At 41.2% G+C, this 111307-nt stretch carries 140 protein-coding genes, 1 tRNA gene and 1 riboswitch (1 of these 142 cut by a window edge); of the genes, 119 read left to right on the top strand and 22 right to left on the bottom strand.

Annotation, left to right across the window (positions count from 1 at the left end; translation table 11 throughout):
* Window positions 1-235, top strand: the 3' portion of a protein-coding gene (locus ACEQ1T_RS05920) for a hypothetical protein (RefSeq protein ID WP_370222092.1). 92 nt of this gene lie to the left of the window's left edge; the window shows 235 of its 327 coding nt (coding positions 93-327); its start codon lies off the left edge, out of view; the stop codon is at window positions 233-235.
* 98 nt (window positions 236-333) lie between these two features.
* Here ACEQ1T_RS05920 and ispG read toward each other — a convergent pair whose 3' ends face one another.
* The 3 genes from ispG to ACEQ1T_RS05905 all read right to left on the bottom strand — a co-directional run bounded on the left by ispG (window position 334) and on the right by ACEQ1T_RS05905 (window position 2833).
* Window positions 334-1446, bottom strand: a complete 1113-nt coding sequence (gene ispG / locus ACEQ1T_RS05915) for a flavodoxin-dependent (E)-4-hydroxy-3-methylbut-2-enyl-diphosphate synthase (RefSeq protein ID WP_370222091.1) — start codon at window positions 1444-1446, stop codon at window positions 334-336.
* A gap of 117 nt (window positions 1447-1563) precedes the next feature.
* A complete protein-coding gene (locus ACEQ1T_RS05910; protein ID WP_206838758.1) occupies window positions 1564-1890 on the bottom strand; it encodes a hypothetical protein in 327 nt (108 codons plus the stop codon).
* 172 nt (window positions 1891-2062) lie between these two features.
* A complete protein-coding gene (locus tag ACEQ1T_RS05905) occupies window positions 2063-2833 on the bottom strand; it encodes a DUF1189 domain-containing protein (RefSeq protein ID WP_206838757.1) in 771 nt (256 codons plus the stop codon).
* A gap of 257 nt (window positions 2834-3090) precedes the next feature.
* Between ACEQ1T_RS05905 and ACEQ1T_RS05900 the strand changes: the two genes are divergently transcribed.
* From ACEQ1T_RS05900 to phoU, 10 genes are all read left to right on the top strand, one after another.
* Window positions 3091-4698, top strand: coding sequence for a Na/Pi cotransporter family protein (locus ACEQ1T_RS05900; protein WP_211202507.1), 1608 nt, complete (start codon window positions 3091-3093; stop codon window positions 4696-4698).
* A gap of 156 nt (window positions 4699-4854) precedes the next feature.
* Window positions 4855-5337, top strand: coding sequence for a DUF456 domain-containing protein (locus tag ACEQ1T_RS05895; protein WP_206838752.1), 483 nt, complete (start codon window positions 4855-4857; stop codon window positions 5335-5337).
* Between the two features lie 208 nt (window positions 5338-5545).
* Window positions 5546-6154, top strand: coding sequence for a superoxide dismutase (locus ACEQ1T_RS05890; protein ID WP_206838750.1), 609 nt, complete (start codon window positions 5546-5548; stop codon window positions 6152-6154).
* Window positions 6155-6293: 139 nt separating this feature from the next.
* Window positions 6294-7511, top strand: coding sequence for an MFS transporter (locus ACEQ1T_RS05885; RefSeq protein WP_206838748.1), 1218 nt, complete (start codon window positions 6294-6296; stop codon window positions 7509-7511).
* Between the two features lie 130 nt (window positions 7512-7641).
* Entirely contained in the window at window positions 7642-9825 is a 2184-nt protein-coding gene (locus tag ACEQ1T_RS05880; RefSeq protein WP_370222072.1) for a peptidoglycan D,D-transpeptidase FtsI family protein, read from the top strand.
* A 240-nt stretch (window positions 9826-10065) separates the two neighbouring features.
* The gene (locus ACEQ1T_RS05875) at window positions 10066-11034 is read left to right on the top strand and encodes a PstS family phosphate ABC transporter substrate-binding protein (RefSeq protein ID WP_206838745.1); all 969 of its coding nucleotides are present in this window, start codon (window positions 10066-10068) and stop codon (window positions 11032-11034) included.
* Between the two features lie 116 nt (window positions 11035-11150).
* Window positions 11151-12125: a phosphate ABC transporter permease subunit PstC gene (pstC, locus tag ACEQ1T_RS05870; protein WP_206838743.1), complete on the top strand. Its 975-nt coding sequence runs from the start codon at window positions 11151-11153 to the stop codon at window positions 12123-12125.
* Between the two features lies 1 nt (window position 12126).
* Window positions 12127-13011 carry a phosphate ABC transporter permease PstA gene (pstA, locus tag ACEQ1T_RS05865; protein WP_206838741.1) on the top strand — a complete coding sequence of 295 codons (885 nt, stop codon included), beginning with the start codon at window positions 12127-12129 and terminating at the stop codon, window positions 13009-13011.
* Between the two features lie 18 nt (window positions 13012-13029).
* Window positions 13030-13857, top strand: coding sequence for a phosphate ABC transporter ATP-binding protein PstB (gene pstB / locus ACEQ1T_RS05860; RefSeq protein WP_206838739.1), 828 nt, complete (start codon window positions 13030-13032; stop codon window positions 13855-13857).
* 64 nt (window positions 13858-13921) lie between these two features.
* Entirely contained in the window at window positions 13922-14581 is a 660-nt protein-coding gene (gene phoU / locus ACEQ1T_RS05855) for a phosphate signaling complex protein PhoU (RefSeq protein ID WP_206839299.1), read from the top strand.
* Between the two features lie 67 nt (window positions 14582-14648).
* On the opposite strand, the gene ACEQ1T_RS05850 is transcribed toward phoU, so the two are convergent.
* Window positions 14649-15137, bottom strand: a complete 489-nt coding sequence (locus ACEQ1T_RS05850; RefSeq protein ID WP_206838737.1) for an endolytic transglycosylase MltG — start codon at window positions 15135-15137, stop codon at window positions 14649-14651.
* Window positions 15130-15531, bottom strand: coding sequence for a hypothetical protein (locus ACEQ1T_RS05845; protein ID WP_370222071.1), 402 nt, complete (start codon window positions 15529-15531; stop codon window positions 15130-15132). Before ACEQ1T_RS05845 ends, ACEQ1T_RS05850 begins: the two co-directional genes overlap by 8 nt.
* A 316-nt stretch (window positions 15532-15847) precedes the next feature.
* Here ACEQ1T_RS05845 and ACEQ1T_RS05840 point away from each other — a divergent pair, with 316 nt between their 5' ends.
* The 15 genes from ACEQ1T_RS05840 (at window position 15848) to ACEQ1T_RS05770 (ending at window position 29100) form a co-directional block, all read left to right on the top strand.
* A complete protein-coding gene (locus ACEQ1T_RS05840) occupies window positions 15848-16486 on the top strand; it encodes a DUF4912 domain-containing protein (protein ID WP_370222070.1) in 639 nt (212 codons plus the stop codon).
* Entirely contained in the window at window positions 16483-17718 is a 1236-nt protein-coding gene (locus ACEQ1T_RS05835) for a glycosyltransferase family 4 protein (protein ID WP_206838735.1), read from the top strand. The genes ACEQ1T_RS05840 and ACEQ1T_RS05835 overlap by 4 nt, the downstream gene beginning before the upstream one ends.
* A 27-nt stretch (window positions 17719-17745) precedes the next feature.
* Window positions 17746-18387, top strand: a complete 642-nt coding sequence (locus ACEQ1T_RS05830) for a hypothetical protein (RefSeq protein ID WP_206838733.1) — start codon at window positions 17746-17748, stop codon at window positions 18385-18387.
* 77 nt (window positions 18388-18464) lie between these two features.
* Window positions 18465-18614, top strand: a complete 150-nt coding sequence (rpmG, locus tag ACEQ1T_RS05825) for a 50S ribosomal protein L33 (RefSeq protein WP_009332954.1) — start codon at window positions 18465-18467, stop codon at window positions 18612-18614.
* Window positions 18615-18730: 116 nt separating this feature from the next.
* A complete protein-coding gene (locus tag ACEQ1T_RS05820; RefSeq protein WP_206839297.1) occupies window positions 18731-19306 on the top strand; it encodes a 5-formyltetrahydrofolate cyclo-ligase in 576 nt (191 codons plus the stop codon).
* Window positions 19299-20087 carry a DUF92 domain-containing protein gene (locus ACEQ1T_RS05815; RefSeq protein WP_206838731.1) on the top strand — a complete coding sequence of 263 codons (789 nt, stop codon included), beginning with the start codon at window positions 19299-19301 and terminating at the stop codon, window positions 20085-20087. The genes ACEQ1T_RS05820 and ACEQ1T_RS05815 overlap by 8 nt, the downstream gene beginning before the upstream one ends.
* A gap of 51 nt (window positions 20088-20138) precedes the next feature.
* Window positions 20139-21089, top strand: a complete 951-nt coding sequence (locus ACEQ1T_RS05810) for an L-lactate dehydrogenase (protein ID WP_370222067.1) — start codon at window positions 20139-20141, stop codon at window positions 21087-21089.
* Window positions 21090-21182: 93 nt separating this feature from the next.
* The gene (locus tag ACEQ1T_RS05805; protein ID WP_053434403.1) at window positions 21183-21383 is read left to right on the top strand and encodes a hypothetical protein; all 201 of its coding nucleotides are present in this window, start codon (window positions 21183-21185) and stop codon (window positions 21381-21383) included.
* A gap of 137 nt (window positions 21384-21520) precedes the next feature.
* The gene (locus tag ACEQ1T_RS05800; RefSeq protein WP_206838726.1) at window positions 21521-23041 is read left to right on the top strand and encodes a rhomboid family intramembrane serine protease; all 1521 of its coding nucleotides are present in this window, start codon (window positions 21521-21523) and stop codon (window positions 23039-23041) included.
* A gap of 148 nt (window positions 23042-23189) precedes the next feature.
* On the top strand, window positions 23190-24677 hold the full coding sequence (locus ACEQ1T_RS05795; RefSeq protein ID WP_244671127.1) for a spore germination protein: 1488 nt from the start codon (window positions 23190-23192) through the stop codon (window positions 24675-24677).
* A 159-nt stretch (window positions 24678-24836) separates the two neighbouring features.
* Entirely contained in the window at window positions 24837-25037 is a 201-nt protein-coding gene (locus ACEQ1T_RS05790) for a YqgQ family protein (RefSeq protein ID WP_206838724.1), read from the top strand.
* A gap of 19 nt (window positions 25038-25056) precedes the next feature.
* The gene (locus ACEQ1T_RS05785) at window positions 25057-26019 is read left to right on the top strand and encodes an ROK family glucokinase (RefSeq protein ID WP_370222065.1); all 963 of its coding nucleotides are present in this window, start codon (window positions 25057-25059) and stop codon (window positions 26017-26019) included.
* 173 nt (window positions 26020-26192) lie between these two features.
* Window positions 26193-27380: a M14 family metallopeptidase gene (locus tag ACEQ1T_RS05780; RefSeq protein WP_370222064.1), complete on the top strand. Its 1188-nt coding sequence runs from the start codon at window positions 26193-26195 to the stop codon at window positions 27378-27380.
* Between the two features lie 225 nt (window positions 27381-27605).
* On the top strand, window positions 27606-28769 hold the full coding sequence (locus ACEQ1T_RS05775) for a hypothetical protein (RefSeq protein ID WP_370222063.1): 1164 nt from the start codon (window positions 27606-27608) through the stop codon (window positions 28767-28769).
* A gap of 16 nt (window positions 28770-28785) precedes the next feature.
* Window positions 28786-29100 carry an MTH1187 family thiamine-binding protein gene (locus tag ACEQ1T_RS05770; RefSeq protein ID WP_370222062.1) on the top strand — a complete coding sequence of 105 codons (315 nt, stop codon included), beginning with the start codon at window positions 28786-28788 and terminating at the stop codon, window positions 29098-29100.
* A 54-nt stretch (window positions 29101-29154) separates the two neighbouring features.
* On the opposite strand, the gene ACEQ1T_RS05765 is transcribed toward ACEQ1T_RS05770, so the two are convergent.
* Together ACEQ1T_RS05765 and ACEQ1T_RS05760 are read right to left on the bottom strand one after the other, a co-directional pair.
* A complete protein-coding gene (locus tag ACEQ1T_RS05765; protein ID WP_009332942.1) occupies window positions 29155-29328 on the bottom strand; it encodes a DUF2759 domain-containing protein in 174 nt (57 codons plus the stop codon).
* A 125-nt stretch (window positions 29329-29453) separates the two neighbouring features.
* On the bottom strand, window positions 29454-29933 hold the full coding sequence (locus ACEQ1T_RS05760) for a hypothetical protein (RefSeq protein ID WP_370222060.1): 480 nt from the start codon (window positions 29931-29933) through the stop codon (window positions 29454-29456).
* An 88-nt stretch (window positions 29934-30021) separates the two neighbouring features.
* Here ACEQ1T_RS05760 and ACEQ1T_RS05755 point away from each other — a divergent pair, with 88 nt between their 5' ends.
* Complete coding sequence (locus ACEQ1T_RS05755) at window positions 30022-30657, top strand: MBL fold metallo-hydrolase (RefSeq protein ID WP_370222058.1); 636 nt, start codon at window positions 30022-30024, stop codon at window positions 30655-30657.
* A gap of 202 nt (window positions 30658-30859) precedes the next feature.
* Window positions 30860-31921 (top strand): class I SAM-dependent methyltransferase, encoded by a 1062-nt coding sequence (locus tag ACEQ1T_RS05750; protein ID WP_206838692.1) that lies wholly within the window; start codon window positions 30860-30862, stop codon window positions 31919-31921.
* Window positions 31922-31966: 45 nt separating this feature from the next.
* Here the strand turns inward: ACEQ1T_RS05750 and ACEQ1T_RS05745 are convergent, their stop codons facing one another.
* Both ACEQ1T_RS05745 and ACEQ1T_RS05740 read right to left on the bottom strand, forming a co-directional pair.
* A complete protein-coding gene (locus ACEQ1T_RS05745) occupies window positions 31967-32212 on the bottom strand; it encodes a DUF2626 domain-containing protein (protein WP_009332938.1) in 246 nt (81 codons plus the stop codon).
* Window positions 32213-32372: 160 nt separating this feature from the next.
* Window positions 32373-33071 (bottom strand): helix-turn-helix transcriptional regulator, encoded by a 699-nt coding sequence (locus ACEQ1T_RS05740; RefSeq protein WP_370222057.1) that lies wholly within the window; start codon window positions 33069-33071, stop codon window positions 32373-32375.
* A gap of 243 nt (window positions 33072-33314) precedes the next feature.
* On the opposite strand from ACEQ1T_RS05740, the gene ACEQ1T_RS05735 reads away from it, so the two are divergent.
* Window positions 33315-33668, top strand: a complete 354-nt coding sequence (locus ACEQ1T_RS05735; protein WP_370222056.1) for a Spx/MgsR family RNA polymerase-binding regulatory protein — start codon at window positions 33315-33317, stop codon at window positions 33666-33668.
* 84 nt (window positions 33669-33752) lie between these two features.
* On the opposite strand, the gene ACEQ1T_RS05730 is transcribed toward ACEQ1T_RS05735, so the two are convergent.
* Window positions 33753-33824: transfer RNA gene (locus ACEQ1T_RS05730), tRNA-Gln, on the bottom strand.
* A gap of 147 nt (window positions 33825-33971) precedes the next feature.
* On the opposite strand from ACEQ1T_RS05730, the gene comGA reads away from it, so the two are divergent.
* Window positions 33972-35042, top strand: coding sequence for a competence type IV pilus ATPase ComGA (gene comGA / locus ACEQ1T_RS05725; protein WP_370222055.1), 1071 nt, complete (start codon window positions 33972-33974; stop codon window positions 35040-35042).
* The gene (gene comGB / locus ACEQ1T_RS05720; RefSeq protein ID WP_206838554.1) at window positions 35029-36060 is read left to right on the top strand and encodes a competence type IV pilus assembly protein ComGB; all 1032 of its coding nucleotides are present in this window, start codon (window positions 35029-35031) and stop codon (window positions 36058-36060) included. Before comGA ends, comGB begins: the two co-directional genes overlap by 14 nt.
* Window positions 36061-36137: 77 nt before the next feature.
* Here the strand turns inward: comGB and ACEQ1T_RS05715 are convergent, their stop codons facing one another.
* The 4 genes from ACEQ1T_RS05715 to ACEQ1T_RS05700 all read right to left on the bottom strand — a co-directional run bounded on the left by ACEQ1T_RS05715 (window position 36138) and on the right by ACEQ1T_RS05700 (window position 39703).
* Window positions 36138-37664 (bottom strand): recombinase family protein, encoded by a 1527-nt coding sequence (locus ACEQ1T_RS05715; protein WP_370222054.1) that lies wholly within the window; start codon window positions 37662-37664, stop codon window positions 36138-36140.
* Window positions 37665-37755: 91 nt separating this feature from the next.
* On the bottom strand, window positions 37756-38739 hold the full coding sequence (locus tag ACEQ1T_RS05710) for an ImmA/IrrE family metallo-endopeptidase (RefSeq protein ID WP_370222090.1): 984 nt from the start codon (window positions 38737-38739) through the stop codon (window positions 37756-37758).
* A 108-nt stretch (window positions 38740-38847) separates the two neighbouring features.
* Entirely contained in the window at window positions 38848-39297 is a 450-nt protein-coding gene (locus ACEQ1T_RS05705) for a hypothetical protein (protein ID WP_370222053.1), read from the bottom strand.
* Between the two features lie 28 nt (window positions 39298-39325).
* On the bottom strand, window positions 39326-39703 hold the full coding sequence (locus ACEQ1T_RS05700; protein WP_370222051.1) for a helix-turn-helix domain-containing protein: 378 nt from the start codon (window positions 39701-39703) through the stop codon (window positions 39326-39328).
* Window positions 39704-39853: 150 nt separating this feature from the next.
* On the opposite strand from ACEQ1T_RS05700, the gene ACEQ1T_RS05695 reads away from it, so the two are divergent.
* From ACEQ1T_RS05695 to ACEQ1T_RS05375, 65 genes are all read left to right on the top strand, one after another.
* A complete protein-coding gene (locus ACEQ1T_RS05695) occupies window positions 39854-40078 on the top strand; it encodes a helix-turn-helix transcriptional regulator (RefSeq protein ID WP_370222050.1) in 225 nt (74 codons plus the stop codon).
* A 53-nt stretch (window positions 40079-40131) separates the two neighbouring features.
* Window positions 40132-40320, top strand: coding sequence for a hypothetical protein (locus ACEQ1T_RS05690; RefSeq protein WP_370222048.1), 189 nt, complete (start codon window positions 40132-40134; stop codon window positions 40318-40320).
* A 209-nt stretch (window positions 40321-40529) separates the two neighbouring features.
* A complete protein-coding gene (locus tag ACEQ1T_RS05685) occupies window positions 40530-40715 on the top strand; it encodes a hypothetical protein (protein ID WP_370222047.1) in 186 nt (61 codons plus the stop codon).
* Window positions 40716-40745: 30 nt separating this feature from the next.
* Entirely contained in the window at window positions 40746-40940 is a 195-nt protein-coding gene (locus ACEQ1T_RS05680) for a hypothetical protein (RefSeq protein ID WP_370222046.1), read from the top strand.
* Between the two features lie 37 nt (window positions 40941-40977).
* On the top strand, window positions 40978-41247 hold the full coding sequence (locus tag ACEQ1T_RS05675; RefSeq protein WP_370222044.1) for an AbrB/MazE/SpoVT family DNA-binding domain-containing protein: 270 nt from the start codon (window positions 40978-40980) through the stop codon (window positions 41245-41247).
* A 70-nt stretch (window positions 41248-41317) separates the two neighbouring features.
* Window positions 41318-41473 (top strand): hypothetical protein, encoded by a 156-nt coding sequence (locus ACEQ1T_RS05670; RefSeq protein ID WP_370222043.1) that lies wholly within the window; start codon window positions 41318-41320, stop codon window positions 41471-41473.
* 14 nt (window positions 41474-41487) lie between these two features.
* Complete coding sequence (locus ACEQ1T_RS05665; RefSeq protein WP_370222042.1) at window positions 41488-41955, top strand: hypothetical protein; 468 nt, start codon at window positions 41488-41490, stop codon at window positions 41953-41955.
* Entirely contained in the window at window positions 41952-43124 is a 1173-nt protein-coding gene (locus tag ACEQ1T_RS05660; RefSeq protein WP_370222041.1) for a DUF2800 domain-containing protein, read from the top strand. The genes ACEQ1T_RS05665 and ACEQ1T_RS05660 overlap by 4 nt, the downstream gene beginning before the upstream one ends.
* 22 nt (window positions 43125-43146) lie before the next feature.
* Window positions 43147-43347 carry a hypothetical protein gene (locus tag ACEQ1T_RS05655; RefSeq protein WP_370222040.1) on the top strand — a complete coding sequence of 67 codons (201 nt, stop codon included), beginning with the start codon at window positions 43147-43149 and terminating at the stop codon, window positions 43345-43347.
* Window positions 43340-44206 carry a DUF2815 family protein gene (locus tag ACEQ1T_RS05650; protein ID WP_370222039.1) on the top strand — a complete coding sequence of 289 codons (867 nt, stop codon included), beginning with the start codon at window positions 43340-43342 and terminating at the stop codon, window positions 44204-44206. The genes ACEQ1T_RS05655 and ACEQ1T_RS05650 overlap by 8 nt, the downstream gene beginning before the upstream one ends.
* Window positions 44206-46182: a DNA polymerase gene (locus ACEQ1T_RS05645; protein WP_370222089.1), complete on the top strand. Its 1977-nt coding sequence runs from the start codon at window positions 44206-44208 to the stop codon at window positions 46180-46182. Before ACEQ1T_RS05650 ends, ACEQ1T_RS05645 begins: the two co-directional genes overlap by 1 nt.
* A gap of 12 nt (window positions 46183-46194) precedes the next feature.
* Window positions 46195-46581 carry a hypothetical protein gene (locus tag ACEQ1T_RS05640; RefSeq protein ID WP_370222038.1) on the top strand — a complete coding sequence of 129 codons (387 nt, stop codon included), beginning with the start codon at window positions 46195-46197 and terminating at the stop codon, window positions 46579-46581.
* Window positions 46574-46981, top strand: coding sequence for a hypothetical protein (locus ACEQ1T_RS05635; RefSeq protein WP_370222037.1), 408 nt, complete (start codon window positions 46574-46576; stop codon window positions 46979-46981). The genes ACEQ1T_RS05640 and ACEQ1T_RS05635 overlap by 8 nt, the downstream gene beginning before the upstream one ends.
* A 120-nt stretch (window positions 46982-47101) precedes the next feature.
* Window positions 47102-47464 carry a hypothetical protein gene (locus ACEQ1T_RS05630; RefSeq protein ID WP_370222036.1) on the top strand — a complete coding sequence of 121 codons (363 nt, stop codon included), beginning with the start codon at window positions 47102-47104 and terminating at the stop codon, window positions 47462-47464.
* Complete coding sequence (locus ACEQ1T_RS05625) at window positions 47461-49008, top strand: PcfJ domain-containing protein (RefSeq protein ID WP_370222035.1); 1548 nt, start codon at window positions 47461-47463, stop codon at window positions 49006-49008. The genes ACEQ1T_RS05630 and ACEQ1T_RS05625 overlap by 4 nt, the downstream gene beginning before the upstream one ends.
* Window positions 49005-49838, top strand: a complete 834-nt coding sequence (locus ACEQ1T_RS05620) for a DUF3102 domain-containing protein (RefSeq protein ID WP_370222034.1) — start codon at window positions 49005-49007, stop codon at window positions 49836-49838. Before ACEQ1T_RS05625 ends, ACEQ1T_RS05620 begins: the two co-directional genes overlap by 4 nt.
* Entirely contained in the window at window positions 49838-50014 is a 177-nt protein-coding gene (locus ACEQ1T_RS05615) for an IDEAL domain-containing protein (protein ID WP_370222033.1), read from the top strand. The genes ACEQ1T_RS05620 and ACEQ1T_RS05615 overlap by 1 nt, the downstream gene beginning before the upstream one ends.
* Window positions 50011-50262: a DUF3310 domain-containing protein gene (locus ACEQ1T_RS05610; RefSeq protein WP_370222032.1), complete on the top strand. Its 252-nt coding sequence runs from the start codon at window positions 50011-50013 to the stop codon at window positions 50260-50262. Before ACEQ1T_RS05615 ends, ACEQ1T_RS05610 begins: the two co-directional genes overlap by 4 nt.
* Window positions 50243-51181 carry a hypothetical protein gene (locus ACEQ1T_RS05605; RefSeq protein WP_370222030.1) on the top strand — a complete coding sequence of 313 codons (939 nt, stop codon included), beginning with the start codon at window positions 50243-50245 and terminating at the stop codon, window positions 51179-51181. Before ACEQ1T_RS05610 ends, ACEQ1T_RS05605 begins: the two co-directional genes overlap by 20 nt.
* Window positions 51172-51453 (top strand): hypothetical protein, encoded by a 282-nt coding sequence (locus tag ACEQ1T_RS05600; protein WP_370222029.1) that lies wholly within the window; start codon window positions 51172-51174, stop codon window positions 51451-51453. The genes ACEQ1T_RS05605 and ACEQ1T_RS05600 overlap by 10 nt, the downstream gene beginning before the upstream one ends.
* On the top strand, window positions 51434-51595 hold the full coding sequence (locus ACEQ1T_RS05595; protein WP_370222028.1) for a hypothetical protein: 162 nt from the start codon (window positions 51434-51436) through the stop codon (window positions 51593-51595). The genes ACEQ1T_RS05600 and ACEQ1T_RS05595 overlap by 20 nt, the downstream gene beginning before the upstream one ends.
* Window positions 51595-51798 carry a hypothetical protein gene (locus ACEQ1T_RS05590; RefSeq protein ID WP_370222027.1) on the top strand — a complete coding sequence of 68 codons (204 nt, stop codon included), beginning with the start codon at window positions 51595-51597 and terminating at the stop codon, window positions 51796-51798. Before ACEQ1T_RS05595 ends, ACEQ1T_RS05590 begins: the two co-directional genes overlap by 1 nt.
* Before the next feature lie 133 nt (window positions 51799-51931).
* Window positions 51932-52177: an SANT/Myb-like DNA-binding domain-containing protein gene (locus ACEQ1T_RS05585; RefSeq protein WP_370222026.1), complete on the top strand. Its 246-nt coding sequence runs from the start codon at window positions 51932-51934 to the stop codon at window positions 52175-52177.
* A gap of 31 nt (window positions 52178-52208) precedes the next feature.
* Window positions 52209-52724 (top strand): DUF5651 domain-containing protein, encoded by a 516-nt coding sequence (locus tag ACEQ1T_RS05580; RefSeq protein WP_370222025.1) that lies wholly within the window; start codon window positions 52209-52211, stop codon window positions 52722-52724.
* 37 nt (window positions 52725-52761) lie between these two features.
* Entirely contained in the window at window positions 52762-52959 is a 198-nt protein-coding gene (locus tag ACEQ1T_RS05575; RefSeq protein ID WP_370222024.1) for a hypothetical protein, read from the top strand.
* Between the two features lie 315 nt (window positions 52960-53274).
* Window positions 53275-53535 (top strand): hypothetical protein, encoded by a 261-nt coding sequence (locus ACEQ1T_RS05570; RefSeq protein WP_370222023.1) that lies wholly within the window; start codon window positions 53275-53277, stop codon window positions 53533-53535.
* Window positions 53536-53557: 22 nt separating this feature from the next.
* The gene (locus tag ACEQ1T_RS05565; protein ID WP_370222022.1) at window positions 53558-53749 is read left to right on the top strand and encodes a hypothetical protein; all 192 of its coding nucleotides are present in this window, start codon (window positions 53558-53560) and stop codon (window positions 53747-53749) included.
* 366 nt (window positions 53750-54115) lie between these two features.
* Window positions 54116-55102 (top strand): site-specific tyrosine recombinase/integron integrase, encoded by a 987-nt coding sequence (gene xerA, locus ACEQ1T_RS05560; protein WP_370222021.1) that lies wholly within the window; start codon window positions 54116-54118, stop codon window positions 55100-55102.
* A 17-nt stretch (window positions 55103-55119) separates the two neighbouring features.
* Window positions 55120-55293 carry a hypothetical protein gene (locus ACEQ1T_RS05555; protein ID WP_370222020.1) on the top strand — a complete coding sequence of 58 codons (174 nt, stop codon included), beginning with the start codon at window positions 55120-55122 and terminating at the stop codon, window positions 55291-55293.
* 16 nt (window positions 55294-55309) lie between these two features.
* Window positions 55310-56239, top strand: coding sequence for an AAA family ATPase (locus tag ACEQ1T_RS05550; protein ID WP_370222019.1), 930 nt, complete (start codon window positions 55310-55312; stop codon window positions 56237-56239).
* Window positions 56240-56255: 16 nt separating this feature from the next.
* On the top strand, window positions 56256-58679 hold the full coding sequence (locus ACEQ1T_RS05545) for a VapE domain-containing protein (RefSeq protein ID WP_370222018.1): 2424 nt from the start codon (window positions 56256-56258) through the stop codon (window positions 58677-58679).
* Between the two features lie 322 nt (window positions 58680-59001).
* Entirely contained in the window at window positions 59002-59283 is a 282-nt protein-coding gene (locus ACEQ1T_RS05540; RefSeq protein WP_370222017.1) for a VRR-NUC domain-containing protein, read from the top strand.
* 2 nt (window positions 59284-59285) lie between these two features.
* Window positions 59286-60662, top strand: coding sequence for an SNF2-related protein (locus ACEQ1T_RS05535; RefSeq protein ID WP_370222016.1), 1377 nt, complete (start codon window positions 59286-59288; stop codon window positions 60660-60662).
* A 41-nt stretch (window positions 60663-60703) separates the two neighbouring features.
* Window positions 60704-61219 carry a hypothetical protein gene (locus ACEQ1T_RS05530; RefSeq protein WP_370222015.1) on the top strand — a complete coding sequence of 172 codons (516 nt, stop codon included), beginning with the start codon at window positions 60704-60706 and terminating at the stop codon, window positions 61217-61219.
* A 149-nt stretch (window positions 61220-61368) separates the two neighbouring features.
* Window positions 61369-61572, top strand: a complete 204-nt coding sequence (locus tag ACEQ1T_RS05525; RefSeq protein WP_370222013.1) for a hypothetical protein — start codon at window positions 61369-61371, stop codon at window positions 61570-61572.
* Entirely contained in the window at window positions 61569-61868 is a 300-nt protein-coding gene (locus tag ACEQ1T_RS05520) for an ImmA/IrrE family metallo-endopeptidase (RefSeq protein ID WP_370222012.1), read from the top strand. The genes ACEQ1T_RS05525 and ACEQ1T_RS05520 overlap by 4 nt, the downstream gene beginning before the upstream one ends.
* 48 nt (window positions 61869-61916) lie before the next feature.
* On the top strand, window positions 61917-62684 hold the full coding sequence (gene terS / locus ACEQ1T_RS05515) for a phage terminase small subunit (protein WP_370222011.1): 768 nt from the start codon (window positions 61917-61919) through the stop codon (window positions 62682-62684).
* Window positions 62677-64095 (top strand): phage terminase large subunit, encoded by a 1419-nt coding sequence (locus ACEQ1T_RS05510; RefSeq protein WP_370222009.1) that lies wholly within the window; start codon window positions 62677-62679, stop codon window positions 64093-64095. Before terS ends, ACEQ1T_RS05510 begins: the two co-directional genes overlap by 8 nt.
* Window positions 64096-64298: 203 nt before the next feature.
* The gene (locus ACEQ1T_RS05505; protein WP_370222007.1) at window positions 64299-65795 is read left to right on the top strand and encodes a phage portal protein; all 1497 of its coding nucleotides are present in this window, start codon (window positions 64299-64301) and stop codon (window positions 65793-65795) included.
* Window positions 65795-66853 carry a phage minor capsid protein gene (locus ACEQ1T_RS05500; protein WP_370222005.1) on the top strand — a complete coding sequence of 353 codons (1059 nt, stop codon included), beginning with the start codon at window positions 65795-65797 and terminating at the stop codon, window positions 66851-66853. Before ACEQ1T_RS05505 ends, ACEQ1T_RS05500 begins: the two co-directional genes overlap by 1 nt.
* The gene (locus ACEQ1T_RS05495; RefSeq protein ID WP_370222004.1) at window positions 66846-67019 is read left to right on the top strand and encodes a hypothetical protein; all 174 of its coding nucleotides are present in this window, start codon (window positions 66846-66848) and stop codon (window positions 67017-67019) included. Before ACEQ1T_RS05500 ends, ACEQ1T_RS05495 begins: the two co-directional genes overlap by 8 nt.
* A gap of 97 nt (window positions 67020-67116) precedes the next feature.
* Window positions 67117-67878 carry a scaffolding protein gene (locus ACEQ1T_RS05490; protein WP_370222003.1) on the top strand — a complete coding sequence of 254 codons (762 nt, stop codon included), beginning with the start codon at window positions 67117-67119 and terminating at the stop codon, window positions 67876-67878.
* A 20-nt stretch (window positions 67879-67898) separates the two neighbouring features.
* Window positions 67899-68273, top strand: coding sequence for a head decoration protein (locus ACEQ1T_RS05485; protein ID WP_197201035.1), 375 nt, complete (start codon window positions 67899-67901; stop codon window positions 68271-68273).
* A gap of 61 nt (window positions 68274-68334) precedes the next feature.
* Complete coding sequence (locus tag ACEQ1T_RS05480; RefSeq protein WP_370222001.1) at window positions 68335-69450, top strand: major capsid protein; 1116 nt, start codon at window positions 68335-68337, stop codon at window positions 69448-69450.
* Between the two features lie 63 nt (window positions 69451-69513).
* Window positions 69514-69705: a hypothetical protein gene (locus tag ACEQ1T_RS05475; RefSeq protein WP_370222000.1), complete on the top strand. Its 192-nt coding sequence runs from the start codon at window positions 69514-69516 to the stop codon at window positions 69703-69705.
* 9 nt (window positions 69706-69714) lie between these two features.
* Window positions 69715-70080 carry a hypothetical protein gene (locus ACEQ1T_RS05470; RefSeq protein ID WP_370221999.1) on the top strand — a complete coding sequence of 122 codons (366 nt, stop codon included), beginning with the start codon at window positions 69715-69717 and terminating at the stop codon, window positions 70078-70080.
* Window positions 70077-70394 (top strand): hypothetical protein, encoded by a 318-nt coding sequence (locus tag ACEQ1T_RS05465; protein WP_370221998.1) that lies wholly within the window; start codon window positions 70077-70079, stop codon window positions 70392-70394. The genes ACEQ1T_RS05470 and ACEQ1T_RS05465 overlap by 4 nt, the downstream gene beginning before the upstream one ends.
* Entirely contained in the window at window positions 70387-70839 is a 453-nt protein-coding gene (locus tag ACEQ1T_RS05460; RefSeq protein ID WP_370221996.1) for an HK97 gp10 family phage protein, read from the top strand. The genes ACEQ1T_RS05465 and ACEQ1T_RS05460 overlap by 8 nt, the downstream gene beginning before the upstream one ends.
* Window positions 70840-70848: 9 nt before the next feature.
* Window positions 70849-71253: a minor capsid protein gene (locus ACEQ1T_RS05455; protein ID WP_370221995.1), complete on the top strand. Its 405-nt coding sequence runs from the start codon at window positions 70849-70851 to the stop codon at window positions 71251-71253.
* A 15-nt stretch (window positions 71254-71268) separates the two neighbouring features.
* A complete protein-coding gene (locus ACEQ1T_RS05450; protein ID WP_370221993.1) occupies window positions 71269-71805 on the top strand; it encodes a hypothetical protein in 537 nt (178 codons plus the stop codon).
* A 52-nt stretch (window positions 71806-71857) separates the two neighbouring features.
* On the top strand, window positions 71858-72235 hold the full coding sequence (locus tag ACEQ1T_RS05445) for a hypothetical protein (RefSeq protein WP_370221992.1): 378 nt from the start codon (window positions 71858-71860) through the stop codon (window positions 72233-72235).
* Window positions 72236-72300: 65 nt separating this feature from the next.
* The gene (locus ACEQ1T_RS05440) at window positions 72301-72558 is read left to right on the top strand and encodes a hypothetical protein (RefSeq protein WP_370221990.1); all 258 of its coding nucleotides are present in this window, start codon (window positions 72301-72303) and stop codon (window positions 72556-72558) included.
* A gap of 15 nt (window positions 72559-72573) precedes the next feature.
* Entirely contained in the window at window positions 72574-75591 is a 3018-nt protein-coding gene (locus ACEQ1T_RS05435) for a phage tail tape measure protein (RefSeq protein ID WP_370221988.1), read from the top strand.
* On the top strand, window positions 75591-77048 hold the full coding sequence (locus ACEQ1T_RS05430) for a distal tail protein Dit (protein WP_370221987.1): 1458 nt from the start codon (window positions 75591-75593) through the stop codon (window positions 77046-77048). Before ACEQ1T_RS05435 ends, ACEQ1T_RS05430 begins: the two co-directional genes overlap by 1 nt.
* Window positions 77045-78964, top strand: coding sequence for a phage tail spike protein (locus ACEQ1T_RS05425; protein ID WP_370221986.1), 1920 nt, complete (start codon window positions 77045-77047; stop codon window positions 78962-78964). The genes ACEQ1T_RS05430 and ACEQ1T_RS05425 overlap by 4 nt, the downstream gene beginning before the upstream one ends.
* Window positions 78954-79265, top strand: a complete 312-nt coding sequence (locus tag ACEQ1T_RS05420; RefSeq protein ID WP_370221985.1) for a hypothetical protein — start codon at window positions 78954-78956, stop codon at window positions 79263-79265. The genes ACEQ1T_RS05425 and ACEQ1T_RS05420 overlap by 11 nt, the downstream gene beginning before the upstream one ends.
* Window positions 79255-80706: a pyocin knob domain-containing protein gene (locus ACEQ1T_RS05415; RefSeq protein ID WP_370221984.1), complete on the top strand. Its 1452-nt coding sequence runs from the start codon at window positions 79255-79257 to the stop codon at window positions 80704-80706. Before ACEQ1T_RS05420 ends, ACEQ1T_RS05415 begins: the two co-directional genes overlap by 11 nt.
* Window positions 80706-81110 carry a hypothetical protein gene (locus ACEQ1T_RS05410; protein WP_370221983.1) on the top strand — a complete coding sequence of 135 codons (405 nt, stop codon included), beginning with the start codon at window positions 80706-80708 and terminating at the stop codon, window positions 81108-81110. The genes ACEQ1T_RS05415 and ACEQ1T_RS05410 overlap by 1 nt, the downstream gene beginning before the upstream one ends.
* Window positions 81111-81121: 11 nt before the next feature.
* Window positions 81122-81313 carry a hypothetical protein gene (locus tag ACEQ1T_RS05405; RefSeq protein ID WP_370221982.1) on the top strand — a complete coding sequence of 64 codons (192 nt, stop codon included), beginning with the start codon at window positions 81122-81124 and terminating at the stop codon, window positions 81311-81313.
* 338 nt (window positions 81314-81651) lie between these two features.
* A complete protein-coding gene (locus ACEQ1T_RS05400; protein ID WP_370221981.1) occupies window positions 81652-81825 on the top strand; it encodes a hypothetical protein in 174 nt (57 codons plus the stop codon).
* Between the two features lie 32 nt (window positions 81826-81857).
* On the top strand, window positions 81858-82064 hold the full coding sequence (locus tag ACEQ1T_RS05395) for a hypothetical protein (RefSeq protein WP_370221980.1): 207 nt from the start codon (window positions 81858-81860) through the stop codon (window positions 82062-82064).
* Between the two features lie 182 nt (window positions 82065-82246).
* Entirely contained in the window at window positions 82247-82663 is a 417-nt protein-coding gene (locus ACEQ1T_RS05390; protein WP_370221979.1) for a holin family protein, read from the top strand.
* 20 nt (window positions 82664-82683) lie between these two features.
* Window positions 82684-83391 carry an N-acetylmuramoyl-L-alanine amidase gene (locus ACEQ1T_RS05385; RefSeq protein WP_370221978.1) on the top strand — a complete coding sequence of 236 codons (708 nt, stop codon included), beginning with the start codon at window positions 82684-82686 and terminating at the stop codon, window positions 83389-83391.
* A 95-nt stretch (window positions 83392-83486) separates the two neighbouring features.
* The gene (locus tag ACEQ1T_RS05380) at window positions 83487-83900 is read left to right on the top strand and encodes a hypothetical protein (protein WP_370221977.1); all 414 of its coding nucleotides are present in this window, start codon (window positions 83487-83489) and stop codon (window positions 83898-83900) included.
* A 9-nt stretch (window positions 83901-83909) separates the two neighbouring features.
* Complete coding sequence (locus ACEQ1T_RS05375) at window positions 83910-84092, top strand: hypothetical protein (protein ID WP_370221975.1); 183 nt, start codon at window positions 83910-83912, stop codon at window positions 84090-84092.
* Window positions 84093-84135: 43 nt separating this feature from the next.
* Here ACEQ1T_RS05375 and ACEQ1T_RS05370 read toward each other — a convergent pair whose 3' ends face one another.
* From ACEQ1T_RS05370 to ACEQ1T_RS05360, 3 genes are all read right to left on the bottom strand, one after another.
* Window positions 84136-85149, bottom strand: a complete 1014-nt coding sequence (locus ACEQ1T_RS05370; protein WP_370221974.1) for a type II TA system antitoxin MqsA family protein — start codon at window positions 85147-85149, stop codon at window positions 84136-84138.
* A 645-nt stretch (window positions 85150-85794) separates the two neighbouring features.
* Window positions 85795-86061, bottom strand: coding sequence for a hypothetical protein (locus ACEQ1T_RS05365; RefSeq protein WP_370221973.1), 267 nt, complete (start codon window positions 86059-86061; stop codon window positions 85795-85797).
* On the bottom strand, window positions 86033-86299 hold the full coding sequence (locus ACEQ1T_RS05360) for a helix-turn-helix transcriptional regulator (protein WP_370221972.1): 267 nt from the start codon (window positions 86297-86299) through the stop codon (window positions 86033-86035). Before ACEQ1T_RS05360 ends, ACEQ1T_RS05365 begins: the two co-directional genes overlap by 29 nt.
* A 162-nt stretch (window positions 86300-86461) precedes the next feature.
* Here ACEQ1T_RS05360 and ACEQ1T_RS05355 point away from each other — a divergent pair, with 162 nt between their 5' ends.
* The 12 genes from ACEQ1T_RS05355 (at window position 86462) to ACEQ1T_RS05300 (ending at window position 93648) form a co-directional block, all read left to right on the top strand.
* Entirely contained in the window at window positions 86462-86734 is a 273-nt protein-coding gene (locus ACEQ1T_RS05355; protein WP_370221971.1) for a hypothetical protein, read from the top strand.
* A gap of 142 nt (window positions 86735-86876) precedes the next feature.
* Entirely contained in the window at window positions 86877-87218 is a 342-nt protein-coding gene (locus ACEQ1T_RS05350) for a glycosyltransferase (RefSeq protein ID WP_197199454.1), read from the top strand.
* Between the two features lie 12 nt (window positions 87219-87230).
* Window positions 87231-87902: a M23 family metallopeptidase gene (locus ACEQ1T_RS05345; protein WP_370221970.1), complete on the top strand. Its 672-nt coding sequence runs from the start codon at window positions 87231-87233 to the stop codon at window positions 87900-87902.
* A complete protein-coding gene (locus tag ACEQ1T_RS05340; protein ID WP_370221969.1) occupies window positions 87884-90541 on the top strand; it encodes an ATP-binding protein in 2658 nt (885 codons plus the stop codon). Before ACEQ1T_RS05345 ends, ACEQ1T_RS05340 begins: the two co-directional genes overlap by 19 nt.
* Before the next feature lie 229 nt (window positions 90542-90770).
* The gene (locus ACEQ1T_RS05335; RefSeq protein ID WP_370221968.1) at window positions 90771-90959 is read left to right on the top strand and encodes an LIM domain-containing protein; all 189 of its coding nucleotides are present in this window, start codon (window positions 90771-90773) and stop codon (window positions 90957-90959) included.
* Window positions 90960-91047: 88 nt separating this feature from the next.
* Complete coding sequence (comGC, locus tag ACEQ1T_RS05330; protein WP_370221967.1) at window positions 91048-91323, top strand: competence type IV pilus major pilin ComGC; 276 nt, start codon at window positions 91048-91050, stop codon at window positions 91321-91323.
* On the top strand, window positions 91320-91760 hold the full coding sequence (comGD, locus tag ACEQ1T_RS05325) for a competence type IV pilus minor pilin ComGD (protein ID WP_370221966.1): 441 nt from the start codon (window positions 91320-91322) through the stop codon (window positions 91758-91760). The genes comGC and comGD overlap by 4 nt, the downstream gene beginning before the upstream one ends.
* A complete protein-coding gene (locus ACEQ1T_RS05320; protein WP_206838548.1) occupies window positions 91744-92073 on the top strand; it encodes a phosphatase in 330 nt (109 codons plus the stop codon). Before comGD ends, ACEQ1T_RS05320 begins: the two co-directional genes overlap by 17 nt.
* Window positions 92024-92503, top strand: a complete 480-nt coding sequence (gene comGF, locus ACEQ1T_RS05315) for a competence type IV pilus minor pilin ComGF (protein WP_244671124.1) — start codon at window positions 92024-92026, stop codon at window positions 92501-92503. The genes ACEQ1T_RS05320 and comGF overlap by 50 nt, the downstream gene beginning before the upstream one ends.
* A complete protein-coding gene (gene comGG / locus ACEQ1T_RS05310; RefSeq protein ID WP_370221964.1) occupies window positions 92493-92876 on the top strand; it encodes a competence type IV pilus minor pilin ComGG in 384 nt (127 codons plus the stop codon). The genes comGF and comGG overlap by 11 nt, the downstream gene beginning before the upstream one ends.
* Window positions 92877-92888: 12 nt before the next feature.
* Complete coding sequence (locus ACEQ1T_RS05305) at window positions 92889-93386, top strand: shikimate kinase (protein ID WP_206838544.1); 498 nt, start codon at window positions 92889-92891, stop codon at window positions 93384-93386.
* Window positions 93387-93462: 76 nt separating this feature from the next.
* On the top strand, window positions 93463-93648 hold the full coding sequence (locus tag ACEQ1T_RS05300) for a YqzE family protein (protein ID WP_370221962.1): 186 nt from the start codon (window positions 93463-93465) through the stop codon (window positions 93646-93648).
* A 46-nt stretch (window positions 93649-93694) separates the two neighbouring features.
* Here ACEQ1T_RS05300 and ACEQ1T_RS05295 read toward each other — a convergent pair whose 3' ends face one another.
* Together ACEQ1T_RS05295 and ACEQ1T_RS05290 are read right to left on the bottom strand one after the other, a co-directional pair.
* Window positions 93695-94489: a YqhG family protein gene (locus ACEQ1T_RS05295; protein ID WP_370221961.1), complete on the bottom strand. Its 795-nt coding sequence runs from the start codon at window positions 94487-94489 to the stop codon at window positions 93695-93697.
* On the bottom strand, window positions 94467-96155 hold the full coding sequence (locus ACEQ1T_RS05290) for a DEAD/DEAH box helicase (RefSeq protein WP_206838538.1): 1689 nt from the start codon (window positions 96153-96155) through the stop codon (window positions 94467-94469). Before ACEQ1T_RS05290 ends, ACEQ1T_RS05295 begins: the two co-directional genes overlap by 23 nt.
* Window positions 96156-96335: 180 nt before the next feature.
* A riboswitch (glycine riboswitch) is annotated at window positions 96336-96424 on the top strand.
* Between the two features lie 159 nt (window positions 96425-96583).
* Here ACEQ1T_RS05290 and gcvT point away from each other — a divergent pair.
* From gcvT to gcvPB, 3 genes are read left to right on the top strand one after another with little or no spacing between them, the layout of a single operon-like run.
* Window positions 96584-97687, top strand: a complete 1104-nt coding sequence (gene gcvT / locus ACEQ1T_RS05285; RefSeq protein WP_370221960.1) for a glycine cleavage system aminomethyltransferase GcvT — start codon at window positions 96584-96586, stop codon at window positions 97685-97687.
* 16 nt (window positions 97688-97703) lie between these two features.
* Window positions 97704-99050 (top strand): aminomethyl-transferring glycine dehydrogenase subunit GcvPA, encoded by a 1347-nt coding sequence (gene gcvPA / locus ACEQ1T_RS05280; RefSeq protein ID WP_206839293.1) that lies wholly within the window; start codon window positions 97704-97706, stop codon window positions 99048-99050.
* Window positions 99043-100503, top strand: a complete 1461-nt coding sequence (gene gcvPB / locus ACEQ1T_RS05275; RefSeq protein WP_370221959.1) for an aminomethyl-transferring glycine dehydrogenase subunit GcvPB — start codon at window positions 99043-99045, stop codon at window positions 100501-100503. The genes gcvPA and gcvPB overlap by 8 nt, the downstream gene beginning before the upstream one ends.
* A 252-nt stretch (window positions 100504-100755) precedes the next feature.
* Here gcvPB and ACEQ1T_RS05270 read toward each other — a convergent pair whose 3' ends face one another.
* Entirely contained in the window at window positions 100756-101139 is a 384-nt protein-coding gene (locus ACEQ1T_RS05270; protein WP_009332920.1) for a rhodanese-like domain-containing protein, read from the bottom strand.
* A gap of 182 nt (window positions 101140-101321) precedes the next feature.
* On the opposite strand from ACEQ1T_RS05270, the gene ACEQ1T_RS05265 reads away from it, so the two are divergent.
* The 4 genes from ACEQ1T_RS05265 to ACEQ1T_RS05250 all read left to right on the top strand — a co-directional run bounded on the left by ACEQ1T_RS05265 (window position 101322) and on the right by ACEQ1T_RS05250 (window position 107228).
* Complete coding sequence (locus ACEQ1T_RS05265; RefSeq protein WP_370221958.1) at window positions 101322-102158, top strand: biotin/lipoate A/B protein ligase family protein; 837 nt, start codon at window positions 101322-101324, stop codon at window positions 102156-102158.
* Window positions 102159-102505: 347 nt separating this feature from the next.
* The gene (locus ACEQ1T_RS05260; protein ID WP_206838525.1) at window positions 102506-105067 is read left to right on the top strand and encodes a vitamin B12-dependent ribonucleotide reductase; all 2562 of its coding nucleotides are present in this window, start codon (window positions 102506-102508) and stop codon (window positions 105065-105067) included.
* 145 nt (window positions 105068-105212) lie between these two features.
* The gene (gene splB / locus ACEQ1T_RS05255; protein ID WP_370221956.1) at window positions 105213-106238 is read left to right on the top strand and encodes a spore photoproduct lyase; all 1026 of its coding nucleotides are present in this window, start codon (window positions 105213-105215) and stop codon (window positions 106236-106238) included.
* Window positions 106239-106343: 105 nt separating this feature from the next.
* The gene (locus tag ACEQ1T_RS05250) at window positions 106344-107228 is read left to right on the top strand and encodes a patatin-like phospholipase family protein (RefSeq protein ID WP_206838519.1); all 885 of its coding nucleotides are present in this window, start codon (window positions 106344-106346) and stop codon (window positions 107226-107228) included.
* Window positions 107229-107306: 78 nt separating this feature from the next.
* Here ACEQ1T_RS05250 and ACEQ1T_RS05245 read toward each other — a convergent pair whose 3' ends face one another.
* Window positions 107307-107696, bottom strand: coding sequence for an SA1362 family protein (locus ACEQ1T_RS05245; RefSeq protein WP_312886149.1), 390 nt, complete (start codon window positions 107694-107696; stop codon window positions 107307-107309).
* A gap of 440 nt (window positions 107697-108136) precedes the next feature.
* Between ACEQ1T_RS05245 and ACEQ1T_RS05240 the strand changes: the two genes are divergently transcribed.
* The 4 genes from ACEQ1T_RS05240 to efp all read left to right on the top strand — a co-directional run bounded on the left by ACEQ1T_RS05240 (window position 108137) and on the right by efp (window position 110957).
* Window positions 108137-108667 (top strand): YqhR family membrane protein, encoded by a 531-nt coding sequence (locus ACEQ1T_RS05240; RefSeq protein ID WP_206838515.1) that lies wholly within the window; start codon window positions 108137-108139, stop codon window positions 108665-108667.
* Between the two features lie 197 nt (window positions 108668-108864).
* Window positions 108865-109311: a type II 3-dehydroquinate dehydratase gene (gene aroQ, locus ACEQ1T_RS05235; protein ID WP_206838513.1), complete on the top strand. Its 447-nt coding sequence runs from the start codon at window positions 108865-108867 to the stop codon at window positions 109309-109311.
* Between the two features lies 1 nt (window position 109312).
* Window positions 109313-110374 (top strand): Xaa-Pro peptidase family protein, encoded by a 1062-nt coding sequence (locus tag ACEQ1T_RS05230; protein ID WP_206838512.1) that lies wholly within the window; start codon window positions 109313-109315, stop codon window positions 110372-110374.
* A 25-nt stretch (window positions 110375-110399) separates the two neighbouring features.
* Window positions 110400-110957, top strand: a complete 558-nt coding sequence (gene efp / locus ACEQ1T_RS05225; RefSeq protein ID WP_370221955.1) for an elongation factor P — start codon at window positions 110400-110402, stop codon at window positions 110955-110957.
* A gap of 34 nt (window positions 110958-110991) precedes the next feature.
* Here efp and ACEQ1T_RS05220 read toward each other — a convergent pair whose 3' ends face one another.
* Window positions 110992-111159, bottom strand: a complete 168-nt coding sequence (locus ACEQ1T_RS05220) for a hypothetical protein (protein ID WP_206838509.1) — start codon at window positions 111157-111159, stop codon at window positions 110992-110994.
* Window positions 111160-111307: the final 148 nt, after the last annotated feature.

Here is a 111307-nt window from a genome sequence, read left to right as displayed (position 1 = left end):
ATCAGTGGACAGGGATGGAGAAAATGAAACAGCTGCAGCCGGCAGAGGTGTCGGATATGCAGCCCTGGCACTTTCCATTTTATCTTTGTTTGTGCTGCCGGTTCTTTTTGGAGCAACAGGAATTGTCCTTGGTTTTATCGCACGCCGGAGGGGCTCAGAAAGCCTTGGTGGCTGGGCGATTGCAATAGGGGCAATTTCCATTATTGTCGGTATGTTCATTCTGCCGTTTTTTTAGAAAAAGAAGAAAAAAAGCCTGGCTCCCAAATTTATTTGGTGCCAGGCTTTTTCTATAGATTTTTGAACTTCTCGAAAGCGGGCAGCAATCGCCTTACCTTATGGCTGCAGGTTTTCTGCCTTTGCTTTTTCTTCTTCCTGTTTGGCAAAATATTCTTCGGCGATTTTGTCGATTTCAAGCTTAAGCTCCTCAACCATTGTTTCTTCAGGAACTTTCCTTACAATCTGGCCTTTGCGGAACAGGAGGCCTTCACCGCGGGCACCTGCAATGCCGATATCAGCTTCTCTCGCTTCTCCAGGCCCGTTAACAGCACAGCCTAATACAGCAACTTTAATTGGCGCTTTAATTTTTTGAATATATTCTTCCACTTCATTCGCAATGCTGATTAAGTCAATCTCAATCCTTCCGCATGTCGGACAGGAGATCAGTGTTGCAGCATTGGAGGATAAACCAAACACTTTAAGAAGTTCGCGGGCAACTTTAACTTCTTCTACGGGATCTGCACTAAGTGAAATTCTTAACGTATTTCCAATTCCTTTGCTTAAGATTGCACCAAGTCCAGCAGCACTTTTTACAGTCCCGGCAAAAAGTGTGCCTGATTCTGTTATACCTAAATGAAGAGGGTAGTCAAAAGCTTTTGCTGCTTTCTCATAAGCCTCAATGGCCAAATTAACATCGGAGGCTTTCATAGAAACGATGATGTCATGGAAATCAAGGTCTTCTAAAATTTTGATATGGTGCAGGGCACTTTCAACCATGCCATCTGCTGTAGGATATCCATATTTCTCAAGGATTCTTTTTTCAAGAGAACCTGCATTTACACCTATGCGGATAGGGATTCCTTTTTCTTTTGCGGCCTTGACAACTGCTTCAACTTTTTCACGTTTACCAATATTCCCCGGATTAATGCGGATTTTATCTGCTCCGCCTTCGATGGCCTTTAATGCCAGCTTGTAGTCAAAGTGGATATCAACAACAAGCGGTATGTTAATTTGTTTTTTAATATCTGCTATGGCATTTGCAGCTCTTTCATCCGGGCAGGCAACACGCACGATTTGACATCCTGCTTCTTCGAGCCTTTTAATTTCAGCTACAGTCGCTTCAACGTCATGTGTTTTCGTAGTGGTCATACTCTGAATGAACAGCTCATTGCTTCCGCCAATTGTTAAAGGCCCAACTTTAACAGGCCTTGTTTTAGTGCGATTTATAATTTCACTCAATGGAGATTCGCTCCTTTTTATCTTTTCATATAACAGCTGAGATGTATGCTGTTAGAGAAGGTTCACTTTATTGTATCAATGAACCGCTGAAGTTGACAAGAATGATGATTAGTTGTCCTGAGTATATTTCGGAAATTTATAGGTCTTACCTGATTTAATGTCTTCAGGCTGCATTCCATTATTTAATTCCGAGAAGTCTGACACAACCTGGTCTATGCCAACAGGAATTGGTCCATCAAGGTTCAGTTCTATAATTGAAAGAACTGTCTCTCCAGGATTGACCTTTTTTTCAAAATAGGTTTCACCTGTTTCTGTGGGCAGCGTACTGGCCTCCAGTGCTTGCTTTTGTCCAGCGGGCAATGTGCCATGATCAAGGTCATAATAGATTACATATATAACTAGGATTGAAAGCAGTACTCCCGCAAGCTTTTTCATACTGGCCAAAACCCCCTGCAAATAGCATGTTTACCCAATATGTATGCTTGTCCGAATATGATTAGACCAAAAAAAGTCCTCAATTTGTATTATTCTGCATTAATAACTGCTTTATTTATAAAATAACTCCTCTTTTTAATTGCAAAAATAAAAACGCGCTATTGGCACGTTTTTATTTTGAGCTATGAGATGGTATTTCCTTAATGGACAAGAGGAGAATGATAAGAGAAACAAACCAGTTAATAATCGCCCCATTTTGTACCACAGTCTGAAGGGCTGACATTACAGTAAAGAAAACGGTCGGCAAAGTAATGCTGTACGCAGACATGCGCCATAAATGACGGTACTCCAGTTTTTTACTTAGTGCATTTTTGAGAAGAAGACCTGCAAGTGCTATCAGGGATATCTCAATAAATCGAATGCCGGCTGCGAAAATATAAATGACAACCGCTATTAAGGGAATAATAATCGGCATAAGGGATTCTGCAGAAGAAAGGAAGTCTGATAAGTCATCCTTTGTAATTGTGCGGCTTGTCAGCAATGTGTATGGATATGTCTGTTTCTGTCCTTCAGCATGAATGTAGACCTCATTTTTTAATAGCGCAATCGTATTGCCGCTATCTGATAAGACAGTAGTGTCAACTGCTCCTGTCGAATCAACTATGATTGTAAAATTATCTTTATTGAGGGTTACAGGTGCTTCCTCCTCTGTGTGAAGCTGTCCTTCTGTAATTTCAAAATCCGGCAGATCACTGTCAATTGTTTTATCAATAGCATTTAAGCCATTAATGATTGCCGAACCGGAATAAAACACGGTTGGCAGTACTGAAAGCAGGGTAAGGAAAAACACATACAAAATAGTCTTTCCTATCCCCTGATGGCGAAATAAAGCGATATCTTTAGGAGAAAACAGGCTTTTATAAAACTGAAGAATAATATTCATTTTGACACACCCTTTTTGAGATTCACTATTATATTTTAGCCAAATATCCAGACGTTACAAGCAAATGCGTTTGCAAGTCCTTTTTGTATTTGTAACAAATTTGTAATATAAGGATCAAATGTTAAGGTATTGTAAATTTAGTTCATAACAGGTTTACATTTCTGCGGGTTTCCTTTAATAATTGTATGGGGTTTGATGAAACATGTCGAATAAACAGTTATAGGGGTTGAAAAATTGTGGAACTGAATGTTCAGCAAATGCTTTTTGAGTTTTTGGGCGGGCTTGGTATTTTCCTTTATGGAATCAAGTTCATGGGTGATGGGCTCCAAAAATCAGCTGGTGACCGGCTGAGGGATTTATTAGATAGATTTACTACGAATCCTCTAATGGGAGTGCTGGCAGGTATTCTTGTCACCATCCTTATACAGAGCAGCTCTGCAACCACTGTTATTACAGTGGGATTAGTATCAGCCGGATTCATGACATTGCGCCAGGCAATAGGTGTTATTATGGGAGCCAATATTGGAACCACGGTTACTGCATTCATCATTGGAATCGATATCGGGGAATACGCTTTGCCAATCATTGCTTTAGGTTCAATCCTATTGTTTTTCTTTAAAAACAAAAAGGTCCATAATGTCGGTCAGATTGTATTTGGCTTTGGTGCATTATTCTATGGACTTGAATTAATGAGCGGGGGAATGAAGCCTCTTCGTTCATTGGAAACTTTTCATGACTTAACCGTAAGCATGAGTTCAAATCCAATTCTGGGTGTGGTTGTCGGAACAGTGTTTACTGTTATTGTTCAGAGCTCAAGTGCCACAATCGGTATTCTCCAAGGCTTGTTTTCAGAAGAGCTGATTAACCTGGATGCGGCTTTGCCGGTTCTGTTTGGAGACAATATTGGAACGACCATTACAGCTGTTTTAGCCGCTATTGGAGCGTCTGTTGCTGCAAGAAGAGCCGCGGCCGTGCATGTATTGTTTAACTTAATTGGTACTACTATCTTCTTGATTTTATTAAAGCCTTTTACATTATTGATTGAGACACTGCAAGTGAAAATTAACTTAAATCCTGAAATGACCATTGCCTTTGCACATGGAATTTTCAACAGTACTAATACACTTATTCAGCTGCCATTTGTAGCAGCGCTGGCATGGATTGTAACAAAACTTATTCCGGGAGAAGATGCTGTTGCTGAATATAAAGCAAAACATTTGGATCCTGTTTTTATAGAACAATCACCTTCGATTGCACTTGGACAAGCTAAAGAAGAAGTGCTTCGGATGGGAGCATTCTCAGTACGGGGACTGGAAGAAACGGTTCAATATTTGAAAACCGGCAATCAAAAACATTCAGAAAGTGCATACCAGTTAGAGGACGCTATCAATAACCTTGACCGCAAAATTACAGACTATTTGATTAAGTTATCTACAAGCTCACTTTCAGCACATGAGTCTGCCGAGCACACTGTGCTGATGGATACGGTAAGAGATATTGAGCGAATCGGTGACCATTTCGAAAATGTAATAGAACTGATTGATTATAAACAGGCAAATAAAGTGTCCATTACTGATTCAGCTATGGCTGATTTAGAACAAATGTTCAAATTAACTATTTCTACTGTAAAAGAAGCTCTTCAGGCACTGGACCACAATGATAAAATTGCTGCAGAGCATGTTGTAAAAAAAGAAGAAGAGATTGACAAAATGGAAAGAAAGCTTCGCAAACAGCATATTCTTCGGCTGAATGAAGGAGTCTGCTCCGGCCAGGCCGGCATAGTGTATGTAGACATTGTCAGCAACCTTGAACGTATCGGCGATCATGCTGTGAATATTGCTGAAGCTGTTTTAGGAGATGAATAAGTGGTAAAATAAGCAAGGGGAAATCCCTTGCTTATTTATTTTAATAATGAATGTATATATTCTGAAGTGAGATAACTGTCTAGCGCAAGCAGCCTACGCCCTCGAGGTTTCGGGGGTGGGCAAGTCGCTTGCGCTTTTCTGGAAAGGGTGCTGATCATGGAGATAATTTATTGGACGCTTATCATTCTGTTATTTATTATTGCTTTTGCGGGCCTTGTATTTCCGATTATTCCAAGTGTTCTGTTTTTGCTGGGAGGTTTTATCCTGTATGGAATTCTATTTTCTTTCGAACCTTTTAACTGGCTTTTCTGGACAATTCAGGTGCTATTTGTCCTGCTGCTATTTGGTGCTGACTACCTAGCAAATATGATTGGGGTAAAAAAGTTTGGCGGATCAAAAGCCGGTGTCTGGGGAAGCACAATCGGCCTGCTGGCAGGTCCATTTGTCATCCCTGTATTGGGAATATTAATCGGGCCTTTTTTGGGTGCTGTCATTGCGGAACTCGCAGTAAATAAGACCAGCTTCAATGATGCAGTGAAGATCGGTTTCGGATCGGTAATCGGCTTTGTCAGCAGTGCAGCAGCAAAAGCTGTAATTCAAGGGATAATGATTATTTATTTTCTATTTGTGGTCCTTTGAGGACCTGCTGAAAGGTTTGAATTTAATGGAATAATAAAAACTAGATAGGATATTGTATATATGTAGCAAAGCATTTTGTTTGAAACAAAAAACCAACTTTGGTAATCTTAAACTAAAGACCTTAGAAACATTCTAAAATCAGAATTTTATAAATGATTGGAGCGTTTCAGGGGCTTACTAAAACAGATACATAGGGAGGAATTTTATTATGGCATTCGAATTACCGCAATTACCTTACGCTTATGATGCATTGGAGCCAAACATCGACAAAGAAACGATGAATATTCATCATACAAAGCATCACAATACTTATGTAACAAACCTGAACAATGCTTTAGAAGGAAACGAAGAGCTTCTTTCTAAAACAGTTGAAGAAGTTGTTTCTAACCTGGATGCCGTACCTGAAGCTGTTCGCACTGCGGTACGCAACAACGGCGGCGGCCATGCAAACCATTCTCTTTTCTGGCAGATCATTTCTCCAAATGGCGGTGGCGAGCCTACAGGTGAATTAGCAGACGCTATCAGCAGCAAATTCGGAAGCTATGACAGCTTCAAAGAAGAATTTGCAAAAGCAGCTACAACTCGCTTCGGATCTGGCTGGGCTTGGCTGGCAGTAAGCAATGGCGAATTGGAAGTAACAAGCACACCTAACCAGGATTCTCCATTAATGGAAGGCAAGACTCCAATCCTTGGCCTTGATGTTTGGGAGCATGCTTACTACTTAAAATATCAAAACCGCCGTCCTGAATACATCAATTCTTTCTGGAATGTTGTTAATTGGGATGAAGTTTCTAAGCGTTACAGCGCAGCAAAATAATAAATCAAAAAGCACGGCGGTTTACATCTGCCGTGCTTTTTTTTTAGGAATAAAGAGCTATTCTGTTAATTTCTAAATCATTGCATAACCGCACTTGCTTTGTAGGAGACTACCCTTAGAACCAAAGGGGAGTTTTTTTATGAGCAGATTTAAAAAACTGATCGGTGATGTCGATTTAACGAAAGATTTAACATTGCTTTTATTTATAGGGGGGCTTTATTCTTTAAGTGCTGCCCTTTCCAACACATTTGTAAATATTTATCTCTGGAAGCAGTCTGGTGAGTTCAGCGATCTTGCTTTATATAACCTGGCCATTGTGGTTCTTCAGCCTTTAACGTTTATCCTGGCAGGAAGATGGGCGAAGAAAATTGACCGTGTCATTGTACTGAGAATCGGTGTAATCTTTTTGGCACTATTTTATCTGACAGTGCTTTTCATTGGAACAAATGCCTCAAAATTTCTATTGCTTCTAGGGGCTCTGCTGGGAGTCGGGTATGGGTTCTACTGGCTTGCTTTCAATGTACTCACTTTTGAAATAACTGAGCCGGAGAATCGCGATTTCTTTAATGGGTTCCTTGGAATACTAACATCCGTTGGGGGTATGATTGGACCGATAGCAGCGGGTTTCATTATTTCAAGGATGGAAAAGTTCACAGGCTATTCCGTTATCTTCGGCATCTCCCTGACACTTTTTTCAATAGCTGTCTTTTTAAGCTTTTTTCTTAAAAGGCGGCCGGCTGACGGAAGGTATTTATTTGGAAGAATCCTTGCAGAACGAAAAAACAGTCTGAACTGGCGAATGATTACGAATGCCCATTTTTTTCAGGGTCTTAGAGAGGGAACTTTTATTTTTGTCATATCAGTTTATGTTTTTATTTCAACTGGCAGTGAACTGGCTCTTGGTACATACGGATTGGTCAACTCAAGTATATCTTTTTTGGGGTATTTTCTTGTATCAAGGCTTTTAAAGAAGGAGTATCGGAAAAGGGCCATACTTATAGGCGGGCTATTACTGTATGGTGCTATATTCTTTATCGTTTTTGAGGTTACGTATCCAAAGCTGCTGATGTATGCAGCCACTATTGCTATTGCTTATCCGCTCCTGCTTGTGCCATATATCTCATTAACATATGATGTCATTGGCAGAGGCTGGAAGGCTGCAGAGATGAGAATTGAGTATATCGTAGTAAGGGAGATCTTTTTAAATGCAGGACGGATGGTATCCATTTTAGGTTTTTTAGCTGCGGTATCTTTTTTCAATGAAGAAAAAAGCATTCCTATTCTGCTCTTAATCATAGGTGCAGGGCATTCGGTCATCTATTTCTTCGTCAGGAAAATACAATTTCAGTCTGCGTGAGAGAGAGGAATTCCTCTCTCTTTTTTTACCAGAAAAATATCTCTGTCGAAAAAGGGTTCTTTATAGAATTTATTGCTATTTTCTTTTAGAATGGGAGTATGAGACTTTTTTAAAGGAAGTGTGCGTAATTTTGAATAGGAAGAAAAAGAAGAAGACCCATGTTCCTTTCCGCCTGAATATGCTCTTCTTTGCTGTGTTTTTATTGTTCTCCATGCTGATACTAAGGCTTGGGATGGTTCAGATTGTTTACGGTGACGATTATAAGCGGGAGATTGAAAGAACGGAAGATGTTACAGTCAACAGCCCGGTACCGAGAGGAAAGATGTTTGACAGAAATGGCCAGGTGATTGTCGATAATACACCGCAAAATGCCATCACATTTACTAATAATGGATACAAGCAGGACGAAATGCTTGAGGTGGCAGAAAGGCTGGCCAAGCTCATACACAAAGATACCGAAAAAGTTCAGGAACGAGATAAGAAAGATTACTGGATTATGAAAAATCCTGAAGAGGCTGAAAAAAAGATCTCTAAAAGAGACAAAGAAGAGCTTGAAAAGAAGTACGAAGGCGATCAGAAAGAATTGGACAAGGCCATGTATCAGCTCACATTGGATCGAATTACAGAAGATGAATTAAACGAATTGTCAAAAGATGATCTTGAAGTACTTGCCATCTACAGAGAGTTTACAAGCGGATATGCATTAACACCGCAAATTGTCAAAAATAAAGAAGTCACTCCTGAGGAATTCGCGGTTGTCAGCGAAAATCTTCAAATTCTTCAGGGTGTTGATACAACAACCGACTGGGAAAGGTATTATGCCTTCGGAGATACTTTGAAATCTGTGCTGGGTAATGTGACAAGCTCTGACGAAGGGCTGCCGGCCGAACAGCTTGAATACTATATGGCCCGTGATTACAGCCGTAATGACCGTGTAGGAAAAAGTTATATTGAGATGCAATACGAAGAAGTGCTACACGGCCAAAAGGCAAAAGTGAAAAATATTACAGATAAAGCCGGTAATGTCCTTGAAACTGTACCCATCACTGATGGACAAAGAGGAAAGGATCTTGTTCTGAGTATTGATATGGATCTTCAGAAGGAAGTAGAGAAAATCATTGAAGAGGAATTGCGTGAAGCAAAAGCATCTGCAGGTACTGCACTACTGGACAGAGCATATGTAGTGCTGATGGATCCTCATACCGGAGAGGTTCTTTCAATGGCCGGCAAAAAGATTGTAAAGGATAAAGAGACAGGCCAATCAGTCATGCAGGACGATGCATTAGGCAATATCACTACTACTTATAATGTCGGTTCTGCTGTGAAGGGTGCTACAATTCTTACCGGATATAAAACAGGTGCTATTACTCCGGGGACCGTTTTTTATGACCGGCCTCTAAAAATTAAAGGAACACCTGTAAAAAAATCCTGGAGAAATTTTGGCCCTTTAAATGATATCAATGCGCTTAAATTCTCATCGAATGTTTATATGTTTGAAACTGTTATCGATATCGGCGGCGGAAAATATGAGTATGAAAAGCCATTGTGGATAGATGAGCAAGCCTTTAGTACTGTAAGGGATTCCTTCGCTCAATTTGGGCTTGGAGTACGGACAGGAATTGATTTGCCAAATGAGCAAACAGGCTTTAAGGGAATGAGCAACCTTCCTGGTTTTATGCTTGACCTTTCGATTGGCCAGTACGATACCTATTCCAATATGCAGCTTGCCCAATATGTTTCGGTCATAGCCAATGGCGGAAACAGAATGGAGCCCCATATAGTAAAGGAAATCCGTGAGCCATTGATGGAAAATAATGAACTTGGACCTATTGTGCAGGAAATGGAGCCGAAAGTCCTTAATCGGGTAGAGCTTGAAGATGGCTGGATGGACCGGGTCCAGGAAGGCTTCCGCAGAGTCATGCAGGAAAAAGGCGGAACAGCATACGGTTTGTTTGGCAGTAAGGAATATAAGCCGGCGGGGAAAACTGGAACTGCCGAGGCATTTTACGATGGACCAGAGCGCAGCAAGTTTGGCAAAGAGCCGCCTGAGGTCATGAACCTAAGTCTTGTAAGCTATGCTCCGTCTGAAAATCCTGAGGTAGCCATGGCGGTATTAGTTCCATGGGCTTACCAGGGAAGCGTGGATCACGGAGCCAATAAAGAAATTGGCGAACGCGTTTTGGATGCTTATTTTGATCTTAAAAAGGAACGCCAAAAAAAGGGCAGTGATAGTGAAGAATCTGTTCAAAAAGTGGAAAATATAGATGAAGTACTTGAAGGACAGGAAGATGCCCGCAAGGAAGAGGATGAATAAGTGTTGCTAAACTGTCTCCCATTTAGGGAGGCAGTTTTTTTTATTTCACCTCATTATATGAATTGCAAACCGGCTATGATGGAAAGATAAATTCATGTTATACCTCTTATTCGACATAATTACACAAGAATCGTCCACATTTACAAAAGCTTTACAAACAGTTAAAACGGCGTTAACAGTCAACCCTTATTCTAATACTCGTAGGACAAAACAACCAATTTTCTTAGGGGGAATTCAGGAATGAAACGTCTTAAAAAAATGAGCCTTTTACTAATGCTGGCGGCTGTAATGGCATTCACTGCAGCTTGCGGAGGCGGAGATACAAATGAAGGTACAAGCGGAAATGGCGAAACTGGTGAAGAGCTGGAAGGCAGTGTAGTGATAGATGGTTCTGGAACTGTTTATCCATTTATGGCACGCATGGCTGAAAACTACATGGGAGAACAGGAAAATGTCTCTGTAGAAGTTAGCCGCTCCGGAACTTCAGCAGGCTTCAAGAAATTTCTTGCGGAAGACGGAACTGACTTTAATGATGCTTCCCGCTCAATTAAAGATGAAGAAAAAGCACAAGCAGAAGATCTTGGAATTGATGTCCAGGAAATGAAGGTTGCTTTAGATGGTATAACAATTGTAATTAATAAAGAAAATGACTGGGCTGCTGAGCTTACACAGCAAGAAGTTGTCGATATCTTCCTTGCCAGTGCAGGAAAGAAAAAATGGTCAGATGTTCGCCCTGACTTCCCGGATGAAGAAATTCAAACTTATGGCCCAAATGAAAACCATGGCACTTACGAATTTATGTTTGAAAATATTCTTGAAGAACAGGACCTTCCTGAAAATATCAACTTACAGCAGGACTACTCAACTTTAGTGGATCTTGTATCTAAAGATAAAAACGCTATCGGATTCTTTGGCTATGGATACTATGACAGCAACAAAGATAAATTGTCGGCAGTAAAAGTAGACTTTGGCAATGGACCAGTTGAACCATCATTAGACACAATCAAAGAAGACGGAGACTATGCTCCATTTACTCGCCCTGTATTCACATACCTGAATACAAATATGGCTAAAGAAAAGCCGCAAGTGCTTGATTATGCTATCTATACTATGGAAAATGCACAGGATGTTGCAGCAGAAACTGGATTTGCTCCATTATCTGATGAAGATATCCAGGCTTCTCTAGATGCTTTGAACGGATTGAAGTAAGTTTCAAGAAGTGTTGAAAACGGGAAGATGAGAGGGTAGACTTCTCATCTTCTTGCAGTGTTAAAAGTTTTTATGCGGGTATTATAAGCTAAATAGTTCTTCTATGGATGAGAGGGATGAAAGGGGTTTTACACTTGGCAAAAAGCGCTGTTCACGATAACGACAAAAAGTTGAATATACGTGAAATCATACAACAAAAGAAAAAATCTCGAAGTGTTAATAATTATACTGAAAAATTAATTCCAAAAATTTTATTTGGTATCGCAGCAATCTCTGTTTTGACTACTATTGGAATTGTACTTACTTTAATTACGGAAACAATCGCCTTTTTCAAAGACGTTCCTTTTATAGATTTTTTTACAGGCACTGAATTAAAGCCATTAGGTGCCAATGCTGTTTTTGGAGTTCTTCCTTTACTGACCGGAACAATCATTTCCACTTTAATAGCCATGCTTGTTGCCATTCCGGTGGGACTGATGACAGCGATATTTTTAAGTGAATACGCTTCAGAAAAAACAAGAAAAACCTTAAAGCCGCTTCTTGAAATTCTGGCTGGTATTCCTACTATTGTTTATGGGTTTTTTGCTTTTACATTTGTAACACCTTTACTAAGATCTTTTATTCCCGGCCTTGAACCAACGAATATTTTAAGCCCGGGGATTGTAATGGGAATTATGATCATCCCAATGGTAGCGTCCCTTTCTGAAGATGCAATGAGTTCTGTGCCAAATGCTATGAGGGAAGGTGCCCTTGCATTGGGGGCAACAAAGCTTGAGGTAACCTGGAAAGTGGTTATACCAGCAGCTATTTCAGGTATCATTGCTTCGTTTGTGTTAGGAATTTCTAGAGCAATCGGGGAAACGATGATCGTAACCATTGCGAGCGGAAGTTCGAAAAACTTTACATTTGATGTTACCCAATCCATGCAGACAATGACTGCTTATATTGTGGAAGTAACAGGCGGGGAAGCAGCCGCAGGTACAACATTATATTACAGTCTTTATGCTGTTGCTATGACATTGTTTGTGTTTACGTTAATTATGAACCTTCTTGCTCAGTATATCTCTCGCAGGTTCAGGGAGGAATATTAATATGAAATATGTAGATTCAGAACAAGTGCATAAAAAAATGGGCAGCCGTCTCCTTGCCAATAATATGGCGAAAACGATTTTCTTTTTGGCAACCTTGTTTGGTCTTGTAGTATTGATCGTCTTGATATATCGAGTCCTTTCAGATGGATTAGGCTGGATAAACATAGATTTTCTAATGAATCGCTTATCGACAGATCCTGAAAGAGCCGGAATCTGGGGAGCAATAACAGGAACACTATGGCTGATGCTTGTTGTTGCTCCCGTTACGATGATTCTTGGGGTAGGTACGGCTATTTATCTTGAAGAATACGCAGCCAAGGGACGTATTTCTTCTTTTATTAAAACGAATATCTCCAACTTGGCAGGTGTTCCTTCAGTAGTTTTTGGTATACTAGGACTAACTGTTTTTGCAAGAGCTTTGGATTTGGGTTCTGTAGTCCTTGCTGGCGGTCTTACTATGGCATTGCTGGTTCTTCCAGTGGTTGTTGTTGCCAGCCAGGAAGCAATCCGTGCTGTTCCCCAATTTTTAAGAGAAGCCTCTTACGGTATGGGAGCGACAAAGTGGCAAACCATTAAAAATGTAGTTCTTCCTGCAGCATTACCTGGAATCCTTACGGGGGTTATTCTTGCACTATCGCGGGCTATAGGCGAAACAGCGCCATTGGTTGTTATCGGTATACCGGCTTTGTTAATTCCTGTTCCTGATGGAATCTTTGATAAATTTACGATTTTGCCGGTACAGATTTATTATTGGACAATCGACTCTGCTCTAGTAGCAGAATATGCAAACCTGGCAGCTGCCACAATCGTTATTTTATTAATTGTTTTATTCGCGATGAACTCAATAGCCATCTTAATTCGGAATAAATTCCAAAAAAGATATTAGCCTGGGAGGTTTTATAAAATGCCTGTAGTGACAGAGAAAACAAATCCAAATGTAAAAAAAGAAAACATAAACCCAAATTCAACAGAAAACAAAAAAGTTGTTTATAATACAAAAGATCTTAACCTTTGGTATGGTGAAGGGCATGCGTTAAAAAATATCAATTTAGCCATTAATGAAAATGAAGTAACGGCCATTATCGGACCATCAGGATGCGGTAAATCCACATATATTAAAACTCTAAACCGCATGGTTGAACTTGTGCCTTCAGTAAAAATTTCCGGCGAAATCTTATACCGGGAGCGTAATATTCTTGATAAATCATTTACAGTGGAGGATTTAAGAACGAATGTGGGAATGGTTTTTCAAAAGCCAAATCCATTTCCAAAGTCCATTTATGAAAATGTAGCATATGGCCCGAAAATTCACGGTATTCGCGATAAAAAGATCCTTGATGAGATTGTTGAGAAGAGTTTGAGGGGAGCGGCAATCTGGGATGAGGTTAAGGATCGCCTGAACCAGAATGCGTATGGCTTATCAGGCGGGCAGCAGCAGCGCCTTTGCATTGCACGCTGTCTAGCAATTGAACCAGATGTCATCTTAATGGATGAGCCGACATCTGCACTTGACCCTATCTCTACCTTAAAGGTAGAAGAGCTTGTGCAGGAGCTTAAGGAAGAATTCAGTATTATCATCGTTACTCATAATATGCAGCAGGCCGCCCGTATTTCTGATAAAACAGCTTTCTTCTTAAACGGTGAAGTAATCGAGTTTGCCGATACAGATAAGATATTCTCTACCCCTTCAGATAAGCGGACTGAAGATTATATCACTGGACGATTCGGCTAATCTATTTTACTGGTTTGTATCAACGATTTAATTATTACTTTTAGGATGAAGGGGGATTACATTGATGGTGGTACGTGAGAGATTTGAATATGATTTGCAGGAGCTTCAAAAGAAACTGATTGAAATTGGCAATTTTGCAGGAGAGGCCTTGCATAGATCGGTTGAGGCGCTTGAAACCCAAAATATAGAATTGGCACTTGAAATCATTGATGACGATAACCAGGCAGATCTTTTATATGAAGAAATAAATGATTTAGCCATTCTGTTAATTGCCAAACAGCAGCCTGTAGCAATTGACCTTCGCCGCATCATTGTGGCAATTAAAATCGCGACAGACATTGAACGGATAGCAGACTTTGGAGTAAATATTGCGAAGTCTACAATACGGATTGGGTCAGAACCACTTATTAAGCCGATTGAGCATATAAAAGAAATGTACGAAATTTCCACCGAAATGCTTCGCTTATCATTGGAAGCTTTCACAGAAGAAGATATTACAAAGGCAAAAAAAGTAGCTGATATGGATGATCAGGTAGACGACCTTTATGGTGAAACAATTAAAGAGCTGCTGCAAATCAACCTGCAGAAACCGGAATACCTTCCTCAGATCACTCAGCTGTCTTTTGTTTGCCGATATTTAGAAAGAGCAGCTGATCATGTCACCAATATCTCTGAACATATTTTTTACTTGGTAAAAGGGCGTCAGTATGATTTGAATAATTAATAAGAAAAACGGAAGCGTCATGCCTCGCTAGCGCAGAAGGAAAAAAGCTAAAAGGATTCAGCTCCTTTTAGCTTTTTGTTATGACTTTAGCGATTTCTTTATAGCTCATGTCAGGGGTCAGCTCAAATGTGCCCAGCTGTATTTTTTTGCTGTACCCGTATTCTTCAAGGTAATTGCCGAAGTCTGCTGCCTGATCGACTACATTTCCCTTTTCAAGCTGTGCTGCGATTTCCCCAGGTGTCATGCCGCTCTCAATTGTAAGCTGATAGGCAGCCTGTGAGCCTTCTTCCAACTCCGTATCTTCCTCAGAAGGTTCTTCTTTTTCTTCCGTATTTTCATTTGCTGGATCTTCGGATTTAGTCCGCTGCTGAAGTAGAGTATATTCTTTGTCTGTTAAAACAGTATAGCCGTTCGCCTGAAGAAATTCTTTCGCGCTGTCTTCATCTATTTTTCTATTTTCAGACTGATTCGGTTTAATGAAAAAATAGGCTATGCCGAAGGCTATGACAGCCATAAGGATGCCAAATGCAAATGCCCGGGTATTTCTTTTATTCATATCCATGACCTCTAAATTTCATTTCTGTTTGAATAGTCCTTACTTCATCAGGAGAGAGTGATGATTGTCTGGCAATCTGCTCAACTGACAATCCTTGCCTGGTAAGCAGCATCACCTGATTTTTTATAATTTCATGAACTTCCCTTTTCACTGAGGAATGAGCAGAAGACTCTGCAGGAACGTGCTGAATAAAGGGGTCGTCAGCCACCAGCAGTTCTTCTTCCAATACTTTTAATTTCTTTTTAATCTGATACATTTCCTGAATCTGCTGCATGGACATTTGGTCCATTTCTTCGCGCAGCTCTTTATAAGGATCTTTCAAGAACACTGAAAGAACAAATAGCCCTATAGATATGATCAATAATGCCAGCATGATTGATTCCAAAAAAGTCACCTCATATTCATTGAACAGAAATATTTTACCATCAAAATTGACAAATTTCGATATGTAATCCACAAGCAGGTGAAAATTATAGCTTTTTGTCGCTGAAGCTCTGTCGAAAAAGCATCCCGGCAAACTTTGAAAAATTTTTTCTTATTTATTATTCAAGCAGGCATGTGCATTCGCAAGAAGCGACAATTTCCGTTCATTGTAGCCTATCCATATCAGTGATAACATTGAGCTATATAAATAGTCATAAAATTTTGCTTTTTGTCATATATATACCTTTTTTAGTGGCTTATGAAAATAAATACAAGAGGTGCCGGGTATGATCGATGAAATTATTAAGCTTCGCCGCAGGGGGCTTTCATTTCGCAAAATTGCCATTGAGCTTGATACAACAGTAGGAAAAGTGCAATACCAATGGACCAAACTTATCCAAAATAAAGAAAAACGCAACAGCGTGGACTCTGCCGGGAATAAAATAACCGCTGAAGAAAATGCACTTCCTAAACAAATGAAAGATCAATTGATATTAACACGCTTAAGAGCTGATAAGGTAAAAGTAATATGGAAATTATCTAGGCATAAAGAGAAGATGGCTTCACTTTACTTGGACGAGCCTGTCTCTTCCATGAGAAAATCTTTAAGAATCTATGATGTTACGGGGATCATTTTTGATGGCGCAAATGCGGTCTCTGATCATGAAGTAATCCTGTCCCATCAATCAGAGTGGATCTTCAAAGGGCTCAAACCTAGTAAAGTGTATTGTGTGGAGCTTGGCATAAAATTGACAGAATCTCATTTCTTTCCTTTGCTGCGCTCAGAAGCAATTCATACTTCTGAGGAAATGATTTATCAATCATCCGGAAAAGGCGATGCTGAGAAGCAGCCTGCTGAATGGACAGTGAATGTGAGTACATACACTTATTATGAATCAATGAGTGAAGGAGAAGGTAAAGAATGATAGAAACGGTAACTGCTGAGCCAAATAAAAAAAGCTGCCATAAAGGCTTACCTAAGATTCTTCTTCTTACGTGGGAATATCCTCCCCATGTTGTCGGTGGCTTATCAAGACATGTCCATGGACTCGCCGGAGGATTGAAACATGATTATGAGGTCCATATTCTGACAGCTAATCCAGGAAATCTTTCCAGCAATGAACGTAAAGACGGTATCTATATACATCGAGTTAAGCCGCTTAATGAAAAAGATCCTAACTTTTTGCATTGGATTTTAGGATTGAATTTGGCGATGGAGCAAAAAGCCAATGAACTGTCATCCTTCCACCACTTTGAGCTCATCCACGCACATGACTGGCTTGTGGGTGCATGCGGCCTGTCATTAAAGGAGAGTTTACAGTGTCCTTTAATTACGACTATACATGCAACCGAATATGGAAGGAATAATGGGATTTACACAGAATTGCAGAAGTTTATCCATAGAAAAGAAGAGCAGCTGATACTCGGATCAGATCAGGTTATTGTCTGCAGTGAATATATGAAGGAAGAAGTACTCCAGCAATTTGCTATTGAAAACGAAAAAATGTCTGTTATTGCAAACGGAATCAGCAAGGAACCCCTTCTTGAAGACGTTGACTCTTTATTGGAGGGGCTGCAGGTAAAAAAAGGCGGCAGACTGATATTTTCTATTGGGCGGATGGTCAGGGAAAAAGGGTTTGATACCTTGATCGAAGCAGCGCCTATTATAAAAGAAAAGTACCCGGATACTTATTTCATTATAGCCGGCAAAGGGCCTATGCTTGAAGCACATAGAAAAAAAGCGAAAGAACTGAATGTTGACGATGTAATTCATTTTCCGGGTTTTATTAATGATATGCAAAGAGTAGCTCTCTTTCTGAAGTGTGAGTTCGCTGTTTTTCCAAGTTATTATGAGCCATTTGGCATTGTTGCACTCGAAGCAATGATTGCCGGGAAACCGGCGATAGTATCTAACACTGGCGGGTTAAAGGGGATAATAAAACATGGATATTCGGGACTGTTCATGACACCGGGAGAACCTGGCAGTTTCACAGAGCAGGCTACCGCTCTCCTTGAAGATCCAAAAGCAGCCCTTACAATTGGCAGACAAGGTCAAAAGGTCGCAGAAAGCCTATTCAGCTGGGGACGCATTGCGGAGGAAACCAAAAGAGTATTCCAAGAAACCCTAATCAGCCAAAAGCTAGAAGACTTTGTTTAAAAAAATTATAGAAAAAGGTGCATGAAGATGAATACATTAAATTGGATTCAATCTGATGTTTATGAAGAAATGGAGAAAGCGCCGATCGGGAAATTGAAAATGATTCCGGGTTTATGGATAGACGGGAAGACTTACTGGATGGAGAATGGCAGTAAAGAGATATTTCCTGATGAAAATATTTCTGTTCAAATTAAGACAGAAAAAATCCACTCCAAAATTTCATATTTTAAAAGCTATATCACAAACCATGTGGACGAGCCCAGAATGATTAAGCTCTTATTGCAGCACAGACATGATTATTCTTCCCGTGAACATCTCTCGTTCATTTCTCCCGCAGAAAATGTCATCTTTCATTTGGCTGATTCCAAGCTGTTTTTGGTTAATGGCCAGCTAAACGGCAAAAAAATGGAAGAGTGTACGATTCAGCCATACTGGAATGTATACAGTGACCAAATTTGGAACTGCAGAAAGAAAGGAACTTTAAAATATCATCCGATGGTCCAGGGGAATGCCATAAGCGTCTTCTCCCTTAAAGCAGCATTCAATGGCAGAGGGACAATAGAAGGAGAATCATGGATTATTAACGGAGACAGCAAATCAGAAATCCTTCAGTATAACAACCTGCTAATAGGCAGGGTTAAAGAGGGTACTTTTAAAAAAACGTACTAGCATTTCGAATTAAAAAGTGATATTATAGAAAAGTCGTATGAACGAACTAGTTTGAACATAGTTTGGAGGGAAATTACATGCGTGTAAACATTACGTTAGCTTGCACAGAATGTGGAGATCGTAACTATATTTCTAAAAAAAATAAACGAAATAATCCAGATCGTCTTGAGCTTAAAAAATATTGCCCAAGAGATAAGCGTTCGACTACACATCGTGAAACAAAATAAGCGGTAGGATCATTCCTACTGCTTTTTTTGTTGACTTTTTTTATGGGTATACTTCCCTTTTTTGGATAAATTATTGAGGGGATTTGCATATGTCATCTTCTGTTGGAGGGTATGATATGGAAATGGATAAAAAGGCGCTTAGAAAGCAAATGCTGAATAGAATGAAGGAATTGAGCAAGCCTGAGTTTGAACAGCTATCCTATGAAATTGCCCGCAGCCTTTATAGCAGTCCTTTATGGCTTCAAGCTAAAACGATAGGAATAACGGTTTCAAAGCCGCCTGAAGCGGATACGTGGCAGATTATCAGAAAAGCATGGGAAGATGGAAAAAGGGTTGCTGTCCCGAAATGCATTCCCCACACAAAGCAAATGGTGTTCCGTGAACTGAAAAGCTTCAGGGAATTGGAGTCTGTGTACTATGGATTATGGGAACCAAGTCCAGAAAAGACAGATGAAGTTCGCAGTGAGGAAATCGAAACCTTAATTGTTCCCGGGCTCGCATACATGAAAAACGGCTTTCGCCTGGGGTTTGGGGGAGGCTATTATGATCGTTTTCTCGAGCACTATAAAGGAAGAACCGTCTCACTGGCTTTTGAACTGCAGATTTTAAACGGCTTTCCAGTGGAAAACCATGACAAGCCGGTGGAAATGATTATTACCGATCAGCAGGTTTGGGCATCCGGCAATGCTTGAATCTATTGTAATTATTATTTTTATATTGATCACAGCTCTAGCTGGATATTATTTCCGATTACTGACCTTTTCAGGCAGTATAGCCGCATTCATTGTAGGTGCGGCAACAGGATGGGGATTTGGTTTTTACGGTCTCCTTGTACTGGGGTTCTTCTTTGCGAGCTCAAGCTTTTGGTCAAAATTTAAAAGCCATAGAAAAGAGACATTCGAAAATAAGCATGCAAAAGGGTCAAGGAGGGATTGGCAGCAGGTGGCAGCAAATGGAGGAATAGCAGCTATTTCCAGCATACTCTATCTCCTGAATCCATCACCGGTTTGGCTAATAGCATTTCTAATTGGCCTGGCTGCAGCGAATTCGGACACCTGGGCATCAGAAATTGGTTCATTAAGTCAAAAATCCCCCATTTCGTTGAGGACCTGGAAGCCAGTAGAGACGGGAACTTCAGGTGCTGTCAGCATTCTGGGCACAATTGCAGCTTTGTCAGGTTCTTTTGCTATTGCACTTCTTTCATTTATGCTGTTCAGCGTTTCACTTTATGAGGTTATGCTGATTGGGATCTTTGGATTTGCGGGAAATCTGATTGATTCCATATTGGGGGCTTTTTTTCAGGCTGAATACAAGTGCCTGGTGTGCAATGAAAATGTTGAAAAAACCGAACATTGCGGACAGCCGGCCTTATTGGTAAAAGGAAGGCGTTTTGCAGATAATGACTTTGTTAATTTTTGTTCGGGTTTAGCTTCAGCCTCGTTGGGATTGCTTCTATTTATTCTATTGATATAGACGGACTGAGCTGCTGCTGTTCCTTACCTTAAAGTGAAAAGGAGAGTTGTTATGAAAATTCGGGTGAACAGAGTCGTGCTGATTGGAACTGGCTTTGTAGGCTCAAGCTATGCCTTTGCACTATTAAATCAGGGTGTTACAGAGGAATTGATTCTAATCGATTTAAATAAGGATAAATCTGAAGGAGATGCTATGGACTTAAATCATGGCATGCCATTTGCCCCTTCGCCAACATCGATCTGGTTTGGAGGTTATTCAGATTGCAAAGAGGCTGATTTGGTTGTCATAACTGCTGGAGCTAATCAAAAGCCTGGGGAGACACGTTTGGATCTTGTGGAAAAAAATGCGAAGATCTTTAAAGGCATTGTGAATCATGTCATGGACAGCGGTTTTGATGGCATTTTCCTGGTTGCGACAAATCCAGTAGATATTCTGACCTATGCAGTCTGGAAATTCTCCGGACTGCCAAAAGAAAGAGTAATTGGATCCGGAACGATACTGGATACGGCCAGATTCAGGTTTCTGCTCGGAGAGTATTTCAAAGTCGATACTCGTAATGTTCATGCATATATTATAGGTGAACACGGAGATACTGAATTGCCTGTATGGAGCCATGCTGATATTGCAGGGAAAAACATTGATGACTGGATAGGAAAAGAAGAGAATTTTAGGAAGGACGATCTTAAGTCGATATTCCTTAATGTCAGAGATGCGGCTTATCAGATTATTGAGCGAAAAGGGGCCACTTATTATGGAATAGCCATGGGTCTGGTCAGGCTGACGAAAGCAATCCTTCAGAACGAAAATTCGGTCCTTACGGTGTCAGTTTACTTAGATGGAGAGTATGGCCATGATGATGTTTACATTGGGGTACCTGCTATAGTCAATAGAAATGGCATTCGCGCCATTGTTGAACTTGACTTAAACAGCGAAGAAAAGGATCAGTTTACCCAATCAGTAAATGTTCTCAAGAAAACGCTGGAACCAATAAGGAAGGATTAGCCAGCTTGCATTGGGAGGCGAATTTTATTTTGTTATGAAGCATGGATAAAAATTATTTCCTCTTCTCACAATAAGGAAGAGGAGGGATTTTTAATGTCTCGATTACTATCCATATTTATGATAGGTCTTGGCACTTATTTTGCCTATCATAACCGTTATCGATTGATTAATGTTATTTTTGGGAATGTCTTTTTGCGGAAACTGCTAGTCACTTCAGTAATGAGTTTTCCGCTTGTCCGCGACAGGATGATGAGCTCTGTTTTCTCTTCTGGGCCCTCGGAAGGGCGGCAATAAAGAAGTAAAAAGACCGTAATGGTCTTTTTATTTTGGATAAATATTCAGGTGCTTTTTCTTTTACAAAAGGTTTCTTTTTTGCCTATAGTTAAATAAAGTATTGTAATCATTGAAACGTATAGAGAGTGGGGGAAGAATTGGCCGTTCAAGAGGATTATTTATTTTGGAAAATTGCGGATTATTTCATATCTGATCAGGGGTACAGAATGATTCAGCTATCTGGAGATCAGGATGAATTATGGCTAGAAAAGATGGAGCATAAAACGATAAAGGCAATCAGGCTCCTAAAATATAATCTTGACTGGAGCAATTGGATGCAGCGGGATATCGAAGTTACTTCCCAAAAAGCAGAATCTGTCAGGAAGCAGCTTGGTAAAAGGGAGCTGCCAGTATTAAATATCTATGTCACAAAGTACCTGCCTGTCGATGACTATGAATTCCGCATTACAGAACCCTTCATGCCTGAAAATGCGAAAGCCTCTGTCCAAACCCTAATCATTGAGTCCGGCAAACCGGATAGCCTAAGTGAGGTTGAGGCCATTTTCGAAAAGCCATTAACCCTACTGTCCGGAAATTATGCGGAAATGGATGTTGAAGCTCTGAAGCATGCTGCTCTTTCTAAAGCTGTGAAAACAGCAAAGAAAGAAAAGGAAATGTTTAATTTTGGGAAGCCATTTTTTACGTATATATTCATTTTTATTCAAGTTGCTGTTTTTTTAGTTTTGGAAGCAATGGGCGGGAGCACAGATACATCGACATTAATTAAGTATGGGGCTAAATTTAACCCATTAATTCTTGATGGGGAATGGTGGAGGTTTTTGACCCCGATTGTTCTTCATATCGGACTGCTCCATTTATTAATGAATACACTTGCCTTATTTTATCTTGGTTCGGCAGTGGAACGCGTGTATGGAAATCTAAGGTTCCTAGTTATTTATTTGGCTGCTGGTTTTGGCGGAACTTTAGCCAGTTTCATTTTTAGCCCTACCCTTTCAGCTGGAGCAAGCGGAGCTATTTTTGGCTGTTTCGGAGCACTTTTATATTTTGGGCTCATTTATCCTAGTCTTTTCTTCCGGACAATGGGATTTAATATACTTGTGGTATTGGGCATAAACCTTGCATTTGGATTTACCATTCCGGGGATTGATAACGCTGGCCATATCGGCGGGCTGATTGGCGGATTTCTTGCTACTGGAATTGTGCATTTTCCCAGGAAGAAGCGGCCATTGCTTCAGTTCCTGTTTTTAGCAGCATCACTCTGTCTGGCTGCTGGATTGTTGAAATATGGTTTCAATGAACCAGGAAGGCTTTTAAATGAACAGACTGCAATGGTGATGGCCCAGGAGCATATTAATGCTGAAGAGTTTGAAAAGGCTCGATCAATGCTTGCTGATTTTGTTAATGAAGGGAATGCCTCACCAGAGGCTTATTTCCTGTTATCATATGCGGAAATAAAGGTGGGACAACTGGAAGATGCGAAAGATCATCTTCTCCACGTAGTAAAGGAAGAAGCTGCTTTCCACGAAGCACATTACAATCTTGCACTGATCTATTTAGATGAAGAAGACCCGGAAAAAGCAAGATATCATGCTCAAAAAGCAGCTGGTCTTAAACCGGATCAGGAAGATTATCAAAAGCTTTTAAACCAAATAGAATAGAAAGACAGCTGGTATTATACTGAATTTTCAGCTTACTTCCTGGGAAATATAATCTTCATTTCCTGCGGATTTTCATTGAATCATGCCAATCATTGGTATGATTTTTTTTTTGCATGTCTATGATGTTGAATAGTATGCAAGGAAAAGAATGGAACAGAATGCTGAGGTGGGGATTTTGGAGAAAGTCAGAAAAGAGCCTGTAAAGGTTTCACTGAAAGAAAATATAGAATATCTTAAAGAAGCACTTGGAGTTGAAAAAAGCTTTGATGTGATTCAGCTGGATGTTGAATATGCAGAAAGGGAAATGGCTCTATATCTTGTAGATGGCTTTGTAAAAGACGATATTTTGCACTATCTGATGAAAATGCTTGCTGGATTGGATGCAGGCCAGCTGGAAGGGGATACACTTTCCCGGTTAATAAAAACGTATATACCCTACGTAGAGGTTGAAACCACTGATGATCTGGATAAAGTTGTGGATATGGTGCTGGCTGGTCCGACTGCTTTAGTTGTGGATGGTGTCGATGAAGTGATTCTCATTGATGCCCGTACATATCCGGTAAGAGGCCCGCAGGAGCCTGATATCGAACGTGTTGTCCGCGGTTCAAGGGATGGGTTTGTAGAAACACTTGTTTTTAATACTGCTTTAACGAGGAGAAGAATAAGAGACCGGACACTTCGCATGGAATATATGCAAGTGGGAAGACGGTCTAAAACAGATATTGTTGTCAGTTATATTGAAGACATTGCCGATCCTGAAATGGTTAAAAAAATAAAGGAATCAATTTCTAAGATTGACACTGATGGATTGCCAATGGCCGAAAAATCAATAGAGGAATTCATTTCCGGCCGGCATTGGAATCCCTACCCGATGGTAAGGTATACCGAAAGGCCTGATACAGCAGCAACCCATCTTTATGAAGGGCATGTATGCATTATCGTCGATGGTTCGCCCAGTGTGATCATAACACCGACAACCTTCTGGCATCACCTGCAGCATGCTGAGGAATACCGTAATAAGCCCCTTGTAGGTGCATATTTGCGATTTGTCCGATTTTTGGCTGTCTGGGCCTCCATTTTTCTTTTGCCTTTATGGTACTTATTTGCAATACAGCCACAGCTGCTGCCTGATGCATTATCATATATCGGGCCGAATGAAACAGGACAGCTGCCATTAGTCATTCAGTTCCTTATGATAGAGCTCGGTTTGGATATGCTGAGGATGGCCGCGATCCATACTCCATCCGCGCTGGCGACTGCACTCGGACTGGTAGCTGCACTGATGATTGGACAGGTAGCTGTTGAAGTTGGATTGTTCATTAATGAAGTAATTCTTTATTTAGCAATAGCAGCAATTGGAACATTTTCAACACCAAGCTATGAAATGAGCCTGGCCAACAGGCTGATAAGAATCGCCTTGCTGATTGCAACAAGTATTTTCCATACTTATGGATATGTAGCTGGCATCATGCTGCTGATAATCATGCTGGCAAGAATGAAGTCTTTTGGAGTGCCATACCTGTGGCCATTCATCCCTTTCAATTTGAGAGCATTCAGGGATGTATTGCTCAGATCGCCAATACCATTGAAGAACAGGCGGCCGCGTTTTCTGCATCCAAAAGATCCAGATCGCTAAATCTAAAAAATCCCTCACTGGCTGCTGTGCCGGGAAGGGGTTTTTTAGATTAGCCCAGGAATCTTATTTATTTGCGGGAGCTTGTCCATCTTGAGAAGGTTGGAAATTTAGATTATACTTTATTGAGGTATAAACTTATCGATAGGGCAGAGGTACAGAATGAAAACCATTTATGATATACAGCAATTTCTTAAGAAATATGGGACAATCATCTACATAGGGGATCGTGAAGCTGATTTGGAGCTTATGGCTGCAGAATTAAAAGAGCTATATGATTCTCAGCTTATTGATGTGAAAGATTACCAGAGCAGCATCTTGATTTTACGGACTGAAATTCAGAATCTTAAAGAGAAAAAATAGACAGAAAAGGTGATGGAGTTTGGCAGAAAAATGGCTGGTTGGGGTAGATTTAGGCGGAACAACTACAAAACTTGCTTTTATCAACTACTATGGGGAAATCATTCATAAATGGGAAATTCCCACTGACAATAGTGAAGAAGGAAAAAATATTACGATAAATATAGCTAAAGCCATCGATCTTAAATTGGAGGAACTGGATTTAAGCAAGGATAAAATCATCGCCATTGGCATGGGGGCTCCAGGTCCTGTAAATCTGGCAACAGGTGTTGTATATAACACTGTTAATTTAGGATGGAAAGATAATTACCCTCTGAAGGATTTGCTTGAAGTGGAAACATCCCTTCCAGTCATCATTGATAATGATGCTAACTGCGCGGCTCTGGGCGAAATGTGGAAGGGAGCCGGAAATGGCGCTAAAGATCTTGTATGTGTAACACTTGGCACAGGTGTCGGCGGCGGCGTAATAGCCAACGGAGATATTGTGCAGGGAGTCAGCGGAGCTGCAGGTGAAATTGGCCACATTACTTCCGTTCCTTTTGACGGAGCTCAATGCAATTGCGGAAAAACGGGCTGCCTTGAAACAATAGCATCAGCTACAGGCATTGTCCGGCAGGCTCTTGAAAACCTAAAATCGGGTGGAGAAGGGGTTCTTTCCAATTTGTATAAGGAAAATGGGTTAATCACCGCAAAAGATGTTTTTGATTCGGCAAGGAATGGGGATGAAGCATCTCTTCTGGTTGTCAATGAAACAGCTATGCACCTTGGATTGGCATTGGCAAATATTGCAAATACCTTAAATCCGGAAAAAATAGTATTAGGCGGAGGAGTATCTAAAGCAGGGGATGTCCTGCTGAAGCCTGTTATTGAAAACTTCGTTAGATTTGCGTTTCCAGGAGTGAGGGATTCTACAGTCATTGATATTGCGACTTTGGGCAATGATGCCGGCGTAATTGGAGCAGCCTGGCTTGCTAAAAATAAATAAATTGAGTAAAAGTACCTGATTGCTTGCAGGTGCTTTTTTCATTGCTCAAAACAGTGAGAGTCTTTAGACACTGCGGAATCCTTTTTCATATCTGCAATTCAAATTTACACAGGTAAACAGTCATTTTTTTTTCTTTTTTTCATAAAATTGAAATGATGGAAAGGGGGATAAAGATGAAAGTCAAAGTCCGGTCCGGAGACTCCTTATGGTATTACAGTCAGCTCTTTATGGTGCCAGTCAATCTCATTGCTGATTCCAATCCCGGTGTTAATCCTGCATCGCTGCAGATAGGCCAGGAAATTAATATTCCCGGCTTTACATTGCAAAATTATACGGTTAGACCAGGAGACACCTTTTGGAAGCTGAGTTCTTCCCGAAACCTTTCTGTAGATGCTGTTCTCCTGGTGAATCAATCCCTTAATCCCACCAGTCTGGCCACAGGTGGAGCCATAAAGCTGCCAAGGAGGGTAATATCTCCAATTGTATCAGGCAGGAGAAATTATGACTATAAAGCTTTAACAGCTGATATTTCCATGCTGTCAGATATTTATCCATTTATAAAGGTAAATACAATTGGCCGAAGTGTCCTTGGGAAGCCAATTCAGGAGATACGCCTGGGAAAAGGGAATAAGAAAGTGCAAATTAATGCATCATTTCATGCAAACGAATGGATTACCACCCCTATATTAATGGCTTTGCTGAACAGCTTTCTCTTATCCATAACAAATGTCCGGCCGATAAGAGGGATTTCTACAATGCCTTTATATAATTCCGTTGACCTTTCCATAGTTCCAATGGTGAACCCAGATGGAGTAGATCTCGTCTTAAATGGGCCACCACCAGAACTCTCGGAAGAAGTGATAGCTATAAATAGAGGAAGCACTGATTTTTCAGGCTGGAAGGCTAATATTAGGGGTGTTGATTTAAATAATCAGTATCCTGCCAAATGGGATTTTGAGAAAGAGAGAACTGAACAAAATGCCCCGGCACCAAGAGATTATCTTGGGGAAGCCCCGTTAACGGAACCAGAAGCCATCGCAATGGCGGAATTGGCAAGTGATAATCAATTCGATCGAATGCTTGCCTTCCATACACAAGGAGCAGAATTTTATTGGGGATACGAGGGATTGGAGCCGCCGGAATCACAGGTACTCGCGCTTGAGTTCGAACGTGTCAGCGGGTATAAGGCAGTTCAATTCATTGATAGTTTTGCGGGTTATAAGGATTGGTTCATACAGGAGTTCCGGAGACCGGGATTCACAATTGAACTTGGAAGAGGCATCAATCCGCTGCCCCTGTCACAATATGATGATATTTATGAAGAAGTGCTGGGCATTTTTCTTGCATCGCTTTATATGTGAAAAAATAACCTTGAAAATGTTTCTTTATTGTATTTTAATCAAACAGACATTAAAATAACTATCATACTAACTTCACAAAGCCAATAGTTCGATGATAACCAGCCGATTTTCCAAATCGAAGACGGAAAAACGGCTTTTTCCTATTAAACACATTTATTCTATTATTTTTGAAACATTTTCATGCTGTTTACGTACTTATATTTAAGGAGAAAAGGAGGTGCGGATGTGTTGAACACTCAATCTACATATCAAGGGAAGTTTCTTTTTTTATTTTTTATTCTGATGGTTTCACTATTTTTAATAACCGGCTGTGTAAAGCCGGAAAAAGCTGAGATGAAGCAGAAGATGAATCAAGAAATTGAAATCTCTGAATCGTCCGCACCACCTGATAATGCTGAAAATAAGAGTGTTAAGCCTATCCGGATTAAAGAAGGGGAATTTCAGGGAGCAAATGGCTGGCTCAGCGATAACAAAATTGTTTACACTGTAAATGAGGGAGCAGCTTCCAGGGTTTTTTCCTATAACCTCTTTTCAGGCGATCAAAATCTGCTCTATGAAAGTTCACATCCGATTGCTTCCGTAACGGTCAGCCCAGCTGGCAAATACATTCTGATTCGAACGTCACCAGGCACCTATGAAGGAACTTTAACCGTTATAAAAGCAAATGGGAAAGCTGTTTGGGAGAAAAATATTTCAGGCTTTGACTTCGCTGTTGAGTGGAACCCTTATCATGAAGAATCATTATTAATTGCTTCATTTACTGAAGACTGGGATTTTACTTCCTACCATATCGACATTGCAAAAGGTACATCAGAAGAATTAAACTTAAGGGAGCCTTTTGCCAAATGGGGGGATTCAAATCATCTTTTCTTCCTTGATTGGGACAATGAAAATCCGTCACTTTTTGCACCGCTGGTTAAACAATCTATTGAAGGAAATAATGAAACCCAGGTTGAGACAGACATTTTTCAATTCGATTCGGCCAAAGACAGGTTCATGACCATCACTGTGCCAGCAGATCAGTCAGACCAGGCTATGTATACTTTTATGGATAATGATTTCAGGAAGTTATCTTCAATCTCAGTACCTCATTTGACAAGGTTTTCGGATTGGCTGGTACCGTATTATGACTGGACTCCTCAGGGAATCATAACTTTTCAGCCGTTGTATAGCGCTGAAAGTGATATGTATGCAGGCGGATTTCAGCTTATATCAGTTGACAGTGAAACAGGAGATAAGGAAGTGCTTCTGGAAGATATGGAAAATGCGCCGCTCAGCTGCTCACCCAATGGTACAGCCTGTTTAGCGGGTTTTTATCTCGAAGAATTAATAATGACCGACAGAAGAGAAGTCTTTCGGTTAATAGAACATAATGATAAATCAAGTTAGATAAAGGAGTAAAAATATGGCTATTGCAGACGTTACAGTCATTCCAATTGGAACCGAAACGCCAAGTGTCAGCAGTTATGTGGCAGACATTCAGCGTGTATTAAAAAAATATGAAGAAAGCGGCAGAATCCGATTTCAGCTGACACCCATGAATACTATTATTGAAGGGGAGCTTCCTGATTTGTTTGAGGTCATCCAGGCAATGCATGAAGTCCCTTTTGAAAAAGGCCTAATGAGGGTGGCGACCAATATTCGCATTGATGACAGACGTGATGTTAAAAGGAAAATGGAAGAAAAGGTACAAAGGGTTGAAAGTCAGTTAAATGGCTAAAAATAAAAGGGCTGCCCATTGAGGGAAGCCCTTTTATTTCTTTAAGATTGAAGCCTAGTGAACAGCAGGATATCCACTGTTAATTATGGTCATTACAGAGAACCATCCGAAAACGGCAAGTGTTCCTACAGCAAAAACCAAGCCAAGGAAGTTCTTGTTTTTCAGTGCGCTAAACGCACCAAAAGCTGCAAGAACTGCGACTAATGCAAAAATGATTGGTAGTCCCATTAAAACAGCCCCCTTTATTTCGTGATCAGCAGGCAAAAGCCAGATCAAAATCATTCTTCAGGTTATATACCCATTATGTAAAACCCAAGTATATACATTCGTCCTTTATTTTATATTTTTTTCTTCTATTTGTCGAGGTCTAAAAATGACACTTGTATGTCATATGCTTCAGCAATGCCGTTTATTAAATCCTTTAAGTGAAGTTCTGAAAAATAAACCAATGGCATTTCTTCTTCTTTTGCCGTAAAGACTAAATGTTCCTGAAATTGATAGACAGCCATCCGTATATCTTCCGCACTGCCCCCGGTTATAGTAAAGGCGCTAAGGAGCTCAGTGTACAAGCAGAATCCGCTGTCTGTTTCTACGGCAAAGTCATCAAAAGTTTCTCCCTTTACACCAGATTTTATGTAACAGAGGGTAAAAAATTCTTCGAACAGCCCGGCTTCGGCAAGTATACTTCTTGTAAATTCTGTATGAGCCATCTGCTCAAACAGAAAAGTGCTCTGCTGAAAATCGAACAGTTCAGTCTCTTTTTTTATTAGATCCATGAATTCGGGCACATCTTGAATAATATAGCTGGCTTCAACGCCATAAAGGATTTTCATCTTATTCTCCTTTTGCAGATTTAAGGCATTCCATTCTGATATAGTGTAAAATAATAAACAATTAATCCAACACTGGGAGGTGTAAGCAATGGAATGGAATCAGATCCCTCTTGGCCCATTGCAAACAAACTGTTATGTTCTTTCAAATAAAAATAAAGATTGTTTAATCTTCGATCCGGGTGAAGAGAGCAGAAAACTAAGCGGTATTATTGAGCAAAAGGGACTAAATCCTTTAGCTGTAATTCTTACTCATGCCCACTTTGATCATATTGGCGCTGTAGACGAAATACGAGATGCATTTTCTATTCCTGTATACATACATGAAAAAGAAGCAGCGTGGCTTCCAGATCCAGCCTTAAACGGTTCTCACCTTTTCAAAATAGGCAAGCTTATAAAAGCAAGGACCGCCGACCATATTATAACAGGGGAACAAGAGTTGAGCATAGGTGAATTTAATTTGAAAATTCTAGAGACGCCAGGCCATTCTCCCGGCAGTATTTCGCTGTATTTTAAAGATGCTGATCTCGTGGTTGCCGGTGATGCGTTATTCAGCGGGAGCATCGGACGCACAGATCTGCCGGGCGGCAATCATCAGCAGCTTCTTGAAAGTATACATAATAAGCTCTTAACATTGCCTGAAGAAACAGAGGTACTGCCCGGACATGGACCGGTTACGACAATTGGACAGGAAATGGATTCCAATCCATTCCTGAATGGGTTCTGAATGAAAAATAGAAAAGCCCTTCTCCAATGAGAAGGGCTTTTCTGGGGGATGTTTTATTCATATAAAATGGGAGGGGATATAGTTAAGCTACTACCCTAACAATATAACAGAGAAAACACTATGTCAATAGTGAAAACAGTGATCAAAACAGAAGAGCTGGCTGTATCCAATAAGCTAGAATTTTTTATAAAAGGGAGTTCTTATGCGGGATTTTTTTATGAATTTTATAAAAAATACTCCTCAACAAATGATCAGCTATGCTGAATATATCCAGCAGGCTCTGTATCATTCCGAATATGGTTATTATATGAAAAATACACCAAAAATTGGGCCTGGAGGAGATTTTATAACAAGCAGCAACATTTCTGATATATATGGAAGGACCATTTCAAAGTGGTTTTTTCAGAAGGCGAAGGAGTATAAGCTGCCTTTTCAGGTCTGCGAAATAGGGGGCGGAAATGGGCGTTTCGCCAGAGCTTTCATTGATGAATGGAATCTTATTGCTGATGAAGAGCTTCATTACTGCATTCTTGAAACAAGCCCCTATCATAGGAAGCTGCAGCAGGAACAGATTGCATTTTCTGATCATATCAGGCAAATAGTTAGCTGGGATGAAATTACCCCTTTTTGCGGAATGATTTTTTCAAATGAGCTGTTTGATGCCTTGCCCGTACATGTGGTTGAAAAAAGGAATGATCAATTGCATGAAATTATGGTAACCATAAAAGAAGGGGAGCTTGCAGAGAAAGCTGTGCCATTAACAAATGGAGATATTTGCTTATTTCTTGAAGAAAGCGGTTTGTCACTTAGCAATGGCCAAAGAATTGAAATTCCTCTGCAGATGGAACAGATGATCCAGAGCTTGTCTGCTGCTCTGGATAAAGGCATTGTATTGACTGCCGATTATGGATATACAGATGGGGAATGGCAAGAGCCGATGAGAAGGGATGGAAGTCTCAGAGGTTATTACAAGCATTCTTTAATCAATAATGTACTGGAGCACCCAGGAGAGATGGATATAACCAGCCATATCCACTTCGATTCCCTGATCCGCATGGGAGAAAAGGAAGGGCTGAATTTCCAATTTAAAATGAGGCAGGACGAATTTTTGCTGTCTGCAGGCATTTTACAGGATCTTGAAGATCATTATGATCCTAACCCGTTTTCTCCTATCAGCAAAAGAAACCGGGCAATCAGAAGTCTGATTATGCCTTCAGGCATGAGTACAGCATTTCATCTGGTACTTCAGGCAAAGAAAATATGAGAAAAATAAAAAAGCGATGGATTCATCGCTTTTTTATATCGGCTGTTAGTGGCCGCCCGCGCCAGGAGTCATCATAAATGTTGACCAATAAGTGAAGCCTACGAAGAAAACGGTTAAGTATGCTCCAAAAACATAAATATACATACGTTCGGAAAGCTTTAAGTAGCTTAAAAGCAGGAAAAATCCTGTTTGGCCGAAGAAAATCAAGGACGTTGTATACATATCGCCAAGGTAAAACATAACGGCGAAAATTCCCGTCCAGAAGCCTAATACTCTGTACATACGATCCATATGTATCCCTCCTTTTACCCTTACAAGTCCATCACTACAATATTATAAAGTAAATGCTCAATAAAAGTAAATAATGGTTTCAAAATAGTCCAGAAAAGAACAGGAAAAAACGTTATGCTTTTTGAGCTTGTTTTTGCCCGGTTCTTTTTCAGGGTGTTCTTTAGTTCCCAACAATTGCATGGTAGGAGCATGCTTCACACCCAGTCAGCATATTTTGCTTTTCCACCAGCTGAATAGAATCAAACAAACTTTCAAACATACCCTTCAAATATTCATAATGCATATTGCACACAGGCTCTGCTTGCCGAGCTGCAACCTCTTTAAATGGGCAATTATAAATTTGGAAATAGATAATGGTCTTTTCGTCATTTGCATCAAATTCAGGGTGAAAGCCTGACATATCAGCAGCATGCTTTAGGATGTTTAATTTCTGGTCAAAGGTAAGTTTTTCTGTGCCTGCAAATCTTTTAAGCTCTTGCTGGATCAGTTCTCTGCCAAATTTCTTTCCTGTCGAATATAGTGCCGTTCTGCCTTCTTCACCTAACTCCAGCATTGTCTCCATGGCTATTTTGGCAAGCATCTGATAATCCCTGTAAGGAAAATACAGCTGAATTACATCATCAGATAACCGATATAACCGGCTTGGCCTTCCGCCTTTGCCTGTTTTTTTTGTTTCAGATACAAGCATATTGACATCTTCGAGCTTGGATAAATGCAATCTTGCAACATTGGGATGAATGCTGAAATTATCTGCAATCTCCTGTACGGTCACATCTTTATGTCTTTTCGTAATGTATTGATAAATATAATAGCGGGTTGGATCGGATAACACATTAGTTATTTTTAATGTTTGCTCCATTTATTGTCACCTCAAAAGGGTAAATTATTCCCGAGGTCATCAGCTGTCATTTATATGATTGAGCTGGCGCCTTCCTGGCCTGCTTCCATTATAATACAGTCAATTGAGGTTAACACTGTAATCACTATAAGTTTAGAAAATGTTCACAAATGAAGTTTAATTACTTATACAATAATGTATACATTACTTATACAAATAATGTACAATGAGTGTGGAAATACTAAATTTGTGAGGTGAAGAGGTATGAGCCAATTGACATTTTTCACATATCCCAGCTGTACTTCCTGCAGAAAGACAAAAAAATGGCTGACAGCACATTCAATTGATTTTGAAGAAAGGCATCTCTTCAGGGAGACTCCATCACCAGGAGAATTACTAAAAATCCTTTCCTTAACAACAAGCGGACTTGACGAGCTGCTAGCGACCCGCAGCCAAACCTTCAAAAAACTGGAACAGAACCTTGAGGAATTATCTTTATCGGAAGTGGTGCAAATGGTAATTAAGGAGCCAAAACTGCTGAGGAGGCCGATACTGACAAACGGATATAAAATTGTCATAGGCTATAATCCGGATGCATTTAAGAAGATTGCGAAATAGATTTTAAGAGGAATGCGAATATAATGCGCATTCTCTTTTTTTGAAGTGAAAAAGGAAGGAACATCTGGTGTCCTTCCATGATTACTGGGCTAGCAGGATTCGAACCTGCGCATGACGGAGTCAAAGTCCGGTGCCTTACCGCTTGGCTATAGCCCATCGATTCATTTGGTACACTTTTAGTATGAAAAGAATGAAATAATTTATTCACAAATTCGTCAAAAAGTATTGCCGGAATATGGAGGTAATGCTCGGGATTAGTCGAATAATAATCTATAACAATTGAAAAAGGTGGTGCAAAAGTAGTTGAGTTTAATTGAAAGAATGGCAGAAAGGATTATTAAAGACGCAGTCAGAAGCCATGCTTCCGACATCCACATTATTCCCCGAAAAAAAGACACACTGATTCAGCTGAGGTTCGGCAGCCAATTGACCCCCAGGCTGTATCTCCCCAAAGAAGAGTGCGACAGACTGATTTCTCATTTTAAATTTACTGCTTCGATGGACATTGGTGAAAAGAGGCGGCCGCAAAGCGGTGCCTATTCTCTGGAAGTAGATGGACAAAAGATTGGACTGCGATTTTCAACCCTCCCATCAAGCCACAGTGAAAGCCTCGTTATCAGAATTTTGCCCCAGCAGGAACAAATTCCTTTTTTTCAAATCAGCCTTTTTCCAGACATGACCAGAAAAATGCTTGCATTGCTGAAGCATGCTCATGGATTAATTATTTTCACAGGCCCAACCGGAAGCGGAAAAACCACAACATTGTATTCTCTGCTGAATGAAACCTCCCATATGTTCCATCGCAATGTGATCACCCTGGAAGATCCGATTGAAAATGAGAATGACTTGGTCCTTCAAGTTCAAGTCAATGAGAAAGCGGGCGTATCTTATTCCGCAGGCTTGAAGGCAATCCTTCGCCATGATCCCGATATCATTATGGTGGGTGAAATCAGGGATGCTGAAACTGCGAAAATTGCAGTTAGAGCAGCGCTCACAGGTCACCTTGTGTTAAGCACGATGCATACTCGGGATGCTCAGGGGGCTGTATATCGTTTAGCTGAGTTTGGGGTGAATATGATGGAAATTGAGCAGACCCTAGTGGCTGTCACGGCTCAGCGTCTTGTCGAATTGAATTGCCCATATTGTGAAGGGGAATGTTCTCCATTCTGCTATGGATACGGCAGATGGAAAAGGGCAAGTGTTTTTGAACTTCTTGCAGGAAAAGCGCTTAATGCCTCCATAAAGAAGGCAAGAGGTGAAATCAGCCTTGTTAAGTATCGCACTCTTAAAGAGGTAATAACTAAAGGGATTGTTCTTGGATACATAAAGGAAACTGAGTACAGCAGGTGGGTGCACGACAATGCAGAAACATAAATGGACCATTCAAGAACAGGGTTTGTTTCTGAAAAATACAGGTGAACTGCTGTCCAGAGGGTACCCTTTATCTGAGGCACTGGAATCACTGATGCATCAGCTGCCGCCAAAAAGAAAACATGAAATCAGCCAGTGCCTCTCTCAGTTGAAAGAAGGCTTTCCTTTTTATCAAATCCTTGCAGACATGAACTTTAATAAAAATCTGATTGGCTATGTTTATTTTGCTGAACAGCATGGCGGCCTTGCTTCCGCATTTCTTGAAGGAAGCGAAATGGTGCTGAGAAAAGGAAAGGACATTGAAAAATTGCAAAAACTGATGGCCTATCCTATTTTCCTGATGTTCATTACCGCATTCCTATTTGTTTTCGTTGATAAAGTCCTGCTGCCCCGTTTCTCTTCCTTATTCGTTTCCATGCACCTTCAGCCAAATTTCTTCACAAAAGCCGTATATTTGATTGGGGACCTTCTCCCATTGTTCATTCTGATTGTACTCGTCGTTTTAGTCACTTTGCTTATATACTATTTTTTTAGATTCAGAAAACTTTCCCCTATCCAGCAAAAGAAAGTCATGGTAAAAATTCCTGCAGGAGGCCATTTTCTTCGCCTTTACTACACTCATTTCTTTGCTGTACAGCTCAGTCACCTTTTAAATGGCGGCCTATCCATACATGAGGCGTTTAGTCTTTTTGAGAAAAATGATAAGCAGCCTTTTTACAGTGCCCTCGGTGAAGCCGTGAAAATCAAACTCCGTGAGGGGAATAGGCTTGAGGATATACTAATGAGATATCCTTTTTTTGAAAGGGAATTGGCCAATATTATAATACATGGTCAAAAAAATGGCAGGCTGGACCAGGAATTATCTTTTTTCAGCAGTCACTGCCTAAAAAAATTGGAGGAAAAGACAGAAAAACTCCTAAAAATGATTCAGCCTATTTTATATATATTTATTGGGTTTTTAATTGTCTCAATGTATTTGGCGGTTCTGCTGCCTATGTTTCATCTATTGGAGGGATTTTAATGAAATGGCGCATAGTAAAGAACAATGACAAAGGGTTCACACTCATTGAAATAAATAGGGGTAATAACCCCCTGAAGTTAATTAGTTGCTTTTTTAGTCCGGTGCCAGGCGTATGGATCTGGATCAATGGGGATAGCTACCTCAAGAGGAGCTCCTCTTAAATTTGATAGCAGCACTAGCCGATCCATGTAGAGAATGGCTTTAGGAAAAAGATCACCAAACATTTTCGCTTTCTGTAAGGGAGTAAATTCTGCTTCAAAGTTTTCCGCAGCTTCTAATGCTTCAAGTACTAAATCATAAGACCAGGACTCGTTTTTTAACAACTCTAGCTTTGCTTTTAAAGGCTGGATGATTTGTTTTATATTATCGATTTCATTTTCTATTTCAAATTGTTTTTTCGTTAATTGTTCTTTGGAAAAAGGGCTATCTAAGAATAAGTCGAGTAAATTGTCTAGTTTTGCTTGTTGCTTGGTCAGCTGGCTCTCGTTTGCCTTCAACTGCTTTTCTAATATCTTGATTTCAGATTCATCTTGGTTAAGGTCGATGTATTTTCTTGCTGTTTCTTCCGACAGGAGAATTTCCTTTATCGCCTGCATGATATTGTTTTCGAAGCGAATAGTGTTAATACTGATGTCACAAACAGACTGATCCTTCATTCTCACTCTTCTGCCGTGTTTTAAATAATACCTTGGTGTTTTACTGGTCCCGTGTTGGGATAGTAATACTTTTCTGCCACATTCACCGCAAGTAACTGCAGTTCTTCTGAGAATATGAAGGTCATCACGCTGCCGGCTCGTAGCCTTAAACTGCTTACTGCGTTTTTCCCTTTCCTTCTGTATTTTTTCCCATGTATCCTTTGATCTAAGCGGTGGATAAATATCGTCCAGCGTAATAGTTTCCCCGTTTGAAAAGGTTTTTTCCATGACACCGTGGAAAGCCTTTGAGATAAGACGCCGATGAACTAATGTTTCATTCCATGGCGTGCCTGATGGAGTCTTAGAAATTTTATTTAATTCATCACCAATGGACTTCATCCCCAGCTGCTGATTTAAATACAAATCATCAATCATAGGTATAACCCAGGACCATTTATCATCGATTTCATACTCCTGTGTTTTCTTATTAAAAAGATAACCGATAGGTGCTTTTCCCCATCCCTTTCCTTCTCTCATACGCTGGCGCTTTCCCCGCATCATTCGGCGGACAATCGCCTTTTTTTCGCGTTTGGCAATAAGGTTTTTGATATCGCTGATGAACTCCTCATCCTCATTGGAGAGATCTACGATATGTCCAGGTTCAGCTATCTTGACACCATTATCTCTCAAAGTAGATTTTAAGTATTCCCAGGCTATAGTGTCCAGCCTGGAAAGACGGTCCTGGTCGATACAGAGCACTACATCGATTCTGCCTTCCTCGACTAGATCCAGAAGAGCATTTAGCCCCTGCTTGTCCAGTTTGCCTCCTGAATCAACGTCTTTGAACTCCTTAACGATAGTCCAGCCCTGCGAGTTTGCATAGTTGGTCAACTCCGTTCTCTGGGCAGAAAGGGAGTAGCGGTCTTCTTGCAACTTTGTACTCACGCGATAGTACAGTGCTGTTCTCATTTTTTTTCACCTCTTCTATTCTTGCGCACCTACTCATTATAAAGTGAAGATGGGACAGACAATGAATCCAATTTTATGAAATAGAGTTCTTTTAGTTCCTGATATTTTCAATGATCATTTTCATTTGGAGCAAATGTTCAAGATCGTTTATGTTAATGACGAATCTTCTGACATCGTATGGGTCAACATCATATTGGTACAGCATCTCCTTGACGCTTTTCAGATTCACACAAAAGTCATTAGGCATTAATGGGTTCAAAAATAAATCTTGATAGAAGACAGGGGCGTCTGTGCTTAATTCCCGGTACTCGCTATAGGGAACTAAATCAAACTCTGCATCAATCGAGAATTCTTTAAATTTGCTACTCCATTTTACATCCCTTTTATTTAGGTGGATGGCATACCAGATAGGGACGACTTTGCCTTCGGATTCCGTGTAATAGACTATATTTCTCTTAACCTTCTTTTCTTTAAAACTAAATTCCTCAATCTCTTCAGAGGAAAAAAGATCTTCGACATGGGGATAACTACTTGAAGCGTTACCGGTTGGAACCTCTAGTTGCGGATAAAAATATTCCAAATCCGTTCGTTCAGTTTGTGATTGAAAAATTCTTTGCTTTATTTGCTCAAAACGCTTTCTTGCAAGTTTTGAACTCACTTTAAAGGTATTTTGAATCATTAAAACAATTTGATACTCATACTTTGGAAGTTCCAGATCCTTTAACATGAAAAACGGAATGGCTGCGTACATCTGAAATTGATTTGCCTGAAATTCCTGTAATTCCCGAAAAGGTTTATTGGGCATATTGAACTGATCCCCACAATGGAGAGCGGTATGTCCAAATTCATGAAAAAAAGTTTCTCTCTGATTCTCTTCCGAAGCATCGGATTTGAGAAATACTAATGAGTCATCTTCATCCCAGATTGCATTTTGAGGACCTTCAGGAAGTGAGTACTCGACATTTATGTTGAATGCTTTTGCCACTCTGTGAATGTCCAAATCTGCTGAGGTCAAAATACCCTTTTCTTTATACATTTCCTCAATTTTTCTCTCCAGCTCAGTTGGTTTGTACATTTGAAACACTAGATAACCTCCCAGGTAAGCAATTAGTCTTGGTTATTTCAAATTATAAGAGCATATGTTCTATTTGGCAATAAAAAGAAAATGCCCAGTTATTGGACATTATTTTAATTCTAAGGCTGCTTTAGCGGTTTTGGCTTCAATATAAAATTCATCAAGCTTTTCTTTTCGCTCGCCATCATCCCATATATCGTCTGTTGCATGGTCAAATGACATGAACATCATTTCTATAGAGTGGTGGATGGCTAACGTTTTTTCAAACTCTTCTCTGCCCAAATCATCCATGTTATCGATTTTCTCGTCCCAATAGGTATCCAGATCCTCAATCTTTGTATATTCAAATGAGGTGAGCTTCCTATCTTCTTCGTAAGCCTTCATCATGACTTCATAGGCATCCAAATGCTCACTATATAATTTTTGATCTACCCCCGCTGGATTAGTAAAAAACATTTTGTAGACAAGGAAAGCACAGAACAGAATAAAGACAATTCCAATTACAGCCATAATCGGCTTCTTATTTCTCAATGAAGCTAAATTTGTTTGTTCTTGCACCTGGCATCTCTCCCAAAAAGGACTTTTATTATTTATTGTTCCGTTTCTTAATTCTACGATATATTTCCAATTGGGTTTCAAGATATTCTATTTCTTCTTCAGTTAAATTCTCGAAATCGTGAAAAGCTACATTTACTTTTTGCTTTTCGTTATCTGATTTTTCTTCTTTATTATCATCAAGATATCCCGCAGCCTTTAATAAGTCATCATAGTCATGCTCGTATGCTTTGGCTAATGCTTTTAATGTGTCCGGAGTTGGGCTTATAGGAGTATCCGTCCCAGGACGCTTACCGATTTCTATGTACCTGATATAAGAATGGCTTAACCCACTTAATTCTGAAGCTTCTCGATAGCTCAGATTTTTATCTTTTCTTAATTGTCGAAGTAAAGTACCTATATTAGACATGGCTGAATCCCCTTGTAAAACGTGTTTAACTTTATTGTAAAACAAATATCAGAAAAATTTTGTAAAACATGTTGACTTACTGTAAAACATGTTTTATATTAATAATTGTAAAACGCGTTGCACATGATAATACGCAAGAGAGGTGATGTAATGAAAACAACCTTAGATTTTTTGCTTGAAAGTCATGGCTTATCTAAATCCCAATTAGCTAAAGAACTTGGCGTTACTCGTCAAACTATAATCAGGACTGCAAAAGGAAATACGCCATCATTAGAATTGGCGCTGAAAATAGCAAGGTACTTTAATAAGGATGTATCTGAAATTTTTTTTATCCCTAGTGTACAACATGTTGAACATAAAGGAGAGATGAACTAACTCACCTATTATTCCTATTGATACTGAAAGCTATTAGAGAAAGGTGGCTTTTTATGATTGATTTCCCAATTGACCCTGAGTTTTTAAAGAAGCGCAAAGCGATCCCTGAAAAGATAGCTGAGCTTTCTTATAAGAACGAGCAAGAGGCAATTAAGTATATGCGGATCTGGGGAGAGAAGGCCATGCCAATTACCGAGCTGTTTGATGAGCTAGTGGTTGCTTTGTCTGAAGAAGCAGGTTAGCTGATTTAAGGCTGAATGGCCTTCTCTTTTTAGGCACGTTGCAGTTTTTGGTGAACGAAATCAGTAATAAAATTTCATAAAGCTGAGTAGGGGGCCTTAACATGTTTGGGATTGGGTGTTTTGGAATCGTATTTCTTGCCCTGTTTTTCATAGGGTTTGCAATCGGTAAGGCAACGGGGCTAGCAGAGTAGCTGGAAGGAGGTGTTGTGTTGAAGATATATGCAAATTTTGAAAATGAAATGTGTGAAGTGTTACATTATCAAAATTCAAAAAGCTTTGTTGTTTTGAGATCTCCATCAGAAGGAGTCTTGCAGGCGCAGAAAAACCAAATTGAAATTGTCGGATTCAGAAACGGCAAAGGCGATTCAGGGGAATTAAAAATCCTGAATGATTAATCCGCGCAACTCTTTTAAGGAGGTGAGGAATTGGAAGTTGAAAATCCTATGGCAAGTCCAATTATAGAGAATGATCATTTCGGGACTGATGCTTGTGGGGAAGAAATTATCACGGGGGATACGGTTCTGGAATATGACGGGGAACTCGTGCTGGAAACAAATGCTGCTGATTTTCTAATCAAGATACTCGGGGCAAAAAGAAAAGTTGCTGGCTTAGATGAATAAAGTAGCCGGCGCAAAAACTCGAAGGGAGAAACGAGAAATGAAATTGAAAGCAACTGGAATTGTAAGAAAAATTGATGAGCTTGGCCGTTTGGTAATACCGAAGGAAATCCGCACTGCGCAGAATTGGAAAGAAGGTTCTCCGATGGAAATCTTCATGTCTGAAGAGGGCATGGTGATCCGCAAGTTCCAATCTCAAGAAAGTGATCAAGGTGTCATCCTGAAAGAACTTGATGCTCTATTGCAAGTTACATCTCCCAAGGCTGCAGAATCCATTCGGAAAGCAATGGTGTACATTCAACAAAATTAAAGACTCGTGCTGCAACACGAGTCCAGATAATACTTAGCTTACTGCCATTATAGCATGAGGGGGAGGAATTATGAAACACGGTAGGCGACCTACTTTAAAACAAAAACGAGTCATGTTAGCGGCTGAATTAAACCCGAATAAATGGCTGGTTGTTAAAAACCTTCCTCAGCATCTTAGAGTTGTTCATCGAGAAACCGGAGAGGAAAAATCCATTAACCAAATCTAGGAGGATATTAAATTATGAATATTACTGTTGAAATAAAAGCTCCAGAATTAGCAAATGCCATTCTTGCTTTAGCAAGTGCGTTAGGAAATGCAACTCCAGCTTCTCATGTTAAGTCTGAAGGCACTCAAGCCGTTCAGGTAGATCAAACACCACAGGCACCACCAAGTCAGTCAGAACCAGTGCACATGGCACCGCCACAGCAGGCTCCACCGCAGCCAGTTCCAACTGCTGTCCCTGTAGCACAAAATCAAGCACCTCAAGCTCCACCAGTCGCTCCACCACAGCAGGCTGTACCAACGGCTACAGCTTCATATTCAATGGATCAGCTGGCTGTAGCTGCTACTCAGCTGGTGGATGCGAATCGAAGAGATGATTTACTGCAGCTGTTAGCTTCATTTGGTGTCCAAGCACTCACAGCATTGCCAAAAGAACAATACGGGGCATTTGCTACAAAGCTTCGTGAAATGGGTGCAAAAATATGACCAAAACGATTTCCCATTCTGATAGGGCACACGCATTACTCTCTGCGAGTGCCTCCCATCGGTGGCTTGCATGCACGCCGAGCGTAAGACTGGAAGAGCAGTTTCCCGACTCTACTTCTGAATACGCAGAGGAAGGAACGCTGGCCCATGAAATTGCAGAGCTGAAGCTTCGAAAACATTTTGTCGAGCCGATCAGTCAGAGAGCATTTAATACCCGACTTAACAAAATGAAAAAGCATGAACTGTACCAGGATGAAATGCTTAAGCACACAGATACCTATCTGGAATATCTGCAGGGAATCGCGATAAGTCTTTCAGCTGCTCCATACGTGGCAGTGGAGAAGAGAATAAATTACAGCTCTTATGCTCCTGAAGGCTTTGGCACAGTGGACTGTTTGATCATCGGTGGAGAAACCCTTTATGTCACTGATTTCAAATATGGAAAAGGTGTAGCTGTTAGTGCAGAGGACAATCCGCAAATGAAGCTTTATGCATTAGGTGCCTTTCTTGAATACAGTTTTCTCTACCCGATCAAGGAAATCAAGCTGGCCATCATTCAGCCAAGATTGAACAGCATTTCTGAATTCATCCTTACCGTCGAAGAACTTTTATCCTGGGGTGAAGAAATTAAGCCGGCGGCTAAAAAGGCATTTGATGGAGAAGGGGATTTTGTTCCTGGAGAACATTGCAAGTTTTGCCGGGCTAAAGCTAAATGCCGTGCTAGAGCTGAAGAATTCAGCGCACTTGCGGATTTTACTTCTCTAAAGCCTCCTTTGCTGACGGATGAAGAAGTTGGACAGATGTTAGAGAAGGGCCAACATGTTGAATCATGGATTAAAGCACTGAAAGAATATGCCCTTGCTGAGTGTTTGAAAGGTAACAATATATCCGGCTGGAAGGCAGTTGAAGGCCGAGGCACAAGAGCATATGCGGACATTGACTCTGCATTTAATCACCTTAGAGTAAACGGTGTGGATGAAGCAATCCTTTATGAGCGTGTACCCTTAACGGTTCCGAAGCTTGAGAAAGAGCTTGGTAAAAAAGAATTTAGAGAATTGCTTGAAGAAGCAGGTCACGTTGTTAAATCTGCAGGCAAGCCGACTCTTGCTCCAATCAGTGATAAGAGACAGGCAGTCGGGAGCCCAGACGCGTCATCTGATTTCCAATAAGGCAGAGAGGAGGAACCGATTGATGGAAGTGATTCAAACAGTCAAACTCGACCGAAGTGAAATAAATACCGCATTAGAAGATTATCTTGCTAAACAAGGATATCAAGCAAAAAAGATATCATTTGAATTTAGTGAAAATCATTTCAGTAACAACAAGTCAGTCGTCGGTGCAGAGATTATTGTTACTAAGTCCAGTGTAGGAAAGGTATATACCGATGGGTGAAATTGCTGATTATTATGCTGAACAGTATGCCATGGGAAATTGGGGAATGCCAAATAACTCAAAACAAAGGAGAAATGACCAAATGACAAACCAAAATCCAACTCGTGTAGTAACAGGTGAAGTACGCTTTAGCTTCGTGAATTTATTACAGCCTCGTGCCAATCAAAACGGTGGAGAACCAAAATTCAGCACTACAATCCTTGTTCCTAAATCTGATGTGGCTACAAAGCAGCGTATCGATGCGGCCATCGAAGCGGCAAAGCAAATCGGTAAATCAAAGACTTGGAATGGAGTTATACCTCCGATGGTTAACATCCCGATCCACGACGGTGATGGAGTAAAGCCATCCGATGGAATGCCTTTCGGCGAAGAATGCAAAGGGCATTGGGTCTTCAGCGCTTCAACAAAAGCAGATCAGCCGCCAAAGATTGTAGATGCCAACATGAATCCAGTTTTAGATCCGACTGAAATCTATTCCGGAATGTATGGAAGAATTGCCGTGAACTTTGCACCTTACACTCACTCAGGAAAGAAAGGCATCGGATGCTACATCAGCACCAACGTTCAAAAAACTCGAGACGGGGAGCCTTTGGGAGCCGCAGCTCCAGCGGCAACTGATGACTTCGGCGGTGGCCAAGCACCTCAGCAGCCGCAATACCAGGCTCCGCCTCAACAAGGTTACGGTCAGCCACAACAAGGTTATGGACAGCAACCTCAATACCAGCAGGCACCGCCACAGCAGGGATACGGTGCACCTCAGCAACAGCAGTACCAGCAACCTGCACCACAGCAACCGGCACCTCAGCAATTTGATCCGATCACGGGCGCACCAATTGGCGGCGGCGTGTACGGGATATGATTCACACTTTAAATATCGACATTGAGACTTACAGCAGTGTGGATATTAAGAAAGCGGGGCTGTACAGATATGTACAGTCTCCCGACTTTCAAATTCTGCTCTTTGGGTTTTCGGTCAATGGTGCGCCTACTCAAATTATCGATTTAGCCCAAGGAGAGGAAATTCCAAACTATATATTAGAAGCACTTTGCACAGTAAGCGTCATTAAAAAAGCCTACAATGCTGCTTTCGAATGGTATTGCCTTAGCAAGCATTTTGGATGGGAACCGAAGGCATGGATTAATCATTGGCGATGCACCATGTTCCATGGATTGTATTGCGGTTATACAGCGGGATTAGGTCCAACAGCTGTGGCACTCGGACTGCCCAATGACAAAAGAAAAATGAGTATGGGTACGGCTTTAATTAAGCAGTTTTGCACCCCGACCAAACCTACAAAGAAGAACGGCGGCAGGACACGAACACTTCCACACCATGAACCTGAAAAATGGGTGCTCTTCAAAGATTACTGCGTTCAGGACGTTGAGGTGGAAAAAGAGATTGAAAGACGGCTTTCATCCTTTCCAGTGCCGGAGCAGGAACAGAAGCTCTGGGAATTGGACCAGCTGATCAATGCTCGAGGCGTTAAAGTGGATCAGCAGTTAATTGACGGAGCTCTTTATGTTGATCAGGTTGCTACAGCCAACTTAACGGAAGAAGCAGTGAAAATTACCGGTCTTCCCAATCCAAATAGTGCGCCGCAATTATCAAAATGGTTGTCATCCAAAGGGGTAGAAGTTGAAAACCTTCAAAAAGAGACTGTTTCCAGTCTTGTCGAGACAACAGAAGGCGATGTGAAAAGAGCACTTGAGATACGCCAAGAGCTATCAAAAACAAGTGTGAAGAAGTACCAGGCGATGGAAATAGCAGGATGTTCTGATGGCAGGGTTAGGGGGCTCCTTCAATTTTACGGGGCTAACCGTACAGGAAGATGGGCGGGAAGGCTCGTTCAGGTTCAGAATCTTCCGAGAAATTATCTTGATACCCTTGGTCATGCCCGTGAGCTGGTCAGAGAAAAGAAGGTTGATGCTCTAAAGCTGGTATACGGAAATGTTCCTGATACCCTCTCACAGTTAATAAGGACAGCGTTCATCCCAAGTGAAGGGAATCTCCTTTACGTATCGGATTTCAGTGCCATTGAAGCCAGAGTAATTGCTTGGCTGGCTGGTGAACAATGGAGACTGGATGTATTTAATACTCACGGGAAAATCTACGAAGCGTCAGCTTCTCAAATGTTTGGTGTTCCGATTGAGCTGATTAAGAAAGGCAATCCTGAATATGATCTTCGCCAGAAGGGGAAGGTTGCCGAACTTGCATTGGGCTATCAGGGCGGTTCTGGAGCATTGATATCAATGGGAGCCTTAAACATGGGATTAACGGAAGAGGAGCTTCCCGACATCGTGAGACGTTGGAGAACCTCTAATAAACGGATTCAGGATCTATGGTACAGCCTTGAAAATGCAGCTCTGTCCGTCATGAGAGATGGTCAGCCGGCAGGTGTAAGAGGATTGATTTTTGCAAGGGAAAGCGATATTCAGAACGGATTAGATTTCCTTACGGTTACGCTTCCAAGCGGACGCAAGCTGTTCTATGTAAAACCGCATCTTGCTGACAATAATTTTGGGAAAGAAGCCATTCATTATTACGGCTTAAACCAGACCACAAAGAAATGGGAAAAGGTATCCACATACGGTGGAAAACTTGTGGAGAACGTGGTCCAGGCAATTGCACGTGATTGTCTCGCAGAAACATTAAGGCGGCTACAGGATGTTGGAATCCTTCCTGTCATGCACATTCACGATGAAGTTGTTCTGGACGAGCCGAAAGAAACAAAGCTGGAATTTATAACAGACATAATGGGGCAGCCAATCAGCTGGGCACCTGGCCTTCCATTAAAAGGTGATGGCTTTGTCACTTCTTACTATATGAAAGATTAAGGAGAGATTAGGATGGAAGTTTACGAAATTAATCGCCTTGTAGGCGAGAAGGTATTGCAGTGGGAATGGAGAGAGTCATTAGACAGCTGGGTTTCTAAAATAGGCGAGGGCCACGTTTATGTTGTCGCTGATCATACATTTTCACCTGCTACAAAGGTGCAAGATGCTTGGGTGGTTGTTAATAAGCTCAATGGAATGGGTTTCAGAACACTGATAAAAACTTGCGGAAAGCATACAAAAGGCGTTATTGAAGGAACTGCCCAGGAAGGAGATTGGCTGGTTAATACGATGAATGAAAATTTGGATTTCAAAGTAACATATCCGGTTTATGCGAAATCTGCTCCTTTAGCAATTTGTCTTTCTGCTTTAAAAGCAGTGGGGTGTGAGCTGAGTGCTTGAACTTCAAACTTATGATGCGGAAGCATTTAAGAACGAATTGAAAGAAGCAAGAGTGCTTAAAACTTCCCGATCGGCAGCCATCGATAAACAGTACAAAGACAATTACAGCGGTGCAAAGGAAAGAGCTCATGAAATCAATAACCGGCTTCTTAGGCTGTACTCTGCTAAAACATTCCCAGTCAGGGTCGGAAGTATTGTTATAGATTATAAGATTTTCCAATCAATGATTAAAAAGCTAAAAGGATATGAAACAGAATTAACACTTACAGATTATTCGCTTCGATTGAGGTACTGGAAAACGGGCAACAAGGGAATTCTGGAGCTGCTCGATATCCAATCGTATTTTGAAGGATTCCAACACATCCCGAGAGCGGTGTTGAAGAATGGCCAGGAAGAGTAAAAGGCAATCCAAGTGGGTGTTGCTGTTTCGCAGAGAGGATGGAAAGGCTGTCTACTTCTATGAACCTCTCAAATATTACGAATTGAAAAGCCGTATCAGGAAAGGATGGAAAGTGATCCGATGAAAGAGAAAGCCATTGAAAAACTAAAATCTGAAATGGAAAAGGAGAAATCCTCCTATATCCAAGTAGTGGGCAAGTTTCTTCTGCAGCAAGTGGAAATTATTCCGGATGCAGCGGAGAAGGTTTTAGAAAAAGATAAATCCATTATGAAAAGCTTAACGGCCATGAGAAAGGCAGCTGAAAAACAAAAAGTAGGCAACATGGCAGTCTTATCAGATGATGAAGGATTTGCTGTTGTACTCGAGTACTTTGGCATTAAAAGAAAAGGCATTCCTCAAACACCTGTCCAGGCAGGCCTGGTAGAAGAACGTGCTAAGACATCTGCAGATTTCGATGTTAGCCTAGAGGAATTCTTAAGATGAATTTAGCAGATTGGCAGATTCAGATAGCAGAAAATAACACAAATATAGAAGCTCACTTTCCTGATCAAGTTAGTGAGAAGTTGATGGAATACGTTATTGATGTTGTGTTTTTGAACAGTCGTTATATTTTCACTCAGCGTAAAGGCAAACTGTATGCCGGTTTTTGTACACACTGTAAACAGGATTTCCGGACAGAACGGTTAAAGCATAAAAGCTTTACAGTTTGTCCTCGCTGTCAGTCGAAATGTCAGGTCAGGTCCAGCGGTATGAGCAGAAAGTTTATGCAAGATGATGCGTATTTTGTTTTCTATGAAAAATCTTTAATCGATCCAAAAGCAATGATTGCAAGAGGGTTCTATGCGAAGCGAGATTATTCCGGTGACTTCAGAAAGGTGAAAACTCAACTAAATCTTGAAGCATTATATTTATTCGAGCCTGGCAAAGGGCATTTCTACTACCGTCCATACTATTTTTCTCGTTTTGAGGAAAAGAGATCCGTTTATTCCTTAAGTAGCACGGGTTATCAGAATATCCGTAGTTTTTGTTCTAAGGAAAGCATCGAAGCAGCTGTGAAAGATACTTTATTTCAATACAGCACTTGGGAAATGTTCTACTATTCAGGCGGCGATATGTTGAAATTCTTTGATCTGGTTTCTAGGTACCCTTGCATCGAATATCTCTCAAAGTTGGGCCTGAATAAGTGTGTAGAGGCAAAGCTTTACGGCTGGAAGACATACAACGCCATTAACTGGAGGGGGAAAACAATTGATCAGGTACTTCGTCTTTCTAAACAGAATCTGAAGGAAGTGCTGAGCATTGCCCATATGGTTGACCCTCTAGCTTTGAGGTTGTTTCAAATCGGAAAGAAAGACGGTTCGAATCTGACAATCGAAGAAGCTACTCAAATAGGCGTCCGGTTATACGGCTCACTTGATGAACTGAATACTATCCTGCGATATTCTTCTCTGCGAAGAGCTTGTTCCTATTTGACAAAACAGATAGAAAAAGAAAGAAAAAACAGATCACTTTCTTTCAATCAAATGCTTACGCAGTGGAGAGATTATCTTCACGATTGCATAACATTGGAACTGGATTTATATTCTGACTCTACTGTGTTTCCAAGGAATCTATACAGAGCCCATCAGAACACCATAAAACAGGTAAAGATAAAAGCAAACCAGGAATTAGATAAGCAGATTGCTATACGAGTAAAAGCTCTTTCGGAATTACAATTCGAGCTGGACGGATTATTTCTGCGCCCGGCATTAAGTTCCCAGGAATTAATAGATGAAGGCAAAATGTTAGACCACTGCGTCGGAACGTATGCCGAAAGATATGCAAAGGGCCAGACTAGCCTATTCATCCTTCGGAAAACGTCTGAACCGGATAAGCCTTTTTATACTGTTGAAGTTAAGGAGAACAGAATAAATCAGGCATACGGATTCAAAAATTGTTTACCTACCAAAGATGTCCAGGCTTTTATCGATGCCTTCAGGGCTGAGAAGCTGGCCAAGAAATCCAAAGGAAGGAAAGTGGCAGTATGAATGAATTGATAAGAACGCCTGAGGTCATAGCTACAGAGATAAATAGTATTAAAGGCCAAACGCGCGCTATGGTTCTGCATGCCAGTGCTGAGATTGGCAGGCGCCTGGTGGAAGCCAAGGAAATGGTTTCTCATGGTGAGTGGGGGGACTGGCTTAAGAATAATATCGATTACAGCCAATCTACTGCCAACAACTTGATGCAGCTGTATCGGGAGTACGGCGAGGATCCTTCTAAAATCCCAACGCTTGGGAATTTAAGCTACACAAAAGCTTTAGCATTGCTGGCTGTTCCGGAAGAAGAACGGGAAGAATTTGTCGCTGAAAATGATGTGGAGAATATGTCCGCCCGTGAACTTCAGAAGGTGATCAAGGAAAAACAAAAACTTGAAAAACAGCTGGAAAAGAACGAATTAGCTGCTGAAAGGGAACGGGCTAAACTTGCTAAAAGTATTGAGAAGTTAGAAAAGCAACTGGGGGAAGCCAAAGAGAAAGAGTCGGATGATGAAAAGGTAAAGGAGCTTCAGGATCACCTGTTATCTGCCCAGGAAAAGGTTAAGAAGCTCGAGTCCGAATTAAGAGCCAAGCCGATTGAAGCAAAAGCAGTTGAAGTGCTTCCGGAAGATGTTGAAAAGGAGCTGGCGGAGCTTCGCGAAAAGGTTGCTCAGCAAGGGGATCCTTCTTCACTGAAGTTCAAGCTTCGATTTGAATCACTTGTTTCCGAGTTTCAGAGTTTACTGGCTGTATTAGGCGAGATTTCCGATTCAGAAGAACAGCAGAAATATAAAGGGGCTGTAAAAGGGTTAATCGGAAAGATGGAGGAGAGGCTTTAATGGATCCTTTTGAACGCACCCTTATTAAGTATATCGAGTCGGTTGAACGTAAGCGGCTCAATCCTGAATTAGATGCCTCGCAGTTGAAGGAATTGATCGATGTTTCTCTGGCCACCGGTGACAAGGAATGGTTTATGGATCTGACTTCCCGTTTGAGTGAGGTGCAAAATGCATGAAGGAGAACATGAATTTTGAGGAAGTCATCCACAAACCGGTTCACTATCACCAGGGAGGTATTGATGTAATCGGATTTTCTGAAAGGCAGTTCAGTAAATCCGAATTAAAAGGGTTCTTCCGTATAAATGTACTTAAATACGTTACCCGATATGACAGAAAAAATAAACTTGAAGATTTGAAGAAAGCAAATTTCTATCTGAATAAGCTTATTGAATTGGAGAGCGGCGATGGACAGAAAGGCGATTAGGCGAAGAATTACCCAGCTGCTTGATTCTTGCGAAGGATGTTCAAACAATTCCTCTAAAAACAGGCCTTTTTCGAAAATAGAAAGCGCGTGCGGCGGATGTAACGTTTTCCAAGAGTTGACTCAATTACGTTCAGCTATTGATCGTCCTGCAGAAGAAAAATTTAAACCGTTATTGATGAAGGGTCAAGATATGTCAAAGACAGATTTAATGATCCTTCTTGAAAATAACGTGGACAGGAATTCAATACGAAATTCCTTAAAGATGTCTCAGAAAGCATTTAATACCCTGCTAAGGGATTACGGGTTATTGAACACTTATACAAAGGTGAAGGAGGAAAGCGAAGTGAGCAAGCTAAATCTTTCAGTCGAAGAATTTGTCCAGCTAAATTACGTTGAAAAAAAGTCGTATGATGAGATATCGAAGCTTAAGGGCTTTGATCGTAAACAAATCATCAACTGGAAATACAACAATAAAAGCCAGATCAAAGAACTTCTTGATCAAAAAGGCCTTTCAGAGAAGGACGCGAAAAAAGGTAGGGGCAACTCAGTTAAGAAAGATGGGGTCCTTAAGGTAGAAACTTTAAAAACCAATTTGGTTGAAGGCTTATGGAAAGAAAAGTATGAAAGCTTAGAGTCTGAGTATAAAGCATTATCTGCCCGTGCCATTGTACTTGAAGGTAATTTTAACCAGCTTCGGTCAAAACACACTGAATTAGAGGAACTTAATGCAGCATGTAGATCCAACGAAGCAGAACTTGAAAGCTTAAAAGAGGAAAAAGACGGATTCATTAAACAGCAATACCACAACAGCTACCTGATTGAAAACCAGAAGAAAAGAATCACTGATCTTATCCTCGATAACAAAAAACTTACTCAGGAAAACGATGCCTTGAAAAGCTTGGTGAAATTATGGATTTAAAAGAAAAAGTTATTGCTGAGGTGATTTTGGAACGATTTCGTCAGGACAAGAAATTCGGCAAACAGCGCCATGATTATGGTGATTGGCTCAAGATCCTCATAGAAGAAGTAGGAGAGGTTGCTCAGGCAATGCAAAAGGAAAAGGGCTGGGGAAAAGAATCGGATGCATCAGATCTTTTTGCAGAATTAATTCAAGTTGCGGCTGTAGCGGTGGAAATTGCAGAGCAAGTTTTGGAAGAAAGGATGGCTGAGAGTGGAAGGTCAACTAACTGAAATTAAAAACAATATCAAACGTGGAAGATTGCGTTTGCGGGATATCGAGTGGCTGGTTAAAACAGTTGAACAGCAGGAAAAAGAACTTGAGCAACTCCGTACGGTGGATCAGGCATACCAGGCTATGAAGAAGGCGCTGTAATGAAGTGCCCGATCTGTCAAAGTGGCAGCAAGGTAAAAGATGTCCGGGAAAAGAGAAGGGAAAGCAAAACAAGGAAGAGGGTCTGTGAGAACGGACACTCCTTCCTCTCATATGAGGTGTCAGAGGAGAGGCTGGCTGAATTGCTGGACTACGAAAAGGCCTTTAACAAGATACAAGAAGTTATGGAAAAATACGATCAATGAGGAGTTTTACATGAGACCGAGTGTCTTTAAAGGAAATTTGGATGATCTCCCGTCGAAAAGAAAAAGACGAATTTGCAAGTGTGCAGATCGCTGCTCTGCTTTCATCTCGATTGTTGGTCAGGAGGATTTTATTATGTGCGAAGCAGAGGCAAGAGAACACGCTTTTCAAATCCTTCGTACTCTTGGGATTTTCTCTGATATTTACACCAAGCCGACACCATTTTGGACGACAAAGGATGAGCAATTCATCATTAACTATATTGCCAAACACGGGGTCCACAATGGAGCTTATCGGATAATTGCCGAGCATTTGGGTCGGAGCCGCGATGCAATCAAAAATAAGGTATTGAGGATGCGGAAAGAGGGAAAGCCGGTTTAGTGTCGATTCAAAAAAGTAAGGAGGGAGCTACGTGAGGGACTATCTAAATGCAAATGAGCGAAATCAATTTATGGTTCTTCAATCCATTGTCCAGATGATAGACGGGCTTAGGAATAGTGGGGCGAACGGTCCGAAAATATCAAGCATGCTGGAAGATTGGACAGCAAGGGGAAACATGTCAAAGGATGAGCACCGTAGCTTGAAAACGGCTGAAACTTATTTAAGAAAATATCTGACATCCGTTTACGAGCGATTGGGGTCTAAGGAACAGGATGTTATTAAGAAGAAAATTACAAATTATGACTTCAAGCTTGTGGACGACTTTACGCTTAAGCAAGTTCAAAGGGATATTGCTGATCGTTTTGTTAATGCAGCTGTGCCAAGAGAACAGTTCAATAATTGGTGCGAAGAAATCATGCACGTGAAATGTAATGGGTGTACTGCAGACTGGAAAACGTGCAATTTGCATCAGATTTTTGAAGATAACTTTATCCCGGAAAGCGGGTTTGATTGCAAAAACTGCAAATTTGCATACAGGTCAAAATGAAGCGCCTTTGACATACTTTGGGTGAAGGAGTGAAAAGTTGATAACTCTTGATGATTTGGAAATCATTAAATCAGCACTTGAATGCGATATTATCAGGCAAAAACAAAACGAGAAGGCTGATCATCCAGCATTTAAGAAGTGGTTAGCTGATACTGAAAAGCTGCACAAGAAGGTTTCAAATGAAATTATCACAAGGAAAGCAAAAATAAAAATACTCGAAAAAATGAAGTTTTAGGTTTGCGGTTCGATTACGATCTGCAGAAACAAAAATGCGAAGAGGTGAACCGGGTGGAAAGAAATGAAGATGGCTCATTCAACATTTATACTTGCCCTGCTTGCGGGGAAGATTACTATGTTTTCGATAAAATGATGGATTGCTGGAAATCAGATGCTAAGGAAACAAAATAAGCATTGTGTTGCGAGCAAGGAGCGTAATCAAAATGGGTTTTAAAAGGTGGAGTGCGCCCTTGCTCGTGCAGATAGTATGTCCAGGATAAATTGCTTTATACATTTTTGACTCAAAATGCGACATTAAGAAAGGAAGATGAAAATGGAAGAAACAAAAATTCTTAAACCTTGCCCGTTTTGTGGAGGTAACGCAAGTATTTCTGTTAGTGATGACGAAGGAAACCAACGTAATAAAGAATACGAAAACGACCCGTGGTCAGGGCTTTCATTCAAGATACAACATGGTCACGAAAGTAATAAAGGTTGTCCGATTGCGAATTTTGAAGAAGATGGTGGCAACGTGGGTGTTTACCTTTACGATAGCCGAGAAGAAGCAATTGAAGCATGGAATACACGTTTGTAATTAGTGATGAAGGAGTGAAATCGTGAATTCAAACAGAGGAATAGAAGTGTATAAATCATATTGTAACGGATGTAATAAACCTTTTTATGAATTGATGGATTATGAATTAGAAGAATGTCCTCGTTGTGGTTCAAAAGACATTATAGACGAAAGTATTTTAACCAAACAAATAGAAGTGTCTTTCGATACGGGAGAAATCATTGTAAAAGATTGATGAACAGTTCGAACAAAGAGGGCATCACTAATGCCCAAGTAAATTATTTAAAAAGTTCATAGAATCCTAGATTCATTGGTTCGTACCAAATGTACGCTCCGATTAATAGAGCTGGTCCAATGAGGTAATTATAAATCTCTTTAGGTAACCACCTAAATAATCGGGAATAAACAAAGCCGGCAATAGTAATGCAAATAAAAAGCAAAATTAACGGGCCTATAAACTGCATTGTATTTAGTTCTACACCTTCGAAAATACTCATATTTTCCACCTCTGTAATTTTAGAACTATTTTACTGTAAATTTACAATGTTTTCTATAAGCCTCAAAACAAAAAAAAGTACTTTCGCAGAAGGAGGAGTGAAAAATGAATGCTGGAGAACAATTGATGTCCGATGTAGCTGCATACATTTCTGAATTGGTGCCGGTGAACATCGAGCAGGTAAAGAATAAGTTATCCATGATCCTTACCAGGTATCACGTTAAGAAGGTTGAAAAAACAGAAATTCATCCGGACTTAACGGACAAGATTCAGCTCTTCCTTTCTGCGAAAAAACTTGAAGGGCTGAGCAAGGTTACATTGGACAGCTATTTACTAGAACTAAATACATTCTCCAAAAAGGTGAAGAAGCGTGTGGAGGATATCACTACTGCAGAAATACGTGTTTTCCTCGGATCCTTTGAACATCTGAAGTTAAGCTCTGTATCCAGGAAACTATCAGTCTTAAAAAGCTTTTTCGGCTGGTTAACGGCAGAAGAGTTTCTGCAGCGTGATCCAACAACAAAGATTAAGCCGCCTAAGAAGGAGAAAAGGCTCCCGAAAGCACTGACAATTGAAGAGCTGGAATTGCTGAGAGAGTCTTGCAGGACCACCAGGCAAAGAGCTTTTTTAGAAATATTGTACGCGACAGGATGCCGGCTTTCAGAGGTGCATGCTTTAAATCAATCCGATATTAATTATCGCACGGCAAGCTGCCGAGTGATCGGAAAAGGAAACAAGGAACGGGAAGTATATTTCAGTCCGAAAGCTATGTATCATCTTCGGAAATATTTGATGGGCCGTGCAGATGATGAAGATGCTTTGATGGTTACTGAAAGGAAGCCATATCGCAGGCTTTCGAAAAGAGGGATTCAGCGGGAAATCGGCATCATTGCAAAACAAGCAGGGCTGGAAAAGAAAATTAGCCCTCATACGATGCGTCATACTTTCGCAACACTGACGCTGAACAATGGTGCGGACATTGCTGCTGTACAAGCCCTGCTTGGGCATGAGGATCCTTCCACGACGCAAATTTACGCGCAGTTAACGGAAGAGAAAAAGCGCGAGACTCATAAAAAGTATTTAGTTATGTAAAAGAGGGAGAGATTGCAATGGGTACAGCATTATCACAAAAAGAACGGCTGGCTTTCCTATTAAGCTATCACCATAACTTAACTCTGCAGCTAAAGGCGGAGATTACAACCAGCAGCCGCATTAAGCTTGAGAGTTCGTTAGGGGCTCTGGAAGAAGAAATAGAAGCGATATTATTTGCTAAGCCAGTTTAAGAGAGAGGTAGTTTTTATGGGAGTTAAAGCTCTACAGCAATTAGGTGCTCTTCCTGGAATGCTGGAAGTAAAAAAGCAAGTCGAGCAGATCATTCAGTTTCACCGGGTGTCCAAGCTCAGAGCACAAAAAGGTTTAAAAACACAGAAGCAATCTCTTCATATGGTTTTTACCGGCAGTCCCGGCACAGGGAAAACGACTGCGGCCCGATTGGTGGGAGAAGCATTTGCCATGATGGGCATATTGAAATCACCGCAAAAGGGAAACGGTAAAATTCCTTTTATCGAGATCCATCATGCGGATGTAACCAGTAAGTTTGTGGGGGATGCTGAAAAGGCCATCAAAAAGAAGTTTAACGAGGCAAGGGGTGGAGTCGTATTCATTGATGAAGCGTATGCCTTTATCGATGGTGGCTCAAATCACAAATCGGATGATAAAGTCGTGGCCGCCATCGTCCAGCTGATGGAAGACCTAAGAGAAGAAGTAATGGTCATTGCAGCTGGGTACTCAGCAGAGATGGGGAAATTCTTAGATTCAAATCCGGGGCTTCGATCCCGTTTTTCAAACACGGTTCATTTTCCTGATTACTCTGTGCCTGATATGATCCGCATTGCACAGACGATGCTTTCAGATCGTGATTATCGGCCAGACCATGATTTTTTAGATCTTTTGGCCAAGAAGCTTTGGTCAGAGAAGGAAAAGACCGGATTCGGCAACGCCAGAACCGTACGCAACATTCTGGAGCAGTCAATTCGGATGCAGTCCTTGCGAGTTTCTCAGATTCCCTCTCCTACTCGAGAGGACTTAAGCTTCTTAACTAAAGTGGATATTCAAATACCTGAACAAGAAATTCTTTCAGAAAAGGAAATATTGCAGAAGGCAATGCAGCAGATTCAAGGCAGGCTGTTCGAGTTAGAGTTGAAAGAGCTTACTGCAGGTAAATTGTAAGTCGGAGGAATGTGCCATGCAAAACGACAGAAAAATAATTATATCTGCAGCAGGAAGCCGGAAGGCTACTCAGTGGCCCGCCCAAACGCTGTATTGGTCCGAATTGGTGGAGCGCTTACGCACGGCGGTGCGTGGCACAGAAACCTTAGAACAATACCTGAAGCTTCCAAAGTCCCAGCAGGATGAATTAAAGGATGTGGGCGGATTTGTTGCTGGTACCTTACGAAATAACCGGCGAAAAGCTTCAAATGTAATCGGGAGAGATGTCATTACGCTGGATCTGGATAATATCCCGGCAGGGCAGACAGCGGATACGCTGCGCAGATTGGAAGGATTGGGTTGTGCTTATGCGGTTTACTCCACCAGAAAGCATGAGGAGAGCAAGCCGCGTTTACGTGTACTGGCGCCTCTCAGTAGAACAGCAACAGCTGATGAATATGAACCCTTAGCAAGGAAGCTGGCATCCATTATTGGCATGTCCTTGGCGGATCCAACTACTTTTGAAGCATCAAGGCTGATGTATTGGCCAAGCTGTTCCGCGGATAGCCGGTACGTTTTCCAGGCGGCTGATAAGCCGTTTCTTGATACAGAAGGGCTTTTATCAACATATGGTGATTGGCGTAACATTTCAGAGTGGCCAGAAGTACCAGGTGCAAGCCAGACTCATGTGCGGATGGCTGCCAAGCAGGGAAACCCTACTGAAAAACGCGGGGTAGTCGGGGCTTTCTGCCGGCAGTACGATATTCATTCTGCGATCGAGACGTTTCTCCCAGGTATCTACAATATGACAGATGACGGATCCGGAAGATATACCTTTATCGGCGGTTCTACAGTCGGCGGTGCGGTTGTTTATGATGATGGTTCATTCTTATACTCCCATCATGCTACGGATCCGTGCAGTGGAAGATTAGTGAACGCATTCGATTTAGTCCGGCTACATAAATACGGGGAGCTGGATGAAGAAGCTAAGTCAGATACACCTGTGAATAAATTGCCCTCGTTCACCGAGATGGCTTCATTTGCCCTGAATGATGCAGGTGTGGCAGCTATCTTAAATCAGGAGCGCTATGAGCAGGCTGTGCAGGATTTCGGTGAACCAGCTGAAGCACCGGCAAGCCCGGAGGACTTTAACTGGATCAGCAAATTGAAGATTAGTGCGACAACCGGACAGCCTCTTAAATCGATAGAAAATACTTTGGTTGCCTTTCAAGGGGATCCGAACTTAAAAGGGAAAATCCGAATGGACTCCTTTGCCGATTCAATCCTTGGATACGCTCCGTTTCCTTGGGCGCCTAGAGAGAATGAAGAAGGTCCCTTTCTTTGGACGGATACGGACGATGCTGGATTAAGGAGTTATCTGGAGAAGATATTAGGATTTCGGGTGAAAGATATCATCAATGATGCCTTGGTGCTTTGTGCGGCAAAAAATAAATTCAATCCGGTTGCTGACTACCTGAACAATTTGAAATGGGATGGTGTCCGCAGGCTGGATTCCCTCTTTATCGATTACTTAGGAGCATCTGATACCCCTTATACAAGGGCAGTCACACGTAAGTCTTTCACTGCTGCTGTGACCAGGGCGATGAGCCCGGGATGTAAATATGACACGATGCCGGTCTTAACAGGCGCCCAGGGAATGGGGAAAACAACGCTTATTCAGAAGATGGGGAAAGCCTGGTTTTCCAATAGCATTGAATCGTTTGAAGGAAAAGAAGCAGCAGAGCTTTTGCAGGGAGTGTGGATTGTAGAAGTCGGAGAAATGAGCGCCTATAACAAGAGTGATGTGCAGACCATAAAAGGATTTTTAAGCCGGACAGAAGATCAGTACCGGGCAGCTTATGCACGGAAAACAGAGAAGCATCCTAGAAAATGTGTGTTCTTCGGAACATCCAATAGAAGTGATTACTTAAGGGATCCAACAGGTGGAAGACGGTTTTGGCCAGTTGATGTTGGTGTTCAGCAGCCTGTAAAAAGCGTATTCACCCACTTAGATGATGAAGTGGATCAGCTGTGGGCTGAGGCCGTGATGAATTGGCGGCTGGGCGAGGTCCTGTTTCTCACTGGGGAACTTGCAGAAGAGGCAAAACGTCAGCAGGAGAGTCATGCAGAGCAGGATCCACGTGAAAGTCTTATTAGAGATTTTATTGACCGGAAGGTGCCAGTTGATTGGCAGAAGAAGGACATCGGAACACGTAAGCTTTATTGGTCTGGAGAATTCGGAAGAAATGAAACGGATGTGGAAGATCGTGATCGTATATGCGCAGCGGAGATCTGGGTGGAGTGCTTAGGAGGAGATATCCGTTTTATGAGGCGGGCAGATACTATGGCCATAAACGATATTCTGGAACAAATTGAGGGCTGGAAAAAACAGAAAAGACCTTATAGGTACGGCCCATACGGTTTGGTTAAAGGCGGGTATTTAAAAGAAATTCAAGCTTAAAATCCTGTATACCTTCTCCTTGAATTTTGTATACTTTGTCCCTGATTTCTGTATACTTTGTATACTTTCATAAATTATGGAAATGTATACCTTGTATACTTTAAAAAATGAGAAAGTATACACCAAAGTATACGGCTAAATCCTTGATATATCTATCTTTATACTACTTTGTATACCTTGTATACCTTAAATATATAAGAATATAAAAATAGGTAGATTAAAGAGTATAGGTTTTTGCCTGATACGCCTAAACCGCCTAATTTTTATCCTATACGTGTATGTGCACGAGAAAGTAACCAGTGAGTTTTTTGGAGGAATGAAAATGCGAGAAAGAGACATTGAAAATTATCTGCGTCAGCAAGTGAAAAAACTTAAAGGCATCGCCTATAAATTTGAATCGCCCGGTAATGCGGGAGTCCCAGATAGGATTGTCCTTCTTCCGGGAGGCAGAATGCAATTCATCGAGTTGAAAGCACCAGGTAAAAAGCCGACACCTTTACAGCTTTCACAGCATCGAAAAATAAATAAAGTGGGATTCAGTGTTTTAGTGATTGACAGCAAAGAAGGCGTTGATGAATTCATCACATCTCTGGCAGGTGAATAGAAATGACCAAGTTTATTCCACACAGCTATCAGCGATACTGCATTAACCGTGTTCTTTCCACCCCGGCATTAGGACTCTTGCTTGATATGGGTCTTGGGAAGACAGTCATCACGTTAACCGCGGTAATGGATTTAAAATATAACCGATTTGCGATAAACAAAGTTTTAGTAATAGCACCTAAGAAAGTAGCAGAAAGTACATGGGCAAGAGAAGCTGAAAAATGGGATCACCTTCAGCTGCTGAGAATATCCACCGTCATTGGATCAGCAGCGAAAAGGATCCGAGCCTTAAACTCACCTGCTGATATATACGTGATCAATCGTGAAAATATTCCTTGGCTAGTGGACTATTACAGAAATGCCTGGCCGTTTGACATGGTGATTGTAGATGAGTTTTCATCTTTCAAAAACCACAAAGCGAAAAGATTTAAAGCTTTAAGCTGGGTACGCCCACATATTAAACGGATTATCGGCCTAACCGGAACACCAGCACCAAACGGTCTCCTTGATCTATGGGCACAGGTTTTTCTGCTGGACGGAGGCGAAAGACTCGGAAAGAATATTACCGGATTCAGAGAAAGATATTTCGAACCAGATCAGAGAAACCGTGACCGTGTTTTCACCTATGCACCAAAAGCAGGCGGAGAAGAAGCCATCGAGAATCTGATTGGCGATATATGCGTCAGCATGAAGGCGGAAGATTATCTTGAGCTTCCAGATATCATGCACAACACAATCCCCGTGGTTTTAGACAGCAAAGCAGAGAAGGCCTATAAGAAGCTGGAGACGGAGATGCTTTTACAGGTCGATGAATCAACCATAGATGCAGGATCAGCAGCAGTCCTGACGAATAAACTTTTACAGCTTTGCAATGGAGCCGTTTATGACGAGGAAAGAAACATCGTCAATATTCACGACTGCAAGCTTGAAGCCTTCATGGAATTAGTCGAAGGATTAAACGGAAAGCCAGCGCTGGTCTTTTACAACTTCCAGCACGACAAGGAACGAATCAAGAAGGCATTGGCCAAAACCTCCTTGCGAGTTAGAGAGCTGAAGACACCACAGGACGAGACAGACTGGAACAATCGGGAGATTGATATATTACTAGCACACCCTGCTTCCGCAGCATACGGGCTAAACCTTCAACGAGGAGGCAATCATGTGATCTGGTTCGGGCTGAATTGGAGCCTGGAGCTTTACCAGCAGGCCAATAAGCGATTGCACCGACAAGGCCAAACGGAAAAGGTAATCATTCACCACCTAACGGTTGAAGGCGGAGTGGATGAGGATGTTGTAGCGGCTTTGGAGAGTAAAACCAGTACACAGGATCAGCTGATGTTTGCTTTGAAAGCCAGAATTGAAAGAGCTAAAAATGAATAGCCAAATTCCCAAGCGTTGGGATTTTAAAGAGGGTGAAGGAAATGGCGTTGACCGAAAAACAGCTTGAAATCATAACGAGAGTAGTCGTTGACTGCCTGGAGAATGAAAAGAAAAAGCAGGAAAAGCAGAGATATGACAGGCGTTTGAGAAATGTAAAATTGCTGTTAAAGAATTACCGTTCTTTCTCGGAGCACACGTTTGATATTCAGCTTGAAATAAACGAGCTTGACAGGAAATTGAATTTAGATGAGCTGGATACGGATGAATTTGCGATTGAATCCATCAAGAGAAGCAAAGAGAGAACTCTTGCAATGGTCAGGTTTATTAATAAAATGCTTAACGTTTATAAGCTTATGAGCAATCAATCCCAGAACCCAGAACACAAAAGACAATGTGAAACCATCTTCGATTTGTACATCTCAGACACCAAAAAGACAGTAAAAGAAATTGCGACATGTCAAAAAGTGGACCCGAGAACGGTTTACAGAGATATCGATAAAGCATGTGAAACCTTGTCCACCTTGATTTTCGGAGTAGACAGCATTAAATTCTACTAAGTAATTTAAATGTCAAAAACATGTCCTATCCAAGCCAATCCAAAGATGCTATCATGATAGTATGAGAAAATTATAAATATGCCTAAAAAGCGCCTGTCTATTTTTATTTTAGATTGGCGCTTTTTCTATGCCTTAAATGAGGTGGACTTATGAAGTTGGCCGATCATTTGTCGAAAAAAGAAATTCAGCAATTTAATCAGCTTAGAAAAGGCAGAAGAAACCGAGAGAATAAAGCCATTCCCAAAACTAAACCAAAACGGCAGGAGAAACTAAGCCAAAGAGATTGGGAAGAGATCATGGGAACGGGCAGGGATATTTATAAAAGAGTGAATGGAGCTGTCAGGAGACGATGATCCCAAATAAAGTAACAGTGGCAGGGATTGACTATGCAGTAATTCAAGTTGATGAAATTGATAATAACCCATTACAAATGGGACAAATCCTTTATCAAAAATCACTCATACAAATAAAGCATGGAATGTCAGAAAATAAAAAAGAGCAAACATTGGTGCATGAATTGCTGCATGCTTGCTTTAACGAATCAGGGTTTGAAGAACAGGATGAGGATATGATCAATCGTGTTTCGATTGTCCTTTATCAGGTCCTTAAAGATAATAAGCTGTATTTCGGAAACACCGAAACCAGCTGAGGAAATTCTTAAACGGCATTTAAACGTTTGGGGGTAGGTGCATATGTAGTGGCAAGAAAAAGAGATCCTAAAAGAGATCAGGCCTTTGACATTTGGAAGCAGCATAACGGCAACATCACAAATCGATCAATTGCCGAGCAATTAGAGGTTGATGAGAAGAAAATTGCCGTATGGAAACAAAGAGACAAGTGGAATGTTGTACAACAAAACAGCGATAATGTTGTACAACAGAATAAGAAAAGTACACGAAATAGTAAAAAGCCAAAACGAAGAAGTGGAAATCCTAATCCGAAGAATCAGTTTTCAGAACGGAACACTGCAGCATTGAAGCACGGGCTGTTCTCACGTTACATGCCCAAGGACACTTTGACGATTATGGAGATGATTGCCGGCTCCAATCCATCTGATTTGATTTGGATGCAGATTGAGATTCAGTTTGCTGCTATTATTCGTGCCCAGGAGATCATGTTCGTTGAATCCAAAGATGAATTGATCAAAGAGCTGAAAAAGCGAAAAGATACTGAGTGGGGAAAAGAAATAGAATACGAGTTTCAATTTGCCTGGGATCGTCAAGCAACTTTCATGAATGCTCAATCAAAAGCAATTGCGGAACTGAGAGGATCCATTAAGCAATTTTTAGAGCTTGCAGACAGCGCTGATGAAAGACGATTGAAACTGGAGCAGATGCAGCTTAGCATCGATAAAACAAAAGCAGAAATCGATAAGCTTCAAGGTGATAAGGGTGCGGCAGAAGATTGGGTAACTGCGCTTAAAGAAGTTGCTGAAAAACGCAAGCAGGTGAATGTGAATGAGTAATCACCCTTACAATGTTTTAGTCGATCTAATCGATGTGTATTGGGATGATCCCGTGGCATTCGCTGAAGATGTGCTTCAGTTTTCGCCTGATAAATGGCAGCAGGATGTATTGAGAGACCTGGCAAACAATCGATTTGTTTCTGTGCGTTCAGGCCAGGGAGTAGGGAAGACAGGTTTGGAAGCAGTAACCGTCATATGGTATTTATGCTGCCGGCCAAATCCTAAAGTCATATGTACAGCTCCCACTCGTCAGCAGCTGAATGATGTTTTGTGGGCAGAAATCGCGAAATGGCTAGAGTCTTCTATGGTGAAGAACTTTCTTAAGTGGACCAAGACAAAGGTTTACATGATCGGAAGTGAAGAGCGCTGGTTTGCTACAGCCAGAACAGCCACTAAACCTGAGAACATGCAGGGTTTCCATGAAGACTATATGCTTTTTGTCGTGGATGAAGCTTCAGGGGTTGCAGACAACATCATGGAAGCCATCCTGGGAACACTCTCAGGCGCTGAAAACAAACTGCTGATGTGCGGTAACCCGACTCGAACGAGTGGGGTTTTTTATGATTCTCACCATAAAGACCGGGCAGATTATAAATCGCACAAGGTTAGCAGCTGGGATAGCCAGCGAGCAAGCAAAGAGAACATCGAGCGCCTTATAAGGAAGTACGGTAAGGACAGTGATGTTGTCAGAGTAAGGGTGTATGGGGAATTTCCAAAAAGTGAACCCGATGTGTTCATCCCACTTGAAATGGCAGAGATGGCCACTGAAAAAGAGATTGAGCCGATTGGCCATGAACTTCACATTGGGGTTGACGTTGCCAGGTATGGTGACGATGAAACTGTCATTGCACCAAGGATAGCAGGAAAAGTATTCAACCTTCAGTGCTACAACAAAAAGGGAACCACTGAAACAACTGGGAATATCATTGCAACCGCCCGTGAATTCCATTCTCTTTTTCCCTTCATCAATCACGTTCTAATTAAGATTGATGATGATGGAGTAGGAGGAGGAGTTACCGATCAGCTGAATGAGATTATCATGCAGGAGAATTTCCCATTCACCATTCAGGTCCTTCCAGTTGGGAACGGACGAACAGCTCACGACAATGAACATTATGATAATAGAGGGACAGAAATTTGGGCAGCTATTCGAGACCGGTTGAAAGAGAATCTTACTGAATATCTCCAGGATAATCCAGCAACCGTTCAGCTACCAAAAGATGATCGGCTTATTTCTCAGCTGACAACTAGAAAGTACAAGATGACCAGCAAGGGCAGGATCAAGCTGGAGCGAAAAGAGGATATGAAGAAGCGCGGACTGGATTCTCCTGACCGAGCAGATGCTGTTGCTTTAGCGTTTGCAACTGAGAAGGACATGCAGTGGTCAAACGAACGTCCTGCAGGCTGGTAAAGTGTATACGATATGCATTCTTAGTTGACATAATGATAGTTTCAGGAAGTTAAATTGATCAAAAACCTTTATATATCAACACTCAAAAATAATCGAATATGCAGTATTTTATACATCGTTGATTTGACGGTGTTTTTAATTTGTCTTCTTCTTAAATTTCCCAAGATTATTGAATAAAAAAATGCATAAAGCGAGGTGAAATCATGACAATTATTTACCAGAAGGAAAAGTTTCCGCCTCCTCCATTTGACGAGGAAGTGCAGCAGATCCATTACTTCCGGGACTTATACGATGGCAATCACGAGAATATATTTCCAAGAGCCCAGGAGCTGGCCAAAGAAACACAAGTCACAAGATTTATCAGGAAGCCAAGAAAAGCTTATCTAAGAAAGCAAGTGGAGAAAGCAGCACAGCACCATTATGTGATTGTAAATTTTTCTTCTGTTATCGCAGAGCTTCCCGCAGACCTGATAAACAGATCCTTGGGAAACATTTCTGCTGATACTGAAACAGATAAGCTGCTGCTGGAGTTTGTTCAGCAAGTTATTAAAGCCTCTAAGGTGAACCAAAACATTTGGGCTGCTGTCGTTCAGCATCAAGTAGATGGAGGAGTCGCCTACCGGATCAGAAGAGATATGAAAGGCACTTGGTTCGAATGGAAGCCGGCTGATCTTTACTTTGAGCACGATGATGATCTTGGGGCAGATATCCCATGGGTTGAAGAGCGCGGCGACGAAAAGTTCCTGAGAGTGGAGCGGCAAAGGCTGGACGGAGATAAACTGACTATCCAGCAGCTGGTTTTCAAGATGGATGGAGAAACGGTAAAAGAGGAAATGGATATTCAGGAATATGCCCAGCAATTCAATGTCGAAGTTCCAGAAGATCAGGAGCTTGCTGGTATTACCGAGCTGATGTGCGGATATATTCCAAATGATGAAACTCTGTTAAACCCCCGGGGCCGTTCAGGTCTTCGGAATATCGATGTAATTCAAGAGGAAATCAACTGGACCATTACTCGAGACTCTATCGTATTTGAAAAGCACGGTAAGCCTAAGCTGGCCATTCCCCGTGCTCTTTGGGACAGTGTGGCCAACAAAAATAAAACCTATTATGGTGATCGATTTGTCAGGCATGCGGATCTTGAAGTAGTCAGCTATGACGAAAAGAACGGTGCTGTTCCTCTTTACATTACCTGGGATGCAAAAACGGAACAGTCATTTGAGCATGTGCAGCGTTTGATTGATTACATGCTGGCCATCTCCAAGACATCAGCCCAGGCAGTTGGAGTCAATGTGGATCAAGGTGGCCGTTCAGCAATTGCCATCCTTTACGAGTGGATTCAGTCAGTGATTAAGGCAGAGTCCATTAAAGATAAATTCGATAATGCCATCAAGGAAGCCATTCGAAAATGCATCATCCTGGAGAATGCATTAGGAAGCACAGCCTTTAAGGACGTTGATCCTGTAGTTGAGTGGGCGGATATGCTGCCGAAAGCTGACAGTGAAAAGGATGAAGAAGAAATCAAGAAGTTTGAAGGCGGCGTTCAGTCGTTGGAAACAACTATTCGGAATCTCCATCCCGATTGGTCCGAAGAGGCAATCCTTGCTGAAGTGGAGAAGATACTCGAGCAGAAAGCTATTGATAGTTACTCTCCTGCTTTCAATCAGCCACCGAAAACAAGAGTAGGCGATGATGAATAATGGACAAGAATGAAAAGCTTATCCAAATGTATCAGGAGGCAAACTTTTACCTGCTTGGTCTTATTCGTTCTTTAGAAGAAGGCCCGACTAAAAGGCGAAAGGAACAGCTTCTCAGGCAGATACGTGAAATCATCGCGAACCTTTCAGAGAATGCTGCTGAAACGGCAAGAGAGATCATTGAGGAATCGTATAAAGCTGGTTCATCTGAAGCCATAAGGCAGCTGCTTGCGCAGGGGATTGCTGAAGAAGCCATCGAACCTACTTTAAAAACGGTTATCCATGTAAGAGCGGTGCAGGCCATTGTCGATGAAACCTTTTATCGCATTCTGGAGGCAAACGACAATGCAACTGCAGATGTGAAAGAAAGAATCGAGGAAGTTGTATTCCGGGCAAACAGAAGGTCATTGATTGAGGGTGTCTCCAGACGGCAGGCAACAAAAGATGCTATAGCTGAGATGACGGCAAGAGGCATCACAGGCATCACGGCAAAGAATGGTGCTCAAATTCCTATCGATAAATACATGGCGAATGTGATCCAGTATCATCAGCGCCAGGCTCATGTTGAAGGAAATCTGAACCGGCTTGCAGAAACTGGCCAGGACCTGGTTTATGTCAATTCAGTTGGGATAACTTGTGATATCTGCGCCAAGTATCAGGGCAGAGTTTACAGCATCAGTGGAAATGATGATCGATTCCCGAAGCTGACGGTAAAGCCGCCCTATCACGGCCACTGTGTGCACAGCACAGCTGCTTGGGTGGAAGAGTACCAGGATGAACTGGATGTGAAGAAGGTTTTAAAAGATTCAAATAAGCCGTTTATCGACAGCCGTACAGAAGCTAATGTCCGGAAGTATGAAAAGATGCAGCGAGAAAAATCCAAAAAGAACGAAGCCAGAAAACAATGGATTCGCTACAAAGCCAGGATGCCTGATCTTCCTGATTTAAAAACATTCGCCAGTCAGAAATCCCGAAACACTAAGCTGTATCAGGAATGGATGGAGGACTACCGGAAGATTGGTGGAGAAATCAAGAAACGAGGCGTATTAAAAGATGACTGAGAAAGATAAAAAATTGAAGACTCAAATAGAAGTCTCCGGATTGGATATGGTTCAAGACCTTCTGAAGTTTGTAAGGGGATTTGTAAACGATGAAAGGATTCCTGAAGCCGTAAGAACTGAATTCATGGATAAATTCAATAATCATATTGAATCAAAACATAACTAACACTCGATGAGTGTTTTTCTTTTGCCTTTTTACGTGCTGCAGGCGTAAAAGAACATCACGGAAATAGCCTACTGAGGCTCAAAATTAGGAGGAATATATGAAAAATATATACGCTTTATTTACTTGGATCTGGCTACTCTTTGCCAAGGAAAAAGAGGTAATGAAAGTTGAAGTGAAAAAGCCATTTCTGTTGTCCGTTGGAAGTCTTCAAACCTTTGCAGGTGATCCTGGCGGCGGTGCCGGCGGTTCTGGAACTGATCCAGGAGGAGCGGCTGGAGGCGGAACTGACCCGGGCGGAGAAGAAGCTTTTGCCACCTTCAAAACTCAGGAGGATTTAAACAAGCGTCTCTCTCGTGCCGAAAAGAAAGGTCAAAAGGAATTAGCCACATCACTAGGCTTTGAATCGGTGGAGGCGATGCAAGATGCTTTGAAGCAGAAGGAACCTCCAGCTACAAAGACTGGCCAAGGGAAAGAAAAAGATCCTGATCCAGTCAATGTCGATGCCGTTGTTGAAGCGAAGCTGAAGGAAGAACGAGATAAGACATTTAAACGCCTGGTAAATGCCGAGGTTAAAGTATTGGCGAATGAACTCGGGTTCGCAGATTGGGAAGATGCCCTGGCACTCGCCGATCTTTCTGAAGTAAAAGAAGATGAAAAGGGCAATATCACTGGAGTTAAAGAAGCTCTGGAAGCTTTAAGCAAGAAAAAGCCTCACCTGTTAAAGGCAACAAAGCAGGGGCAGTTTGGCGCTTCTATCCCTAATAATCAGCAGCGTCAAAAGGAATCACTGGAAAACATTAAGAAAATGGCCACTAACCGCGGCACTCAACAAACCGCAGCTAATAATCCATGGGCTTAAATTAAAAGGAGGATTCATTTATGCGATTACAACCAACTGAAAAGTTTGTAGTACAAGACTCTTATGAAATCCTGGCTTCTTATGAGGCGATCAGGGAAGTAGTTAACGGAATCACAATCGATGCTTCAGCAGTAACAGCTGATGGAGATGGAAAAAAGATTGTGAAGAAGGGAATGCCATTAGGAAAACTGGCCAATGGAAAATACGCACCTTACAATGCCGGTGCAACTGATGGAAGTGAAAATCCTACTGTTATCCTGAAGCACTCTTATGACGTAACAGAAGGCGACCAGGTTGCAGCTGGGTACGAGATGGCGAAAGTCATTTCAGAGCGCATCCCTGTTACTGTCGATGCCGCATTAAAAGGCAAAATGCCACTTATTCAATTTGCTTAAGCCATTTCTGGAATCAGAGGTGGCTTTATTATTCAACACAATTTGAAAGGATGATCCCTGAATGTCTAAGCCAAAATTCTTGTTAAAACTCGATATCCAAACCTTTGCCGGCCCTGAATTAGTTGGATTGGAACAAGCTTTATCCGGCGAAGAGCTGATTGTATATTCCCGTAACCTAGCAACACCAAATAATTACTTGCATGAGCTGCTGTTCCCGGCACGTGAAACATCTGAATTAACAGTGGACATTGTCCGAGAAGGATCTCGTCTCCCAGTAATGGCGCAAATTGCTGAACTCGGCACCCAGGTTGAGTACGGAAGCCGAGAGGGGATGACAGGCCAGCGCATTGAGATTCCTAAAATCCAGCGCGGACGTGCAATGGATGAGAAACTGGTTCGTATTCTTCTTCAAGGCGGTCTTCGGAACAATGAGGTTGCTGAGATTCGCCGTACGCAGCTGAATGATGCCGATTATGCAGTGGATGCGATCAAGGCACGGAAAGAGTGGATCGCCTTACAGTCTGTATCTACTGGCGGCGTCACTTATGCCGAGGGAGGCGTTCAGTTCTCTGTTGATTTTGGATTCACTTCTGAACAAAAGCCAGTATTAAGCGGTACTGATCTTTGGAGCGACACAGTAAACTCCAACCCACTGGAAGACATCATGGGATGGGTAAATACTTTCGCTGATAAAGGAATCAATTTAACCCGTGCCTTAGCCTCCCGCCAGGTTGTTTCTTATCTTCTTCAGAATAAGAATATCCGACTGGCTTATCATGGAGACCCATCAGGATCAGCTAACCCGCCACAGCTTAACAAAGCACAATTGGATCAGCTGTTCACTTCTCAAGGGTTGCCGAAAGTTGTCGCATACGATACACAGGCTCGAGTGGAAAACAGAGCTTTAACAAATGGGAAGTTGTCATTCTCAAATGTTCGCATGGCACCTCAAAATCGTTTCGTTATGCTGCCTGAAGGTCCGTTAGGGCACTACCTGTGGGCAGAAACAACTGAGGAAATGTTGAGTGATATCCAAGCGGAGAAGACGGACAGCAACGGCATTTATGTTTTCCGTAAGGTAAACGAGCATCCGATCCGAGTTGAAACAATCGGTGTCAATCTTGCTTTCCCTTCTCTTGGACTTAACGACTCTATCGTCACTGCAACTGTACTTTAATTTTGGACGAGGGCATTAGCAGAAGCTGGTGCCCAACAAAAATTACTGAAAGGATGATTTCCGATGGAATTGAAATTAAAGGGCAAGGTTAAACACAACGGTAAATGGTACGATTCTGATGCAACAATTAAGGTGAAACAAGAAGAAGGTGAACGCCTTGTTAAAATGGGAGCTGCTGAAGAAATCGAATCAGTAAAGAAAAGCGATGAAGACACTGCTGCTGAAAAGAAGAAATCCAAAAAAGAAAAAGAGTAGGTGGTTTGAATGCCTACTCTTGAAACCGTTGATCTGTGGATTCTCGGGAACATTTTAGACCGGAAGGATTGGGTCAGTTCCGAAGAGAAGGAAATTGCTGTCACTCAAGCCACACGAAATCTTCAACGCTGGTATCCTGGAGTTCTAATAACAGATGAGCTGCTGGCTTATCAAGCAATCTGGGAACTGCAGGGGATAGATCCAGCCTTAAAGTTCCAGAAGCAGGGAGTCAAATCGGTCAGCGAAGGCGAAGACAGGATTGATTATCTTGACAGGGATAAGGTAGCCCCTGATGTAAGGGAAATTCTTGGTCCGCCTGCCTTTGAATTGATTGAGGAAGCTCCGGTCATTCTTGAGGGCGGGCGATTGGTATGAGCTTATTTGGATATCCTGCAACCGTTACCCATTTTAAAGCCCAGACAGACAACTGGAATCGTGTAACAGGCTATTTTCCTGAAGTGAAATCAGCGAAGGTAGTTGAGGAGCAAAAGGAAATCAAAAATGGACAGGGTGAAGAGGTTCAATCCAATGCTGAAATTCATTTAGAAGGGGCGCAAGATGTTTCTTCTAATGATTATTTTGAGTATGTTAATGCACTGGGACGCACAGTCAGATACGATGTGCAGCATATTGAAATAAAGAAGCAGATGGGTACAGACGAGGTTAAGAAGGTGATTGTCTATGGCTAGCAGCCGTAATGTCTACAGCTTCGATATTGAGGGCATTGACGCCATGATTCTAACTCTTGACCGGATTGAACAGGAGCAGGAGCGGAAGATGGATCAAATCCTCACCAAATTAGCCCAGAAAGTGATTGAAGATGCTAAAAGGCTGGCACCTTTGGATTCCGGTGATCTTGAAGCAGCTTTAGTAGTTGGAGAAGTCAAAAAGAGAATCTCTCGGATGTTTATCGAATTGGGAACCAGTCCAGAGGTGGATGATTATGCAGTCGTTCAGCATGAAGGATTTCGAAAAACAAAAGGCGGCAATGTGGTCAGCTTGTCTCCTGGTGAGAAGACCAGAAGCAAAGGGCCTCATAAAGGCTATATGCCTGGCGCCAAGTATTTAGAAAATGCCATCAAAATAAATGAACGACTTATCATCCAGGAATTGAGCAATGCTCTGAGATTTTGAGGTGATGCAGTGAGAGCCCAAGAATTTATCAACTTTCTCACAAATGAAGGGTTTAATGTTTTTCCTGATCCAAACTTCATACCTGATGTTGAAGAGAGTCAGCTGCCGGCTCTCTTTGTTTTTGGCTCAGGGGGAGGAGAACCGGACGACGAGCTGCCGATGGAATTTCCCACCTTTCAGGTAATTGTGAAAGGCCGCAGCTATAAAGCAGATTCCTCCCAGATGGACAAGACAGAGCAGCTGGCCAAACAGCTTATTAATAAGATGCACCAGGTAAACCACAGGTTTATCGGCGATAATCTTGTTTACTACATCAGGTCTGTTCAAAGCAATCCCATCCCGATCGGACTGGACACTTTGGAGAGGCCTGTTTTTTCAACGAATTTCAGGTTGAGAATTCAGCCTGTAACTTAGAGAGGAGAGTTATAAATGCCAGTAATTGACGTACCTATCGGGCCTGCAGAGGTTGAATTCGGCACCACAACGCCTACGGTATTTGATATCACTAAGGGAGGTATTGTCTTCAGTGCTAATACTTCAAAACAGGATGTTACAGTGGATCAATATGGCGATACCCCCGTGAAGTCAATTCTCAAAGGCCGCACATGCCAGGCGGTTGTTCCGTTTGCCTTGCATGATTTGAAAAAGCTTGGGATCGTTACTCCAGACAGTAAATATGGAGAAGATACCACCAATCCGGAAGCAATTAAAAAGAGGTTGAATGTCTATGCAAATGCAGGCTATAACCTTCTAGGCGATGCGGATCAGCTGGTTATCAAGCCTACATCTGATGGAACAAGCCCAAATGATTATATTACGATCCCCCTTGCTTCCCCTGTCGCTGATGTGGAGTGGACCTACAACTCAGATAATGAGCGCGTATGTAATATCACATTTGTTGGTTACCCGGACAGCACGGGTCTACTGTACTTCCTCGGTGACGAGTCAGTTGTCATTCCTGAATAATTTTGAAATGAGAGGGTGCTAAGGCGCTCTCTCATTTATTTGGAGGTTCCCTATGTTAAATATTTTTAAGAGTTCCTTAACGGGAAATGAAATGTACCTACATGAGAAAAAAGTAGAAATCCCAAAGTTAACACCGGATCGCTGGAAGAAATTATTTGAGAAAGTAGATATGCTTCCAGGTCTTATCGTGCAAGTGCTGCTTGCTCCCAAGAAAGAGTTTTACACAGTTGTTGTTTCGGCCTGCCAGTTGGCACTGGATGAAATAACTGAAATCGTCGCCATATTAAGCGAAGTCGAAGTGGAATACATCAAAAAGAATGTTGCTTTACATGAAATCATTGAATTTCTAACTAAAACAGTTCAGAGAAACAAATTAGATGAAATGGCAAAAAACCTCAAAAGCCTTCTACCCCAAAAGACAGAGGAGTAGAGGGCAAAATCTCATTTGAGGAATTTATCTATAAAGCTTCTTTCACATTGAATGTTTCTCCTAAAGTGCTGGAGACTCAATATTACTTCAAAGATCTTCCCCAGCTTCTTGAAGAAAGGGCAAAGGAAAAGAACGAAAAGATTCTTGAACAGATATTTATACGCCTAGCTACAAACCAGCGAGCAATGGAAGAAGAAGAATACAAAAAGTTCCTGAAAGTTCTAACGAAAAAGTTAAAAAGCCAGCCAGGCTTAGAATTTAGCCGTGACAAAATGGAAGAACTCCGAATGATGACCCATTTAGGGGCAAATAAATCCAGATAGAAAGGAGGTAATCGAATGGCAACCGAATTAGGGGAACTGCGCGCCAGATTAACACTGCAGGCACAAGAATTTCAGCGAGGGATGCAGCAGACCAGAACCTCCTTGTTATCAACGGCTAATTCCACCAAGGCAACAAGTCAAGCGATGAGCATTCTAAGTTCTTCCACATCTTCTTTAAGTCAAGCAGCTCAAAACGGTATTGTTCCCGCAACCGAATTGGCCGGGGATTTAGAGAATCAGATAGGAAGCATTAATGAATTATCAGGAGAGACAACAAACGCTATTTCTGATTTAGGCGGGGCTGTAGAAGATCTCGGTCCTGCAGCAGAAGAAGGAGCAGGTTCTGCGACAGCCAGTATTGAGGAAATGCTATCAACCATTCAAACAGCTTCTCTTGCTATTGGGGGCGCCATTGCAGCAGGTGTAGGGGTTAGTGTAAAGCAGGCTGCTGATTTTGAAGCTCAAATGATGAGAGTTAAGGCTATTTCAGGAGCTACAGATGAAGAATTTCAAAGTCTTCAGCAATCAGCTTTAGATTTAGGTGCCAGCACTTCTAAATCGGCGAGTGAAGTAGCAATCGCCTTTGAGGATATGGCAGCAATGGGTTTTAATGCGACAGAGATTATCGCGGCCATGCCAGGCGTTATTGCAGCGGCTGAAGCATCAGGAAGTGATCTAGCGCAAACTTCGGGGATAGTTGCGGCTGCGCTGAATGCTTTTCAGCTGGAGGCTGCTGACGCGACAAAGGTTGCGGATATCTTGGCCATGACAGCTAATATCTCAGCAGCCGGCATCGAGGATATGGGATATGCATTGAAGTATGTAGGGCCAGTTGCTAATACTTTAGGAATTAGCCTGGAAGAAGTATCAGCGGCTATAGGGATTATGACCAATGCAGGGCTTGATGGAAGCAGCGCAGGTACATCTTTGAGAGCGGCATTGCTTGCCCTAAATAACCCAGCTAAAGAACAAGAGAAAACAATGAAGCAGCTTGGTTTCTCTATGAAGGACAGTAACGGGGAGTCTAAAAGTCTCGCCAATATATTCGGGGACCTGGCTAAAGCAACAGAAAATATGACACAGGCTGAGAAAGTTGCAACAATCGCTAAACTTGTAGGAACTGAAGCTTCTTCCGGAATGATCGCAGTAATGGAAGGTGGCGTCGACCAATTAAATGAGTTTACAAAGTCTCTGCAGAATTCATCCGGGGCCTCCAAAGAAGCAGCAGCCATTATGAAGGATAACCTCAAAGGAGCAGCAGATGAACTAACCGGCGCTTTTGAAACTCTAGGAATTAAAGTAGGTAACGAATTCCTACCCATGTTAACCGATGTCACTCAAAAAGGTGCAGAAGTAGTAGGCGCAATCGGGGAGATGGATACTTCAGCTGTGAAAACAGGTGTTGCATTTGCAGGGACTGCCTCTGCCATAGCACTTGTCATTTCTACCGTTGGAAAACTAGCTATCGCAACAAGAGGATTAATGGCGTCAATGGGGCCAGCGGGCTGGCTAATAACGGGGTTATCACTTCTGGGCGGTGCTCTTGTGGCAGCAAGAATACACCAAGAAGACATGAAGGAAGTAACTTTAGAAACAGCAAACTCCATGATCGAAAGCGCTGATTCATTGAAGGTTACGATTGATAAATACGATCAGCTCAGTCAAAAATCTAAGCTTTCAACCGATGAACTGGGAAGATTTCTGGATATAAATTCTGAGATTGCAAAGACGGCTGATCCCAATGTGATCGCAAGGCTGAAGGATGAACAGGAAAAATTAAGAGAAAAATCTGGCTTATCAAATGATGAATTTCAGGAAATGCTGAAGCTGAATCAAGAATTGATTGAAAAAGTGCCTGAGACTAATGCGACCATCACAGATCAAGGCAATGCTATTGCTGAAAACACAAGCAAGGCAAAAGAATATAATGCGCAGCAAATGGAAATGATTCGCCTGGAATTAGAAGCACAAAAAGCTAAAGCAGAAGCTAATATGGCTGAGTATCTCGAAGATGAAAGCAGAATTAAAGATAAAATCAAAAGTACGCAAGAAAGAATAAACGAATTAAATCAGCAAGAAATTGACCAAACGGACAGGCTTCGAGGGCTACAAAAGGAATTAGCCAATGCAAAAGCAAACGACGATACTCTGGAACAAGAACGCCTTACAACAACGATTGAAATGGAAAATAGGAAACTTGAAGGCATAAAGAAACAACGGGCAGAAGCAGCCCAATTAATAGTTGATAAAACTAATGAACTTAATAAAATCCAAGAACAAATTGGTAAGCTGGATGAAGTAAACCGCAAAATGGTCGATATTGAATTGAAACAGGCCGGGATTAATGCTAAACGCGGAGAGGAAATGCGAGCGTTAGATGCCGCCATTTCTAAACTGGAAACCCAGAAACAAAAGCTTCAAAATAACACTCCTGCTGCAGAAAGAAATACTGAGGAACATCGCAGGACTGTAGCTGCCATTCAATCACAAATAGACAATTTAAATTCCGTTAGGAATCGAATTTCAGAAATAACCGGACAAGCCCAAACCATGAATCGAACGATTGGTTCTACGATCTACAAGGATATTGTTATAAGAGAGAAAAAGTATGCCCTAGTAACTACTCCGGGACAATCAGGAAGAATCCCTGAAGGATTACGTCACAACGGCGGTCCTGTAGGCACCATTCCCAAACTGCATGCGGGAGGGCTTACCTCTCGTCTTATGAGCGCACCCTTGCATAACGAAATTGATGTAAGACTTTTACGCAACGAAACGGTTCTGACTGAAGCTCAGCAGGCAAACTTATTCAGAATGATTGATGCCGGGTTAACAGGTAACGGCGGTCAGCCAGCGTTTGATCCTGAAGTGATTGAACTTCTGAGGGAAATCGAAAGAGGAATCGCTAATGGATTGAATGCAACAATCTTAATGGATGGAAGAGAAGCTGCAAGGGCGGTTGACCCCCACTTGAAGGAGCTGCAACAAAATAGAGACTATTCCCATCTTAAGTTCAGAGGGGAGAATTTGTAATGCTTAAAAACGGGTTTACGTTTAATGGAGAAAGAAAACCATTTGTCATGACCATTTCTAAAAAACGTACTTATTGGCCACCAGTTCAGCGTAGCCTTCTTGATATCCCAAAGGTACCTGGTGCGAGATTGATGCACTCGAAAATTGGCGTAAGGCAAATAGCGGTGGATGTGGAAGTCGAGGGTGCGAATCAGGAGAGCCTAAGGAAGAGAGCTGAAGAACTTGCGCGCTGGCTAATCACAGATGAGCCTGCACCTTTAATCTTTGACGATGAGAGAGATAGGACGTATTTTGCCATCGTGGAAGGGGAATTTGATCCGACAGAATTGGCCATGCGGGGTTATGGAACTATCCAATTCATCTGCCCTGATCCTTACAAGTATGCTGATTTAAAGCCGATTAAGCTATACCCCAGTTCATCACCTACAATTCAAAATGTAGAAGTATTGGGGAATATCGAAACTTACCCGGTTACAAGAGTTGAGGTCCAGAAAAAGCTAAACTTTTTTGCACTTGTAACTGGCGATGACTACTTGCAAATTGGCGAGGATGCCGAGGTGGATCAGACTATTATCGATCCAGAAACGTTAGTTTTTTCTGATTCAATGGCTGCTACATCTGGCTGGGGCCAGGCAACATATGTTGATAATGGGTATATAGCGGGAACTATCGCCAGTGATGGATCATCATTTTATCCGGAAACTTTCGGAACAGTGATTCAGCCACCTCAATGGCAAGGACCATCTGTAAAAAAATCTATCGGGAAATCACTCAGTGACTTCAGGGCGGAAGCATTAGTAGAGCTTCAGAATAAAGGCAACAGGACAGGTATGCTTGAAATCTATTTCTTAGGAAGCTCGAACCAAACGGTAGCTAAAATAGGCATTCAAGATCGCCACGCTATCACAGAAAATGTAATAGCCTCAGCCCGAATTGGAGATTCAGACACAGGGAAATGGATTGCGACAGAGGAAGCCAGGAACCCTGAATGGTGGACAAACTTTAAAGGTGTCCTGCGTATTGAACGAAAGGAGAAGCGCTGGACCGTCTATTTCAGTCCAATTGATTCTAAAGGCAATCACACTTACCCGAGAGGTTCGGATGGATCCCTCACTTATTTTGATGCGATTGAAGAGTTTGATGAACCCATCACTCAGATTCAAGTCGCCTTCAGGATATATCCCAATACAACGAAAGCGGATATGAAGATTAGTGATTTGAAAATATGGGAGCTGAATCAAAAACCGGCAACCTACATCATTAACATAGCTAATCCCGGTGATATTCTTGAATTTGATCACTACAAAAACACAATAAAGAAAAATGGAGAATTGCTGCTTGGGTTGAAGGACTTTGCCAGCAATTTTTTTGCGTTAAAGCCAGGCAAAAATCCAGTATCCTTTTTACCTAGTGATGCCGGCATTGTAACGATTTCCTTCAGGGAGCGATATCTATGATTTATGTGTTAAATAAAGTGGATTCCATTGCAAATATACTCGAGCCCCAGAAAGAGAAATCGTATTGGGGTGATTTGCACATCCAGGACCTGAAAGAAGGAATTGAGACTTTTGAATTTTCAACTGATGTTGATATCCCTACAAACTCTACCATTGTCCTGAGAACATCCAGGAATGAACTTGTACCCTTTATAGTTCAGCGGGTTAATAAAATTTCAAATTACAGCCGTACTATTCACTACACTTGTGATGCTGAATTTTTGGAACTTAGGTACAGTAAAATTCTTGAGCCTCAGCTATTAGAAGGACAGACACCTGAAACAGCTCTGTCGTTTGGTCTTCAAGGGACACGATGGCAATTGGGAGATGTTGAAGTAGCTGACGTTAAAGAAGTGCATATTGATGAATATATGAATGTCCTGAAGTATTTAAGGGTGATTGCTGCGGAATTCGATTTGGAACTTCGATTTCGAGTTGAATTTCTGAATAGTAGGGTGTCCAGGCGTTATGTGGATTTTGTGAAGAAAACAGGATTGGATGCGGGGAAAGAAATTGTGTTCGGAAAGGACCTTCAGAATATTGAGAGGCTTGAGGATTCCAGTGCCATAGTTTCAGCATTATATGGGGTGGGTCCGGCAGACGACAACGGAAATTTTATGACGGTTGCATCTGTAAATGGTGGCAAGCCCTACGTTGAGAATAAAGGTGCATTAGACCGGTGGGGAAAAGACGGAGAGCACCGGTATGACATTTTCATGCCTTCTGTTGATAAAGAAGGTCTCACACCTCAAGAACTTTTAAGGCTAACGAATGAGGAGCTTTCCAAGCGGATTAACTCCATAGTGACCTATAAAGTAGATGGGGTTGATTTTTACGATGTGCTCGGCATGGATCACGAAGTCGTGAATCTGGGCGACACCGTTCGAATTAAGGACGAAGGCTTTTCTCCACCGTTGTACCTGGAAGCTCGGATAATCAGAGTGGAAAGAAGCTATACGGATTCATCAAGAAATCAGTATACCCTCGGAGATTATGTGGAAGTAGACATTAAAACCTACAAATACATTCGGGATCTTCAAAAACTTATTAACAAAAGTAAAGAAAGCTGGAACGCAGCTGAAGAGAATGCTGTTCAACGGGCCCAGCTGATTATCGAGCAGACAGAGGAATCCATTAATGTTCGGGTAGAAGGCGTAAAGCAAACAGTTGATGGCCATACAACAACCATTAACCAGATCAATCTAGACATCGATGGAATTGTTTTGAAAGCCAATCAAACTGACACGAGATTAGGAGAAGCGGAAGCATCCATTCTTGTAAATGCCAATGGGATTCAGCAAAGGGTCAGTAAGGATGACTATAACGGCAATGTCATTGCATCCTTAATCAATCAAACGGCCACTGATATCACCATCCAAGCGGAGAAAATAAATCTTAACGGAATCACTCGAGTAGCTTCCCAATTAAATATTGGTGAGCAATTTGATAACAGTAGCTATAAGAGTCTCTATTTTCGTGGCGGTGATGCTGTAATAGAAGTTGCTCCTTATTCTTCAGGTTTACTTTTATTCACCATTACCGATGTAAATCTGAATAATTGCTTAAAGGCTGTGAATGGATCAGGAACAGAATTTACAAAGCCTGTAACCTCAAGTGCACCTGAGCAGGGCTATTGTGGAGTAGGCGGAATGGATTCTATGGGTACTTCTGGGGCTGTCGCTGGGGTCGGAGTGAACTTTAAAGCAACAAGAAAATACACGCCTTCTTCTGTTAATATCAGCAGTTTTTCAGGTGGGACCAATGCCGGATTTGTGACTACTTCTCAGATTACCAGAGATGGCTTCTGGCTATTTATCGGCGGTTCAGGGACTGCGGATGTATTTAAATATTGGAGGGGGACCTACAGTGTTAGCTAGTGTGAGCGGCAGCCAATTAGATATTAAATGTAACTACTGTAACCATTCATTTCACCAAGATGTACAAGATACCACGTTACCTTATTTGGATGAATTTCAGGAATTTGAGAATTTGACTGTTCAATGTCCAAACTGCCAAGTGATGGAAACTTTTAACGTGAATATCCCTGAAAATGATACAGATGAACCTTATGAATCTGGTGAATTGCCTTTAAAAGAGGAAATCCAGCGTTACTATGTTAGATTACTCATCCGGCTGGTAAGGGAGGATTTCAAGGAGGTGCAGCATAATGGAAATTGAAATCCTGAATCATTTCAACACTCTGAAACAAGGGGATACCAAAACAGAGTTCAGTCTTAAACTTCTTGATTTTAATAGAGAACCATTGGACCTAGAGGGAAAGACAACAAAGGTTCTTATCGCTAATAACACAGGAAAAATATTAGAGAAGACACCCACAATCGATGAAACTGATGTGGGTGTTATTCATTTTAAATTTAGCGATGCCGATGTAACTGGATTTGGAGATATGCGCCTGGAGATACACGTCACAGATGCAGCTGGAGATACCCAGGTAATCCCGTCCAGTGGTTATTATAAGTTCACCATAGACAGAAACTTAAATGACCTGTCAGATGGGATCACAAGCTACTCTCTCGAATATTTTATAGCTCAGCTTGATGAAAAGGAGCTGGAGCTCGATGAAGCAAGGGATGCTGCATTAGAAGCGGCAGGGAATGTTACTGCGGCTGTAGAAGCGGCTAATACTGCTGCAGATGAAGCTAATGCTCAAGCCCTTCATGCTAAAACACAGGGAGATTATGCCCTGCAGCAGGGGGATATTGCGGCAACGGAGGCAAGTAATTTATCCACTTTAAAAACGGACGTGCAAACAGCCACAACGAATGCAAATAATGCGGCCACATCTGCTATTGAATCGGCTAACAATGCCAATACAAAGGCAACAGAAGCAGAAACAGCTGCTAGTAATGCAAACGCCCAGGCAACCTTTGCTCAAGATCAAGGGGATTATGCAAAAGCTCAGGGCGATTATGCCAAACAAATTGCAGACGATATTTCTTCCAGTGCAGGCGTCACAAGTGTCAATGGAAAGACAGGAGCAGTTTCAATTACATCTGCAGATATTACGATGATTCCACGTAAGCTCAGTACGGATCCAGGCTCAGGGTACCCTAATGGAGTCACCATGTTTGATGTGATTGAGAGTACTAGCGAGGGCTATCCAATCAGTTTAGGGATCGTAATTAATTATAAATTTAGCAATTTGCGTTTTGTGCAATTTATGTATCAGCACTCTTCTCCGAGATCGTTTATCCGTACCTGGTACAATGACGCTTGGTCTCCATGGGAAGAATTAGAAAAGGTCCAGTCAGTTAACGGGAAGACCGGTGCCATTACTTTAAATGCCGGCGATGTAGGAGCAGAGACACCTGCAGGGGCACAAGCTAAGATCGATACTGCAATTGCAGGATTAATTGATGGTGCACCTGGGGCATTAGATACCCTGAAAGAGTTGGCCGATGCTATGGGGGATGACCCTAATTTCGCCACTACAGTACTCAACCGATTAACCACAATTGAAACAGAATCTGCTGCGCATTCGGCGGAAAGTATGCCACATAAATTTACCGATGCCATAGACTTAAAAACCTATCGGTATGGATTTCAAACGAATACTGCTAAAGATGGGTTGGTATTTGTGTATGAGGAGGTTTTATAATGCCAGAAATTAATTTACCTACAAAAGCTACGCAGGATTTAATTAAGCAGGATACCGCAGATATTTTGAGTCAGTTTCCGATTAGTGGAGGTACAGATTGGAGTAAGTTAACTCCTGCATTTTCTTATACATCCACTGCTGCCTCAGCGTCCTCATCAGCTGGAACACTATTAGACATCACAGGTAAAGGAATTTTAACCGGAGTTTACATTCGTGGTGGGGTTACAAACTCGTCTAATAATATACGTATCACTATCGACGGCGTTGTTGTAGGTGGATGGATAAATTCCTATGGTGCTGCAGGTGATGCGGTTCCTATAACATATAAGTTCAACCAGTCTTTAAAAGTAGAGGGATATTCATCAAACAATCTTTATGTAGGTGTCTCTTACAATTTGATATAAGGAGGTAAAGCATGTTAACCATTTTAAAAGAATACATCGAAGGTGGTTACCAAATATCTGAATACAGTAGGGACGGGGTAAATGTTTCTCATACCGTCAAAGTCCCTATTCAAAGTGAGATGCCAGCAGAACCAGAACAGCAGGAACCAACCTTAGAAGACAAAATTAACTACATTTATTATAAAAATATGGGAGTGATTTAAGATGATTCAAGATTTAGCTAGATTGGTACGTTTGGGGATTATCACAGTAGAAAGTATTAAGGATGAATCTATCCGACAACAAGTCGAGTATGAATTGAACAAGTAATGTAACTCAAGAAGAGCAGGTGATTTGAATGCTTTTTGTAATTTGTGTTTTTATATTTCAATTAGCAATTGGTTCATATGTCCTAAAGGGAATGAAAGAGCTAATTGAACCCAAAGTAAAGATAAGGTAATAAACATCAGGAAGAAAATGCGCACTAGTGTGCATTAGTGTGTATTGATAAATGACAGTATGTGTTGGACAATATTACCATACATAAATGGGGGTGGTAATATTGGCAACGCAGCGGGTAAACATCACCTTAGATCCAAAAGTTTATGAAGAGTTTTGTAGAATAGCAGGTAAGAAAGGTATTAGAGTCTCCACCTGGATTAATGCCCAGATGATCGAATTCATCGAGGAAGAAAAAGTAATTGAAGAATATCGCAGGAAGAAGCGCTCTGAATAGGGTGCTTCTTTTAATTTGAGGAGGGAATATTAATGCACGAACAAATTGAGAAAAACTTCAAGTACCATCCACCTAAGGATCAAGAAACAGTTCTTGCTCACGAAACAGTTAGGAATGAGTGTAGACACTTAGCGAATACCCTTGATACATTATTGCCAAACAGCCGAGAAAAGTCTTTAGCAATGACTAAGTTAGAAGAAGTAATGATGTGGGCTAACGCTTCAATAGCACGTAACTAATTTTTATTGCGCATCATTATTTGTTATCACGGGTAAACCCTCATAAACGCTGATATATAGGGGTTTATGGATATACCCAAGATTAGGAAGATGAAACGCAACAAAACAAACACCTAAAAAGGTGTATTTTTTATGAACTTAGGGCTCATTTTGAGCCCTTTTTTGAGAGGGGAATGGGGAAAATGAAACATAACACGGATACGTTATGGGTAGCTATTACAGGCGGTGGAATTTCTTCTATTGCTTATTTACTTGGGGGAATTGATAAATTGTTAATTGCTTTTGTAATTCTCATGACACTGGATTATTTAACCGGCGTTTCTGCAGCGTTTTATGACAAAAAGGTATCTTCTAAATCTGCTTTTAAAGGGCTAATGAAGAAAGGGGCAATGTTTTCCCTGGTCATCGTTGCTACTCAGATGGATATCATCTTGGGGAACGAAGGACAGTTCATTCGTTATGCCATGCTAATGTTTTTAATTGGTACCGAAGGAATTAGCTTAATCGAAAATCTGGGCAGACTCGATGTGAAGCTGCCAAAGTTTTTATCCGATAAATTTATTCAACTTAAAGATGAGCACGATAAACTGAGCAAATAAAGTTGGAAGGGGAGATTCGTATGGTTAAAAAAGTGAAGTGGGATCCTGGGCATGGTGGTTCTGATCCGGGTGCAGTCGGCAATGCATTATTAGAAAAGGTCCTTACTCATAAAATTGTTGGATACGCCATGGACTATCTGGAAGCAAACTTCACAGGATTTACCCAGAGTACAACCAGGGGTGGTGATCAAACCCTATCGTTAACCCAAAGAACTGATCAGGCAAATAAAGAAGGAGCTGATGTGTTCGTCAGCGTGCATATAAATGCTGGCGGAGGAAAGGGCTTTGAATCCTTTATCTATAATGGATCTATTAGCAGTGCAACTCAAGCTTTCCAGAACACACTCCACGCTGAAGTTATGGCTGCCATGAGAAAAGATGGTGTAACATCTGATAGAGGTAAAAAACGAGCAAACTTTGCTGTGTTGAGACAAACAAAAATGGTGGCCTGCTTAACGGAAAACCTATTTATTGATACTTCAGATGCTAATTTTCTAAAGAAGGAAGCATTCTTAAAAGCTGTTGGTGAGGCGCATGCCCGAGGTGTTGCAAAGTTCCTTGGTCTACCTGTGAAGAAGTCTAAGCCAGCTGCACCAAAAACATCTTCATCTACAACGGGCTCTCTCTATAAGGTCCAAGTTGGTGCGTTTGCAGAAAGAGCTAATGCAGATAGATTGGCAGCGGAACTAAAAGCCAAAGGGTATCCGGTGCATATTGTAAAGCAGTGATTTTTAAACCCTTCTCTTTAGAGAGGGGTTTTATTTTTAAATCATTAGCTGTAAAATATTACATATGTATGTATAAATTTGAAGGAGGGGAAGAGATGGGTTGGAAAGATATCTTTAAAGTAAGGATTCCGATTACTGTTTTGGCAGGAGGCCAAATCTTAACAGACAAGAAATTAGCTGTACCCATTCAGTCAGTTAATTTTTCACAAGGTAAAAACCCGGGTGAAATTGTCGCCAACGTACCTTTTGCGGGTGAGAAAGTCTTCAACTTTACTAATATTGAATGGGAGGAGTCCCATAGCAGAAGTGCTGGTAAGGCTGCAGCGGGAGCTATTATCGGTTCAGTAGCTGGCCCGGTAGGTACGATTGCAGGAGCTGCACTTGGAGGAAAGAAAAAGGATACGTCTAAAGCATTTATGTATCTTGTTGATCAGGAAGGTCAGGAACATCGTGTTCATATTAAATGTGATGAGAAAACCTATGTTCAACTAGCGTCCTTTATAGGATAGGAGGAAATTATGCCTTTACAAGCCTGCATCAAATGCTATCGTGTATGGGAAGCAAGAAAAGTGTGGCTTGATGGAATAGATATGGAAAACCTTAAGAATTACAATCAGACATTTGTTATCTGTAGCGATTGTAATACAGGAAAAGAAGAAAGTGTTTTAAAAAATTCTGATGGTACATTCAAGATTAACTAAAAGCCCTTCTCAATCGAGAGGGGCTTTATTTGCTTGCTTATTTTTAGTTAAGACGAAGTACGTCCGCGTAATCATAAGAAATGATCTCTCTATCTTCTGTATTAATCCAACCATCTTCTTCATGAGAATAGTCACTGATAGCACGTGAACCATAACCTTTAAAATGGCTATTAACTTTTTCAAGAATTTCTAATTCTTCATCAGTAAAAACAGTTGGATCATACTCTTTTTTAGAGTTAATAGTTATAAGTGTGTATTCATTATATGCATCATAATTTGTCGTTATTAAATCATTCTTCTCTATGCTGGATAAAAGTAGGTCATGATCTTTGGGAACTGGCCCAAAGGGCAATTTAACGTATGGCGTACCACTAACCGAAACAAGGTTCCTTTTATAACTTAGAAAGTCTGTATAAAACAATAGCTTCATTAGTTTTGTCTTAAGTACTCCATTTTGTGAAAAGTAAAGTATCATGTTAATCAATTTATTTAAATCAAATGAACTAAATCCCGATTCGATTGTTTTTTCATGCAATTTATAATTAATATTTAATGCTTCTACTAATCCTTTTTCAACATTATGTTGATCTGTATTTGATAACTTTTCATTTATTTTTGCTTGTTCTTTTTCATTAAACTTATGTTTATTGAATCTATAAAATTCATCAATTGCCTCTGGATGGTCTTTTAACCGTTTTAATACCGACATATGGGAGGAGTCAGGTAAGTATTTACCTGTTTCGTAACGTGCTATAGTGGATTTGCTCCATCCAAGTATACGAGCAAACAAGTCCATGGATAAGCCATATTGGTTACGGATAGACTTGATGTCATCAAGGGACAATCCAACCCTTTCCTCATACATCTTTGTAAGCGTTTCCATAGTCTCCGTATCCAATATTTCATCGTATAAATCCTCACCACAAGGGCATTGTAAAACTCTTTCATTTATTTCAAAGGTTTCTCCTTTGAAGGTATATGAAGACTGACGATCAATAACAATCGCATCTACATCTTTTTGACAGTGATCACAGTATTTTTTCTTTGATGCTACCATAGTAGTGTCCTCCATAGTTTATTCCTCCAACACTTAGATTTTAAGGATTAGAATAATAAATAATTTACCAATCCTTATGGAAAGATAAACACACACAACCCCGGTGGTCAATTTTCAATTTGATGTAAGTCATAACATCGTTAATTTCTTTCTTGAAAATCCAAATAACCTTACCATCTTTGGGTCTATTAACATCGGTACACGGTCCATCGAAATAGTCATTCGGTGTTAGCTTTAATGCTTCATCCCACGCTTGGCCTGGGTTTCTTAGCCCGATTTCCAATAAAGCCTCTTTCCATTTTATCTGCTTCCCAGATGGATGAGTGTATGTTCTCGGAATAAATTCTTTTCTGCCTTCAGAGATGAGTTTTTTTGCTTCCCTTAAAAAAGCAGTTTTGTTAATATTTGACAACTGCTGACGTGATTAATTTCATTAAAATCATCTCCGATAGTAGTAGTATATACAAAGTTGGTATCAATTGATACCAAAAAGTTATCGATTCGACAAAAGTTTTAATTTTTCGACAAATTCCAAGTAAAGTGCAAGGTGGTAATAAAAAACAGAGGACAAAACAATTATAAATGATTATAAGAGAACTGAATATATTTATCCAAAAAAATTCCAATACTTTATACCTAAGAAAATTAAAAAGGTAAATTATCTTCAGGCAGAACAGGTTCAATTTCTCTTACTATCTGAGTTATATCGTTTTCCTCGTTCCAGGTAACCTTTTCAATAATGGTTTCCCTTTGACCAGTTTCGCTTTTTTGCTGCTGGATCCATTCATAAGCAACCACAGCCACTGCGAAATCTGGATCCTTCTTAAATTCACTATCCCTAACATGAAATTCTCCATTTCTAAATCCGCGGTTACCTTCCACATTAAGAATTGTTTGGATTACTACTTTCATTTTCTTTCTCCCGTATTTTCGTCTCAGACTTGTTAATGTATTTAGTAATGTCATCATACCAGATTTCCTCTATGGGCAACCCCAGTTCCTGGGCAATTATGTAGGCGTTTTGCAGTGTGGGAATAGTTCCCCGATATATAGCGCTCATGGTAGTAGCGCTAATTCCATACTTCCTAACAAGGTGGCTCTGTTTAATTCCTCTTTCATCAAATATTTCTTTGACCCTCGATTTCATCATGATTTCACCTCAGTGTATTACTTCGGCAAAAATAAAATTTTCCCTCTTTGCAAGTGGACTGGCAATAAATTAGGTGTACGCACATAAATATTTATCAAGCAGGTTAGAACAGCTTCGTATCTGCTTACTCACGATAACCACTTGTGAAGGAGGTAGGAAGCAATGAAGATCGAAAGAGTGGCATTATGTCTCAATGTCGAGGATCCCGACCAGAAGGAATTGCATGATTTCTTAACTAAGCTGCCAAATGGGAAGAAGCGAAATGGAAGTGCCTTTCTGAAAACACTGCTTGATCGAGAATACCAAAAGAAACGTGATTGGTATCTGTCTGAAAGAAGTAAATTTGAACATGAAAAAAGGGCGCAAGAAGCACCCAAAGGAACTGTTATAAAAAGTAATAATGGTGGAATTCGATATCAGGTAAATAAAGATTAGCAGGCCAATACGTTTACTAAAACACCTATGGCCGCACCAGCAGCTGCTCCAATTAAGAAGAACATGAAATTCATCTCCTTTTTATGCTTTGGTTATTATCTTGTTCCAAAATGCTTTGCCTTATACGAGGGAGGTTTTGAAAATGAAGCGGACTGAAATAATTGATTTTCGCTCATTCGTGAGAAATGATTATAAACAATTTGATTTGACTACTTTGAAAATCGTTAGCTTAGGCGGCAGTATTTTTGCAGTGATGATTCCGAGGACTGCAATGGCTGCTACAGCTGATGCAACCTTTGGACGAATCTGGCCCACTGTCTTAAATATCGTTGATTGGATCTGCGTAGGTGTATTTGTATTTGCCGGTGTTTCCTGGATGTTCGGTCACCGATCCAAAGCACTGGAGCTTATCATAGGCGGAGCTGCAGGGTATATTTTGGCACGGCATGCTGTCGATATCATGGAATGGCTGAGAACACTTTAGGAGGTGGACCTGGTGAAATTTAAAATTACAAGTCCTTATGGCGAATTGACAGAAGTTCGAAATAATATCCCGCATCACGGTATCGATCTTGCTATGCCTGAAGGCACTCCTCTTCGATCTATAGGAGATGGCGTTGTGGAGAATGTCCTGGACCTTGGCGGGGAGAATCTCGGGAAAGGGGTTATCATCAAGTTTGAGGATGGGACCACAGGCATATATGGCCACATGAGTGAAATTGATGTTAGAGCAGGAGAAGTGATTAAGGAAGGCGATCTGCTTGGTCTTAGCGGAAATTCAGGATTCTCAACCGGTCCACACTTGCACTTCGGGCTAAAAGATGGAGCTGGCAATTGGTCTGATCACACAACAATCGTAGAAAAGGTTGATGCAATGAGTGGAGACGCCAGCTTTGGTTTTGGTTCCTGGTTTCTTGATAAATATAATGGGTTTGCAGATCGAGTAATTGGCGGGCAGGTTGAGTTTATTCTTAAACCGATTGGAAATATGCTGCGTGATAGTCTTTTGGAGATCGGCAGGATACTCACCGAATTCATGCCTGAAATTGGGGGATGCATCACGGTCATATGTGCAGTAGGAATTATGTTTACTGGAAATGCGCCTAAATGGCTTGCAAGATGGGGAGTTGGAATGATGGGGGTGATCATATGGCTAACCGCAAAATAAAAGCCATTAAGATAAGTGAATACTTTTCCATTCAGAAAAATGAAATGGTTACCTATAAAATTACTCCGAACATTTCACTTAGCAATAATCAAAATACAAAAATGTGGAGAATGCTGCACAAAATTTATGAAGTGTATGAGTCTCCTTTATCTCGCATTTCTCGAAATGGATTTCAATTCTCATTCCGGGAAAGGGATACGATTTGGTACGATGTTGTTTTTAAATACGTGAATGGAAAGAAGGTTGTAGAGTTTTATCTCAGCACACCGAAGATTTGGTCGGTGAAACTTCGGGAAGTCATTGAAAATTATATGAAGGTAACTGTTGAGGAAGTGGAAACATCGGCTCTATCAATTCCATCTGGGGATATCAAACTCAGAGAGGTCCGCCTTCAAAGACACGATATTTTTAGCTTGCGCACTAATGCCTCTGAACAGACATCCCCAATAGGATCTATTATGAATACATTGAATGATATATCTGCAGAAGGGGATTTCGCCAGACTATCGGTATGCACAGAAGCATTTGGCAGAAAAGCATGGGCGAAAAATGCTTCCTGGGCACATGAAAAGCTATCGAAGGGAATAATGCCGCAACGGGCAAGGATCACTCCAGGTAAGGTCCTATCTGTTCTGCAGAATGGATTGATTGTGTTTTTGAACGAAGTTTACGACTTAATTAATGATACGCTAAATGCCATATCAAATGTATTCTTCAAAAGCGAAAGGGATTTTGAAAAGAAAAAAGCAGTAAATAAAAAACAGGCACTGATGGAAGAAATACATGCAACCAGGGCTTCCCCTAAATCGAATGAAAAAGTAAACCAGCCAGTTTGGAAAGTATATATCCGTCTCGCTGCCGTTACAAATGAACCTTTGCGCTCAGAATTAATCCTTAATACAGAAAGCAGTGCCTTTACTGAGATAGCAGGTGATAATGAACTGCTACCTGTTAAAATTCGCTTTAAAAAGCGCAGGAATGAAGTAATTGAGGAGCTTAACACTTTACATCTATCCAGGACAACAAAAGCCAACGGGGACGTATCCCTGCTCTCTTGCGATGAACTATCAAAGGTATCTCTGCAATTACCCACTTCTGCTGTTCAAATGAAATTTGAAGATGCCTTATCAGTCAATAAAAAGGTAGAAACGGAAATAGCGACAATTTTTAGGCACAAAGAGCAGAAAGAAAAAGTAATTATCGACGGTATTGAAATTTCTATTGGTTCAAACAAAATCACCTCAGCTAAAGAAAAGATAAAAACAGAAAAACAAAGGAACAGCACACTACTTGTTGGCCAAAGTGAACATAAAGGCTTAAAAATTCCTATTGGCATTCCTCTCAGCAATCCAAATGAGTTCTATAAAGGATACGTATTCCAGGGGCAAATGGGGTGTGGAAAAGACACAGCTATTCAAAATTTTGTTACTGAAGGGTGCCTGAAGCAGAATATCTCTTTCGTTGTTATCGACCAGGTAAATAAAGAAGGAAGAGAAGGAATGGCAAATGGGATCCGTGATTCCCTTCCTCCAGATAAAATAGTGGATATTGATTTATCAAATGAGAAGTATTTACCGCCTTTAGATCTTACTGAGGTTATGGCCAAATTAGGAAGAAAGGGAGCTGACCGTTTTGCCAATGAATTGATTCAATTTCTTGATATCGATGATATGGGGCAAAGCAGAAAAGTTCTAAGGAACTTTGCCAAAGCATGCAACGGATCACTGTATCAGCTGCAGCAATTGCTGGAGGATGAGGCCTACAGGGTGAACCGTATTAATGAGCTGCGTGCAGAAGGAAATAATCGGCTTGCTGATGAGCTTGATAGGTATACCACGATTGTAGAGCAAGATGTTAAAACCAATGCCAAGGGCGAAATATCTGTTAAGGATAAAGTAGTTAGAGATGGCCAAAAAACACTGGATGGAAAATCAGGTGCTATTCTGAATCGACTTGACGCCTTTCTGGGAGACGATACCCTTTATAATATTTTCGCTCAGCCTCCAAAGGAGGAAATGAATTTTGAGAAATGGATGAGAGAAGGTAAAACCATTATTATTCGAGTACCTGATCGAGTTTTATCCCAGCTTGCTGTTAAAACTTTAGTTCACTGGATTACTTTAAAGGTACTGATGACAAGACTATTAATGGACAATGAAAGCCAATCAAACGGAGCCTTTATTATCTTTAATGAGCCACAGACCTATTTAAAAGAAAACTCAGGTTTAGCCGATCTAATGGCGAGAATAGCAGTTCAGGGAAGAAAGGAAAGATTAGGCTCTATATTCGCGTGCCACCACATAGGGCAAATTAAAGAAATTTCAGAGGATTTAATAAGCGGAGGGGTTCATTGGTTCCTATTTAAAAATGATAACAAGAAAACGTTTGAAGCTCTTGAAACGGAGTTAAAGCCAAACTTTGATGTGGAAGCGGCCATGCGGACAGAAAAGCATCACGCTATTTGCATCTGGAACTTCGGCGGGGATCGTAAGCCTGCATTTCTTGTGAGAATGCTGAAGCCGAGTTACAAGAGGTACCAGGCATATGACAATTCGTTTTTAACCAAACGTCACTCCCAGCTTTTTGGCAGATCGATTGAAAAAATTGAAGAGATCATTTATGAAAGTGCAGGTGGATAAAATAACTGCGCTTTTTTCTTTTTCTTGGGGGTGGACCTGCAACATTTGGGAATGGCCAGCATATGCTTAATGCATAGTGCGAGCGTGCAAGAAGCTTTCTTGGAATTTTTATGCCCTCTTCCCATCGGATAGAGGGCTTTATTTTGAACGGTAGTTCCTAACCAAATCGCCTCTGGTTAACTCCTGAAATGGATCCAATCATATTGCCGAAATTGCTCTCATAGAATGAATGGGAAACATTTACTTCTGGGGAGTGAACAACATGAGTGATTATAAAACAGGGAATTCTGGTTCATTGTACGATTATGATGGACGTAACTCTTACGAATGTTCAGACTGCCGGCAAAAATTAAGTGATAATGAAACTTACGAGGCTTATGGGAAGATTTATTGTGGATCATGTTATCAAAACCAGTAACAATAGGTAAAAATAAGTAAAAACACGGCACGTTTCTGATGCCGTGTTATTTTTTTTTGATTAGGGGTTATCCATTATATTTATTGAAATGATGATGGTTTTATTGGTGATTTCGGTGCTTTTGATCATCACCATTCCGAATGTAACGAAACACAATTCTAAAATAAACAGCAAGGGATGCGATGCGTTTGTTAAAATGGTGCAGGCCCAGGTTCAGGCATATGAAATTGACCATAAAGAGCTTCCTTCGGATATACAGGATTTAGTGGATGCTGAATACCTCAATGCTGAAACCACTTCTTGTCCAAATGGAGATGCCATTAAGATTTCTGCAGAGGGGAAGGTTGAATCTGCAGGATCATGATAAAAAACAAAGAAGGCTTTACATTTATAGAGACTCTATTCATTTTCAGTATTTTCCTTATTATTGCCACGATTACAGCTGTCCTTCTAAAACCGCAATTCCTCTATCTTGAAAAGATGATGTTCTTTTCCCAATTTAAGTCTGACCTGCTTTATGCCCAAAACTATGCCATAACACATCAGACAGATGTAGCTATTCAAATTGTTCCCGAGGAGAACCGGTATTTTGCTCAGGTAAAGCTTGTTGCTGATCCTATCATCAGCAGAGAATATCCGGGAATCATTGAGATTAAGGAGGGTACCATGCCATTGTTTTTTCTATATGGGCCAGGCGGTATTACAAATAAATTCGGTACCTTCTATGTCAAAGCAGACAATGAACAATACAAAATTACCTTTTTAATCGGAAGAGGGAGATTTTATGTGGAGAAGGAATGAAGGCTTCTTTTTGGCAGAGCTCTTGCTGTCTTTATCAGGAATGCTGCTTGCAGCGGGCATAATGTTTCCTCTTGTCATTAAAGCTATTGAACATTCTGAAGAGGTAAAACAGGATTACGACAGCACACAGCTGCTTTATGAGAGTCTTCAGCAGGCAGCCTGGGAAGGGAGTTTTCCTGAGGGGAAGATTATAAAAAAAAATCAAACCGTCTATGAAATATTCCCTAAAGAAAACCCAGGATTGAGGGAGGTTTGTATAAAATATGAAAATATACGTGATAGACCGAAAGAAAAGTGTGAAGTACTTCAATAATAATGGATTTACCATGCTTGAAATGCTGTTTGCATTTTCAATATTCTTAATGATCGTTACCTTTTTGCCGGTCAGCTTTAATTTCCTCTTTCAGGACTGGAAAATGGAAGCAAGGACACAAAGACTTGAATGGCATGTATTTATCAATCAGCTCAAAAAAGAGATCAGACTTGCTGATTCTGCAGATATTTCACCTGTTTCCATTGTATTAACGATAGACGGGAAAAGCGTGATTTATGAAAAATATGGTTCCAATTTGAGGAGACGAGTGGATATGAAAGGCCATGAAATTGTCCTGCAGAAACTTGATAGAATAACATTCAGTTCCATTAATGGCGGAATTGTAATAAATGTATCGGATAGTTTTGATCAGGAGCATTCGGCCTGTCTTTATTACCTGAGGAATATGGAGGATATTGATGTACCATAATCAGGAGGGATTTTCTTACCCTCTTACTTTAACAATCATTCTGGCTGCACTCTTTCTACTTACGATTCAATTAGATCAGTTTATTTCTGAGAAAAGGATAGTGAATCAGGCTGAAACCGTCATGATGCAGGAGTATTACTTATTGTGTTCCTTAAAAAAAACTGAAAAAATGCTTAGCGAAAATATAGACCAGGATAAGTCAGGAATTTTTTCGTTTAGAAATGGATCTGTTTCATATGAAATCTCACCAGTGGCAACAAGCATAATTCAAATTACCCTCAAAACCAAAATTGGCTCTGATAAGGAAATTTCCGGATATGCTTATTATGACAAAGATCTGCAAAAAATGATAAAATGGATTGAAAAAAACTGAGTGGGGATAAAGATGAAGCCAATTTACTTAATCGGATTCATGGGTGCCGGCAAAACAACAATTGGAAAAGAGCTTGCATCCTGCTTAAATCAGGAAGTAATCGATACAGATGAAGAAATAGTTAAGCGGGAGAAGAAAAATATTAATGATATTTTTGAAGAGCATGGAGAAGGATACTTCAGAAATCTTGAAACGCTTATATTAAATGAATTTGATAATAGAGCAGGAATTGTTACTACTGGCGGGGGAATTGTGGTGAAGCCTGAAAACAGAAAAATGCTGAATGAAAAAGGAATCGTTTTCTTCCTTTATGCATCGCCGGATGAAATATTTAAACGGATTGAAAATGATCATTCCAGACCGCTGCTGAAAGGCGATAAAAAAAAGCTGATACAGGAACTTTATGAAAAAAGGATGCCGCTTTATAAAGAAACCGCCCATGTGGTCATTGATACCACTAATAAAGATAAAGCAGAAATAATTCAAGAAATAATAGATGGTTTAGGTTGAAAAATCGTTGGACATACTTGTAAATGATAAATAGCAAGCTGTAATTGCAATGTGAAGAAAAAGGCAGGTATGATAAATGAAATCCAACGATTATGTAAAGTATCTAACACAGACAGTAGTAAAATATATAGATCAGCCCAAAGATGAAAGAAAACGGCATAGAACACAGAAAAAGGACATGAAGGAGCCGTTTTTATTCAGGTGGTTTGGCATGTTTTCATATCTTTTCTATTTGGGCATGAGAAGAAAAAAGCATAAATAGACTTCATGCAAAAAACCGGCAATGTCTGCCGGTTTTTTGTGTGATATCATACTGCGCTGTCTGTCAGATAAAAGAGGCCTCCATTTATTATAGAGATATTAATCTTTGGCTCATATTGCTCTTGAAGGGCTGCTTTCTCGTTTTCATAGCTTTCTCCCTTTTCTTCTGCATCTTCATAAAAATGTTCAAGAAGGTTGAGATCTTTTTGCCAGCGCTTACGGGCTTCATCAGCCCATACATGTTCTTCTTGCTCAATTTCGGACTTTATGAAATTAGCTACCCTGAATACACCGCTCCCCGGCATAATGAGCGGAGACAGAGTGAAAGAGTAGTCGGGAATCTTTGGTGTAAGGCTCATGCCAAGCAACCTGTCATGAAAGCTTTCGACCATTTGCCCATTTATTAATTGGAGGCCGATGGATTTAAAGACATCTCTTTTTCGGTCGCATTGATAAGATACGCGGACGTTCATTCCCAGCCATGGCCTTAATGGAACCTGCATTTCTGGTGCCTGCCGGTGGTTTTCATATAATCGTATATAGCCTGCCAGGTTACGGGCTGAATCAAAGATCTGGTGAAGTCTGGGAGAGCCAAAATGAACGACTTCCCCCTTAATATGCGCAGGGGCGAGCTGCTGGTTGGTAATAAGTGTAAGCTGCATGGGGTTAGGAACTCCGCCTGTTTTTTCGAGATAATGCCAATAAAAGGGGCGATTCATTAATTCCTTATCCAAATCAATCGTCAGTTGTACGGTTATATACCCCGGACCTTTAGCAATTATTTCGCATCCATTTGCGTGAAAATACCTTTCAAGGAATTTATGAATTTCCTGTTGCTGCATTCAGTCCACCTTCTTTCATATCCTCAGCAAATTGAATCATGCTCGTCAGATTCTCCATTTTGATTCGCATTTCACCTTCTGAAGCTGATCTTCCGAAAATATCAACAAGGTGATCGTCAATACTTCCAAATTCTAGTTTTGTTAAAATATCATCCAGATCACCTATGACCTTTTCAAAAAGATGTATTTTCTCGTATAAAAGCTTCATTACATGTTCTTCGACTGTATCTTTCGTGGCAAAATTATAAATCATGACATCCTTTTCCTGGCCAAGACGATGGATACGTCCTATCCTTTGTTCAAGACGCATTGGATTCCATGGTAGATCGAAATTAATGATATGATTGCAGAACTGCAGGTTTATCCCTTCTCCTCCTGCTTCTGTTGCAATCAGGACTTGAGCATTCTTTTGGAAAAGCTCCCTCATCCAGTCCTTTTTGCCCCTTTTAAATCCACCCCTGAAGGGCACAGATGTAATACCATATTGTTTTAAAAACCACTGAAGATACATTTGTGTTGCTCTGTATTCAGTAAAGATTATGACCTTGTCATTTATAGTCTGTATTAATTCCAGCGCTTTTTGAGCTTTGGAATTTTGCTGGACAGCTTCAACTTTTTTAACAAGGTACTGTATTTGTTCCTGAAAAGCTATTGAGGGCTGATCCTGTCTTTTTAGCATATTCTGAAGAGTAAAATAGACAGCTTCCCTGCTGCTGCACGCCTCTCTTTGCAGGGTCATCACTGAAAATTGGCTCGAACTGATCCAGTCACCTTCCCCCCGCATCTCTGTTACAGCGCTATAAAGCTCGCGCTCAGCCTCTGAAAATTCAATCGGTATTGTTTCCACATGTCTTTTGGTCCATTCAATTCCTGTATCTGCCCTGCGGTTGCGGATCATGACTTTGTTTACGAGTTCTTTTAGATGTGCATCATCATTTAAAGAACGCGAGTCTTTTTTGTAATTCTCATAAAAGGCTGATTCATTGCCCAGATGGCCAGGTTTGAGCAAAGACACAAGGTTAAATATCTCACTGATGCGATTCTGAATGGGTGTAGCAGTTAAAAGAAGGCAAAACTTCTTTTTAAGGTTTTGTACAAACTCATAGTTTTTGGTTTTATTATTTTTAAGCTTGTGAGCTTCGTCTATAATGATCAGATCATAATCCAGGCTGTAAATGATGTCCCGATGGGGATTGCGTTTGGCTGTATCAATGGATGATACCACTACATCGCATTGTTCCCATACATAGCTTTTTCGCTGTGCCACAGCCGGAATGAAAAATTTGCTGTTGAGCTCCATGGCCCACTGTGAAACGAGGGAAGCAGGAACGAGTATAAGGACTTTTTTTACGAGTCCCCTGATCATATATTCCTTTAATATCAGACCAGCTTCAATCGTTTTGCCGAGACCGACCTCATCAGCAAGGATCGCTTTGCCGTTCATGCTTTCTACAACCTGCTTGGCTACCTCCAGCTGATGGGGGAGGGGAGTAAGGTTCGGCAGATGCTTTGGAGCCTGAAGGCCTTCAAAATCAGGAATAGTCGTGTGGTTTTCAACCTCTACAGCCAGTTTATATAGCTCCCAGTTTCCCCATGGGCCGTCGTCATCAATTCTTTTTAAGAATTCATCCTGCCAGGCAGAATCAAAGCCAATTTGCACTGTCATAAAAACAGCTCCTTTTATCTATATAAAGATATTGCCCAAACCTTGTTAAGGTGGTACGATGTTAATAGCTTTGAAAGTTTAGAAAGTTAACACATTACATTTAGTTAACCGAAATAATGGATTCTTTATTTTTTCTGTTTGGTATAAGTATGACCAACTTGGAAAATTTTATAAATGCGAATGACAACAAGGGGAGAGACTACATTTGTAGCGCCGAAGGAGCAAGCATAATCTGTGAATCTCTCAGGCAAAAGAACTCTTGTTTGACGCAGCTCTGGAGAGTGCTTTTTAATAAGCCACCCAAGGGGAAAGCCGGTTTCGGTAAACTTTCAGGTGCAAGGACAGAGATCTTCTCATAATTGAGGGGATACTCTGTCCTTTTTTATGTTCCTACAACTAACTTCAAAAGATATAAGGGGGACGAGTAAATGTCACAGTTAAAACGCACGCCTTTATTCGAGGTGTACAAAGATTACGGAGCAAAAACCATCGACTTCGGAGGCTGGGACCTTCCTGTTCAATTTTCAAGCATTAAAGAAGAACATGAAGCAGTCCGTACAAAAGCCGGCCTTTTTGATGTATCCCATATGGGTGAAATCGAAGTGAAGGGGACGGACAGCCTTAAATACCTTCAAAAAATGATGACGAACGATATTTCCAAATTAAAGAACTCAGGTGCTCAATATACAGCCATGTGTTATGAGAATGGCGGAACTGTTGATGATTTACTTGTCTATAAAATAGAGGATGACCACTATTTGCTGGTTGTAAATGCCTCCAATATTGAAAAGGACTTCAACTGGCTTCAGGACCATGCTGAAGGGAATGTGGAATTGAAAAACCTTTCTGAAGATATGGCACAGCTGGCGATTCAGGGGCCGCTTGCAGAAAAAGTGCTCCAAAAGCTTGCTGGCACGAACCTGGCAGATATCGGATTTTTCAAATTCCAGCAGGATGTCGATCTGAATGGCAAGAAAGCGCTGGTCTCCAGAACAGGATATACAGTAGAAGACGGATTTGAAGTTTACTGTGATGCCAAAGATGCAGCCGCATTATGGAATGAAATCCTTGAAGCAGGCAAAGAAGAAGGCGTGCTCCCATGCGGCCTTGGTGCAAGGGATACCCTTCGCTTTGAAGCTAATCTGGCACTCTATGGCCAGGAACTCTCACCTGATATCACACCGCTTGAGGCAGGAATCGGCTTTGCTGTAAAAGTCAATAAAGAAGCTGAATTTATCGGCAAAGAAGTGCTTAAGAATCAAAAAGAAAATGGGGTTCCGCGCAAGCTGGCTGGAATTGAAATGATTGACCGCGGCATTCCGCGCCATGGCTATCCAGTATATAAAGGGGAAGAACTGATCGGGGAAGTGACAACAGGCACCCAATCTCCGACATTAAAAAAGAACATTGGCCTTGTTCTTATCAAGAAAGAGCATGCGGAGCCGGAAACTGAATTAGAAGTGGAAATTCGCGGCAAACGACTGAAGGCTAAGATTGCAGCAACACCTTTTTATAAAAGAGAAAAGAACTAACCGGGGGGAGAAAATGATGAAACATCGCTATTTACCGATGACAGAGTCTGACCAGAAAGCAATGCTTGAAAAAATCGGCGTCAGTTCTGTGGAAGAACTATTCAGTGATATTCCCGAAAGTGTAAGATTTAAGGGCGAATATAAAATCAAGCCGGCTAAATCAGAGACAGCCTTACTGAAAGAGCTTACTAAAATGGCTCAGAAAAATGCTGATCTTCGCACAAATACATCTTTCCTTGGTGCGGGTGTTTATGATCATTACATGCCAATCATTGTTGATCATGTTTTATCCCGTTCAGAGTTTTATACTGCCTATACTCCTTATCAGCCAGAGATTTCCCAGGGTGAGCTCCAGGCAATCTTTGAATTCCAGACAATGATCTGTGAGTTAACAGGAATGGATGTTGCCAACTCATCCATGTATGATGGCGGAACAGCGCTTGCCGAAGCAGCCATGCTAAGCGCAGGCAGCACACGCCGCAAAAAGATACTTATCTCAAGCGCAGTTCATCCTGAATCTAAAGAAGTAGTTAAGACATATGCAAAGGGCCAGTATATTGAAGTGATTGAAATCCCTCATAAAGACGGGATCACAGATCTGGAAGCTTTAAATGGAATGATTGGCGATGACATAGCAGCTGTCATTGTACAATATCCTAACTTTTTTGGCAGAGTTGAGCCTTTAAAAGAGCTTGAGGAAATTATTCATGCCCATAAATCCATGTTTGTTGTTTCAAGCAACCCGCTTGCTCTTGGCACACTGACACCTCCGGGTAAATTCGGGGCAGACATTGTAGCAGGAGATGCCCAGGTTTTCGGAATTCCTACAGCTTTCGGAGGCCCGCATTGCGGATATTTTGCCGTAACATCCAAGCTAATGAGAAAAGTGCCGGGACGTCTTGTCGGACAAACGGTAGACGATCAGGGACGCCGCGGCTTCGTGCTTACTCTTCAGGCACGTGAACAGCATATCCGCCGCGATAAGGCAACTTCCAATATTTGTTCCAATCAGGCTCTAAACGCACTAGCGGCATCTGTAGCGATGACTGCTCTTGGCAAGAAGGGCGTAAGGGATATGGCCGCTGCCAACATGCAAAAAGCCCATTATGCAAAACAGCAATTCAAGGCTGCAGGCTTTGAAGTTCCATTTGAAGGCCCTTCATTTAATGAATTTGTCATCAAGCTGAATAAGCCTGTTAAAGAAGTAAATCAAAAGCTTCTTGAAAAGGATATTATTGGAGGCTACGATTTGGGCAGAGATTATGCTGGCCTTAAAAATCATATGCTTGTTGCTGTAACGGAATTGAGAACGAAGGAAGAAATCGATGCATTCGTTAAAGAAATGGGGGATTACCATGCATAAGGAAGATCAGCCACTCATCTTTGAATTAAGCACAGAAGGCCGTATCGGCTACAGCTTGCCTGAAATGGATATTCCGGAAATTGACCTGGTCGAGCTTCTTCCTGAAGGCTACCTGCGAGAGGAAGAGCCAGAGCTGCCGGAAGTGTCCGAACTTGATATCATGCGTCATTATACTGCACTTTCTAAACGCAATCATGGCGTTGATTCAGGGTTTTATCCACTGGGGTCCTGCACAATGAAATACAACCCTAAAATCAATGAGAATGTAGCGCGTTTTAATGGTTTTGCCCACTTGCACCCGCTGCAGGATGAAAGCTCTGTTCAAGGTGCCCTGGAACTGATGTATGATCTGCAGGAGCATCTGATTGAAATTACGGGAATGGATGAAGTGACGCTTCAGCCAGCTGCAGGAGCACATGGAGAATGGACTGGATTAATGATGATCAGTGCTTATCATGAAGAGAATGGCGATACAAAGCGTACTAAAGTAGTGGTTCCTGACTCTGCACACGGAACAAATCCTGCATCCGCGACAGTCGCAGGCTTTGAAACAGTAACTGTTAAATCGGATGAAAATGGATTAGTGGATTTAGAGGACTTAAGAAGAGTGGTTGGCGAGGATACTGCTGCCCTTATGCTGACTAACCCGAATACTTTAGGCTTGTTTGAAGAAAACATTCTTGAAATGGCTGAGATTGTTCACGGCGCCGGCGGGAAGCTATACTATGATGGAGCTAACCTGAATGCAGTACTTTCAAAAGCACGCCCTGGAGATATGGGATTTGACGTTGTTCACCTTAATCTTCATAAAACCTTTACAGGACCGCATGGCGGCGGAGGACCGGGATCAGGCCCAGTCGGCGTAAAAGCGGATCTGATTCCTTTCCTTCCGAAGCCTGTATTGGTTAAGAATGGTGACCAATATGAATTTGATTATGACCGCCCGCAATCAATCGGACGTGTAAAGCCATATTACGGAAACTTCGGAATCAATGTCCGGGCTTATACTTATATCCGTACAATGGGGCCGGATGGACTGAAGGCTGTTACGGAAAATGCGGTACTAAATGCAAACTATATGATGAGAAGGCTTGAGCCATTCTTTGACCTGCCATTTGACAGACATTGCAAGCATGAATTTGTTTTAAGCGGAAAGCGCCAGAAGAAGCTTGGCGTACGTACTTTGGATATTGCCAAGCGACTTCTTGACTTTGGCTACCATCCGCCAACCATCTACTTCCCGCTTAACGTGGAAGAGTGCATTATGATTGAGCCGACAGAAACAGAATCAAAAGAAACGCTCGACGCTTTTGTCGACGCCATGATTCAAATAGCTAAAGAAGCTGAGGAAAACCCTGAGATTGTTCAGGAAGCCCCTCACACAACTGTAATTGGCCGTCTGGATGAAACAATGGCTGCAAGAAAGCCGGTTCTTCGCTATCAAAAGCAATAAACGGAAAAGGGTGTCCTTTAGAGGGCACTCTTTTTTTTTTTGGCTTGTAGACTAATTGTGAACTCTGGGAAGGAATAGGGGAATTCGGGAATAATGCACCGATTGCGGGGAAAAGATCCGAAAACAAGGGAAAGAGTATCGGGCTAAAAGAGAAAACAACAGCGGTGGTGAGGAGTGGATTATGATTGAACTTAGCTGAGGGGTCCCCAATCAAGAGACCCCGTTAAGATAACGGGGTCTTTTCAAATATTGCTATTTTTTCGCTTTCACTTTTCCTGTCCATTTTTTAAATCCGCCCTGCAGGTGTGAAAGGTCTTTGTAGCCTTTACGATGCAAAAACTGGGCAGCTCTCGCACTTCTCATGCCGCTTTGGCAATATAAGTAGACTGGCTTGTCCGGACGCAATTCTTTCATGCGCATTTTCATTTGTGAAAGCGGTATATTGCGGGCACCTAAAATATGGCCGTTTTCAAATTCATTTGGTTCACGTACATCGATTAATTGGGCTTTTCTGTAGCCTTCTCTGAACTGGTCTTCCGTAAGCGTTTTAACAATTCGGCGCTGATAAAACCAGGTTATCACGGAATAGGTAATGATTGCACCCAAAATGATAAGAATGAAATAAAGTGTTTCCAATATGTCTTTCTCCTTTCACACATAGGTAAGCCAACTAATATTATATAAGCCTTTCCTAATAGGAGTAAAGGAAATCTGTTAAATTTGTTATGGAAATTCAACTTGCTTTAAATTTCTCTGGAACTTTGGTAGACTATTAACCGCATGTGACTAGTTAAAGAATCTGAAAATGAGGGCTACATATGACTAAAGAAGTTTGGCGATTTATCGATTCAGGAGAGGGGTCACCTTCTTTTAATATGGCTTTGGATGAGGCATTGCTTGACTGGAACAGTGAGGGCAAAATGCCACCTGTAATCCGTTTTTACGGATGGAATCCGGCCACTCTTTCAATCGGTTATTTCCAAAAGGTTGAAAAAGAAATAGATATGGAAGCTGTTAAGCAGCATGGATTGGGATTTGTCCGCAGGCCTACAGGCGGAAGAGGTGTGCTTCATGAACATGAACTCACTTACAGTGTGATCGTTCCTGAAGCCCACCCCGAAATGCCGAATACAGTTACAGAAGCGTACAGAGTCATTTCTGAAGGGATCTTAGAAGGTTTTCACGGACTTGGGATGGAAGCTTATTTCGCAGTCCCAAAGACAGCTGAAGAAAGGGACTCTCTGAAAAATCCAAGATCTGCTGTTTGTTTTGATGCCCCCAGCTGGTATGAACTTGTAGTAGAAGGCCGTAAAGTGGCGGGAAGTGCACAAACAAGGCAAAAAGGGGTAATCCTTCAGCATGGTTCCATCCTACTTGATTTGGATGAAGACAAGCTGTTCAGCCTGTTCAAGTATCCGAATGACAGAGTCAAAGAAAGAATGCAAAGAGCTTTTAAAAATAAAGCTGTTGCCATTAATGAGCTGACAACTGAAAAAATCACCCTGGATCAAGCAAAAACAGCTTTCAAAAAGGGATTTGAAGAAGGCTTGAATATTGAACTTGAACCTTATAAGCTTACAGATGAAGAAATGGCATATGTACAAAAAATCGCAAAAGAGCGATATGAAAGTGATGACTGGAACTATAAGAGATAAAAGCGGCAAAGTCGCTTTTTCTCTTTTTTTAATGAATAATTTTCCAATTGCTGCCCTGTAAAAGTGCAAGCTTCAAAATATGTTAAAATTTATCGTTAATTGTCGGAAATCGGCTATTAACTCTGTTTTTCTTTAAATTTTAGTATATTTTAAGTTTGACAAAATCACATTTAGCTGAACCTGACACAATATGTAGTGGTGTCGAAAATATTTAGGACACTATATATTGATTTTGAGGTTTGAGGTATGGTAACTTTAGGGTACTCTTTTAAAACAGATAGATATACTCTATCTGCCCATATGGTTTACACATTAATTGATAATTGAATTTAGAAGGAGTTGTAACAATGTCTGTTGCTCTAGGACAAAAAATGAAATTGAACATTGATCGTTTAAACAAGGACATCCGTCTTTTTCCTCAGGTTCATCCTGTAACCCCAGATATGAAAATGACCCACAAAGGTGTTTCCCGCTTAGTTATGCTTGACCGCTACACTTTCAAAGACACCGAAAAAGTAACACTCACAAATGGTGACTTCGTTGTTCTCACCATCAAAGAGGATCCTAAATTTCCTGCACGGGGCCTGGGCTTTATCCAGGATATCGATTGGGAAAACAAGACAGCCAAAGTTTTAGTAGAGGAAGATTACAGAGGCGTGCTGGATGATCCGGAAGAATCTAGAACAGGCATTATTACAAAGCCTCTTGATGTAATCGAGAAGCCCCTTGAAATCTTCTATGAGCAAATCGCCAAGCGTAACGCAACAGGTCTGGCATCTGTTGAGAAAACCGAAGAAAAGAAAAAAGAATGGTTTGAAAAATTCTATCAGGAATTGAAAAACTTGAATTTCATTCCGGCTGGCCGCGTATTGTATGGAGCGGGTGCCGACACAGATGTTACGTATTTCAACTGCTACGTAATGCCATTCGTACAGGACTCCCGTGAAGGAATTTCCGAACACCGCAAGCAGGTAATGGAAATCATGAGCCGAGGAGGAGGAGTTGGGACAAATGGCTCAACTCTAAGACCGCGCAACACTTTGGCTAAAGGAGTAAACGGCAAGTCATCTGGTTCCGTATCCTGGCTTGATGATATTGCGAAGCTTACACACCTTGTGGAGCAGGGAGGTTCCCGCAGGGGCGCTCAGATGATTATGCTGGCGGACTGGCATCCGGACATTATCGAATTCATCATTTCGAAAATGCAGAACCCAAGAATTTTACGATTCCTTCTTGAAACTACTAATGATGAAACAATAAAAAAATATGCTAAAGAAAAATTAAAATTCACTCCATTTACCGAACAGGAAATGGCCATGTACCAGGGTATTATTAATTACAAGAGCATTCCCGGCTACGGCGGATTCAGTGATAAAATCATAAAGGATGCTGAAGAAAAACTGGAAACTGGCGGTACTTACAGTGTTCATAATTCTGAATTCCTTACTGGGGCAAATATTTCAGTCTGCCTGACAAAAGAATTTATGGATGCAGTTGAAAATGATGCGGAATATGAGCTTCGCTTCCCAGATGTTGAATCATATGATGCTGACACCATGAAAACCTACAACGAAGAATGGCATAAAGTCGGTGACGTCAGAGAATGGGGAAACCTTGGCTATAAAGTCCGTGTTCACCGCAAAATCAAAGCTAAAGAACTTTGGAATCTGATTAATATCTGTGCAACATACTCAGCAGAGCCAGGTATTTTCTTTATTGATAATGCCAACGACATGACCAATGCACAGGCTTACGGACAAAGGGTTGTAGCAACAAACCCATGCGGCGAACAGCCTCTCGCGCCATATTCTGTCTGCAACCTTGCAGCAGTGAACCTTGCAGAAATGGCAGATAAGGAAAATAAGACCGTTAACTTTGAAAAGCTGAAGCGTACTGTTGAAGTAGGAGTACGTATGCAGGACAACGTAATAGATGCTACACCATACTTCCTTGAAGAAAATAAAAAGCAGGCATTAGGCGAGCGGCGTGTTGGTCTTGGCGTTATGGGGCTTCATGATTTGCTGATCTATTGCGAAACAGAATATGGTTCTGAAGAAGGCAATGTGCTGATTGATAAAGTTTTCGAAACCATCGCAGCAACAGCTTACAAAGCGTCTGTTGAGCTTGCGAAGGAAAAAGGAAGCTTCCCATTTTTAACAGGTGACAATCCTGAGGAAACGAATCGTCTTCGCAAAGCTTTTACAGAAACAGGCTTTATGCAGAAAATGCCAGAGGATATCCGTGGATCCATCTTAGAAAGCGGAATCCGTAATTCACATCTACTGACTGTTGCTCCTACCGGATCCACAGGTACCATGGTTGGAGTATCTACAGGTCTTGAACCGTATTTTTCCTTCTCCTACTTTAGAAGCGGACGCTTAGGCAAGTTCATTGAAGTGAAGGCAGATATTGTTCAGGAATATTTGGACCGCAATCCGGATGCAGATCCTAATAATCTGCCTGAATGGTTTGTGGCGGCGATGGATCTTGCTCCGGAAGCACACGCAGATGTTCAATGTGTGATTCAGCGCTGGATCGACAGCTCGATCAGTAAAACAGTAAACGCACCGAAGGGCTATAGTGTTGAACAGGTTGAGAAGGTGTATGAGCGCTTATACCGCGGCGGCGCAAAGGGCGGCACAGTCTATGTAGACGGATCACGCGATTCTCAAGTATTGACGCTGAAGGCTGAAGAGAACAGCTTTGACGGTACAGATACAGTCAAAAAAGAAAAATCAAAGCAGCATGTAGTGCTGGTTGATACAATCAGCGACCTGCGTTCAACCGACGTAACAATCGGTTCGGAGGTCGGCAATACATGCCCTGTATGCCGTAAAGGAAAAGTCAAAGAAATCGGCGGCTGCAATACTTGCACTAACTGTAATGCACAGCTGAAATGCGGTTTATAAAAATAATTTAAAAGACCAAAGAAGATGGAAATAATTGTTCCATCTTCTTTTTTTGCTGTTGGATCATTTGGATCATACTACACTCATAGGGTTCAGCGGTGATTTTTTTGCTGGCTGGACAAATTGATAAAGTGAGGTATGCCTAATGAAGCCATTTATCCCTCAGCTGGTTTATATAGAACCTCAAGCTCTTGAATATCCCCTGGGAAGAGAGCTGAAGGAAAAATTTGAAAAACTGAATTTGGAAATTAGGGAAACAACATCACACAACCAGGTGAGAAATATTCCGGGTGATAACGAATTGCAGAAATACCGCAATGCGAAATCCACTTTGGTGGTAGGCATCAGACGGACTCTGAAATTTGATACATCCAAACCTTCGGCAGAATACGCCATTCCCCTTGCTACAGGCTGCATGGGCCACTGTCATTATTGCTATCTGCAAACTACACTTGGAAGCAAGCCATATATTCGCACGTATGTAAACCTTGAAGAAATCTTTGAGCAGGCCTCTAAATATATGGAAGAGAGAAAGCCGGAGCTTACGCGATTTGAAGCTGCATGTACTTCCGATATCGTAGGGATTGATCATTTGACCCATTCCCTGAAAAAAACAATTGAATTTATTGGCCAGACGGAGTATGGCCAGCTCCGGTTTGTCACCAAGTATCATCATGTCGATCATTTGCTTGATGCTAAACATAATGGGAAAACCCGATTTCGTTTTAGTGTTAATTCGCGGTTTGTAATAAAAAACTTTGAGCCTGGCACCTCCTCATTCGACGATCGGCTTGAAGCTGCCCGTAAAGTAGCCAATGCCGGCTACCCGCTTGGCTTTATCGTGGCGCCTATTTACATGCATGATGATTGGCGCGAAGGGTACCATGAACTTTTTCAAAGGTTAAGCAAATCACTCGAAGGCATTAATCTGGAAGGATTAACTTTCGAGTTAATCCAGCACAGATTTACAAAGCCGGCCAAAAAGGTAATTGAAAAACGCTACCCGAAAACAAAGCTGGAAATGGATGAAGAAAAACGCAAATATAAGTGGGGAAGATATGGAATAGGTAAATATGTGTATCCGACTGATGAAGCAAATGATCTGGAAAATACAATTAGGGGATATATTCACTCTTATTTTCCAGAAGCAGAAGTGCAATATTTTACCTAATTATGAAATTCTGCTTGTCAGCCGTACTATTTTAAAAAACTCCTGATTAAAGATGTATAAGTAAGTGTTCCTCTATGAGCAAGTACATCGACAGGAGTGGCTTTCATGTATATAGATGGTGTTTTTTCTGGAGGAGGCATCAAAGGTTTTGCCTTAATCGGCGCATATGAAGCAGTCCATAAAAGGGGATTTCGATTCAAACGGGTTGCTGGAACAAGTGCAGGATCCATTGTGGCTGCTTTAATTGCCGCCAATTATACAAGTGAGGAAATATATCAGCTCGTCGATGAATTTGAAGTCAAAAAGCTTCTTGATGAAAGAAAAACATTCATACCCTTTGCAGTCGGAAAATGGCTTAATCTGTATTGGCGTCTGGGATTATATAAAGGGTCGGAGCTGGAAAGCTGGATGGCTCAGAAGCTGGCTGACAGGGGGATTAGAACATTTTCAGATTTGCCGCCGCAATCGCTGAGGGTCATAGCGTCAGACCTTACAAACGGAAGGCTGGTTGTACTGCCTGATGATCTTGTGCATTATGGCATTGATCCAGCTTCATTTCCTGTAGCAAAAGCTATCAGGATGAGCTGCAGCCTCCCGTATTTTTTTGAGCCGGTCAAGCTGAATGGCTACAGCAGCACAAATGTTATCGTTGATGGAGGGGTACTAAGCAATTTTCCCATGTGGCTATTTGATAAGGAAAATGTGAAAAAGACAAGGCCAGTGCTCGGGATAAAGTTAAGCCATAATCTGAGCGAACGGCCGCCGAATAAAATCGACAACGCCATACAAATGTATGCGGCGCTTTTTGAAACGATGAAGGACGCGCATGATGCAAGGTACATTTCGAGAAAACATGCACAAAATATTATTTTCATTCCAACGGATGGCGTACTGACTGCGGAATTTAATATAACCGAGCAGAAGAAAAGAGACCTTCTGGAGCACGGCAGGCAATGCGCGGAGGACTTTTTTTCATCATGGAGCTATTAAGAAAAACAAGGAGCTTGATCCGGAAGTTTCCCCCAGAATTCAGAACTTACCTTATAAAAATAAAAAATCGAGCCCGAATTAAAGGGAGGCTCGATTTTTCTTTTTGCCTTTTTTGCCTTCTATGACTGTCAAGTGTGGAGAAGATTTTTTCTTAGACTTTTTAATCGAAGTAAGGGAACCTACAGAAGCCTTCCTTCCATTGGCTGAGCCCATTTCTTTATTATTGTTAAAGCGCCTTTTGGATTTTTTGGCTGCCTTTATAAAAGCTCGCTGCTCCCGCTTTGAGGGATTAGATCTGTTAAAGCGCTGAAAAAGAAAGTATACTACAGCACCAATGATGACAATGACAGCTATTCTCTGCAAAAAACCGGCAGGATTAGAGATCAGGCTGACGGCAACTCCGATGACAGCTAGCATAATGAGCCCGGAGACAATATAAAATGTAAATGGTTTTTTCAAGAAAGCCACCTCCCTAAAAGCATGATGAGCAATTTTATAAGCTTTTAAACTATATAAGCTAAAGTTTATCGAAATAATTAATGAAAGTTGTCTTCATATTTTTCTTTTCCTATTTCTTTACAATTTAAACAGCAGAATATTAACTTTTAAAAAGTATCAGGAATAGCTGCGTACTTACCAAAGAGTATCCCGCATGCTGCCTATACTTAAATTTATGCTATGAACACCAGTCCCGGAACACACATTGCCTCAAATAAGCAAAAATCAAAGGACTGTATCATTAATTATTTTATTCGACCTAAAATCTCATAAAACCTCTCTACAACAGGAAATTATATAAAAAATATGAATGATCTTTGCCGGAGGGTTATTCGAATCTGCATTTATTTTAAATCTGATGCAATGGAATAAATGTGAGTGGACATAATAGGAAAAGGAGGTGGCGCAAAGTGGCAGAAGAAAAGGAGCGCTTGGAACAGGATCAAAGGGAGAGGCCAATGTCTTTTATGGCAATGGTGGTCATTACCGGACTGGTTGGAGGCATTCTTTGGAGCGGCCTGGCCTATCTGGCTTACGTGTTTAATTTTACCGAAATTCGCCCTAATGTCATTCTCGAACCCTGGACGATTGGGGCCTGGAAAGAGGGCTGGCTGGGAACTCTGATCTCAATTTTCCTTATTGGCGCAATTTCAATTGTGGCGGCCTTAATTTATTATGCAGCGCTGCGGAAATTTCAAAGTATTTTCGTGGGAGCTGGCTATGGAGTTGCCCTTTTTTTACTGGTATTTTTTATACTCAACCCAATATTCCCTGGAATCAGCCCGTTTTGGGATCTAGGGCGGAATACAATTATCACATCGATCTGTTTTTATATATTATTTGGCGTATTCGTAGGGTATTCCATATCATATGAAGCTCATGAAATCCGAGGCAAGAATGAAGATGAAAAAAAGGCCCGGACAGATCCGGATTTAACTTGATGGATAAAGCATAATGGCGAATGTTAAATCTTTATGCAGTAATGATGAATTTTGCGAAAAGCGCTATACATCAGAACTGTATGAAATTTTGCTTTATGATAGAATGTTCTTAATGGGCATTCTTTTTCGATGCTGTCAGAGAGTAGACAAGAATAGAAAGAGAGGCCTGTCAGCAACTATGTAAGAGGGGGTTGAACATGGGGAAAATACTCCTGTTAAATGGGCCAAATTTAAACCTGCTCGGCAAAAGGGAACCAGGTGTTTATGGAAAAGAAACGCTTGATCAGCTGGAGCAGAATATGAAAGCATTGGGTGCTTCACATGAGACAGAAGTGACCTGTTTTCAGTCAAATCATGAAGGGGAACTCATTGACAAGCTTCACCTCGCCAATGAAGATGGCACACAGGGTATTATTTTCAATCCTGGCGCATTTACCCATTATAGTTACGCGATCAGGGATGCTGTTGCAGGAATCCAGGTTCCTTTGATCGAAGTACATATTTCAAATGTTCATGCCAGGGAAGAATTCAGGCATACTTCTGTCATTGCACCCGCTGCAATGGGCCAAATAGTCGGTCTGGGCTTTAAAGGGTATGAACTGGCTTTCCATGCATTAATGGATTTTCAAAAGGGGAGAGGATAATATGGAAAAAATACAAAAATTACGCACACGCTTTACTGAGTCTGGGATAGATGGAATGCTGATTACCAGCAGTTTCAACCGCCGTTATATGACTGGTTTTACCGGTTCAGCCGGCGTGGTATTAATCAGTGCGGATAAAGCACTCTTCATAACCGATTTCCGCTACACAGAACAGGCAGCTAAACAGTGTGAAGGGTATGAAATTGTGAAGCATACTGGTGCAATTACAGAAGAAGTTGCCAAACAGGCTGAACAGCTTGGGATCAAAAAGCTTGGCTTTGAAGAGAATCATTTGGCTTTCTCATCCTATAAAGCCTATGAAAAAGCTGTTAACTCTGAGCTTGTCCCAGTTTCTGACACAATTGAAAAGTTACGCTTGATAAAGACCGATTCAGAGATTAAGATAATAAAGGTGGCAGCTGACATTGCAGATGCTGCTTTTAAACATATTCTTGATGTCATTCGGCCAGGAATTACTGAATTGGAAGTTTCCAATGAATTAGAATTCTTTATGAGAAAAGCGGGTGCAGTTTCATCATCGTTTGATATTATCGTAGCATCCGGATACCGTTCTGCTCTTCCGCATGGAGTCGCCAGTGATAAAGTTATTGAAAAAGGCGATTTTGTCACACTGGACTTCGGCGCTTATTATAAGGGCTATGTTTCAGATATTACTCGTACGGTTGCTGTTGGAGAACCTGAAGATAAGCTGAAAGAAATCTATACAATTGTGCAGGAAGCTCAGGAGCGGGGGATGGAAGGCATCAAACCGGGAATGAGCGGCAAAGAAGCAGATGCCTTAACTCGTGATTATATTTCTGGTAAAGGCTATGGCGAATATTTTGGTCATTCTACCGGACATGGCATCGGGCTTGAAGTGCATGAAGGGCCTGCATTGTCATTTAAGTCTGATGTTATACTTGAACCTGGAATGGTTGTAACGGTGGAGCCGGGCATTTACATACCGGGCCTCGGCGGTGTCCGCATTGAGGATGATACAGTCATTACAAAGGATCACAATGAAACGCTTACTCACTCTACTAAAGAATTGATTATTCTTTAATTGTACACATTAGGAGGACAAACTCATGATTTCTGTAAACGATTTTCGTACGGGATTGACGATTGAAGTTGATAACGGCATTTGGCGTGTAATGGATTTCCAGCACGTTAAACCGGGAAAAGGAGCGGCATTTGTACGTTCCAAATTGCGCAACCTTCGCACAGGTGCTATTCAGGAAAAAACCTTTCGCGCAGGTGAAAAAGTAGGGAAAGCACAAATCGATAATCGTAAAATGCAATACCTTTATGCTAATGGAGATCAGCATGTTTTCATGGACAATGAGTCTTATGAGCAAATCGAGCTGCCTGCATCAGCAATTGAGTATGAATTAAAGTTTTTAAAAGAGAACATGGAAGTTGCTATTATGCTTTACCAGGGAGAGTCTCTCGGAATTGAGCTTCCTAACTCTGTTGAGCTTACAGTGACTGAAACAGAACCAGGCATTAAAGGGGATACTGCTTCCGGCGGAACGAAGCCTGCTACACTTGAAACAGGCCTGACTGTACAAGTTCCTTTCTTTGTTAATGAAGGAGATAAGCTGATTATCAATACAACTGATAGTTCATACGTGTCACGTGCATAATTTTAAAAAAATCCCGATTTCTCGGGATTTTTTTTTATCCTTTATATTTCCTGCCTTCAGCACCGGGGGATATGTCAGTATCATTGCGATTATTATAATCAGGGTCAGATGCAGGGGCATTTCTATTATCGCGTGTTCCGCCGAGATAAGCCCTGTCGCCTTTTTTCTGGTTTTTTAAAAATTCTCCTAAGTTCTCATTCATCCTCAAACCTCATTTCTCCGGGAAGTTACTATGTGACACATAATTAGTATTAGCTTTTTCCTCATGATTATAAGACGAAAATTTCTTAGCTATAATAGGTGAACTCTGCTGTGATTTGGCTTTCTATGTCTATGGTTCCAGGCTGGAT

The sequence above is a fragment of the Cytobacillus sp. genome (assembly GCF_964223445.1).
Classification (GTDB): domain Bacteria; phylum Bacillota; class Bacilli; order Bacillales; family Cytobacillaceae; genus Cytobacillus.
This window is presented reverse-complemented; position numbering and strand designations above follow the sequence as displayed.

Coding starts and splice junctions, on each gene's coding strand:
- ACEQ1T_RS05355 (WP_370221971.1), top strand. CDS start 86,462: ATGAAGATCGAAAGAGTGGCATTATGTCTCAATGTCGAGGATCCCGAC.
- ACEQ1T_RS05840 (WP_370222070.1), top strand. CDS start 15,848: ATGATCGATGAAATTATTAAGCTTCGCCGCAGGGGGCTTTCATTTCGC.
- ACEQ1T_RS05425 (WP_370221986.1), top strand. CDS start 77,045: ATGATTTATGTGTTAAATAAAGTGGATTCCATTGCAAATATACTCGAG.
- ACEQ1T_RS05665 (WP_370222042.1), top strand. CDS start 41,488: ATGAATATTACTGTTGAAATAAAAGCTCCAGAATTAGCAAATGCCATT.
- ACEQ1T_RS05550 (WP_370222019.1), top strand. CDS start 55,310: ATGGGAGTTAAAGCTCTACAGCAATTAGGTGCTCTTCCTGGAATGCTG.
- ACEQ1T_RS05555 (WP_370222020.1), top strand. CDS start 55,120: ATGGGTACAGCATTATCACAAAAAGAACGGCTGGCTTTCCTATTAAGC.
- gcvPB (WP_370221959.1), top strand. CDS start 99,043: ATGCATAAGGAAGATCAGCCACTCATCTTTGAATTAAGCACAGAAGGC.
- ACEQ1T_RS05220 (WP_206838509.1), bottom strand. CDS start 111,159: ATGAATGAGAACTTAGGAGAATTTTTAAAAAACCAGAAAAAAGGCGAC.
- ACEQ1T_RS05755 (WP_370222058.1), top strand. CDS start 30,022: ATGGAATGGAATCAGATCCCTCTTGGCCCATTGCAAACAAACTGTTAT.
- ACEQ1T_RS05885 (WP_206838748.1), top strand. CDS start 6,294: ATGAGCAGATTTAAAAAACTGATCGGTGATGTCGATTTAACGAAAGAT.
- ACEQ1T_RS05395 (WP_370221980.1), top strand. CDS start 81,858: ATGCACGAACAAATTGAGAAAAACTTCAAGTACCATCCACCTAAGGAT.
- ACEQ1T_RS05465 (WP_370221998.1), top strand. CDS start 70,077: ATGAGCTTATTTGGATATCCTGCAACCGTTACCCATTTTAAAGCCCAG.
- ACEQ1T_RS05495 (WP_370222004.1), top strand. CDS start 66,846: ATGACTGAGAAAGATAAAAAATTGAAGACTCAAATAGAAGTCTCCGGA.
- ACEQ1T_RS05535 (WP_370222016.1), top strand. CDS start 59,286: ATGACCAAGTTTATTCCACACAGCTATCAGCGATACTGCATTAACCGT.
- ACEQ1T_RS05510 (WP_370222009.1), top strand. CDS start 62,677: ATGAGTAATCACCCTTACAATGTTTTAGTCGATCTAATCGATGTGTAT.
- ACEQ1T_RS05850 (WP_206838737.1), bottom strand. CDS start 15,137: ATGAATAAAAGAAATACCCGGGCATTTGCATTTGGCATCCTTATGGCT.
- ACEQ1T_RS05450 (WP_370221993.1), top strand. CDS start 71,269: ATGCCAGTAATTGACGTACCTATCGGGCCTGCAGAGGTTGAATTCGGC.
- ACEQ1T_RS05520 (WP_370222012.1), top strand. CDS start 61,569: ATGATCCCAAATAAAGTAACAGTGGCAGGGATTGACTATGCAGTAATT.
- ACEQ1T_RS05525 (WP_370222013.1), top strand. CDS start 61,369: ATGAAGTTGGCCGATCATTTGTCGAAAAAAGAAATTCAGCAATTTAAT.
- ACEQ1T_RS05610 (WP_370222032.1), top strand. CDS start 50,011: ATGAAGGAGAACATGAATTTTGAGGAAGTCATCCACAAACCGGTTCAC.
- ACEQ1T_RS05365 (WP_370221973.1), bottom strand. CDS start 86,061: ATGAAAGTAGTAATCCAAACAATTCTTAATGTGGAAGGTAACCGCGGA.
- ACEQ1T_RS05655 (WP_370222040.1), top strand. CDS start 43,147: ATGGAAGTGATTCAAACAGTCAAACTCGACCGAAGTGAAATAAATACC.
- ACEQ1T_RS05795 (WP_244671127.1), top strand. CDS start 23,190: ATGGAACAGAATGCTGAGGTGGGGATTTTGGAGAAAGTCAGAAAAGAG.
- ACEQ1T_RS05265 (WP_370221958.1), top strand. CDS start 101,322: ATGACTAAAGAAGTTTGGCGATTTATCGATTCAGGAGAGGGGTCACCT.
- pstB (WP_206838739.1), top strand. CDS start 13,030: ATGCCTGTAGTGACAGAGAAAACAAATCCAAATGTAAAAAAAGAAAAC.
- ACEQ1T_RS05770 (WP_370222062.1), top strand. CDS start 28,786: ATGGCTATTGCAGACGTTACAGTCATTCCAATTGGAACCGAAACGCCA.
- ACEQ1T_RS05340 (WP_370221969.1), top strand. CDS start 87,884: ATGGCTAACCGCAAAATAAAAGCCATTAAGATAAGTGAATACTTTTCC.
- ACEQ1T_RS05540 (WP_370222017.1), top strand. CDS start 59,002: ATGCGAGAAAGAGACATTGAAAATTATCTGCGTCAGCAAGTGAAAAAA.
- ACEQ1T_RS05750 (WP_206838692.1), top strand. CDS start 30,860: ATGCGGGATTTTTTTATGAATTTTATAAAAAATACTCCTCAACAAATG.
- ACEQ1T_RS05760 (WP_370222060.1), bottom strand. CDS start 29,933: ATGAAAATCCTTTATGGCGTTGAAGCCAGCTATATTATTCAAGATGTG.
- ACEQ1T_RS05605 (WP_370222030.1), top strand. CDS start 50,243: ATGGACAGAAAGGCGATTAGGCGAAGAATTACCCAGCTGCTTGATTCT.
- ACEQ1T_RS05475 (WP_370222000.1), top strand. CDS start 69,514: ATGGAATTGAAATTAAAGGGCAAGGTTAAACACAACGGTAAATGGTAC.
- ACEQ1T_RS05625 (WP_370222035.1), top strand. CDS start 47,461: ATGAATTTAGCAGATTGGCAGATTCAGATAGCAGAAAATAACACAAAT.
- pstC (WP_206838743.1), top strand. CDS start 11,151: ATGAAAGGGGTTTTACACTTGGCAAAAAGCGCTGTTCACGATAACGAC.
- ACEQ1T_RS05875 (WP_206838745.1), top strand. CDS start 10,066: ATGAAACGTCTTAAAAAAATGAGCCTTTTACTAATGCTGGCGGCTGTA.
- ACEQ1T_RS05640 (WP_370222038.1), top strand. CDS start 46,195: ATGGAAGTTTACGAAATTAATCGCCTTGTAGGCGAGAAGGTATTGCAG.
- ACEQ1T_RS05765 (WP_009332942.1), bottom strand. CDS start 29,328: ATGGGACTACCAATCATTTTTGCATTAGTCGCAGTTCTTGCAGCTTTT.
- ACEQ1T_RS05745 (WP_009332938.1), bottom strand. CDS start 32,212: ATGGATCGTATGTACAGAGTATTAGGCTTCTGGACGGGAATTTTCGCC.
- ACEQ1T_RS05300 (WP_370221962.1), top strand. CDS start 93,463: ATGAAATCCAACGATTATGTAAAGTATCTAACACAGACAGTAGTAAAA.
- gcvT (WP_370221960.1), top strand. CDS start 96,584: ATGTCACAGTTAAAACGCACGCCTTTATTCGAGGTGTACAAAGATTAC.
- ACEQ1T_RS05780 (WP_370222064.1), top strand. CDS start 26,193: ATGAAAGTCAAAGTCCGGTCCGGAGACTCCTTATGGTATTACAGTCAG.
- ACEQ1T_RS05695 (WP_370222050.1), top strand. CDS start 39,854: ATGAAAACAACCTTAGATTTTTTGCTTGAAAGTCATGGCTTATCTAAA.
- ACEQ1T_RS05385 (WP_370221978.1), top strand. CDS start 82,684: ATGGTTAAAAAAGTGAAGTGGGATCCTGGGCATGGTGGTTCTGATCCG.
- ACEQ1T_RS05910 (WP_206838758.1), bottom strand. CDS start 1,890: ATGAAAAAGCTTGCGGGAGTACTGCTTTCAATCCTAGTTATATATGTA.
- ACEQ1T_RS05830 (WP_206838733.1), top strand. CDS start 17,746: ATGAATACATTAAATTGGATTCAATCTGATGTTTATGAAGAAATGGAG.
- ACEQ1T_RS05390 (WP_370221979.1), top strand. CDS start 82,247: ATGAAACATAACACGGATACGTTATGGGTAGCTATTACAGGCGGTGGA.
- ACEQ1T_RS05790 (WP_206838724.1), top strand. CDS start 24,837: ATGAAAACCATTTATGATATACAGCAATTTCTTAAGAAATATGGGACA.
- ACEQ1T_RS05490 (WP_370222003.1), top strand. CDS start 67,117: ATGAAAAATATATACGCTTTATTTACTTGGATCTGGCTACTCTTTGCC.
- ACEQ1T_RS05485 (WP_197201035.1), top strand. CDS start 67,899: ATGCGATTACAACCAACTGAAAAGTTTGTAGTACAAGACTCTTATGAA.
- ACEQ1T_RS05305 (WP_206838544.1), top strand. CDS start 92,889: ATGAAGCCAATTTACTTAATCGGATTCATGGGTGCCGGCAAAACAACA.
- pstA (WP_206838741.1), top strand. CDS start 12,127: ATGAAATATGTAGATTCAGAACAAGTGCATAAAAAAATGGGCAGCCGT.
- ACEQ1T_RS05430 (WP_370221987.1), top strand. CDS start 75,591: ATGCTTAAAAACGGGTTTACGTTTAATGGAGAAAGAAAACCATTTGTC.
- ACEQ1T_RS05295 (WP_370221961.1), bottom strand. CDS start 94,489: ATGCAGCAACAGGAAATTCATAAATTCCTTGAAAGGTATTTTCACGCA.
- ACEQ1T_RS05590 (WP_370222027.1), top strand. CDS start 51,595: ATGAAGTGCCCGATCTGTCAAAGTGGCAGCAAGGTAAAAGATGTCCGG.
- ACEQ1T_RS05895 (WP_206838752.1), top strand. CDS start 4,855: ATGGAGATAATTTATTGGACGCTTATCATTCTGTTATTTATTATTGCT.
- ACEQ1T_RS05290 (WP_206838538.1), bottom strand. CDS start 96,155: ATGACAGTGCAAATTGGCTTTGATTCTGCCTGGCAGGATGAATTCTTA.
- ACEQ1T_RS05360 (WP_370221972.1), bottom strand. CDS start 86,299: ATGATGAAATCGAGGGTCAAAGAAATATTTGATGAAAGAGGAATTAAA.
- ACEQ1T_RS05900 (WP_211202507.1), top strand. CDS start 3,091: ATGCTTTTTGAGTTTTTGGGCGGGCTTGGTATTTTCCTTTATGGAATC.
- ACEQ1T_RS05530 (WP_370222015.1), top strand. CDS start 60,704: ATGGCGTTGACCGAAAAACAGCTTGAAATCATAACGAGAGTAGTCGTT.
- phoU (WP_206839299.1), top strand. CDS start 13,922: ATGGTGGTACGTGAGAGATTTGAATATGATTTGCAGGAGCTTCAAAAG.
- ACEQ1T_RS05735 (WP_370222056.1), top strand. CDS start 33,315: ATGAGCCAATTGACATTTTTCACATATCCCAGCTGTACTTCCTGCAGA.
- ACEQ1T_RS05460 (WP_370221996.1), top strand. CDS start 70,387: ATGGCTAGCAGCCGTAATGTCTACAGCTTCGATATTGAGGGCATTGAC.
- ACEQ1T_RS05505 (WP_370222007.1), top strand. CDS start 64,299: ATGACAATTATTTACCAGAAGGAAAAGTTTCCGCCTCCTCCATTTGAC.
- ACEQ1T_RS05335 (WP_370221968.1), top strand. CDS start 90,771: ATGGGAAACATTTACTTCTGGGGAGTGAACAACATGAGTGATTATAAA.
- ACEQ1T_RS05810 (WP_370222067.1), top strand. CDS start 20,139: ATGAAAATTCGGGTGAACAGAGTCGTGCTGATTGGAACTGGCTTTGTA.
- ACEQ1T_RS05835 (WP_206838735.1), top strand. CDS start 16,483: ATGATAGAAACGGTAACTGCTGAGCCAAATAAAAAAAGCTGCCATAAA.
- ACEQ1T_RS05405 (WP_370221982.1), top strand. CDS start 81,122: ATGTTAACCATTTTAAAAGAATACATCGAAGGTGGTTACCAAATATCT.
- ACEQ1T_RS05375 (WP_370221975.1), top strand. CDS start 83,910: ATGCCTTTACAAGCCTGCATCAAATGCTATCGTGTATGGGAAGCAAGA.
- ACEQ1T_RS05500 (WP_370222005.1), top strand. CDS start 65,795: ATGGACAAGAATGAAAAGCTTATCCAAATGTATCAGGAGGCAAACTTT.
- comGG (WP_370221964.1), top strand. CDS start 92,493: ATGTACCATAATCAGGAGGGATTTTCTTACCCTCTTACTTTAACAATC.
- xerA (WP_370222021.1), top strand. CDS start 54,116: ATGAATGCTGGAGAACAATTGATGTCCGATGTAGCTGCATACATTTCT.
- ACEQ1T_RS05890 (WP_206838750.1), top strand. CDS start 5,546: ATGGCATTCGAATTACCGCAATTACCTTACGCTTATGATGCATTGGAG.
- comGD (WP_370221966.1), top strand. CDS start 91,320: ATGATAAAAAACAAAGAAGGCTTTACATTTATAGAGACTCTATTCATT.
- ACEQ1T_RS05675 (WP_370222044.1), top strand. CDS start 40,978: ATGAAATTGAAAGCAACTGGAATTGTAAGAAAAATTGATGAGCTTGGC.
- ACEQ1T_RS05690 (WP_370222048.1), top strand. CDS start 40,132: ATGATTGATTTCCCAATTGACCCTGAGTTTTTAAAGAAGCGCAAAGCG.
- ACEQ1T_RS05700 (WP_370222051.1), bottom strand. CDS start 39,703: ATGTCTAATATAGGTACTTTACTTCGACAATTAAGAAAAGATAAAAAT.
- ACEQ1T_RS05380 (WP_370221977.1), top strand. CDS start 83,487: ATGGGTTGGAAAGATATCTTTAAAGTAAGGATTCCGATTACTGTTTTG.
- ACEQ1T_RS05545 (WP_370222018.1), top strand. CDS start 56,256: ATGCAAAACGACAGAAAAATAATTATATCTGCAGCAGGAAGCCGGAAG.
- rpmG (WP_009332954.1), top strand. CDS start 18,465: ATGCGTGTAAACATTACGTTAGCTTGCACAGAATGTGGAGATCGTAAC.
- ACEQ1T_RS05805 (WP_053434403.1), top strand. CDS start 21,183: ATGTCTCGATTACTATCCATATTTATGATAGGTCTTGGCACTTATTTT.
- ACEQ1T_RS05435 (WP_370221988.1), top strand. CDS start 72,574: ATGGCAACCGAATTAGGGGAACTGCGCGCCAGATTAACACTGCAGGCA.
- ACEQ1T_RS05260 (WP_206838525.1), top strand. CDS start 102,506: ATGTCTGTTGCTCTAGGACAAAAAATGAAATTGAACATTGATCGTTTA.
- ACEQ1T_RS05570 (WP_370222023.1), top strand. CDS start 53,275: ATGGAAGAAACAAAAATTCTTAAACCTTGCCCGTTTTGTGGAGGTAAC.
- ACEQ1T_RS05250 (WP_206838519.1), top strand. CDS start 106,344: ATGTATATAGATGGTGTTTTTTCTGGAGGAGGCATCAAAGGTTTTGCC.
- ACEQ1T_RS05445 (WP_370221992.1), top strand. CDS start 71,858: ATGTTAAATATTTTTAAGAGTTCCTTAACGGGAAATGAAATGTACCTA.
- ACEQ1T_RS05905 (WP_206838757.1), bottom strand. CDS start 2,833: ATGAATATTATTCTTCAGTTTTATAAAAGCCTGTTTTCTCCTAAAGAT.
- ACEQ1T_RS05650 (WP_370222039.1), top strand. CDS start 43,340: ATGGGTGAAATTGCTGATTATTATGCTGAACAGTATGCCATGGGAAAT.
- ACEQ1T_RS05470 (WP_370221999.1), top strand. CDS start 69,715: ATGCCTACTCTTGAAACCGTTGATCTGTGGATTCTCGGGAACATTTTA.
- gcvPA (WP_206839293.1), top strand. CDS start 97,704: ATGAAACATCGCTATTTACCGATGACAGAGTCTGACCAGAAAGCAATG.
- ACEQ1T_RS05320 (WP_206838548.1), top strand. CDS start 91,744: ATGTGGAGAAGGAATGAAGGCTTCTTTTTGGCAGAGCTCTTGCTGTCT.
- ACEQ1T_RS05715 (WP_370222054.1), bottom strand. CDS start 37,664: ATGAGAACAGCACTGTACTATCGCGTGAGTACAAAGTTGCAAGAAGAC.
- ACEQ1T_RS05620 (WP_370222034.1), top strand. CDS start 49,005: ATGAATGAATTGATAAGAACGCCTGAGGTCATAGCTACAGAGATAAAT.
- efp (WP_370221955.1), top strand. CDS start 110,400: ATGATTTCTGTAAACGATTTTCGTACGGGATTGACGATTGAAGTTGAT.
- ACEQ1T_RS05740 (WP_370222057.1), bottom strand. CDS start 33,071: ATGGAGCAAACATTAAAAATAACTAATGTGTTATCCGATCCAACCCGC.
- ACEQ1T_RS05585 (WP_370222026.1), top strand. CDS start 51,932: ATGTGCGAAGCAGAGGCAAGAGAACACGCTTTTCAAATCCTTCGTACT.
- ACEQ1T_RS05660 (WP_370222041.1), top strand. CDS start 41,952: ATGACCAAAACGATTTCCCATTCTGATAGGGCACACGCATTACTCTCT.
- ACEQ1T_RS05615 (WP_370222033.1), top strand. CDS start 49,838: ATGGATCCTTTTGAACGCACCCTTATTAAGTATATCGAGTCGGTTGAA.
- ACEQ1T_RS05815 (WP_206838731.1), top strand. CDS start 19,299: ATGCTTGAATCTATTGTAATTATTATTTTTATATTGATCACAGCTCTA.
- ACEQ1T_RS05630 (WP_370222036.1), top strand. CDS start 47,102: ATGAAAGAGAAAGCCATTGAAAAACTAAAATCTGAAATGGAAAAGGAG.
- comGB (WP_206838554.1), top strand. CDS start 35,029: ATGCAGAAACATAAATGGACCATTCAAGAACAGGGTTTGTTTCTGAAA.
- ACEQ1T_RS05410 (WP_370221983.1), top strand. CDS start 80,706: ATGCCAGAAATTAATTTACCTACAAAAGCTACGCAGGATTTAATTAAG.
- ACEQ1T_RS05350 (WP_197199454.1), top strand. CDS start 86,877: ATGAAGCGGACTGAAATAATTGATTTTCGCTCATTCGTGAGAAATGAT.
- ACEQ1T_RS05600 (WP_370222029.1), top strand. CDS start 51,172: ATGGATTTAAAAGAAAAAGTTATTGCTGAGGTGATTTTGGAACGATTT.
- ACEQ1T_RS05415 (WP_370221984.1), top strand. CDS start 79,255: ATGGAAATTGAAATCCTGAATCATTTCAACACTCTGAAACAAGGGGAT.
- ACEQ1T_RS05710 (WP_370222090.1), bottom strand. CDS start 38,739: ATGTACAAACCAACTGAGCTGGAGAGAAAAATTGAGGAAATGTATAAA.
- ACEQ1T_RS05230 (WP_206838512.1), top strand. CDS start 109,313: ATGGAAAAAATACAAAAATTACGCACACGCTTTACTGAGTCTGGGATA.
- splB (WP_370221956.1), top strand. CDS start 105,213: ATGAAGCCATTTATCCCTCAGCTGGTTTATATAGAACCTCAAGCTCTT.
- ACEQ1T_RS05370 (WP_370221974.1), bottom strand. CDS start 85,149: ATGGTAGCATCAAAGAAAAAATACTGTGATCACTGTCAAAAAGATGTA.
- ACEQ1T_RS05670 (WP_370222043.1), top strand. CDS start 41,318: ATGAAACACGGTAGGCGACCTACTTTAAAACAAAAACGAGTCATGTTA.
- ACEQ1T_RS05480 (WP_370222001.1), top strand. CDS start 68,335: ATGTCTAAGCCAAAATTCTTGTTAAAACTCGATATCCAAACCTTTGCC.
- comGF (WP_244671124.1), top strand. CDS start 92,024: ATGAAAATATACGTGATAGACCGAAAGAAAAGTGTGAAGTACTTCAAT.
- aroQ (WP_206838513.1), top strand. CDS start 108,865: ATGGGGAAAATACTCCTGTTAAATGGGCCAAATTTAAACCTGCTCGGC.
- comGC (WP_370221967.1), top strand. CDS start 91,048: ATGATGATGGTTTTATTGGTGATTTCGGTGCTTTTGATCATCACCATT.
- ACEQ1T_RS05820 (WP_206839297.1), top strand. CDS start 18,731: ATGGAAATGGATAAAAAGGCGCTTAGAAAGCAAATGCTGAATAGAATG.